The sequence below is a fragment of the Undibacterium sp. genome, assembly GCF_030683615.1.
GTDB classification, from domain to species: Bacteria; Pseudomonadota; Gammaproteobacteria; order Burkholderiales; family Burkholderiaceae_D; genus Undibacterium; species Undibacterium umbellatum.
This window is the reverse complement of record NZ_JAUXQE010000010.1, coordinates 173,015-267,051: the sequence shown is the minus strand read 5'-3', so window position 1 is coordinate 267,051 and position 94,037 is coordinate 173,015. Positions and strand designations below refer to the sequence as shown.

The following is a 94,037-nucleotide window of genomic DNA, read 5'->3' as shown; positions in this document are numbered from 1 at the left end:
CCACGGAAATCTGATTCCAGTTCCTGAATGATCTTGCCATTGCCACGTACCGGGCCATCCAGACGTTGCAGGTTACAGTTAACGACCATGACCAGGTTGTCCAGCTGCTCACGCCCGGCCATGCCGATCGCGCCCATGGATACTGGTTCATCCATCTCACCATCACCACAGAATGCCCAGACCTTGCGTTTTTCAGTATCTGCAATACCGCGCGCATGCAGGTACTTCAGGAAGCGTGCCTGGTAAATCGCCATCAACGGGCCCAGACCCATGGAGACGGTAGGGAACTGCCAGAAATCAGGCATCAGTTTTGGATGCGGGTAAGAAGACAGACCCTTGCCATCAACTTCACGACGGAAATGCAGCAACTGGTCTTCAGTCAGACGACCTTCGAGGAAGGCGCGCGCATAGATACCAGGAGAAGAATGCCCTTGAATGTAGAGCAGATCACCACCGTGATCTTCAGTCGGCGCATGCCAGAAATGATTGAAGCCTATGCCCAGCATATTCGCCAGCGAGGCAAAGCTGGACAGGTGACCACCAAGATCGCCATCCACACGGTTAGCCTTGACCACCATGGCCATGGCATTCCAGCGCATATAAGAGCGCAGGCGCTCTTCAATTTCCAGGTTGCCCGGGCAATGCTCACCCTGGTCAGCCGGAATGGTATTCACGTAGGCAGTATTGCTGGAAAACGGAATATGGGCACCACGGCGGCGCGCCAGGTCAACCATGCGCTCCATCAGGTAATGCGCACGTTCAGGGCCTTCGGCCTCTATGACTGCTTCAAGTGCATCCAGCCACTCATTTGTTTCAACTACATCGGGATCATTGGCGGCCTGGGCCAGCACCTGGTCTATCTGGGGTGACATAGAAGGGGTCTCCTGTTATTGCGCGTCAGGGTGAAACGCGCGGGGCGAATCGACAAATTACGGCTAGTTTTTTGTTCTCGCAAGTATTTTAACAGGACTTTTTATTTTTTCAAATAGCGATAAATGATTTCATAATGTGAAATTTACGCCGCAGCGCAGCAATTATGCCGACAGATTTCTTTATCTTCTCGATAAGCCTTCTATTGCAAGCATTCAGAAATCCTTGCTGTGCAGTGCAAAAACTGGGCATAACCAAACAAGCATGGATCTTGCTTGCCACTCTTACGCGTTTATTAATTTTTGCGAGAGGTATGCATTAGCGTTTTGTCTTTTTTAGCTCAAACAAAAAGGGCGATGAATAAATCATCGCCCTTAAAATCGCCTGAATCAGCGTAACACTTATTGCAACTAATTATTATTTAAACTGATATTTCAAACCAACTTTGAAGTAACGGCCAATTGCGCCGCTGCCGTCCATCGGGTTGTAACCCATGGAGCCGTAAGTCAGAGGATCCAGTGGTGCGACCTTGTCAAACAGGTTGGCGATGGAACCGAAGATTTCCAGGTTTTTCATTGCCTTGTAGCGGAAAGACACATCCAGAGTCGTGAAGGATTCCAGTGTGCAACCTGCCGGGGCTTCAGTGCCATTGGCAAACTTGTTGGAGCATGGCTGACCTTCTTCACCTATGTTTTTCAAGGAACCGCGATAGGCAACCACGCCAGTCACGTTCCAGTTACCCCTGTCCCAACCCAGCACAAAGTTGACTTTATCCTTTGGCGTACCTACGCAATTGGACGTGTCGCAGTTACCGTGGGTGCCAGCATATTGATGCTGAACCGCACCATCCACTCGCAACCATGAAATAACATGCGTCCAGTTGACGTCCGCAGTCAGCTTGCCATACTCGCCCAGATTGAAACGCTGTTTGGCATTGAAATCCACACCTTTGACTTCGGTGTAGCTGGAGTTGGCATATGGTGCTGCGCCACCGATGATGGTGCCTGTACCAGGAGTTACCACGCCATTGATGGTCAGGTTGTTGTCCTGACGCAGAACGCCTGGCAAGCTGGCTGCTGTCTGGAAGGACATGGAGTTGATTTCGTTGTTGCGACGAATCAACCAGCCGTCCACCGCCATGCTGGTGTCTGGCAATGGATCCCAGACCAGACCCAGGGTATAGCCCTTGGATTTTTCAGGTTGCAGATTAGGGTTACCTACTTTGAAGCCTGTAAAGGTCGTGTTGCAATCAGATGCCTGTGCGCCTGGCAGTGCTGTGCCGTTAGGGCAGCGAACCGGATCACGGACCGCAGCTGTACCGGCACTGAAACTCTCTGTACCAGATTCTGGCGCACTCGGTGCACGGAAGCCCTCAGAGTAAGTACCGCGCAGGGCAAATGTCTTCACTGGAGTCCACTTGGCACCAACCTTGGGTGTCACAGAAGAGAAGTGAGAGTATTTGTCGTAACGCAGAGCTCCGGACAATTCCACTGACTTGAGTACCGGTGCCAGCAATTCAGCGTAAATCGCAGAAACTGTTTCATCACCCTTGGCGGCCACATAGCTGCTGTTGATGGAACCGTCTCTGGAACCATCAAGGGATGGCATGTCATAGGATTCTCTACGATATTCAGCACCTACCGCCAGGCCCATCATACCGCCAGGTAAAGCCATCAATTCACGCGAAGCCTTGAAGTCGATGACATCCATTTTGGTGGGCGCATCGAGAGTCGCAGCCTTGACCATGGCAGCATACAAAGACGCTGGGTTTTTGCCAGCCTGAGCGCCGATATAGTAAGGGAAGTAAGGGCTCTTGGGATCACCCAGAGCAGATTTCAACACGTTCATATTGATCATGTTGGTGTAGTCCAGATGCAGCTTGGACTCTGAATGCAGGATGGCAGTGTCAAAATCCCAGCCGGCGACTGAACCTTTCAATCCTGCGACAGCACGATAGAATGAGTTGTCAGCGATACGGCGATTTGCGCCAACATCAAACATGGAATAACGCAGACGAACATCAGCACCGTACGGATTTTGCGGATGCGATGCCGACATCAGGATAGTATTGCCGTAGTTGATATTACCCGTTGGGCTTTTCGCGTTAGGCGGAAAGAATAAATTGGAAGATGTTGCAGGTGGAATGACAGTAAACGCTGCCTTGCGCTGGGAATAACCAAACTCCGCATATGCCTGCAAATCATCATTTAACTGCCAGGTGCCACGGGCAAACAGGTTCACGCCGTCGATTTGTGGCAGCATGGTACGGAACTGATCTGCGTACCACAAACAGCCACCACCCGGATCTTGCACTTTGGTGGTGGACAAGGACGAGCAGCCTGGCAGAGAGACATAGTTCAGTGTCTTGGGATCGCGCAGGGAACCAGCAGGATTTGGTTGCGCGCTGTTGTTACCAGCGATGTAACCAGAAGTGAAAGAACCCACCGTCACCATAGGATAACCCCAACGACGCCAGTCACCTGTACCAATCCAGTCACGGTCAGCGCGGTCTTTATTCATCAACTCATTGGACTTGTAAGCCTCGGCATTGAGGATGATATTGTATTTGTCCTTGTCGAGATTACCAAAACCAGCGGTGATGGAACCTTTAATCTGATTGGCGTCACGAGAACCGGAAGTGCCGGCAGTGGTGCTGACAGTCACGCCCTCATAATTCTTTTTCAGGATGATATTGACGACACCGGCAATTGCATCTGCACCGTAGATGGAAGACGCACCATCTTTCAGGATTTCGATACGCTCAACCACTTCCATGGGAATGGTGGAAATATCAGTAAAAGCTTTTTGACCGTCATCCGCGCGACCAAACTGCGCCATGCGGCGGCCGTTCAACAAAACCAGTGTGGAGGTAGCACCCAGTCCACGCAGAGAAATTGCAGTCGATCCGGCAGCAAAACCATTACCAAAGCTGGTTGGCAGCGAGCCAGCACCATCAGAAGTCAAGGTTTGCAGATATTCAGCAACAGTTGTTTTACCTGCCTTGTCGATATCGGCACGGCTAATGATTTGTATCGGTGAGGCAGTTTCAGCTTCTGCGCGTTTGATACTGGTGCCGGTTACTTCAACCCGCTGAACTTTGGCTTCTTCCTGAGCAAATGCTGGTTGCACGAGAATGCCCGCAGTCACCATCAGGCCACCAGAAAACATCATACGCAGCGATCTTGAAATTACTTTTTCTTTCAACATTTATTTCTCTCCTTAGAATTAGCCCTGCTGCTGCCCTGTTGCACCTTAACCAATCACAAAATATTTTGAAAATTATTTTTCACAACTGGTATCAAGCCATTCTTGAATTTTGAAGTCAATCACTCGTCAAAGACTGCATCCAGAAAACAACATACCACCGCAAACTCATAACTAAATCAATTTAAAAAATTACATAAGGGTAATGAAAAAGATAAATAAATTATTTAATCAATAAGTACACTGTTTTCTGAGTGATCAAAATCAAGATGCCCACCCCTTAGACTTAAGCCCTTGTGCCAGCATCATTTATAATCTTGACTTATCTCTTACTAACAAAGCCCTATATGACTGCCCAAATTATCAGTGGAACCGAGCTCTCCCTACAAATTCGTGCCGATGTCACTCAACGCGCGGCTACACTAACAGCCCAGGGCAAACAACCTGGCCTGGCAGTCATCCTGGTCGGTGAAAATCCGGCCTCACAGGTGTATGTGCGCAACAAGGTAAAGGCTTGTGAAGACTGTGGTTTCTACTCGGTTTTGGAAAAATATGATGCAGATTTGACTGAGCAGGCCTTGCTTGAGCACATTGCCCGCCTGAACAATGATCAAAAAATCAATGGCATCCTGGTACAACTGCCCTTGCCCGCGCACATCAATGCCAACAAGGTCATCGAAGCGATTGCGGCAGAAAAAGATGTGGATGGTTTCCATATTAGCAACGCCGGTCTCTTGATGACAGGCCAACCTCTGTTCCGCCCCTGCACGCCTTACGGCGTCATGAAAATGCTGGAATCGATCGATTATCCGGTACGTGGGGCGAATGCCGTGGTAGTCGGAGCCTCGAATATCGTTGGCAAGCCGCAAGCCATGTTGCTCTTGCAAGCGGGTGCTACTGTCACCATCTGTAACTCCAAGACCCGCGACCTGGCAGCACATACCCGCAATGCCGACATTCTGGTAGTGGCGACAGGCAAGCGCAATATCGTCACGGCAGACATGATCAAGCCAGGCGCTGTCGTCATCGACGTAGGCATGAACCGCGATGATGAAGGCAAACTGTGCGGTGACGTTGATTATCTGCCAAGTAAAGAAGTTGCGGGTTATATTACGCCTGTACCAGGCGGTGTTGGTCCCATGACCATCACCATGTTACTGGTCAACACCATAGAAGCTGCTGAAAGAATTTAATATGACTCAAGATAATCCTCTGCTGGACTTTAGCGATTTGCCACGTTTTGCCGATATCCGCGCCGAGCATGTTGGCCCTGCCATAGCGGCCCTGCTGGAGGAAAATCGTGCTGTCATAGCTGAACTTGAAAAAAACACTGGCCCGGTAACATGGGACAAGTTTGTAGAGCCGCTGGAAGATGCTGGTGAAAAATTAAACCGTGCCTGGAGTATCGTCAGTCATTTACACTCAGTTGTCGACACACCTGAAATGCGCGCGGCCTACAATGAAAATCAGCCGGCAATTACTGAATTCTCGACAGAGGTGGGGCAAAATCTAAACTTGTTTGCAGGCTATAAATCCTTGCAACAGTCTCCTGATTTCAGCAACCTGCCTCAAGCCAGAAAAACTATTATTCAGAACGAGATACGAGGTTTCCGCCTCAGTGGTGCTGAACTGGCTGAGGACAAAAAGCTCCGCTATGCGGAAATTCAGGAAAAACACGCTGCCTTGTCGACTAAATTTTCGGAAAACCTGCTTGATACAACAAATGGCTATAGCCTGTTCATCGAAAACGCCACTGATTTAATAGGCTTGCCTGAAGATGTAATACAAGCGGCAAAAACTGCAGCGGAAGCAGATAGCAAGCCTGGCTTTAAATTCACCCTGCAATTTCCATCTTATTTCCCCTTGCTGCAATACGCCGAAAATCGTCAGATTCGCGAAACGATTTATCGCGCCTACGCTACCAGGGCATCTGAACTTGGCATCAAACCGGAGTGGGATAATAGTGACATCATGGCGGAACTGCTGCGCCTGCGTAAAGAAGAATCATCCTTGCTGGGATACAAGAATTACGCTGAAGTGTCCCTGGTCACCAAAATGGCCGAGTCACCAGCCTTAGTCAATCAATTCCTCGAAGATCTGGCACAACGCGCCCGCCCCTTTGCAGAAAAAGATCTGGCAGAATTGCGCACCTTTGCTGCCGAAGAACTGGGCATCAGTGATATGCAGGCCTGGGATACTGCTTTTGCTTCTGAAAAATTGCGCCAGCAGCGTTATGCTTTTTCTGAACAGGAAGTCAAAGAATACTTCCCGGAACACAAGGTCATTGATGGCCTATTCCGCGTCATACAGACCTTGTTTGCTGTTGACATCAAACCTGATCAAGCAGGCACATGGCACAAGGATGTGAAGTTTTACCGGATTGAGAAAAATGGCTCACTGGTCGGTCAGTTTTATCTCGACCTGTATGCCCGCAATGGCAAAAGTGGTGGCGCCTGGATGAATGATGCGCGCGGTCGCAGATTGACGACGCAAGGTGTGCAAACGCCTGTTGCCTACCTGGTCTGCAATTTCAGTGCCCCCGTCACCATGAATGGTGTAGAAAAACCTGCCCTGTTCAGCCATGACGAGGTGATTACTCTGTTCCATGAATTTGGTCATGGTCTGCACCACTTGCTGACAAAGGTGGATGATCTGTCTGTATCCGGCTTTTCCGGTGTTGAATGGGATGCTGTTGAATTGCCTTCGCAATTCATGGAAAATTTTTGCTGGGAATGGGATGTGCTGCAGCACATGACTGCCCATGTTGATACCGGTGCAGCCCTGCCACGTGCACTCTACGACAAAATGATCGCTGCAAAAAATTTCCAGTCTGGACTGCAAATGCTACGCCAGGTTGAATTTTCTCTGTTCGACATGCGCCTGCATGATGCCTTTGAACCTAATGGCAAGCAAAGCGTGCAAGACATCGTCAATGAAGTACGCGCTCAGGTTGCTGTCATGCAGCCGCCGGAATTCAATCGTTTCCAGCACTCTTTCAGCCATATCTTTTCTGGTGGCTATGCGGCTGGCTATTATAGTTATAAGTGGGCAGAAGTTTTATCAGCCGACGCCTATGCCGCCTTTGAAGAACATGCAAGTGAATCAGGTAGCACCCTGTCACGTGCTGTAGGTGAAAAATTTCAAACTGAAGTCCTGGAAGCCGGCGGTTCCCGCCCTGCCCTGGCTTCGTTCAAGGCTTTCCGTGGTCGTGAACCCAATATTGATGCCTTGTTGCGTCACAATGGCATGAGTGCCTGAGTCTTTAGGAGAAAATGATGACATCCCATAAAAAGGTCCTGATCTGTAGCTTGTTTTCCAGCTTCTTCATGGTGGCGACAGCGCAGGCACAATTATATAAATCCGTCGGACCAGATGGCAAAGTCACCTATAGTGACCAGCCGCCAGCCAACCAGAAACAGGTAGAAAAGAAGAATCTGCCAGGCATCGCCGAGAGTAATAATTTCCCGCCTGAACTTGCAATCGTCGTCGCTAAAAATCCTGTGACACTATACACAGCAACTGGCTGTTCGCCATGCAATGACGGGCGTAATATGTTGAAAGCTGCGGGCGTGCCATTTTCAGAAAAAACAGTCAATACGGCTGCAGATCAGGAAAAGCTCAAGCAAGTCAGCGGCGATACGCAAATGCCTTTGCTGGTTATTGCCAATGTGAAGTTTCGCGGTTATAGCGCGGATGAATGGAAAGATGCGATCTCCAAGGCAGGCTATCCTTCCAGCAACAAACTACCCAAGGATTATCGTTACCCACAAGCAGAACCGGCTTCACCACCACCTCCGCCTCCTGCACCCAAGGCAGAACCGGCCAGGCCTGCTCAGCCAGCAACAAAGAAACCAGATACTGGTTTCCAATTTTGATCCGGCATGACACGCATCGATTTTCATAGCAACGTGGTGGACAAGTTCAACTACACTTGCCGCCTCATACGCAAGGCTTATGCCGCCAATTGCAAAATGGTGGTATACCACCATGATCGCGCCTATCTGCAAAAGCTCGATGACAGCTTATGGACGCTGACTGAAGCTGATTTTTTGCCCCACGTCATGCTGACTGATCCACTGTCAGCCATGACTCCCATCATCCTCAGTCACGACGAGCATGCCACTTGCCCACACTATGAATTGCTGATCAATCTGACGGCGGCAGCACCTGCCAATTTAAGCCAGTTTCAACGCATGATAGAAGTGATTTCTGCCGATGACGCGGACAAACTGGCCGGGCGTGAACGCTATCGCCTCTATCAGCAGCAAGGCTATACCCTTACCCACTCCGTGGCGAAATAAAATGAATAATCAAATAGATGCCAGCATTCCAGTATTGACTGAAGTCATCAAGCCGGAAGAACTGCTGGCCTCCACCAAGCCTGCGGCTACAATGGAAATCGCAAGCACAAATGCATCTCCATCAATTGAAAAAGAAACTGCCAGCAATAACTATCCTGGAAAAACAGAAGAAGACTGGCAGGCACTGGAACAAAGCCTGAGAGAGAACGTCTTGCGCCAGGTGTTGACGCGCATCGACTTTGTGCTGGAACACCGGATTCGTGACAATCTTGCAGATGTCTTGCAAATTGCAGTGGCAAATTTATCAACTGAAATACGTTCAGGTTTGCACAAAACCCTGGAAGAAGTAATCACGCGTGCCGTTACTCAGGAAATCACCAAGGTAAAAACACCTAAATAATCAAAATAATTAATAATATTTTTATTTTTAAACATAAAGAACAAATTTTCGTTTAAAAATAAAAATACTGAATGCATTTCTGATTACCTGCGCAAGCAAAGTATTTCTACAATCTCCTTCATCGCACATAAGATGAGACACAGGAGATTTACCCCATGAAAGTCATTGTTCTCGGTTCCGGCATCGTCGGCACGTCCTCCGCATGGTTTTTAAAAAAACAGGGTCATGAGGTCATCGTCATTGATCGCCAGCCCGGTGCCGCGCAAGAAACCAGTTTTGCCAACGGCGGCCAGATATCTGTCTCCCATGCCGAGCCATGGGCCAATCCATCGGCTCCGATGAAAGTCTTGAAATGGCTGGGGAAAGAGGATGCGCCACTGTTGTTTCGTCCGCGTGCCGAGTGGTTGCAATGGGTATGGGGCTTGAATTTCCTGCGGGAATGCACGCCTGGTCGCACCGCAGAAAATATCCGCCAGATCGTTGCCATTTCCGAATATAGCCGCCTGACGCTACGCAGTTTGCGGGAAGAAACCGGCATACAGTATGACAGCCTCAGCAAAGGCATACTGCACTTTTATACTGATCAAAGAGAATTTGATATTTCCCTGCCTGCGGCAAAACTCATGCGCGACCTGGGTTGTCCACGCGATTCTATCGATGCAGATGAAGTGGTACGCAGAGAACCTGCACTGGCAGGCATACGCGATAAAATCGTCGGTGGTGACTACACTGAAACCGATGAATCGGGCGATGTCTATCAATTCACCACAGGCCTGGCCGACATGGCAGCCGCGGCAGGTGTGCAATTCCAGTTCAACACCACGGTCACCCGTCTTCTGTCTGAAGGTACGGGTGCCAGCGCCAAAATTACCGCCGTAGAAATCATCGATGCGGCTGGACGACACAAAACCTTGCGGGCAGATGCCTTTGTTGTGGCGATGGGAAGCCACTCTCAAACTTTGCTGAAGCCTCTGGGCATCTCCTTGATGATTTATCCTGGGAAAGGATACTCCGCGACCTATCAAATCACCAACCCGGATCTGGCACCTGTCGTCTCCTTGACTGACGATGGCTATAAGCTGGTAGTGTCGCGCCTGGGTGACCGCCTTAGGGTGGCTGGCACTTGTGAAATCAATGGCTATGGCCGAGAACTGAATACTGCCCGTTGCGAAGCCATCACCAGACGCACCCGCGAGTTGTTCCCAGGCGCCTGTGACTATGAAAATCCCGTGTACTGGACAGGTTTGCGTCCACTGACACCGTCCAACGTGCCATATATAGGTAAATCCCGCATCAGCAATCTTTACCTCAATACTGGGCACGGTACATTGGGCTGGACCATGGGAGCTGGCTCGGGCCGCGCTATTGCAGACATCGTCTCAGGTCTGCAACCCGCCGTGGATTTTGCATTTACCGGTATGGAACGCAAAACGAACAAAAATTTACTTTTGCCTGCCTGATACAGCACCTCTCAGTTCAATACAAGCAGACGCAAAAAATAATAGCAGCTGCATCTCCAGCTAAAAACCCTTGTCCCGCAAGGGTAAAAACCCGTTTCCCCTCACGCAAGTTGCCAGATGGAATTTCTATCTGCACCAACTTGCGTTTTTTTGTCATCCATTTCCCCAGCTCTGCGTTTAAGGATAAACAGCCTGAGTCATTTGCCTTTGATACGTACAGGTAACTCTTCGGCTTTTTCATCAAACGCAATGCGTGTCGTAAATTTGGCACGCTTCATGGGGAAACGGGAATGGAAATGTCTTACATTGCCAGAGCCGGATATGGCGCGCCGCACAAACTGGTAGTAAGCATCCATGTCAATGATATGGACGACCAGAAAATAGTCATACTCCCCAGACACAAAATAGCACTGCATGACCTCGGCCTCCTTGTTCATGCGCGCTTCAAATTCACGCATGAATTCGTCCGACTGATTGATCAGCGATACCTCCAGAAAAGCCAGCATGCCATAGCCAAGGGCAAAGCTGTCGACCATTGCCACTTCTGCGCTAATGACCCCGGCTTCGCGCAATTCACGTATGCGGCGCAGGCAGGTAGGCTGGGAAATGTGTAGCTTGTCCGCCAGTACCCTGGTCGGGGTTTGATTGTCTTTTTGAAGGAGGTTCAAAAGCTTGCGATCAAGCTTATCAAGAGTGCGATATTGGGGCATATAAAAAACGTCTGTTTTGAGAAAAAACCACACAAAATAGCTTTGCGAAATATTTTTTCTGTTGTACCTTCTTGCTGTTCAGTTATCTGAATAAGTCAGAGATGCAGTATTGTTATCCTACTTTTTAATCCCTTAGGAGTATGTTCATGTCGTTCAAAACTAAAATGATTCCACTGGCTGGCGCAATTGCTTTCGCTTTCGCTGGTGCTGCGGCAGCTCAAGATCTGGTAGTAAAAATTGGTCACGTTGGCCCTATCTCCGGCGCGATCGCCCACTTGGGTAAAGACAATGAAAACGGCGCCAAAATGGCGATCGAAGAACTGAACGCCAAAGGCGTGATGATCGGCGGCAAGAAAGCCAAATTCGAATTGCTGGCTGAAGATGACGGTGCCGATCCAAAACAAGGCACAACCGTAGCACAAAAACTGGTTGACGCGAAAGTAAACGGCGTTATCGGTCACTTGAACTCCGGTACAACCATCCCGGCTTCCAAAATCTACAATGATGCTGGTATCGTTCAAATCTCCCCATCTGCAACTAATCCTAAATATACACAACAAGGCTTCAAAGGCGCGTTCCGTGTAGTGGCCAATGACGGTCAACTGGGTGGCACACTGGGCCGCTTCGCTGTACAAATCAACAAAGCGAAAAAAGTCGCTGTTATTGATGACAAAACAGCCTACGGTGAAGGTGTAGCTGCTGAGTTTATCAAAGGCGCCAAAGGCAAGGGTGCAGAAGTTGTTGTGCAAGAACATACAACTGACAAATCTACAGATTTCAGCGCCATCCTGACCACAATCAAAGCTAAAAACCCTGACGTTATTTTCTTCGGTGGTATGGATGCGGTTGCCGGTCCTATGCTGCGTCAAATGAAAGCGCTGGGCATTACAGCCAAGTTCATGGGCGGCGATGGTATCTGTACAGCTGACTTGGTTAAACTGGCTGACAACGGCATTGGCGAAGGCCAGGTAGTTTGTGCTGAAGCAGGCGGTGTTCTGGATGCTCAGAAGAAAATCAATGATGACTGGAAAGCTGCATACAAGAAGAAATTCGGTATAGATGTACAAATCTATGCACCGTATGTTTATGATTCAGTCATGGTCATGGTTGAAGCGATGAAAGCAGCGAAATCTGCAGAACCAGCAAAATACCTGCCAGAATTGAAAAAAATCAAATACAAAGGTGTTACGGGCGATATCGCATTTGATGACAAAGGCGACATCAAAGATGGTACTCTGACTTTGTACACATACAAAGGCGGCAAACGCGAACTGCTGCAAGTTGTTAAGTAATAGTTAACATATCAAAATTGCCAGCCAAGCTGGCAATTTTGATGAAAACAGCTCTTGCGAATAAAAAAACCTGACATTTGTCAGGTTTTTTTATTGTTTGATGCAGATCAAGGCAACTTCATTTAGAGCTTATTTCAAGCTCAAAATCCATTTCACCAAGGTTTTTGCCTCAGCTTCAGACACCTGGGCATTCGCAGGCATGGGAATTGCACCCCAAACACCGGTACCACCTTTGATCACTTTTTGTGCGAGCTTGGCTTCTGCCGTTTTATCATTTGCGTATTTCTTCGCCACTTCTTTATAAGAAGGACCCAGGACCTTGTTATCTACCGCATGGCAACCCATGCAGTTCTTGGCTTTAGCCAAATCTGCACTAGCCATTGCAGAGCCTGAAACCGTCACTGCCAACACAGCACCTACCAACAAAGAATATTTCATTGCTTTCTCCAGGTTAAAAACTGTAAGCATTTTACCGCCTTTTGTAGATTTTAACGTTTATCTACCTGCCGGGGTTGACCTGCAGTAAAATTAGTCTAGGACTGTTCCTTCCTGAAAAAGAAAGCATCTTATGTTTATCATCGTACCTCTATTTATTGTGCTGCTATTAAAAGTAGGAGATGTATGGATATTCGCCAACATGTCCTGGTGGTGGATTATCGGTGCAGCGGGAGCGGCATTTGTCTGGTTTGAATTCCTTGAGCGCATGCTTGGACTGGATAAGCGTAAAGACCATGCGCATTTTGAGAAAATCCAGAAAGAAAGAGTAAAGCGCACTTTTGACAAGACGACAAAACGACGCTAATGACGATGAAAGCAATATTTGCCGACAATGATTCACCAGGGCTATAGTCCCAGATGTCATTACCTGAAATAAGAAATCTGGAATTGCGCCAATTGCGCTATTTCCTGGCGGTTGCAGAAGAAATGCATTTTGGCCGTGCTGCGGCGCGGTTGCACATGACCCAACCCCCGCTCTCGCAGGCCATACAAGCACTCGAGGCCATTCTAGGGGCCGAACTGTTTATCCGCAACACGCGCAATATCTCATTGTCCTCTGCTGGCTTGGCACTCTTGCCAGAAGTACGGCGACTACTCCTTCAAGCCCAGGCACTGCCAGAACTCGCGCAAAGAGCAGCAAGTGGTGCCTGCGGACATTTGTCGCTGGCCTTTGTTTCCATCGCCGACTACAGCATCCTGCCGCCTGCACTCAGGGAGTTTCGTCGTCACCATACCGATGTACATATAGATTTGCGCGAAGCGACCAGCGATGTGCAGTTGCTGGCGCTGGAAAACAGTGAAATTGATGCAGGTTTCCTAATCCCCCCCATTCCAGAAAAACTGCAGGGCTTGCTCAACTATCAAAAAGTATTGTCAGAACCACTGATCCTGGCAGTCCCGGAAAGCCAGTCCATGGGACGCCAGCAATTGCGTTTGATGGATTGTGCAGACTTGCCACTGATACTGTTCCCACGTAAAATCGCCCCCGCCTTGCATGATGCCATCCTGGGTTGCTTCCATGCTGCGGGGCTGACTCCAGCCATAGGCCAGGAAGCCATACAGATGCAAACCATCGTTGGCTTGGTATCGGCTGGCATGGGTATCGCACTTGTGCCACAATCCGTCTCAAACTTGCAGCGTCCTGGCGTGCTATATTTTGATTTACCAGATGCAAGTGCCATCGTAGAAATTGGCCTGGCATGGCGCAAGGATAATCATTCCGCCGTACTGGCCGCCTTTGCCCATCTGTTTAACCATCCATTCATCCATGCTGACTCATCCAAATCCTGATCCCGTTGCCTTCCATCTTGGCCCTGTCTCTGTGCACTGGTATGGCATCATGTACCTGCTCGCCTTTGCCCAGTTTATTGCTCTTGGTCGTATCAGGATCAGGCAACCACATATTGCAGCGCAAGGATGGACGAGTGAACACATCGACGATATGCTGTTTTTCGGCGTGCTTGGAGTCATCATTGGAGGCCGCCTGGGCGAGGTATTTTTCTACGGTTTTTCATATTATATGGAGCATCCGCTGGAAATATTGGCCGTCTGGAAAGGCGGCATGTCCTTTCACGGAGGTTTCATCGGCGTACTGATCGCCATGTTCTTATGGGCACGCAAAGCCAAATTTCATCTTGCGGATGTGTATGACTTCATCGCTCCCCTGGTACCGCTGGGGTATGCAGCTGGTCGCCTTGGCAACTTTATCAACCATGAGTTACCGGGCCGCATCGCATCAGCAGACCTGCCATGGGCGATGATCTGGCCGGGTATCGACCACCCTGTCCATCCTTCACCAATTTACCAGGCATTGGTCGATGGTCTGTTGGCATTCATCATATTGTGGATATTCGCGTCCAAAGCCAGGCCGAGGCTGGCCGTGGGTGCCTTATACGTAACCCTGTACGGCTGCGCCCGCTTCTTCACTGAATATTTCCGCACCCCGGATTATGAAGTCAATATTCTTGGCGCGACAATTTCGGCAGGGCAGATGCTGTCTTTCCCCATGATTATTGGCGGCCTCCTTTTATTAGCATTTTCTTATAAATTTAATAAAAAATAGGCCCTGCCAGATTTAACTATTTCCTTTGTCAAATTCATATAAACTCCTAAGCATATTGGGAATACGCACTTCATCGTATTTTTCGCGTATCCGTCTATAGGAACAAGACCGCGACTATGCATAAAATCTGCTCAGCATTGTTACTCATGGTTTGCCTGTGCTGGCAGAATTCTGGTGCTGTCGAGATGGTAAAAGTGTATAGCTACCATCTGAAGCAGCCTTTGATACTTGATCAAATCACAGGTCGGGGCCTGTATAACGATATGCTGAGCTATCTGAATAAACAAAACACAGCATATCGCTTCGAACTCATTTATCTACCACGCCGCCGTCTTGACCTGCTAGTCAACTCCGGTAATCTGGATGGCCTGGTGATTGGTGTCAACCCGGTCTGGTTTAACGACAAGGAAGAACAAAAATTCCTGTGGACCCTGCCGGTCATGAACGATATCGACGATGTCGTCTCATCAAAAAATCATCCTTTCGAGTTCACAGGTGCAAAGTCGATGACTGGCCTGCGCATAGGGCTGGTGCTGGGCTATTACTATTACGGTATCAATGAACTCATCGCGGAAAGAAAAATTCAACGCGACGATGCCAGTAGTGAAGAGCACAGTTTTCGCAAACTGATGGCAGGTCGCATAGATGCTGCCATCGTCAGTCGCTCCAACTACGATTATGAAATGAAGAATCATCCTGACTTGAAAGATCAGTTTTACATCTCGAAAAAACCGCATGACCAGTATGACAGACAAATTCTGGTTCCCTTAAACATGCCCAAGGTCCAACAGCAGATCAATGTCATTTTGAGGAATGCTGTCAATGACCCTATCTGGCAAAAACTGATCAATGCTTACCGCTGAATTTTGAATATTCTTTACGATGAGGAAAATTTCGCTTGACGAATACCGGCCATTTCTCTTACAGTCTTTATATGAACTCTTTTTTGACATCGACATCTGCAAGAAAAACTGCTGACAGCGCCAAGCTGCAAGCAGCGCTGATGACTGTGCCAGCATCCCTAGTTCTACTACCATCTCTAGCAAGCTCGCTACTATAAGTTGCGTCTTGTCCAGTTTTAAGCGGCATACCTGCCGGCCTGAAACTCCAGTATCAAAAATTACCTTTATATCCCAGCCGTACCCAGCACAGGCTTCCTGACATCAGGAAAAACAGCATGACACCATCAGGCACATCAGCAAAGAATTCAGCAGACGCTATCAGCGTCATGTCTGACTTTGCCCGCCCACAGTCTGCGCTGCAACGTAGTCACGATCTACTAGCGCTACGACTACTGATCAGTTGACCGGCCTCGCGTATCTCTGTGGCAGCCGGTTAGCTTAGCGCCGCCACATCACCATCCATTCAACAAAATGAAAATATCAGCGCCTTGCTGAGGCACTGTGCCAGCCCAAGGAAAAAGCATCATGATGAGTAATCCAGCGAAAAAATATCAACCATTCCCCACTATCGCTTTGCACGACAGGCAATGGCCCAGCCGCAGCATCACCAAAGCGCCGATATGGATGAGCACGGATCTGCGCGATGGTAACCAGGCGCTGATAGAACCTATGGATGCAAAGAAAAAACTCAGATTCTTTGAAATGCTGGTGAAGATAGGCCTCAAAGAAATTGAAGTCGCCTTCCCTTCTGCATCAGAAACTGATTTTGCCTTTGTGCGTAAACTCGTAGAAGAGCAACGCATACCGGATGACGTGACGATAGAAGTATTGACGCAATCACGGGAAGACTTGATACGCCGCACTATAGATTCTGTGCGCGGTGCCAAGCGTGCGATCGTGCATTTGTACAATCCGATAGCACCGGCTTTCCGTCGCATCGTCTTTGGAAAATCGCGCGAAGAAGTCAAACAGATTGCCACTGAAGGTACACGCCTCATCAAGCAACTTACTGATGCCATGCCTGAGACAGAATGGGTATTTGAATATTCTCCAGAAACCTTCAGCATGGCCGAGCTGGATTTCTCGAAGGAAGTCTGCGATGCAGTTGCCGCCATCTGGCAGCCTACCGTTGAACGCAAGATGATCATCAACTTGCCGACCACGGTCGAATGCGCGACGCCGAATGTGTATGCCGACCAGATCGAATGGATGAACAGGAATCTTGCGCAACGCGATGCCATCATCCTCAGCGTACATCCACACAATGACAGGGGCACGGCAGTCGCCGCCGCAGAGCTTGCTGTCATGGCCGGTGCAGACAGGGTTGAAGGCTGCCTGTTTGGAAATGGTGAACGGACCGGCAATGTGGACCTCGTCACACTGGCCTTGAATTTGTACACCCAGGGTGTTGATCCCGGCCTCGATTTTTCTGACATCGATAACGTCAGGCAGTGCGTGGAAGAATGTAATCAATTGCCTGTGCATCCGCGTCACCCCTATGTAGGCGACCTCGTATTCACTGCATTCTCAGGTTCACACCAGGATGCGATTAAAAAAGGCTTCGCTCAGCAACAAAAAGATGCCATCTGGGAAGTGCCTTATTTACCGATAGACCCGGCTGATCTTGGCCGCAGTTATGACGCTGTGATACGCGTGAATAGTCAGTCTGGCAAGGGTGGCATGGCTTTCTTGCTGGAGCAGGAATATGGCATCAGCATGCCAAGGCGCATGCAAATTGAATTCAGCCGCGTCGTCCAGGCAGTAGCCGATGATAGCGGCAAAGAAATGACAGCACAGCAGATACACCAGATTTTCAGCGACAGCTATCTCGCGCCAGCAACACCCATCAATTATCAAGCTCATCATGCAAACCCTGTCCTGCATCACAGGACCTCACCATCTGATCCGGCACAAGTATCCTTGCATGTCGATCTGCTGCACCACGGACAGCCACAAGCTATCCAGGGTACAGGTCATGGTATTGTTGAAGCACAGATCAATGCCTGCCAAGTACTTGGCTACCAAGTCAGGATCATTGACAAGCAAGAGCAGCAAGTGACACAGCATGGTCGCTCACAGTACATCAGCATCATCGAAGCACGCGTCAATGATGGCAGTAGCCAGCATGGCGCAGGCATTGCAGACGATGCAGCAACGGCCACCATGCGTGCCATCATCAGTGTGATCAATCGTCATGCCAACTCTGGTGCTGTCGTGCAGATGATCGCTGCCTGATCACAAAGCAGTGACTTTGAAGAGCGTAGCGAGCTCGCTAACGCTGTGCTCTATCTCAGCACAAGTCAGTGAAGCAAAACCAAGTAACAGGCCGCCATGACTTTCTGCCGGTCTGTTTGTTTTCCCGGGCACATCAGCGTAGTGCCCCAAGCCACGCAACTCCAGTCCAATTTCTTGCCCGGCTTCTATGATCTGCTCTTCATCAAAAGCCATTTTAAAATGCACAGCCAGATCAAGCCCGCCATCTTGCGCACCACAAAGCAATTCATCTCCCAATTCTTTTTCCAGACAGCTCACCAGGCATGCCTGGCGTTCGGCATATACTTTTCTGGTACGCTTGATATGCCTGCCGAAATGGCCTTCTGCAATAAAGTCGGCTAGTGTCATTTGCGGCATGATGCTGGTGTGCTTATCGATGACAGCCTTGGCCTGTATCATGGGCTCCAGCAATTTTTCTGGCAAAACCAGATAGCCGAGCCGCAGGCCAGGAAACAGTACCTTGGACAAAGTGCCTACATAAATGACACTTTGATGTGTATCCAGACTTTGCAAGGATGCCAGCGGTGAGCTGCCAAAACGATATTCACTGTCATAGTCATCTTCGACTATCCATACTGCATTTGCCTGTGCCCATTCGAGCAAGGCCATGCGCCTTTGCAGGCTCATGGTCATACCCAATGGCATTTGGTGCGATGGTGTGACGAAAGCGACTTTCGCATCGGGATAATGCATCGCTGCATACGCAACATCCATGCCTTCATCATCGACAGGTACGGCGCAAATATCGGCTTGCGCGGCATGCAAAGCAGCCGTCGTGCCGCGATAGCACGGGTGTTCAACGACTGCCTTCTCACCCGGGTCCAGCAACATGGTACTCAGTAAATACAAGGCCTGTTGCGAGCCAGATGTGATGAGGATTTGTTCTGGCGCACAGTTCACACCACGCGCCGCCTTCAAGTAAACCGCCAGTAGCTCACGCAAAGCCAGGTGACCAGCAGGATCGCCATAGCCTAGTTGCCCTTTGGGATGACGGCAATGGCGCGCTTCCAGACGCGCCCATATATCAAATGGGAATAGATCCAGGTCAGGCATGCTGACCCTGAATGCTCTTACACTGCCCTGATGAAAGCGCGTGCTGCCGCGGGGGTCTATATGCTGAAGTCCGCGTTTTGAAATCCTGCCCATCACCTGTGTCGCAGGCAGATTGGTAAGCTGTGCTTTGCTACGTTCGGCAATGGCAGGTAAGTCTTCATTCACAAAAGTACCCTGCCCTACTGACCCACGCAAATAACCTTCTGCCAGTAATTGGTCATAGGCATTCAAGACCGTTTGCCGGGAAATACTCAGCACCTGACAAAACTCCCGGCTGGGTGGGAGCTGCATACCAGGCAGCATCTGGCCTACCAAAATGGCTCTTCGTATTTCGGCATACAACTGCCGGTACAAGGGCAGCTCACTTTTTCTATCGAGAACAATACCGGCAATCATCTGAGAAATATGCATGCTTACACCAAATTGGCATTCTTATTTTTAATAAAATTGGTACTTTTCAATAACCAATACCAGGAATAAGATTAACGCAAATTCACCGCATAGGAGTAACAAATGCATCAATACCAGGCAAAAATTTTATGGGACCGTGGCGAACAGGTATTTAGCGACAATCGCTATAGCCGTGCGCATGCATGGGAATTTGATGGCGGCCTGGTGGTGCCAGCGTCTTCATCACCCTTATCCGTCCCTGTACCTATGTCGGTAGAAAAAAATGTTGATCCGGAAGAAGCGCTGGTCGCCGCGCTAGCTTCTTGTCACATGCTGTTCTATTTATCCTTTGTCGCCAAACGTGGCTATGTGCTAGACCAATATCGCGACCTGGCGATAGGCGTCATGGAAAAAAATCCCCAAGGGAAGACCGCCATTACCTGCATTCATCTGCGTCCGCAGGAGACCTACAGTGGAGACAAGCAACCAGGTTTGCAGGAACGTGAAGAATTGCATCATATGGCGCATGAACATTGTTATATCGCCAATTCCATTAATGCCGAAGTCATCATAGAAATCGAGTAAACCATGTACATGCCCAGTCATTTTTCTGAAGAACGTATTGAAGTCTTGCACGCGCTAATACAGGCACACCCGCTGGCTGCACTAGTCAGCTTGCAGGATGGCGAACTGGCGGCGAATCACATTCCCTTCCTCATCTCAGCACCAACGACAGAGGCACCGTATGGCGTCTTGCGTGGTCATGTCGCCCGCAATAACCCAGTCTGGCAAAGTGCTGCTTCAGCTCAGGATGCGCTATTGATTTTCCAGGGTGCGCAAGCTTATATCAGCCCGCGCTGGTATGAAGAAAAGCAGCGCAGTGGTTCTGTCGTGCCGACCTATAACTATGCAGTCGTGCATGCACATGGCCCCATCCGCATCGTCGAAGACAGACAAGAATTTTTGCGCCTGCTCAGCGATCTCAGTGACAATTTTGAGCGGAAGTTCGACCAACCCTGGAAAGTCAGCGATGCCCCTGCAGAATATGTAGACAGAATGATGGACATGATCGTTGGCATAGAAATCCCGGTACGCCGCATCAGCGGAAAATGGAAAACCAGCCAGAACAAAAGCACGCAAGACAGAGTGAATATGGTGGATGGTTTACGTGAAAAGCAGGACCCTGCCTCGCACGCGCTGGCGGATGTCATGGAGCAGCAATTGTTTGAATCTGAATAAAAATCAAATCATAAGGAAAAGAAATGAGTAAAGTCGCGGTCCGTGCCGTCACCAAAGAAGATTTCGCCAACTGGTCCGTCTTGTGGGAAGGCTATAACCAGTTCTATGAACGTACCGGCCCAAATGCCTTGCCAGAAGCAGTCACACTCAGGACATGGAGCAGGTTTTTTGATGGCTATGAACCAGTGCATGCCCTGGTGGCTGAGTTGGATGGCCGCCTGGTCGGGCTGGCACACTATCTGTACCACAGGACTACCAGCCGCATTGAAGCCAGTTGTTATTTGAATGATTTATTCACCAGCCCGGATGTGCGTGGTCAAGGGGTAGGCCGCGCCTTGATAGAGGCGGTGTACGAACAGGCAAAGCTGGCTGGTTCTACCGTGGTGTATTGGCAAACGCATGAAACCAATGAGACAGCGCAAAAACTGTATAGCCAGGTAGCAGACAGGTCAGGATTTATTGTTTACCGAAAAAGCCTGGCCCAATAAATAAGGGTGAACACAAATATTGCTGTCAACCTCACTTTTGCCGTTCTGCAGCATAAGTTTCTCTAAATTCTCTGAACTTTAGAGAAATTCAAGCATCTACCACTCTTTCCTCTCAACAAGCTTCATAGCCAGGACATACCATGTCACGTACCCTGATTTCTCTCGCTCTTGCCAGCCTGTTTACAAATATGCTGGCAACACCCGCCCTTGCACAAAAAGCAAGTTCTGGAACTGACAGCACGGTCGCTGCGCACAAACTGCAATCCGGCATAGACTTGCAGTGGATAGACACGTCCGTCAGACCTCAGGATGATTTTTACCTGCATATGTCCGGCAAGTGGCTGGCAACTGCTGAGATACCGGCGGACCGTGGCCGTTTTGGTTCATTTGACCAGTTGCGTGATCTCTCTGAGCAAAGGTCTTATGACATCATCCAGACCCTGGCTGCGAATAAGCAGCTCGCCGCTGGTTCAAACCAGAAAAAAATTGCTGATCTGTTCAATAGCTTCATGGATGAGGCTCGCGCAAATGCACTTGATATCAAGCCATTGCAAGGCCATTTCGCCCGCATTGATGCACTCACAGACAAGGCAAAACTGCCCACCTTGATGGCAGAACTCAGTAAACTGGGCGTGAACATGCCCGTTGCGATCGGCATTAATCAGGATGCGCGTGACTCTAGCCGGTACGCGGTATATCTGAACCAGAATGGCCTGACCATGCCTGACCGTGACTATTATCTGAAGCAGGATGATGCCAAGTTGCAGGGTTTCCGCGAAGCCTATCTCAAGCATCTGGAAAAAATGCTGGGCATGAGTGGGCAGGCCAAGCCTGAACAGGGGGCCGCAGCCATCATGGCGCTCGAAACCGAGATCGCCAAGGTCCAGTGGACCAAGGTAGAAAACCGTAACCCAGTCAAAACCTATAACAAGGCAGACCTGAAACAGCTTGAGCAATTACTACCTGGCTTTGACTGGGCCGCCTATTTCAGCGCCAATGGCATGGCAGGCAAAATGGATTATGTCATCGTGCGTCAGCCTGAATTTTTCAGCGGCCTGGGCAAGATCATCGCCGCCACGCCTCTCGATAACTGGAAGACTTACCTGAAATGGCAAACCCTGAATGCCTACGCGCCTTTCCTCAGCCAGCGTTTCGTCGATCAGGATTTTGAATTTTCCAGCAAGACCTTGCGCAGCGTCCCTGCTAACCAGGTACGCTGGAAGCGCGGCGTCGGCCGTGTGGAAGAAGCCCTGTCAGAAGCACTGGGGCAATTGTATGTAGAAAAATACTTCCCTCCTGAGAACAAGGCGCGCATGCAAACCATGGTCAACAATTTGATGTTGGCCTATAAGCAAAGTATAGAAACCCTGAGCTGGATGAGCCCTGAAACCAAGAAAGAAGCGCTGGCAAAACTGGCCAAATTCAATCCCAAGATAGGTTACCCGGATAAATGGCGTGACTATAGCAAGCTGGACATCGCCAAGGATGACCTGGTCGGCAATATCATACGTGGCCGCGAGCATGAATATCAGCGTCAGTTGGCAAAACTGGGCAAGCCTGTCAGCCGCACTGACTGGGGCATGAGTCCGCAAACCGTGAACGCTTATTACAATTCGCGCCAGAATGAAATTGTCTTCCCGGCAGCGATATTGCAGCCACCTTTCTTTAATGTGGCAGCCGATGACGCCGTCAATTATGGTGGCATAGGTGCCGTCATAGGGCATGAAATCAGCCATGGTTTTGATGATTCTGGCAGCCAGTCAGATGGCGACGGTAATTTGCGTGACTGGTGGACCAAGGATGACAAGGCCAATTTTGGTAAACTGACGGCAGCCATGATCGCCCAATACAGTGCCTATAGCCCGCTACCTGGCTACAAGGTTAACGGCGCGCTGACCCTGGGTGAGAATATTGCTGACAATTCAGGCTTATCGATCGCCTACAAGGCCTATCAGATTTCACTGGGCGGCAAACCTGCTCCCGTGATTGATGGCTACACTGGCAACCAGCGCGTCTTCATGGGTTGGGCACAAGTCTGGCGTGGCAAGTCACGCGACGGCGAAACCATACTCAGAGTGAATACTGACCCACATTCACCCTCCATGTTCCGAGGTAATGGCCCGCTGGTGAATCTGCCAGAATTCTATTCTGCCTTTGGTGTCAAGGAAGGTGACAAGATGTATGTCGCACCAGAAAAGCGTATCACCATCTGGTAACTAAAAATCAAGTAAAGGGAGCAAGGAACGCTCCCTTTATTGAGAAGAAAACCATAAAATCTCCATACTTTCTACCAAGCCAATTATTAACAACAGACTTTTACAAAAAACGCGCTGAAGCTTATCAGTGTCGCAATGACGACACGGCCTGTCTGTGGCAAAATAGCTGGGATTGAAATTCCATCGATGAAAGCATATTTATGAGTTTTGTACGCCGTATCCAGCAAGATCAGTATGATGTCTATGATAAAGAGGACGTGCATGCTCGCTTACATTTCTTCAAGAATCTGCAAACCATCACGAATGCCATTCATTCGACCAGTAATATCGAGCAGATCATGCTTGATTTATCACAAAGCATTTGTGAACTGTTTGATTGTGAGCGCCTCACTCTATACTCGGTCAATTACAAGAAAAATGCCATAGAATCCAAGGTCAAGACTGGCTTGACCTCATTCAAGGATTTTGCCCTGCCTATTTCAGAGAAAAGTGTCGCTGGCTTTGTCGCGATGAGCAAACAGACCGTCAATATTCTGAATGTGTATGACGAGGCCGAACTCAGAAAACACTCCCCAAAACTGGAATTCTTGCGCCGTGTTGATCAGCGTACCGGTTTTCGTACCAAGCATATGCTGGTTGGCCCGCTGATTCATGAGCAAAGCAATGAATTGCTGGGTGTGCTGCAACTGATTAATAACCGCAATGACTGCCAGTTCCCGCCATTGCTGGAAGAAGGCTTCAAATACCTGCGCAATACCCTGGCTGTCGCCTTTGCCCAGCGCCTGATGTCACCGCAGGTCATCCATACCAAGTTTGATTCACTGATCAAATCGTCGATACTGTCCATACCTGAACTGGGCCTGGCCGCGCGTGCAGCCCGCCGCAAGGGTGTCGATGTGGAAGAAATCCTGATTGATGAATTTGAAGTCAGCCCTGCTGATATAGGTAATTCTCTGGCGACTTTCTTTGAATGTGAATACCAGCCATTTAAAGAAGACCGACCACGCCCTGAAGCGTTGAAAAACTTCAAGCGTGCCTATGTCGAAGACCATCACTGGCTGATCCTGGAAGAAAATGCAGACAGTCTGCTTGTCATGACGACCGACCCTGAGCGCGTCATGGCTTCGCGCATTGTTCATAGCCTCTTTCCTATTGCAAAAATCCAGTATTGCGTGACGACGCAAAAAGAGTTCAGGCAAACCGTAGATCAGTTCTTTGGCGATGCAGAAAATCTTGCTGCAGTAGCTGAGCAAAACGTTCAGGATGCGATAGATACCGTGTCTGCATCTGAAAAAGCTTTGCTGGCGCAAGTCCGGGAAACCATACAGGAGGCTTTTGCCAAAAATCACCCTGAATTCCAGATCGATGTGCGTTCGCGCGAAGATAAAACCGTTAGTCGCATGCACAAGGACGGTTCAGTGCAACGCATTGCTGGCCAGGTCATCGTGGATTTCCATGTCGATTTCCTCGATACCGGGATGAATACAGCTGCATAAAAAAACGCCACTTAGTGGCGTTTTTTTATGGTAGCTCAGGGTGCGGTTTCAGACATTTTTTGCAAGTCGGGGCGCTGTTTTGCGATCAATTGCCATACTTGCCTGGCCTCGGTGAAGGCGCGCTTGCCTTGCAACATGGCCGCATACATGACCCACTCTTCCAATGCGGCTGTGTCCGCAGGCTTCAGATCATTAAGGGTGGCGGTTTCAGCCTTGCTGGCCAGTTTAAATTCTGCCTTGGCTGTACTGGTCTTGCCATCCTTGGCTGAAACATAGCTGACTTGCCAGCGGTAAGTTGCCCCATCTTCCAGCTTCACTTTCTCTGGCAACTGCCAGTTATTCTCCCTAATTTTTTCGCTGAAAATAAGCTTTTCATCCATGTCGTGAATGCTGATATCAAATTCTGCCGCTTCTGCGGATATCCAGTTGAATACAGGACGACTACCCAACAATAAAGAATTGTTTTCTGGCATAACTGCGACAATACGCGGCGGCAGTTGGCGCATGCGTACTGCACCGGCAATCACGTTGCTGGTTTCTGCGGCGCGCACCAGTTTTTCTGCCATGGGTTTAACCACGGCTTTTTGTCCTTGTACACTGACGACACCATCTGTCTCTACCGTGACGGTAGCAGGCCCAGTCAGCTGATATACCGCACGTGTGGCATACAGGGACAATGAAGCCTTGGCACCTGCATCCAGCGTGATTTGCATTTTAGGTTGCAGGTAGGCCAGCAGTTGCAATTTAGAGCTGACCCCATTGACTTCCATCTTGCCATTTCCCTGCACATCCAGAACCATACCCAGAGCAGCTTGTGCATGTGCTTGCCCGCTGATAAGCGCAAACACCGTCATTGATATCGCCAACCAACTACGCATTATTGTCTTCATCTTCATTACCTTCCAAAATTTTATGCCAACAAAGGTTGCCAGCCATACACGGCTATGGCAGAGCGGCCCTTGAGATTTTTATCGCCCAGAGCAATCAAGGCATCTGCTTCTGCCAGACTGGCGAGCACCGTCGCCGAACAAACGACAGGATACCCTACATCCTTGCACAAGCCTTCGATCCTCGCCGCTGTGTTGACGGTATCACCAATTGCGGTATATTCATGTCGTTCGGCTGAGCCGACCTGGCCAATCACCGCATCCCCGGCGTGCAGGCCTATGCCTATCTGCAAACTAGCCTTGCCTTCTGCCTGCAATTCCTCATTCAAAATGCTGAGCGCGGCCAGCATGTCACGCGAAGCATTGAAGGCATTTTGCGCAGGATTGTCCAGTTTTTGAGGAGCCCCAAAAAAAGCCATCAGGCCATCACCAATAAATTTATCGATGGTGCCACCGTGATCATGAACAATTTTACTCATGACAGCGAAATAGCGATTCAAGAGACTGACCACATCCTCTGCCTGTGCATGTTCGCACAGCGTGGTGAAACCGCGTATATCAGAAAACAAGACGCAGACGGGCAAACGGCGGCTTTGCGAAGTCTGATCTATCCGCCCTTCAACTATTTCCTGCATGACTGCCGGGCTGACGCGCCCAGAAAATGCCTTGCTCAGGCGCTGCTTGTCGACATAGTGCTGCCAGGCTTGCCAGGCTGAGCTACTCCCAAAAGCCAGCAAACCCGTCAACAAGACAGCGGTGGGCGGTAACCAGAAATCATATTGCATGGCGATAGTGCTAGCCAAGAGCAAACCCAAGGTTGCCATGACAAAGACCATCATTTTGATGCGTATGCTGCGCCCCAGCCAGAACAGCGCAAACAAGCCTGACAAGACAAACAAACTGACCATGCTGGCTTGCTGCAACAGTCGCTGGTTCAAGATGCTGCGCAATAACTGCGCATGGGCCAGCACACCGGGATTAGGATCATTTACAGGCAGCCAGGCAGCCAAAGATACTGGCAAATCCACCAGGTCAGTGGCATCCATGGTAGCACCCAGCAAGACGACTTTGCCGCCAAAGCGCTGCTGCAATTCGGCCACTTTGACTTGTTGCGCGAGTTTGAACACCTCTTGCAAGGGCACATAGTTGTAGCGTGCGCCCAGGCGATAATTGATGAGCCCAGACCAGTCCTGACGCACGCCCGCAGCTGCTGCGATTTCTGTCGCCAGTCCGCGAGCCATGCGGTCTGGCTGACAATCAGCCCCCGGGAAACGGCGTATGCGCTGGTCGCTATCCCGACAAAACTCTGCCGAAGCCACGGCCTGAAACTGATCGCCCTGCATCCCCAGCACTGCGGCATAGTCAAGCTGGATGTTGCGAAAATGTGCGTGCTTCAAGTCCCATACCTTGGCGACCACGACGGGCGTTGTTTGTATGGTTTCCAGCATTCCAGTCAACAAGGTTTTATGAAAATCCTGGGCATCCTTGCGTGTTGAGACCAGGGTATCAAAGCGTTTTTCTGGCAAACTCAAATCCATGCCGATCACCTTGGCTCCGGCCTGATTCATGAGCTTTAAAAATTTGGCCAGATGAATGTGGTTCAAGCTCAGCGGTTCGTCCACTTCATCCAGAAAGGCTTCATCTATACCGACCACAACAGGGTCTATCTCTATCTGCTGGGGAAAATATTCACGGGAAAATTTGAACTGCAGGTCAAGGATTTTATTATCAACCACATGTACTGCCGGCAGATGTAGAAAGACTATTGCCAGCACCAGCAGCATCAACAAGCCCAGCACTTGCAACAAGCGTGGCGTGAAGAATTGTGGCATGGATGGAGTCTTGATCATGTCAGTTCAGCTTACCAGCAATCAAGGTCTTAACAGACTGGTGGCACCAGGCATTATTCCGCCGCGCCCGACCGTACTCAGGGAACTTCCACCACCAACTCGGCACAAATCAGTCAGCAGGTCTCCCAGATCATAGGCTTGCGCCGTCAGATTCAACAGACTGGCGGAAAAATCGACTTGTGGACTACTCAGCCTGATAACGCCGTTCACGCCATCAGGTGCTGAAGCCTGTATCAGGTTTTTGCCGCTGCCATCAAACTTCTGCAGTGGGCCACCAAGCACCAGTTGATTGCCACTGGCGATGGTCGTGTCCACTTGTATATTCACATTGCCACCACTGCCAGCCTTGGCTACCGTGTTTGCCTGTATGAAGCCACTACGCAGTATCAGTGCTGGTGCAGTGACACCAATATCCCCACCATTAGCTCCAATGCCACCATTCCCCGCTTGCATACCAGTGACCGAAGTCGTGATTTGTGAGCGTTCAAGCATGAGTGGCCCCTTGCCCTTGATATTGATGGCACCGCCATTCCCCTGAAATGCGCTGGTGCTAATCGTACTGTCTTTCGCCAGCAGGCGATGGGTAAAACTGAGCTGTATATCGCTGGCTGCCACGTTGCCACTGGCTGAAGCCGTGATCTGTGATTGCTGCAATTTGATCTCAGGCGCGTCAACAGCCAGCAGGGTTTTCACTGGTAGCTGATCGGCACTTACCTGGGCAGCATTGCGTATCGACAGCAAGCCTTGCTCCATACTCAGGCTTTCATTCGCCTTGATATTAATATTACCGGTATAGCCGCCCGAATCAGCCCCCGCTTCTGAACTAATGATGGCATTGCTGTCCAGCCGTATTTTATCCGCACTCACATTGACTTCACCAGCCTTGCCTTTGGCATAGGCGCTCGACGAAATTTGCGCAGCATTGCTCATTTGCAGTTGCTTGCCAGTGACGTTCACCGTACCGGCATTTCCCGCTGATCTGCTGGTATATTCATCACCTGCATTGGCACTGCTGAATATCCCGGTGTTCAATGTCTGCACATTGCCAACTTCGCCCTTGACGGCATTGCCTGGCTTTCCATCCAGCTTGAGGCTGCCAGCATTCACTTTGACGGCGCCAGCCGAACCAGTAGTATAACTAACGGTCGCAGACGATATCTGACCGCCATCCTTCAATGACAGATCACCTGAAACATTGACATCAACATTTCCAGCATTCCCTTGAGCCTGGGTACCTGCATCGCTATAAATACCAGTTGCAACTCCCTTGCCATCGACATCCAGACTGGCAGTATCGATATTGACACTGCCGCCATTGCCAACAAAACGGGTGGCCGAAGAAATTCTTGCCCCCGCTTGCATTTGGATAGTCTGGCTGGCTTTGACTGCAATACTGCCAGCGTTACCCACACCTATGGTCTCTGCCATGATACCGCTGCCATTTCCATACAAGTCCAAGGTTTTGGCAGACACATGAATGAAGCCGCTGTTGCCGCGCGTATACGTAGTCGTAGATATGCGCCCCCCGGCGATGATAGATAACTTATCAGAAACGCTGACGTCAATGTCGCCGCCGTTACCACCACGAAAACTGGCAGCGGTGCGGAAATCACCGGCATCACTATAAATACCAGCTTCCAGTCCCTGCCCATCTATATGCAGGCTATTGCCAGTAAATTTGATTTTTCCAGCCTGGCCAGTGTCAAATGCCGATGTCGCAATACCGCCCTCAGACAGGATGCTGGTGGCACCACTGATATTCACATTCAGATTGCCCGCATTGCCAGCGCCACCAGAAATACTGTTAATGCCGGTAGAAACTGCATTGCCGTTAATCAGCAATTCTGCGGCATTAAGCTTGATATCGGCACCCTTCCCTGCGGAGTAGGTCGCTGTCGATATCTGCGCGCTATTGAGGATGCTCAATTTACCCTTGGCGCTTACCTCAATGTTACCGGCATTTCCTGCCCCGCTATTAGTGGTACTCAAGAAACCAGTCGATGGCCCGTTAGCCTCTGCGCCATCAAGCAAAATCTCATTGGCGCTGACGCGCACATTACCACCATTGCCCGCCGTGTAAGTCGATGAAGAAACAAGCGCACCATTCAGAACTGCGAGTTTGCCAGTCACATTGATATCGAGATTACCAGCATGACCACTATCCTCATTGGTCTGGCTGAAAATCCCGCTGAGCCTGCCCTGGCCATTCATATTGACAGCGCCAGCATCTATTTTGATCGCTCCTGCATTGCCTGTAGTGAAAGTAGAGGAAGAAATGCGGCCACCATTTTGTATGCTGAGTTGCTGGCTGGCGGCAATCAGCATGTCACCGGATTTGCCACCACCTTCTTTGGCGTTGCTGAAAATACCAGTAGGCTGACGATTGTCCTGGGCATCGATCAGAATCTGGCCTGCCTGTATGCGCAACAGATTACCATCCACATTGCCATTGACAGTAGCATTGATACTGCCGCCGTTGAGTATGTTCAGGCTGCCATCTGCTTTGGGTAAGTCACCATTGAAGCCAGCCTCAAGCTTGTTTTTTCCCACGGCGAGCAGGCGCACTGCTGCACCAGGGACCAGTACAGTGGCATCGTTAATGCTGATATCGCCTGCGGCAAGTGTCAATGCCTTTTGCGGTAGCAGGCTCACCGTCGCACCATCCCTGAACTCAAGAGCGACTGAGTTATTTCCCAGGAAACCAAAAGCTTCAGGTGCGGCGGCTGACAAGGTGCTGGCTTTGGCAGTATCGACATGAAAATTGCCATCAGCAAATTTCACATAATCAGCCGTACTGATGTGCAAACCAGCAGGTACATCAACGGCCGCCCCTGCGCCAAAGATCACACCAGCAGGATTGATGAAATAAAAATGAGGCTGGCTGCCTGTAGCAGCACTCAACTTCAGCAAACCATTGATATTCGATGCGGTGCCGCCAGTGACACGGGCTATCACGTTTTGCAAAGCAGTTGTTGTCGTGAAGTTTGCCGACTCACCGCTCTCTATACTGAAATTTTTGAAGCTGTGAAATAAGTTTCCGCCTTTAGTCGTCCCCAGATTTTGCGGGACGACAAAATTACCGCTGAGATTTTGCACTGCGCCGACAGTGCCATCAGTGGTAGCACCCGCCCATGCGCATGCAGACATGCTTCCAAAAGCCAGCAAGATACTTAATCTGAGCAAGCTCAAGGAGTGCGAACCGACCTTACTCATAACCAGCTCCCTACCATGATGAATGGTGCCCAGTAAAAAGGATGATTGAAATTATTATTCTTCATCAACTTCAACTGGGCTTTTTGCAATGCTTGCGCCTTGCTCGTAAGAGGCTCTGCCAGGCTGCGATAAAACTGCCCCATCAACAAGGTGGCTGCATCGTCGGACACTGGCCAGAGTGAACCCAGTGCGCTTCTGGCTCTTGCTTTCAAAGCAGCCCCACTCAGACCCAGTGGTGCCCTGTCATCACCTTCTGCAGTTTCACAGGCGGACAGTGTCAATAATTCCAGCTCCTGGCTTTTCATATTCCCAGCCCTTAAGAATAGCTGTAGATTATCCATGGTAATCACATCATCATGGGCCATCACAAAGCTGGTATCTGCTGTCCCACCAAAGACGCCATGCGAAGCAATGTGCACGATTTGGTAGTCGCCAGTTTTTACTTTCTGGCTGAATGCAGCCACAGTAAAGCCGGCATTTAACAAGGTCTGGCTAATGGTGAGTTTTTCCAGCGTACGGATTTCTTCATCGACACCAGCCAGTGCCAGCATTTGCTGTAATTGCTGATGTTGTTCTGGCTTGCTGACGTAGGGTTGAGGCAGTTTCCCTGTCATGCTGGTATCTGCAGGCTTGGGGATATTGCGCAAGCTACGGGTCAGCACGGCCCTGGCGACTTGTCGCCCGTTCATGGCGGCGCTCTGCTGGTTGGCATTCAACAATTGCTCTACCATGGCATTTGGCAATTTATCCACTACAGTTCCAGGTTCACTCATACCCGCCAGCAGCGTCTTGAAACCACCCTTTTGATGAACGCGGGCATTGGTATTCGTGAGGCTCAGGGCTGGCACGACCGCGATAGCATATTTCTCTATGGCAAAGCGCTGTCCGTCATGCAAGGCGGCGAAGGGCAACAGGCGCAAGACGCCATCAGGAACGATGACCAGGGTACGTATGCCTTGCTGAGTCAACTCTGCATCGACAGGTGTCAACAGGGCTAGATACAGGCGTTTTGCCTGTGGCTGGAAGGATAAATTATCTTTCAGGTTGTTGCCAAAATCAATGACGTCCGCACGCAGTTTATTCGCAGACATAGGTAAACTATGGCGGTACATGCCCTTGCCAGTTTCCAGCAAGAGTTCCAGCCGGTCTGGCAAGACGATAGGATAAAGTATTGCTGTATCGCTGGCGAGCATGGTGCTTTTACGATTTGCCCTGGCGGTATCCACTGCACAACGGTCACCCAGATAATCCTGCAATTCGGTTTGCTTCAGTAATTCCAATACATCGCGGGCACGGCGCAATTGTGCGTTTTTGCGTTCATCATCAAGCGGATCAGAAGTTTGCAATAGCAAATCTGCCAGCCCAAGATAGACAGGTTCCAGGGTTTCACGGAAAGAGGAACGGCCATCCTGGTATTCCACCGGTATGTCGGTGCGTATAGCTTCAATGTGTTCGACTGCTCGTTGGTATGCCGCGATAGCTTCAGCAGCTTTGGCTTGTATGCGCAGAATGCGACCATGACGCCATTCGATATTGATGAGCAAGTCATGCACTTCCTGGCCTTGTGCTGCCAGCAGTGCCTGGTCTGTCAAAGCCAGTGCTTCGTCAAAGCGCCGGGCATCTTCATACATCTGCGCCAGTTGGTCCAGCGCTTCCAACTGCAAACGCGGCTGACCAGGTTTAGTTGTCAATACACGGGCTTGCTCAAACGCCTGGAAAGCCAGCGCCTGCCCTACTGCACCTAAAGACTTAGCCTGCACGCCCAGATTCAAGCTATAGCGCGCCACTTGTACGCTGTCACCAACTTGCTGTAACCGCTGCCACAGTGTTTGCAGGTTTTTCAATTGATCGACAGGAGCTTGTTTTTTTGCATCCAGCTTATGCTGGTTGAGCTCTGCACTGATGGCAATTGCAGCATCATTTCCGGCCAGCTTCAATGCGGCGTCGTAATAATAGCGTGCCTGCCCTGCATGTCCCTGTTGCTGCTGCCAGTTTCCAAAATCGACGGCATAGCCCGCCTTATCCAGTTTGTTTTCTGCATTTTCAAAGGCAAAACTTAAATAAGGCTCAGCCTTGACCGTCTGGTGCGTTTGTATAAAAGTCTGGGCCAGGGCAGACGCTGCCTTGACTTTATCGCTGTTTTTTTCTGCCTTGGCATAAGCCGTTTGCAAGATACTCAGTGCCTGGTTGTAATTACCACTGGCACAGTCACGCAAACCCTGCTCCAGCGTACGTTCGCTGGCAAAAGCAGCCGGGCTTATCGCATACAATGCAAACAGACCAAGTTTAAGCATGCGCATGGCAGGTGGGGCAAATTTCATGATCATATGCCGCACTCTCAAAATAAATGGTAAGTCAATTGAAAATGCAGACCATGGTCTTGCAAGTTGCCGCTGTTTTGCCCTGGCAGGCTGATGAGCTTCTTTGCCAGGAACATGTCAGCACTCCATTTTTGCCTGTGCCAGTTCAAGCCTGCGCCCAACGAGGCCAGCCTTTGGGCAGATTCATCCTTGTTGCTGGCACTGGCCATATCGGCAAACGCAATGAGCTTGAACTGCCCAGCGTCTTGCCAGGCAGGCAAAGGAAAATGGTATTCCGCATTGACTAGCCAGGCGCGGTCACGCACCACCGCATTTTCTCTATAACCACGCACAGTAGCTACTCCACCCAGAGAAAATCGCTCCAGCGGCAACAAGCGATCTGGCGTTTGCTGGGCTACTGCCCGCAAGACTATTTGCTGGCCTGACTTATCCAGGTTTTTTACATACTGTAGTTGTCCGGTCCAGATACGATAATGCTGAGCCGGTACTTGCGTGCCGCTTTCATTACTATCTATATTATTGCGACCAAAAGCAAAGACGCTACGCATGGCCAGCGCCTCGGTTTCCCAGCGCTCAGTCCACTCCTGGGAAAACCGTACTACCTTGATTTTTGAATAACCATCCGGCTCTCCAGGCGTGAAGGAAAATGCTTCGCCCAGCAAACTAGTCTGACTATCGCGCTGACTATACGTCAAGCCCAACTCGACTTTTCTTTGCAAGCGGTGGACCAGAGCCTGATTGACGCCCAGTTCATAGCCAGAACTGCTACTTTTAATATCCACTGCAGCCAGGGATTCACCAACCACTGAGGAACTGCCCTTGTCTATGCCCAGCTTGATGCTGGTGCCATGGCTGTTGACAGGCATGGTCCACCCCAGATGCACAGGATCGGCCCCTTCACTATGAGCCAGACTGGCGTCCAGGTAGTCACCATAGCCCATCAAATTACGCACCCAGCCACTCACACCCAGAACTTGTGAACCTATGGAGGGTGCACGATAATTATTGGCGTACAGATTCATGCCATATGCCTTGGAACGCACTACCTCCATATCCAGTATCGCCATGCCCGGCTGCTCACCGGGAATAATCCGGCTATTGATTTTTTCAAACAGCGGGTCCGTCAGCAAGAGTTGAAAGCGCTGCTGCAAGATGGGCATATTGAAAGCTTCGTCTTCATTGATCAATCTCTGCTGCAAATAGGCAGGTCGCAATCTTCCTTCGCCCTTTATTCTGACCTCACTGATCCGCCCTTCTATCAAGCGAACTGGCACGATGCCCGATGGAAAAGGCTGCTCGCCCTCCGTCACCTGCAGCACGGCACCAGAGTTCAAATAGCCACGCTCGACATACAGGCGCGAGATACGGGTGCGCAAATCCTCCAGCTCGGCATAGCTGACACGTTTGCCAATATACGCCTCAGTCATTTCCCTCAATTCGGCGCTGCTGATCACTGTATTGCCACTGAATTGAAATTCAGTGACCAGGACTTCCCTGCTCTTTACCTGTACTGCGGGCAAGCTAAACGTAGACGATGCCACATCATTTGCCAAAACCAGACCTGGTTGCAGACATGCCAAAGCCACACAAGTAGCGATCAGGCCAGGGCGCAATGCATGGCCACCATTGCTTGCATGGTAATTTGCGGTCAAAGCCTGAAGAGTGAAGCACATGGAGGTGGACAAAAAAAATAGATGAGGCAAGCGTGCTGCAAACAAAGGGAGCAATGAAATAAGCACAGACCCGGCATGATAAGACCATTGTTAATTCATTACAACGATACCAAGGTATGGCTTACATTTGGACACACCTGAAACAGGCAGAAAAGGCTTTAGGGCAAGTTGGGATCGATGTGCATGAAATTGTCATGGTGAAATGACCATGGCAGCGCCGTGCGTAGCAGAAAATTGTACCGGTACAGCTACACGGCAGTCCTTTAAGATGCGCTTGAAACATCCTTCATGACAGGTATACAAATGCAAACAAACAGCACTCGCAGCAAGCAAACTTATCAAGGCAGCTGTCACTGTGGCGCTATAAGATTTGAAATTGTGACAGATTTTCACGAACTGACGATGTGTGACTGCTCGATCTGCCGCCGCAAGAATGCCTTGATGGTCAAGGTACATGAAAGTCATTTCAAACTGCTGGCGGGTGCAGAATCACTCAGCGAATATCAGTTCCATAGTCATACTGCCCATCATTACTTTTGCAAAACCTGTGGAATTTACCCTTTTCATCGCAAGCGTGTGACGCCGGATAATTTTGGTATCAATGTGCATTGCCTGGACAATTTTGATCCTGCCGGTATTCCTGTACGCCAGGCAACCGGAGCAAAAATGCAATAAGCCAAACACAATTTTTTTATCACGCCCGGAATCAAACATGCAACCCCAGACCTTGCTTGCTTTCACGACAATAGCCGGACTATCCATACTCAGCCCTGGTCCGGCCATCCTGTTATCCCTGAAGAATGGTGCCAGCTATGGCACCCGCTCTGTCATGTGGTCAGCCCTGGGCAATATCAGTGGCATCTTTTGCCTGTCAACGACAGCCTTCCTGGGTTTGGGAGCCTTGCTGAATTCATCTGCCTTTCTGTTTGCGTCCGTCAAGATCATGGGCGCGTTGTATCTGTTTTATATCGGTGCCAAACAATTATTTGGAAAGAATGGCGCATTGGCGCAAGAGGCATCCCCGAATGCCCTGAGAGAGCAACCCAGCAGAAAGAAATTATTTGGTGAAGCTTTTCTGACGGCGTCTACCAATCCCAAGGCACTGATGTTTTTTACCGCCCTGTTCCCGCATTTCATCAATGCCAATGAAGCACTGGCACCGCAGTTTTTCATCCTCATGAGTATTTTCATGGCAATGTCTTACCTGACCCACCTGATGTATGCCCAACTGGCAGCGCGTGCCATGCACGTCCTGGTCAAGCCACGTTTCGTGAAATGGATAAACCGGATAGTCGGCGCAGCCTTTATCTCATTTGGAGCGATGCTACTGAATTTGCGCAGGCAAACTGCCTAAGGACTCAGGCAGATAAAATTTTCGCCAAGAAGTCGCTCAAGGGGTCTTCCTGATAATTGCCAAAAACTGTTCTTTCGGCATAACCGAGGCGGAAATACAAGCCTAGCGCCTCGTGATACCGCATTACTGTTGACTGTAATAGTGAAAATCGGAGTGCCTGCCTGCCGCCTGTTAAGCCAGGTCTATTTTTTCTAACTTCATGCTGTTAGTGAATTTTTTTCCTGCATATTCAAATTGATCATTTTCTTCAGTTCCGGTACACAGGAGCCACAATTCGTTCCGCATTTGAGTTTACCCTGCAAGTCAGTCAGGATATCGGCAGCCAAACCATCCATGTCACCAAGCGCCTTATTAATTTCGGCATCAGTGACATTCAAGCAGCTGCAAACCACTTTGCCACGTGCGGCAAAGCCCTGCGGCGCCGTGGAACTGGGCATAAGCAAGAGACGGCCCAGCCTGGCGACCGGCTCCTGTGCCTGCAGGAAGTCCTTGAGCCAGGCCTCAGCAGACACATCGCCAGCCAGCGCAACAGCAGCCAGGCCACCTTCTTTCAGCAGAATATGACGCGAAACACTGCGACGCTTATCGTCATAGCGCAAGACATCTGTACCCTTTATACCAAACAGTTGCTCGATTTTTTCAAGAATGTCAATTGCTACCGCTTCTTCATTGCCAGCGCGGAAGATCACTCCCACTTTGTCGCGACCAAATGGTGTGCAGGATGCATAGGCAAACTCGCGCATATAAGGGCGCAAGGCAGTTTGGACAGTATAAGCTTTTTCACTGTCCAGCCATGCAAATACCACAAAACGCCATGGCAATTCTGCCTTCAATATCTTGACGGCGGCAGCTTTCAGCTCTGGCTGTTTTGAGCTGGGATCTATCGCTGGTGATGTCAGGGCATTCACCCCATAACTGGCATTCTGACTATGACCACGACCAGATACATATTCTTCACCCCAGTGCATGGCAATGAAAACCTGGCCAGCACGCTGCTCATCACTTTCGACTACTGGCAATATAACCGTGCCACGGCGGCTACTGACATGTACCAGGTCACCCGATTTCAGGAAACGCCTCTGCATGTCTGTAGCTTCCATGCAGATGCCAGGTTCTGCTACGTGGGCAAACAACTGCGCCACTGTCCCCGTGCGGCTCATGCCATGCCATTGGTCACGCAGGCGACCGGTATTGAGGGAGAATGGATAGCGCGCATCAACTGCATCTTTGACCGGCTGATACACGGTAATGATGAAACGTGCGCGACCATTGGCTGTGGGGAAGATGCCGTCTTCATACAAACGCTGTTTGCCGGTGCTGGCACCAGCCGGATAAGGCCATTGCTGCGGCCCCTGCTGCTCGAGTATGCCGTAAGACAAACCTGTGATATCCAGGTCACGGCCACCGGTGCTGTCGCGGTGTTCATTCCATACCTGTTCATCGCTATCGTACTTGAAGTTTGCTGGCGACTTACCCAGCAAGGGGGCCAGTGCCTGCGCAAACTGGCTGGCGATTTGCCAGTCATGTTTTGCTTCACCGGGCGCAGGTAAGGCGGGGCGCACACGGGATATGCGGCGCTCAGAATTGGTGACGGTGCCCGTCTTCTCAGCCCAGGTGCTGGCTGGCAAAAGGATGTCTGCATACGGCACGGTGGCCGTAGTTGTATACGCTTCCTGCACGATCACCAGATCGGCTTTTTGCAGAGCTTCGCGTATCAGGTTTTGCTCAGGCATGGATTGTGCAGGATTGGTGCAGACTATCCAGATGATCTTGATCTCACCCTGCCGGACTGCTTCAAACATTTCCACTGCGGTTTTGCCAGGTGTTGCAGGTACGTCATCTACCCCCCAGTAGGCAGCAATTTCTGCCCTATGTTCAGCATTACCAAGGTCGCGATGACCCGACATCAGGTTGGCCATGCCACCGACTTCACGCCCGCCCATGGCGTTTGGCTGCCCGGTCAAGGAAAACGGCCCGGCACCCGGCTTGCCGATTTGATGGGTAGCCAGATGCAAATTGATCAGCGCCGCATTTTTTGCAGTACCGGCAGATGATTGATTGAGCCCCTGGCAATACAGCGACAGGCTGGCTTTGGATTGTCCAAACCAGCGCGCCGCTTGCACCAGATCGACTTCCTTGATGCCGCAGGTCTTGGCGACAGCTGCAGGTGTGTAGTCACGCACGGTTTGCTTGAGTTCTGCAAACCCCTCGGTATGTTCCTGGATATAGGCCAGATCGATCAAGTCTTCCCACAGGCACAGATGCAACATGCCATTGAAAAGGGCAACATCGGTGCCAGGCAAGATAGGCAGGAACAGATCTGCTTCACGCGCGGTATCAGTACGGCGCGGATCGGCAACAATCACTTTCAGGTTTGGATTTTTTTCCCTGGCCTGTTCCAGTTGGCGATATAAAACCGGATGGGCATAGGCCATGTTGGAACCGACAATAAAAATGACTTCCGCCAGGTCTATGTCTTCATAGCATGTGGGCGGAGCATCAGCACCCAGAGTTTGCTTGTAGCCAGCCACCGCACTGGACATACACAGACGCGAGTTGCTATCGATATTATTGGTGCCGATCAAACCTTTGGCAAGTTTGTTGAAGACGTAATAATCTTCGGTCAGCAATTGACCAGAAATATAAAATGCCACACTGTCCGGGCCATGTGCCCTGATGGTGTCAGCAAACTTGCCCGCCATGCTGGCGATGACGGTATCCCAGCCACTGCGCTGGCGCGATACTTCACGTCCGGCGACTGGATCGCGCATTTCTGGATAAAGTGCCCTGACCTGCTGCTGTATTTTCGCATCAGCCGACAGATGTAAGGTACTGCCCTTGCTGCACAGACGGCCAAAATTGGCTGGGTGATCCGGGTCACCACGTACCCCTGTAACCTGCCCGCCTTCGCTTTCAATTACTACACCGCAACCAACGCCGCAATAACAACAGGTAGATTTGGTTTCAGTCATACATGCCTTTTTCAAGTGCAAGCTGCTGCAATTTAGACTGCAGCGGCCCGGCTTATTATCCTTCGACTTTATGCCTCTACTGCCAGTGTCGATAATTCATTTGCATCAAGATAGACCTGATCTGCTTCCACTTTCAAGCTGAATTTTTGGGTACAGCCCTCATCTGGAGAAATCGCACAACCCGTGGGTAACTCTATATTCCAGTTATGCAAGGGGCAGGCCACTCTTTCGCCAAAGACGATGCCTTGTGATAAAGGGCCTCCTTTGTGCGGGCATTTATCCAGCAGGGCGAACACCTTGTTTTCACTATTCCTGAAGATAGCCACATCCGGCTTGGCTGCACGTGCAACCACGCGCGCGCCCAATACGGGGATATCATCAACGCGACAAATAACTTGCCATTCCTGACTCATGTTTTTTCCTCTCAAAAAATGGCGTTATGCTGGCAAGCGTTCAAACTGGCGGGTGTCGACCTGAGCTTTTTCTGGTTCATGCCATGGATCAGATTCACCTTCCAGCGCAAACAGCAGATGCTGATACAGGTCTTTGCGACGACCATGGTCTTCCAGGATAATCTTCTTCACATAATCAAGACCGACGCGGGCGAGGTAATGCACAGTGCGTTCCAGATACCATCCTTCTTCCCTATATAACTGCAGGAACGCACCGGTGTATTCCATGACCTCTTCATGGGTTTTCAGTTTGACCAGGAATTGTGCGACTTCGGTTTTGATACCGCCATTGCCGCCGACATAAATTTCCCAGCCAGAATCAACACCAATCACACCAACGTCTTTGATACCTGCCTCTGCGCAATTTCGCGGGCAACCGGACACGGCCAGTTTGACCTTGTGCGGCGCATACATGCGTGCCAGTTCACGTTCCAGTTGTTGTCCCATGAGGGTGGAATTTTGCGTACCGAAACGGCACCATTCACTGCCCACACAAGTTTTCACGGTACGCAGACCCTTGGCATAAGCCAGGCCGGATGGCATGCCCAGATCTTGCCAAACAGCGCGCAAGTCTTCTTTCTTCACGCCCAGCAAGTCGATACGCTGACCACCAGTGACCTTGACTGTCGGTATCTTGAATTTATCGACGACATCGGCAATCCTGCGCAATTCGCTGGCATTGGTCTCGCCGCCCCACATACGCGGGATGACGGAGTACGTACCATCTTTCTGTATATTCGCATGGGAACGCTCATTGATGAAGCGTGATTGTGGATCATCCTTGGCTTCACGTGGCCATGTAGAAATCAGATAATAATTGATGGCCGGGCGGCAGCTGGAGCAACCGTTAGGTGTGCGCCATTCCATGAATTCCTGTACACCTGATACTGTCAACAGCTTGTTGGCCTTGATGGCATCACGCACTTGCTGATGGCTATGATCAGTACAAGCGCACATGGGTTTGACTTTAGAGGCAGTCGAATAATCACCACCCGCAGTGAACATGATGATCTGCTCTACCAAGCCAGTACAGGAGCCGCAAGATGCCGATGCCTTGGTATGCTTGCGCACATCATCCAGCGTGAACAGGCCTTTTTCCTTGATAGCCTTGACGATCGTACCTTTGCAGACACCATTACAGCCGCAGACCTCGGCCTCGTCCGGCATGGCGGCAGCCTTGGTGTGGCCTTCATGGCCGACGTCACCTGTATTTGATTCACCAAACATCAGGGAATCACGAATTTCTGAAATATTCTTGCCTTCGCGCAGCAGCTTGAAATACCAGCTGCCATCGACGGTATCGCCATACAGGCAGGCACCGATGAGCTTGTCGTCTTTCACCACCAGCTTCTTGTAGACGCCACCTATGGGATCGGACAAGATAATTTCTTCAGTGTCTTTGCCGCCCATGAATTCACCAGCAGAAAACAGATCGATACCTGTCACTTTCAGTTTGGTGGAGGTGACTGAACCCTGGTAACGGCCTATGCCAAAATTCGCCAGGTGATTGGCGCAAACCTTGGCCATTTCAAACAAAGGTGCAACCAGACCATACACTGTGCCGCGATGATTGACGCATTCGCCTACAGAGTAAATGCGCGGGTCATAGGTCTGCATGGTGTCATTGACAGTAATGCCGCGATTGCAGTACAGGCCAGCAGATTCAGCCAGCGCAGTATTGGGGCGTATGCCAACTGCCATGACGATCAGTTGCGCAGGGATTTCCAGTCCATCTGTAAAGCGTATGGATTTCACATGACCAGCATCATCTCCAATGATGGCTTCGGTATTTTTTTCAAGCAGGAAGTTCAGGCCCCGGTCTTCCAGGGATTTTTGCAGCATCTTGCCAGCAACGGGATCAAGCTGACGCTCCATCAACCAGCCTGGCAAATGCACGACAGAGACGCTCATGCCACGCATTTTCAAGCCATTGGCGGCTTCCAGGCCCAGCAGACCACCACCAATAACGACAGCATGCGTATGCTTTTCGGCTGCGTCTATCATGGCATTGGTGTCATGAATATCGCGGTAGGCAATCACGCCCTTGAGGTCCTTGCCAGGCACAGGCAGCATGAAAGGTGTGGAGCCTGTCGCCAGCAACAGACGGTCGTATTCGGTCTGGGTGCCATCTTCGGCGATCACCAGGCGACGTGCCCTGTCTATCTTGACGATTTTCTTGCCCAGGTGCAGCGTGATATTATTTTCTTCATACCAGTCCACATCATTAAGCATGATGTCTTTGATGGTTTGCTCGCCTGCCAATACAGGTGATAGCAGGATGCGGTTGTAATTGGCATAAGGTTCTGCACCAAATACGGTAATGTCATACAGGTCGGGCGCGATCTTGATTAATTCTTCCAGGGTACGCACACCTGCCATACCATTCCCTACCATCACTAGCTTGAGTTTCTTCATGGCTGCTCCTTTGCTTGTCTCCGCAGACTCTAAGCAAGAGCAATGCCAGTTCAATTTTCCGAGAGGGCAGTGCACCCTGTTTTTATCAACCTGCACCAATTTGACTAAGCATAAATATGGTTTTCGCTATAAAAAACTGACAATTCTCTAGGTGGCGACGAGGCTGATGCCACTTCTTGAAGCAAGCCCGCAAAATCCTCACTACCGTCATACAAAATCCAGCCATTCTGGTGCATTACGTCATTGAAACCAGATAACGCACGTTTTTCGCGCATGAAAGATAGCCGGCCGAATGAGCAGTAGTACGCTTATATCCTCTGGATATCTCCCCCGGATCGAAGAAACTACCTGTATTGCCTGTCAACCTGGCAATCTGGCAGTCTTGCCCATTGTCGCCAATGTGCTGATGTTGTTGATGTTGTTGATGTTGCAGATACCGATAGCAGGCCAGGCCCCATTTCATCCCGGCTTTTACCAAATTGATCCCTACTTGCTGGGATACACTGTGAATTTGTGCAATAGTCAGCAACACCTCTATGGAACTGGCAAATCATTCCTGCTTTATGAATTGCAGATATGCCACGCATAAAGCAAAATAAGCGTCGAGCCAGACGACCCGGATGACCATGCATTACATCTTGCACTATCCATGATGCCCCAAAAAAAATGGAAACTTCCTGACTGGAAGCATTTTCTCTTCATCCTGCTGGCATGGATGCTGGTTATTTTCTTCTTCAGCCTTGCCGAATATGTAGATTCTATTAAAGCAAACAAACCTGCCGAGTTTAGTACTTTGTTGAAGTTCAGTGCGATGTCATTCTTAAGTTACATCCTGCTGAGTACCATCCTTCTGATCATCTTCGAAAATTTGCCCAGCCGCTGGCTGACTGCAACACATTTATTGATCATCTACGTGCTGATGATAGGCATCTTTCTGCCGCTGGAAGTTTGCTATGAAATTAGCACCAATTATCTTTTTGCAAGAAAAAAAACTCCTCCATCTGTTTTGCAGATGTTGACAAACATGGCTGCCATGGGGTGGTGGTTATTGGGTTTTCAAGCCAGTGTTGCTTATTTCATGCAAGTTGCGGCTACTCTCTGGCAGCGCAGCCAGGAACAAGCCAGGCGTACCCAGGAATTACGTCAAAAAAATCTGATGCTGCGCCTGTCTCTGATGGAGTGTCAACTTGAACCTTATTTCCTGCTCAGCTCGCTAGACGGCATAGGAAATCTTATCCGGGTAGCAGAGCGCAGTCTTGCGACCACGGCCCTGGCCCGCCTTAGTGATTTACTGCGCTATGTCCTGCGCTTTAGCGGGGATGAAAAACCATCAATGGCTGACGAATTAGGTTTTGCAAAAGCCTACCTGAGTTTGCAAGAATTACGCCATGGCCAGTATCTGCAAGTCAAATGGACATTATCTGAGTATCACTGGTGCACCGTTTCTTGCCCTCCTTTATTGCTACATGCAATACTGGACCTGGCCCTGCATTGGTCAGTCATGTTTCAACAAAAAAACCATCTCTTGCAAGCGAACCTGAGGAAAAATGCCGGCATGATTCTGTTTCACGTCAGCCTCGCACTGGAGACTGCAATAGCGGAACCCGATATGACACAAATCGCCGCTATCAGGGAGAGGTTGGATATCCTGTATGCAGGTATGGCCAGTCTTGAGATGACGCAAAATAATGCGCAAATCGATCTCAGTATGTGCATTCCGGCTGGGGAGTATCAGGATGGATAAGCAGCCCATGCGTATCATCACAAACTCTGTACGGAAAATCCACGGTGATAAGCCTGGCAACAAGGCCATTTACCTTACTTTGGCATTTACATTGTTGATCTGGTTATTGATTGCCAGCCTGCATTGCCTGGCTTTTTACAAAGACACATTGCGTACCCGCCCAGATGCGAAGATGTCTTTTGAGTACATCACCATACTGCCTGGATATATTCTATTGGCTGCAATCAGCTGCGGCTTCGCCATCGCGTTCTCAACAAAAAATGAGAACTGGCCGAGCAGCAAAGACATGCTGCTTTCAGCATGCCTGACTATAGTACTGGGGCTTCCGGTACTGTCTGGCCTTGCGGTTTTCATGGATACAACACTCAATCATCCTGCCTACACCATGCAAGCAGCCCTCAGCAAGCGCCCTGGCTTTTTCTACTTCACCGATGCCGCTTTGTTACTGTTCTCCTATCTGATGCAAGCCGCCTATGCATTCTGGCTAAAAAGTCAGGCAGAAAATCTGGCCTATATTCAGCAAAACAATGAGAGTCTGGCATTGCGACTGCGCCTTTTGCAGGGTCAGCTAAAACCCCACTTTTTGTTCAATGCACTCAATAGTATCAGCGCACTTGTCAGAACCGCAGACCGGCAACTGGCATCCAGCGCACTGGAAAAACTCAGTGAGCTGTTGCGCTACGTGGTTCATTCAGGAAAACATGAATGGCTCAGTGTCGCCGACGAAATCGCGTTTACCAAAGCCTACCTCGATATGCAAATGCTACGCTATGGTGAGCGAGCCAGTATTAGCTGGAATATGGCAAATGAAGCCTGGCAAGACCTGGCCTGCCCACCTTTACTATTTCAACCACTAGTGGAAAATGCCATACACCACGGAGTAGAACAAAATCATGAAATTTGCCACCTGCAAATTGAACTTGCCAGAAAAAACGATATGCTGGAATTTCGCATCAGCAACCCACTGTTCAAACAGACATGCAACAAGAAAGGTCACGGACTGGGTTTATCTGCTAGCCGGGACAGGCTTGCCATCCTTTATGGATCACGGGCAACACTAAAAACCACGGCAGCAACAGATAGCTATACAGCGATACTGGAATTTCCTTTGCTTTTTTTGAAGCAGACATGAAACATACAAACTGAACCTTTTGTCTTCATTACAAACATGAGCCTCAAAAAAGTCCTACTGGTTGACGATGAATTGCCAGCACTCGTCAACATGCAATATGTCTTGACAGGTAATCCTGTCTGGCAATTGGTCGGTAGTTGCTATTCGACTGCCCTCGCCAGGGAATTCATGCAAAAAACGCATGTAGACTTGATATTGCTGGATATAGAAATGCCGGACCAGAATGGTCTGGATTTTGCGCGTGAACTGTGCAACTTGCCAGATGCACCGTTGATCGTCTTCATTACGGCCTACGACCAGCATGCTGTCAGCGCTTTCGATGTATTTGCACTCGATTACCTGCTCAAACCTTTTGATGATGAAAGATTCAATCTCATGTTGCAAAGGGCCTTGCAGCTATTGCATCTGAAACAAAAAGCCTTGAACTCATCGGCCGTACAAGATTACCTGCAAGACAGAGCTGCGTTTGATGCTGGCAAGCCCAGCCCGGAATTACAACAACTCATCATCAAGTCCATAGGTAACACTGAGCGCGTCAATCTTGATGAAGTAATCTGGCTCGGCACCGCTGCCAATTATGTAGAAATTCACCTGCGCAATCGGGTCGTCTTGCACCGAGCCACTATTACCGCCATGGAAACACGCCTGCCAGCACATCAATTCATACGTCTGCACAGAACCGCCATTGTTCGTTGTGAAGCAATTGTCAATTTAAAAGTACATGCTGATGGCAGCCATCATGTTCATCTGAGCAACGGTGATGAAGTCAGAGTCAGTGAAAGTTATCTGAAAAATCTGAAGAAGTTATTTACGCCGAGCTAAAAAACGAAGCGCGCAAAAAACAACGAATTCCCCTGCTTCATCCCTGCCCCATCCCGTTTCATCACGCACAAATTTTCCCCATCACCTGGCAATTCCAATTCATCCCTAGTCGATAGTTAGCGCATTTTATTCATGGCAAAGTCTCTTTCATACCGACTTGCCACTTGGATTTTTTTGACGCTCCAGGTTCAGGCATGCGCTTGTGCACTTCTCCAACTCAATGCAGGTAAAGATTAAGGAAAGGCAGCAAGCACCATCGGGACAGCCCCTTTCGCTTTCAATGAAAACCATTAGGAATTTACATGCAAAAACGAAATCATGTATTTAAAAAGAAACTGGTCGCTCACGCGCTGACGCTGGCTTTTGGCGCAGGCGTACTGGCAATGGCCTATGCCCCGGCTGTGCACGCGCAATCGAATGCAGCAGGTACTGTATATGGCAAGGTCAACGCTGGCTCGGCCACAACAGTCGTGTTGAAGAATACTGAAACCAATCTGACTCGCAGCGCAACGGTAGATGTCACAGGCAAATTTCAAGCCACCGCACTCCCCATAGGCAATTACCGCATCAGTCTGATGAAGGACAATGTGACATTGTCGACACTGGAAGTCGAGGTGCTCGCCGGTCAAGGTGTGGAAGCTGCATTTAATGTAGATACATCTGGCATACAGACCGTCACTGTAGCGACCACGCGCAAACGCATTGATGTCAGCAATGCCAGCAACGGCGCGACTTTTACAGCAAAGGAGCTGGATAAACTGCCTATCGCCAGGAACATCAACTCCATCATACAACTGGCACCCAACACCACCCGCAGCGACCCTACCTATGCCGGCGGTGCTGCATTCGCTGGTGGTGGTGCGTCAGAGAATGCCTACTACATCAATGGCATGGTGGTTACCAATCCCTTGACGCAACTGGGTGCATCAGAATTACCCTTTGGCGCAATTTCACAAGCGCAGATCTTGGTGGGTGGCTTTGGTGCAGAATTTGGTCGCTCGGTCGGCGGTATCGTCAACATTACCACCAGGGGTGGCACCAACAATTGGGAAACGGGTGTTTCCCTCAATACTACACCGAATTCTCTGCGAGCCAAGCGGCTTGACTACTACTACCCAAATATAGGTGCCAGCAATACCAAGGCCACTGATGGTACTTTGCGCCTGCGTCGCGAAGACAATGTTTTCAATGAAACACAAATCGGTGCCTATCTCGGTGGCCCTATTATCAAAGACAAGTTGTTCATGTTCATCGCCGCTGAAGGTACGCGTTCTGACAATGGCCAGGTCAACCAGGGCAGGACTTCGTTGACCCTCAAAGAGAATGGTTGGAAGGAACAAAAGAATGAGATCAATCGCTTCTATGGCAAACTGGACTGGAACATCAACGATGATCATCGCCTGGAATTAACCGCCATCGGTGACAAGACCAAGCATGATAACAACTATTATTCTTATGACTACGCCACCCGTGCACGCGGTAATGTCGTCAAGTCTTCAGAGCATATAGAACTTGATCCTGATGCGAATACAGGCGACAACGGTGCCGATGTCCTGAGCCTGCGCTACGTTGGCAACATCACTGATAATTTGACCTTAACAGCCATGTATGGTCAAAGCAAGGCCAAGCATGTCTACCAGCCAGTTGGATATAACGCCAATTTGTTCGCTGTATCGGCAGATGCCAATAACCGTGCACCCGGCTTAAATTACAACTCCTCGCAAGCTTATAGCGGTAATCTTAATTTTGACGGATCCACTGACAGCATCAAATCCATGCGGCTTGATCTGGAATACAAACTGGGCAAGCACTTGATCCGTGCTGGCGTGGACAATAATTCGGCCGACTCCGTCAATGCAGGCGTCTATAGTGCCGGGGGCGGTACCTGGACCTACCTGCGCACCACCACACCAAACGCGCCTATAGATGTCACCGGTGGCGTTGTCCCTGCACTGGCACAATATGGAGGACTGGCAGCGCAAGGTTACTACGTCCAAAAAGGCTTGTACTCTACCGTATCCAATGCCTACACCGAGCAATCTGCCCAGTACCTTGAAGACAAGTACCAGATCAACAAGGATATGTTGCTGACCTTTGGTTTGCGCAATGAGCAATTCGCCAATTTGAATCAGGACAGGGTCAAATTTGTCGAAATGAAAAACCAGCTTGCGCCACGATTTAGTGCAGCCTGGGATGTCAATGGCGATTCTACATTCAAAGTGTTTGGCAGTGCCGGCCGTTACGCCGTACAAATGCCATCTGTGGTCGCTCTGCGCCAGTCTAACGGTTCGCTCAATACCAATCAGTATTTCACGTATACCAATACAGACTCAAATGGCTTGCCTACTGGCCTGGTTCCTGTCACCGGAGCCTTGTCAGGTAATAGTGAATTTGGCCAGGCCAAAGATCCCAAGACTATTGCTGCAACCAATCTCAAACCCATGTTTCAGGATGAACTGACGCTGGGTTTTGAAAAAGCCTATTCGCAAAATCTGAACTTCGGTGCCAAAGTGACTTACCGTAGCTTGCGCTCCACGATAGATGACCTCAGCGACCCGCGCGTGTTTGAAGACTGGGCAAACCGTAATCATGTACCTATTGGTGACACATGGAATTTCTCTGGTGCAGCCTTCAATCCGGGAGAAGACAATGATTTCCTGATTGATTTCAAAGGTGGTAAGGGTTACTCACAAGTACACTTGAGCGCCGCAGAAATTGGCATGCCTAAAGTTAAACGTATCTACAAGGCACTGGATCTGTTTGCCGAACACCCTTACCGCAATGGCTGGTATGGCAAACTCAATTACACCTGGGCACGTAGCGAAGGCAATACGGAAGGCCAGACCCTGTCAGATACAGCAACAGGCCAGGCAGATGTGGCAACGACGCAAACCTGGGATTACAAGGAATTGATGTACCACGCCAATGGCAGATTGCCAAATGACCGTACTCATCAGATCAAAGCCTTTGGTTATTATGATCTGACACCAGAACTGACGATAGGTGGAAACTTGCTGATTGCCGCTGGTCGCCCCACCAATTGCAAAGGTTCGCTGCCCAACCCGGACCCGCGCGCAGTCAATTTTGGCATTAACTACAACTCTGCGCACTTTTACTGCTTTGGCGCGACACCCAAGGACAACGTGCCATCTCCCCGTGGTTCAGTCGGCAATCTCGAATGGGACAGACGCCTGGATCTGAATCTGAGCTATAAACCTCAGCAAGTCAAAGGTCTGGTTCTGAAGATGGATATCTTCAACGTCTTCAATGCACAAGTTGTACAGAAGGTAGAAGAACGCTGGAACAACCGCAATGTTTTACTCAATACCTATGGACAAGTCCTGAGCCTGAGTGCGCCACGCAGTGTCCGTCTGGGGGCTGAATACAACTACAAGTTCTAACCCGCTTTTTCTCAATTCTCTCTTTGCGCCTTTGCAGTCATACTGCTTCAGCATAAGTGGTATGCCACTGCAAAACTTTACACGCCCGGCTCGCCGGGCGTTTTTTTGTTTCGCCTTCTTCTTTAGATTGGTATTGCTCTTGCTGTTAATAGTGCATTAACATAAGGGCGTACAGTTTATTGACCTGCCAGTACATAGACTTTTTAGTCATGACTGAACCTCAGATACTTTTGCAGACTTTTCTCACCCGAATATGCCCGACAGTCTCGATCGCCTGACCCATTTCCTGCGCTTACGCCGCATCGGTGTGCGGCTGGCGCTCAGCTATGGCTTGCTGCTGGTCTTGTTTAGCATCGTGTTGCTGTTGCCAATTTCACAAATTCGCAAAATGACTGCATTGAGTGAGAAATTTGCTCGCAAAGAAGTGCAAAGCCTTCTTTATGTACAAGAACTCAGCGTATCCACAGAAAACGTCGGGAGAGCATTGCTGCAATTCCTGACTGTTCCATACGAGCAACGGGTACCTGAATACACCATCGTCGATGAAAAAAACCGCCAGATTGATCGGCTTATCACGGCCCTGGAGGCCTCACTCAGTGATGATGAGCAACTAAAGAGCCTGAAAATCCTCAAGGAAAAACGCAGTATCTACAATAAATACTATCTGGATACCGTCAACCAACTCGAAGAAGAAGGCCAGGACGCTGCCAAAGCCAGTTTCATCAAACAGGTAAAACCAGCATTGGATGCTTTACTGGACCAGTCCAAGACTTTCCTCAAACGTGAGCAAGAGTTGATCGTGGCCCACCAGGCAGAAGCACAGCGCGAACTGGAACAAACCGGCATGCTGGTAGCCGTATTATCCGTATTGGGTGTAATCATGGCTGCCATACTGGCCTGGTTGACTACCCGTAGCGTGGTAAAACCACTGGCACGCCTGGAAGCGAGTGCCCTGCAAATTGCCAGGGGCGATTATCAAACCCGCTTCAGCCCTTCAAAAACCGAAGAAGTGGCAAGAGTAGGTGAAGCCCTCAACACCATGGCAGAGGCCATAGGTATACGCGAGCAAACTGTGGAGAGACTGGCCTATTATGACAGCCTGACTGGTTTGCCCAATCGCACACTGTTGCTGAAAACGCATGAAGGCCAGGGCTTGCCACATCAGGGCTTTATCCTGATGGACCTGGCGCGCCTGAAAGTCATCAATGAAACCCTGGGTTTTGATACGGGTGACTCGGTGATATCGGACATAGCCCTGCGTCTCAGGAAAGTCATCGATAACCACACCAGTCATGCAGCAAAACCCTGGCTGGCCAGGTTGGCAGGTGGCGCATTTGCTGTGCTTTGTGAAAACAGCTCCAAAGTCAGCATCGAAGAATTGCACCACCGCATTGACGCTGCAATGGCAGCCCCTGTCAAGTGTGGCAGTCACTCTGTCGATGTCAGCATGGTATATGGATTTGCCATCACGGCAGCGACGCCCCTGCCTTTGATGACTCTGATCAGAAATGCTGAAGTTGCCTTGTACGCCGCCAAACGTAGCACGAATGCGTCTGCCTGGTATACCGATGCGCAAGAAGCTTCACGCCTGACCCATCTCAGTCTGCTGTCTGACTTGCGCTCTGCCGTCAGGAAATCAGAATTGCAAATGTGGCTGCAACCCAAGCTCTCTCTGGAGACCGGCAAAGCCTATGGTTTTGAAGCACTGGTGCGCTGGCAGCATCCTGTGCGTGGTTTCATTTCGCCGGCAGAGTTTGTCCCTTTTGCCGAACGTACCGGCTATATCGGCATGTTGACCATGTGGATGCTGGAACAAGCGATCGTCACACTCAAAAACTGGCAAAACAAGTATCCGGACCAGACTATTGCCGTCAATGTCAGCACTCATGATTTGCGCGATGCCAGTTTTCCAGACCAAATTACTGCGCTGCTGCGTCAATATGAGCTGTCCCCCAACATGCTCAAACTGGAGATTACCGAAAGCGGCATCATGGAAGACCCTGGCACCACCATAGAACTGCTGAACCGCCTGCGTGCCATCGGTCTGGATCTATCGATTGATGATTTTGGCACTGGTTATTCCTCCCTCTCTTACCTGCAACGACTACCCGTCAGTGAGCTCAAGATAGACCGCAGCTTTGTTACCGACATCGACAAACTGCCAGCCACCCAGGGACTCGTCAAAGCCATCATAGAAATGGGCCATGGGCTGGGCTTGAGCGTGATTGCTGAAGGTATAGAAACTGCAGCCGAACGGGAGAGTCTGCGCCTGCTAGGTTGTGATTCCATGCAAGGCTATTTTGCCAGCAAGCCCTTGTATGGTGATGGATTGCAAAAATGGCTGTCCAGCCTGCCGACAGACTAGTGCCTATGCAAGCACCTGCGTTTCCTGATGATGAAGCTTTGCGCCTGCAAACCCTGCAGGCCTGCGCCATCCTTGATACACCTGCAGAAGAACGATTTGACCGTCTGACGCGGTTGGCACGCCATCTGTTTCAATCAGAGATTGCACTGATCTCCCTGATTGATGCAGACCGTCAATGGTTTAAGTCCAGACAAGGGCTGGATGCAAGCGAAACGCCCAGGGATATTTCATTCTGCGGTCATGCCATACTCAGCCCAGATGTCTTGTACGTCGCAGACGCCAGTCAAGACCCGCGTTTTGCCGACAACCCTCTGGTCTATGATGCACCTCATATACGCTTTTATGCTGGTGCCCCATTACATGCGCGCAATGGACAGCGCCTTGGCACGCTGTGCATCATAGATAGTGTAGCCAGGACCCTTAGCGAACAGGATTTGCAGGCCCTGCGCGATCTTGCCGATTGCGTAGAACGTGAATTTTTCCGCGAAGAGCAACAAAGGCAACATCACGCCTTGCTGGCCTTGACGGCCATCACTTCCCTGTCCTACCAGGACCCGGACGCCGCCTTGCAACAAACCCTGACCATGGCCTGCGACTACCTGGGCACGACTTGTGCGCAAATCAGCCGCGTGCAACAAAATGGCAAGGAAACCTTACAGTATCAGTCTGGCAGCATGACACGCCCTGCTGCGCCTGTGTCCGATGAGGGTAAGCACTTTCGCTTGCCAGTGGCCGCAAACCAGGGGCTCATCCATGTCGCTGATGTAGCAGAGAGTGAATACCGTCATTCTGTCAGCGAAGTACAAAGTTTCATAGGCTTGCGCCTGCATATCAGTACCATCGGGGATGCGGCCCTGAGTATCTGGCATACCAAACCCAGACTATTTCCTTTTTCCGAGGTAGAAATAGAATTTGTACGTCTGCTGGCAGACTGGATCAGTGGCGTCATGAAAAGACAGGAACTGGACCGGCAGTTGCAAACACAGCGCGCCCTCAGTGATGCCATTGCCATGGCCCAAACTTTGTTCATACGCGAAACCGATCAGGAAAAAGGCTTTGTTTCCCTGCTGGCCGCAATCTTGAAATTGACGACTAGTGATTATGGATTTATATGTGAAGTCAAAAACAAGACTACCAGCAATCCCGCCCTGAAAAGCATGATGCTGGCCTGGCATGCAGAAAACAACGACATCCTCAACCTCAGTCTTGAAGCACTGGCCCGCGATGCCGCCTGTCTGCAATTAAAATCCAGATATGGCAGCGCACTCAAGGCGGCACTGCCGGTGATAGACAATGCCCCCTCGGCAGATGCACTGGATCAGGTTTTTCCTGCCAATTTTGTCGCATTGCAAAGCTTTCTTTGCATACCCGTGCAATACGATCACGAGCTGATCGCCCTGGTCGGCATCGCCAACAAACCAGATGGCTATGATCACCAGGTAACGGATTTCTTAAAACCCTTGTTCAGCACTCTCGGTCAGTTGATCAGTGCTACCCGTGTGCAAAAGCAAAGACGGGAAACCGAGCGGCAATTAGCCAATGTCATCAAGGGCACCAATATTGGCACCTGGGAATGCAATATCCTCACTGGTGAAACCATCTACAACGAACGCTGGGCAGAGATGTTGGGCTATACCCTGGCAGAACTGGAACCGACCACGGTAGATACATGGCTCCAACTCTGCCATCCAGACGACCTGAAAATCACCAGCAGCATGATAGACCAGCATTTCAGGGGAGAAATCGAATACTTCGATCTGAAAAGCCGCATGCGCCACAAGGATGGCCGCTGGATATGGATACATGATCGCGGCTGTGTCGTCAGTTGGGGGCCAAACGGTGAACCTCTCATCATGTCAGGCAGCCATGCCGATATCACCAAACAAAAAGAAGCGGAGGCAGAACTCGAACATGCGTATGAATTGCTGGAAAAATCCAACGCGGCGGCCCGCATAGGCACCTGGGATTTTGAAGTCAAGTCACGCAAACTGCACTGGAGTAAAGTGACCAGGCAAATTCACGAAGTGGATGATGACTATGCCTGCACTGTCGATAGCGCGCTTGCCTTTTACAAAGGAGCAGAAAGCCAGCAAAAAATTCGTGAGCTGTTCACCATGGCTGTGCGTGAAGGTGCTTCCTTTGATACCGAATTCTGCATTCTCAGCGCAGGTGGCAATGAACGCTGGGTGCATGTTATTGGTTTCCCGCAATTCGAGGAAAATGTCTGTGTCCGTGTCTATGGCACTTTCCAGGACATCAGCGAGAGAAGAGCTGCACAAGAGAATTTGCGTGACCAGGCACTCCATACCAGTGCCATACTGGACAATGTACTCGATGGCATTCTCACATTTGATGAGCATTATCAGATCCTCAGTGCGAATAATGCCGCTGTCCATATTTTTGATTATGGTACCGATGAATTAATTGGCGAGAATATACGCCTGCTGATCCCCTCGCCTGTCGAAACTGACCAGGACGATGCAGGGCAACAGGACGTATCCGGAATACAAAGCCTCATAGGCAGCAGCCTTGAAGTCGAAGCACGCCGCAAGGATGGCAGCAAGTTTCCGCTGGATTTGTCCGTCTCTACCCTAAGTCGTCAAGGCCAGCCCTTGTTCATTGCGCTCATGCGTGACATCACTGAGCGCAAGCGCACAGAAAGAATAAAGAATGAATTCATTTCCACTGTCAGCCATGAATTGCGTACACCCCTGACATCCATTTCTGGGGCACTGGGCTTGATATCCGGTGGTGTATTTGGCAGTTACTCAGATCGTATGAAGCAGATGATTGATGTCGCCAACAAAAATTGCCAGCGCCTGACTTTCCTCATCAATGATTTGCTGGACATGGAAAAACTCACAGCCGGGAAAATGGTGTTTCGCCCTGAGACCAGCCAACTCAGTGAACTGCTCTGTCAGGCGATTGAAGCCAACCAGACCTTTGGCACTGCGCGCGGCGTTTCTCTACAATTATCCAAACCTGTTCCCGCATTGAGCATCACAGTAGACTCGCAGCGCTTCATGCAAATTTTGTCGAACTTGCTGTCAAATGCGATCAAGTACTCACCTGAAAATGATGTGGTCCAAATAGAAGCAGAACAAAAGGGACAAAAAGTACGCATCAGTGTCATCGACCATGGCGTCGGCATCCCGCATGAATTCCGCGACAGAATATTTCAGAAATTTGCCCAGGCAGATTCTTCCGATACCCGCCAGAATGGCGGCACCGGGCTGGGCCTGGCTATCACGCGCGAACTGGTGGAAAGAATGGGCGGCGAGATTGGTTTTGAATCATTACCAGGAAAGGCCACCAGGTTTCATATAGACTTGCCAATCAGCTTTTGAATTACATAGTATGAAACAGGAGTATCAATGTACATAGGAGAACTGGCGCGCAAGGCAAATGCCACAGCAAAAGCCATACGCCTGTATGAAAGCCTGGGCTTGCTGGGCCAGATTCAACGCCTGGGAAAGTACCGGGTTTATACAGATAACAATGTCTTGCAAGTACAATTGATACGGCAAGCCCAAAGCCTGGGTTTTCGCCTTTCAGAACTGGAACCCTTGCTTCGCACAGATCAGGGTGAACCAGACTGGGCCATGATAGCTCGACACCTGGACAAGAAACGCGCTACCGTGAAAGCGGAAATTAAAAAGCTTCATGCGCTTGACGATAGCCTGCTACAAATGCAGACAGAAATCCACGATTGCCTGCAAGCGCAACTTGTCGCGCAACAAGCCGACTGTCCCAATTTTCCTGTTAATCAGCCTCCTGATTGATATGGCTTGACTCTACCCATAGGGACAAGGTGCACACTTATCCCCTCGATCAAACAATGTGGGTACAGTATGCAAAAAAAACGTGTTCTAGTCATTGCCAGTCATCCCAGCGGCAATAGCTTTGGTTCTGACCTCGCCGATATCTACGTGCAGGCAGCCCGCACTGAGGGGCATGATGTACAAATACTACGGCTGGATCGGCTCGTGTTTGATCCCATTTTGCATCAGGGCTATAAAGTCATACAGACTCTGGAAACCGATCTGCAAATGGCGCAAGAGTCCTTGCTATGGGCTGAACACCTGTGCTTTGTCTTCCCCATCTGGTGGGGTGGCGTGCCTGCACTACTGAAAGGATTTCTGGACCGAGTCTTGCTACCCGGCTTTGCCTTTAAATACCATCCTGGCAAGAGCTTTCCCGAAGGATTGTTGAAAGGCCGCTCGGCCCACTTGCTGATTACCATGGATACCCCACCCTGGTTTTTCAGACTGTACTACCGCGCCCCAGGCATACATCAATTGAAGCGTACCGTCCTTGAATTTTGTGGCGTCAAACCAGTTGGCATCCTGAGCCTGGGGCCAGTCCTCAATTCACAGCCGGCACAAAGGCAGAAGTGGATAGAGAAGACCACGGCCCTGGCAAAGCGCCTTTAATATTCCATGAGCGGCCCAGTGACACTTGGTCTCGCCCGCAAGTGTCACAAAACGCACACCTGGCGTTTTCAATTGCGCATTTACAAAGAAAGCTCTACCATGGCGTTGCATTAATGGCATTGCAAAAACACTCTCATCTTGCAGCAGATAAACTCGGGGCGGGTAATTCATGCGCAATAAGAAAAATGTTCACTTTCATATTTACATCTCGTATTTTTTCACCGGCCTGATACTCATCTTCGCGATTGCCATGGGCACCGTATTGTTTACGCGCATGAGTACAATCATTCTCTCTCAGGCCGACAGCAGCTACGCACTCATCGGGAATGAAGTTGCCAGTAATGTCAAAGATATTTACGAGCCAGTCAGGAACCAAACCGAAATCCTGGCGCAATCCCAACCTGTTTCAGGTAAAAATCTGAATGAGCGCCTGAACCATGTCAATTATCTGGCCAAGGCCATCGTCAGTGTCAAATCTGCTACCTCCGCCTATGTCGGTTTTTCCAACGGAGAATTTTTTCTTTTGCGGCAATACGCCAAGTCGAATGGCAGCAAAGGTATTTTCAAAGCGCCCTCAAATACTGCATGGATAGTACAAAGCACCAGTGTGGATTCGGACAAGCTACAAGAACATGTCGTCTATCTGGATGACAAACTCAATGAAATCGAGCGCCAGTCTATTCCAGCACGCAACTATGATCCTCGCTCACGTGGCTGGTATGAAACTGCCATGAAGAATCCTGCACAGGCAAATGTATCAGAGCCATATTATTTTTTCACTACCGGGCAAATAGGCGTCACCTATGCGCAAAAGATCGTTGATGCCGATGCAGTTGTGGGCATAGACATCGAGTTACCAACGATACATGAAACTATCAGAAACAGTAGTGTCACCCCTTCGACCAGGATGGCCCTGATAGACCGCAAGGGCCAATTACTGGCCTGGCAAAATGGCAAACAATCTGCCTACAAACCGCAAATCATTACCCGTCTGGACGGCGTGCAGAGCTTGCCCACTCTGGCAGAGCAGGACGCACCTGTACTTAATAAAATCCACGAAATGGCAAGCGCGAATACACAGAGTAGCCAGGCACTGGAAATGATAGGCAAAACCTGGGCCACTTATCAGGCCAATATACAAATCCCTGGAGGACAGGACTTGCGCATCCTGATTGCCAGCCCTCATGATGAACTGCTGGCTGGCATCATCAAGATGCGCAGGCAAAGCATTGCCCTGTTTGTTTTACTGCTGGCGATAGGCCTGGGTCTGACAACTTATTTCTCACGTCTGGCATCCAAGCCTCTCAAACAATTAAATGACGAGGCCAGCAAGATTGCCCGTTTCGATTTCAAGAGCCCCATCAAGATCGAGTCACGCATCAAGGAAATTGCCGACCTCAGCAATTCCATGCGCGGCATGAAAGCGACTATTCGTTCCTTCCTCGACATTGCCAGCAGCCTTGCATCAGAAACCAATTATGACAAACTGCTCGCTCGGGTTCTCAAAGAAATGTCGGAAATCACCGAGGCCAAGTCAGGCATACTTTATCTTTATCAGCCTCAAGAGCAGGCCATGCAAGTAGTGCAAGCCTATGTCGATCATCAAGTGCTGGAAACCAGTGCTCACGGCATCAGCATGACAGAAGAAAACCACCCGGTCATCAAGGCCTGCAAATCGCGTAGCAGCATTTGCCATTTGCAGGCAGACGAACTGGCAAGTCACTTCAGTGCCCTGCCCGCCACTGACCACGCCACTACCCTGATCGCTATCCCTTTGAAGGATAGAAACAGTACCCTGGTCGGTGCCATCGCACTGGTCATCGATGATGCAGACATAGACCCCGGCAGGCAAGCCATGGCCGAGGCCGTGTCTGGTGCTGCCGCAGTCGCCATCGAAAACCAGCGCTTGATACAAGAACAAAAAGCCTTGCTGGAAGCCTTCATACAACTCATCGCCAGCGCCATCGATGCCAAGAGTCCGTACACCGGCGGCCACTGCCAGCGAGTGCCAGTACTAACCAAGTTATTGGCCCAGGCCGCCTGCAAGGAAACAGAGGGCCCGTTTGCCGGCTTCCAGCTGAGCGAAGCAGAATGGGAAGAATTGCACATCGCCGCCTGGCTGCATGACTGCGGCAAAGTCACTACGCCAGAATACATTGTCGACAAAGCCACAAAACTCGAAACCCTGTATGACCGCATCCATGAAATACGCATGCGCTTTGAAGTCTTGAAACGCGATGCGCAGATTGACTATTGGCAAGCCATTGCCAATGGTGGCAATGCGATGGAACTGAAAACCCAGCTCGACGCCAATCTGGCAAAGCTAGACAGCGATTTCGCCTTCCTTGCCGAATGCAATGAAGGCGGTGAATTTATGGCCCCCGACAAAGTCGCCCGCATACAAGACATCGCCGGACGCCACTGGCTCAGGACACTGTCTGACCGCATCGGCATTTCACATGATGAAAAAGAACGCAAGAACCGCACAACAGAACCGCGCTTGCCAGTGCAGGAACAACTGCTGAGCGACAAGCCAGAACACATCTTCACTCGCTCAGCCCGCGACACCATCACACCTGACAACCCCTGGGGCTTCAAAGTCAAAGTGCCAGAGCACCTGTACAACCGTGGTGAAGTGTATAACCTGACCGTCGCACGAGGCACCCTGTCAGAGGAAGAACGCTATAAGATCAATGAACACATGATACAAACCATCATGATGCTGGAAAAACTGCCCTTCCCGCGCCACCTTGCCAGAGTACCGGAAATCGCCGGTGGTCATCATGAAAAAATGGATGGCACCGGCTACCCCAAACGCCTGGCCGCCACCGACATGAGCATCCCCGCCCGCATGATGGCGATAGCCGACATCTTCGAAGCCTTGACCGCAGCCGACCGCCCCTACAAAAAAGGCAAAACCTTGTCAGAAGCCATCAAGATCATGGGCTTCATGAAAAAAGACCAGCATATAGATGCAGAGTTGTTTTCCCTGTTTTTAAAGTCTGGCACTTATCTGGAATATGCCAAGATGTTCATGAATACAGATCAGATTGATGAATTTGATATTCATGCTTATGTTTGATAACCCATGCTGCACGTCAGAAGCATCAACTCATGCAGCATCATGAAAGATGATGCCTGCAGTAAAACGCTGACCTTGCCTGATGCGGCTGACGCCGTGGCGCAAATTGACACGGTAAAACCCCCTGCTACCTTTCGCTGGCCGCATACTGACGGCAAAGATGACACCCTCTCCTTTGTCCAGATGGACAACCTCAGCCTTGCTTTGCATGCGTGGCCGCTGTTCCACCAGGACAAATTCTCCACCGCCAAAGTCCTGCCCTGGTGCGGACAGCAAGACCGCCGCCTGCAAAGGGAAAACATGCTCACCGTATAAATCCTGATGCAGGCAATTATAGTCGTCAGCCTGGTATTTCAGGATCAATGGTGTCGGTCTGGTCTGCCCAGCATCATGGCAGCGTCGCAGCATGTCATCGAGTTGCTGGGGAAATTCTTGTGACAAGCCCATGAGTTTATTCCAGCGGTTGGCCAGCCCGGCAAGATGGGGGTAAAAATACTCGCGCATTTCCTGTATCACAGGAGGTAAAGGATACTTGAAGTACTGATACTCGCCCTGGCCAAAGCCATGCCTGGCCATGATGATTTTACTGCGATACAAATCCTGTGCTGCATATAGTGCCTGCAGATTGTCGCATTCATCCGTCGTCAGCAAACTGCCCGTCGTGGCAAAACCCCGCGCGTCCAGTTCAGCCAATATCCTGTCCCACTCCAGCGAGGCAATACGTTTGGACAAATCACCCGTCATGTTTCAGATTCCCGCTTCAGTAAGGCTTTCTTGCGTTCCGTCCCCCAGCGATAGCCAGTTACATCACCATCAGAACGTATGACTCTGTGACAGGGTATCGCCACAGCCAACTGGTTGGATGCACAGGCATTGGCCACCGCCCTTACAGAACTGGGCGAGCCTATACGCTTGGCAATTTCTGCATAACTGGCGGTCTGCCCCGGAGGGATATCCTGCAAGGCTTTCCATACTCTTTGCTGGAAAGCCGTACCCTGCACATCCAGCGGCAAATCCAGTAATCCTCGTGGTTGCTGTATATATGCCAGGATGCTGGTGACCCATTCTTTGAAATGCGTTTCTGCCGCTCGGATGCTGGCTTTGGGGAAACGCTGCTGCAATACCTGCTCCAGCACACTGGCTGAATCACCAAATTCTATTGTGCAAATGCCCTTTTCTGTCGAGGCTATCAACAACAAACCCAATGCGCTTTCACAAACCATATACTGCATCTGCAAATCCTCAGCACCCGCCCGGTAAGCCTTGGGCGACATACCCAGCATTGCCCCGGCCATTTCATAAAAGCGACTGGCAGAATTGTAGCCTGCATCATAAATTGCCCCGGAGATTGAAGCGGACTGATTCAGCAAAGACCTGACTTTTTCTTTTTGCAGGGCAGACTGATATTGTTTGGGAGTGACTCCAGTAAGCTCTTTGAAAATGCGGTGAAAATGATGAGGACTCATTGCCATCTTGCTTGCAAGGGTTTCAAGCTTCAGAGGTGCTTCGCTGTTTTTGATCAACTGACAGGCAGTTTCTATCATGCTGTTTCTGCTGTGCTCCTGGCTCACGCCATCTGGGTGACAACGCTTGCATGCGCGATAGCCCGCTTGCTGAGCCAGCACTGTTGTTTCATAAAATTCCACATTCTGCCGCTTGGCCGTTTTGGCCGGGCAAGAAGGCCGGCAATATATGCCAGTAGTTTTCACTGCAAAAACGAACTCGCCATCCAGGTCGCGGTTCTTTATACAAACTGCGTCCCAACGCGCATCATCAAGATCAACTGGCATGGCTGGCCCCTGTGTTTCCCTGACATTTGCATATGTAAGCATGCTGATTCTCCGCCTTGAGCAATGATCTCAATATAGAGAATTGCCACATGGCCCGCATCCCGTTTCTTGCTTTCAAATTTTATCTCCATTGTAAACGATGCCATCAAGACAAACCGCAAGCAAATTTGAAAGCAAGAAACAGGGTTTCAAGCGAGGCACAGCGCAATACATTGGCGCTGTTGTCAATCCCAACCGCTTAACATTTGCTACCCGGCCAACTGAAGGACAACACATCTTGATCCAACATTTCTTCCATTTTGAAAGCCATATATGCATAAGACCATAGAACCAGCCATACACTATTGGGGCACGCCCGTCGTCTTGATCAGCACCCTGAATGAAGATGGCAGCAGCAATCTAGCGCCCATGTCCTCAGCCTGGTGGATAGGCTGGAGCTGCATGCTGGGCCTGGATGCCAGCTCACAAACCAGTATCAACCTCATGCGCGAACGCGAATGCGTACTCAACCTGGCCTCTGCCGACCTCGTGCCTGCCGTCAATCGCCTGGCCTTATTAACAGGTGCAGCCGATGTTCCCAAACACAAGCGATTTCTGGGATACCAGCATGAGGCCAATAAATTTGCCGTCGCCGGCTTGACACCGGAAGCATCGCTGGACGTCAAACCACCCCGCGCCAAAGAATGCCTTGTGCAACTGGAAGCCAGAGTAGAAGACATCAAGCCTTTCGGCAGCAAAGACCCGCGCATGGCCATACCCACCATTGCCGTCGAATTGCGCATCGTCAAAACACATGTCGATGAACGCATATTGCAAGCACCAGATTCTCATCGCATCGACACCGAAGCCTGGTCACCACTCCTGATGACCTTCAGAAAGCTATATGGCAATCCCCAGCACCTGGCAGAGTCACGCCTGGCAAACGGGCCAGAAGAATTCTACGCTCCCTGGAAATTTGCCGACCCCAAGATTGCCTGATGCACCTGAGCCGCCCAATCACCATGCAGCGTGCCCAAGTTTGCCCCGTTCTGCTGGCACGCCTGGGCACATCAATTCAATCTCCTGCGATGGAAAAGACCTGCCGTGCGCAGCCTGATTGATATGCTGGATGAGAGGCTTAAGGGCGCGAAGTCACCTGCCTCGAAAAAGCCAAGCTGATATTCTGACATTTTCATGATCAGCAAGGCGAGTGGCACTCATCCCATACTTAAGTATCGACGACATGCCAGCCAAGCTCAGCGATGCAGATGACCGATATAATTCGCCAGAATCTCACTTACGTAGAACCAGATTACCCGTGCCATTATCCCCTCTTCTTGAACAAAACATCCGTCACTCCTGCAATACGCAGGCCCTGCTCAGGGCAGCGTTGCTGCGAAGTGACTTTGAGTATCTTGAACATTTCTTTGACGATATTGACACCAGAAGCAAGAACAATGGCGGGGATAACCACGAGGAAGTGCAAGCCTTTGTACATTTCCATGTCTTGTTCGATGCCTATACATTTCCCGAAACCAAAAAGCAGCTAGCTTTGCTGCATGCATGGACGGCAGCATACCCGCACAGTTATTACGCACACTATTTCTTAGGTGAATTTTGGGAACTGGTAGCAGCAGACATTCGCACTACCGGGCTAGCCATGGATGTTGAATCAGATCGCTGGGAAGCTGCGGCATTGGCACGAGACAATGCCGCGATCACTTTGTTGCATGCGCTCACTCTGGACGCGCAACCAGTACGCGCTCTGTACTTAATGATGCGACTGTTTGCCTATCTGGGTGAACCTGCCTGGATGGACAATCTGTTCCGCCATCAAGCTGGTGAAGTGACTGACAACAGCGACGACATCTCGCCAGCCGCGCATCAACGATTTGCATCATATGGCGGCGGTTTGCTGACGCCCCCCACGCAATTACCTGCATTATTGCAAAGTCGTGATCCTGATGAAGCAGGATATTCATACTGGCTTGCGCAAATTCTACACTTTTGTCCAAATTGCCTTGACGCACTGACCACAGCCACTTACTACCTGACACCACGCTGGTATGGCAGCCACCGGCACATGAAAGCCTTCATCAACGGCCCCCAATGCGCGGCCCTGACGGAAGCGCAACGTGGTGACCTGTGGTGGGTCAAGGAATTCGATTATCTGGGAGATTTGCCCGATCATGCCGATGATGACGACGATAATAAACCTGGAACAGATAAATCCCTGCATCGCCAGGCTTACCAGCAATTGCTGGCACGCCCGCTGCTTGACTATACTCGTATAGACACACTGTTTGCCTATGCCAAATTTTGCAGCTACTACGGCGAACTGGATGAAGCATATGCCATGGCGGCAGAGGCTTGCAAATTGCAAGCGCAATGTGGCTGGCACAAACCGGTCAAACTCAGCAATTTTGAGTATCTGGCCCAAGACCTGATTGTGGAAGGCATACCCGATCCGGACGGAGTACTGGCGCATGTATTGCAAGTGGCCGAGTACTTTGAAGAGTCGTCCTGGTTCCTGCTACTGGCCTGTGCCGCACGCCACGAAGGAAAATGGGGCATGCCGCAGAAGCCTTTTCCAGGCCAATTTGAGCGTTTGCTGACATTGATCGCCGCTATTGAAAGCAAACATGACAGCGTAACCGAAGTACTGGAATTGCTGTGGAACGGCGGTCATGAGCAAGCCTGTTGGTGGCTGGCTCATGAGTTGGCGCATCGCGGCGTGGCGCTTGCACAGTGTTTTCTCGCAAATGTCTATCGCGGCGAGTATGAAGATGGCCCGGAAATCCAGATGGATGAAAAAATGGCGGAACAATGGCAGCGCAGTGCCGCTGCAGCGGCGATCCCCCATTCCAAGGCAGCTTATCTGCTTGCCAGAAATTACTTGGTGCCACCTGTCTTTACCAGACAAAAAAAACCGGAATATCTTTATACGAAACAATTACTGGAAAAGGCAATGGCAGCCGACATCGACGGCGCAAAATTATTGCTAATGCAGATCATTGTCAATAGTGGCAGTCCTGAGGAAGCAGCCTGGGTACATGCAGAACTAATACCGTCATTACTGGAAAGCGACGATGACACCGAGCAACTGATCACCAGTGTATTCCTGTCTTACATGTATGGAACGGGGCACGGCGTTGCCTTTTCACCGTTTCTTGCGCATGCCTGGGCCAATTATGCACAATCCATAGACGAAGAAGAAGTCCATAAATACTATCTGGATACCACATTGCTGCTCTATCGCAAGCTACTAATCAACAATGGCATCCGTGGCTGTTTCAACCGCCTGCGCAAAGACACCCCATGGCGCGAACTGGTTCGCACAGCAGAAGCCTATCTACCACCTGATTTTGATGAAGATGCGGATGACTGATGGACTGTAACAGCAGAGACGCTTAAAGAACACGGGGAAACCATCAGGATCCGTATCATGCTCAAGCAAGGAAGTCGCTGATCCCATGTATGCAGCGCCAGAGAGCCATCCATTTATTCTGCTGGCCTTGCGGCAAGCATTACAATGCATCGCACCAGATGTACTTTGTCCGGTAGTAAACACAGCAAAGTCAGCTTGGGTTGAATACTACTTTCTTTGGTATCCTGCAAGCCCGCATGAATAGCCACTTCCTGACATGAAATACTTGATCCCCACTACCCTGCTCTTCTTGTCTGTGCTGGCTTTCGGCCAAGGCAAAGATGGAAAAAATACCTGTACAGACGCGTTACCGCCAAGCGCAGACAACTTGAAAAATTTGGGAATGCAATTGCCCCTGACCAAGCATTTTTGCTACAGCGATCACGGTGGCAACTATGTTCTTTACCTGACTGAAAAGCAGGACAAGGTGTTTGCAGCGGATAAATTATCCAGTGCAATAGAGGCCCATCTTTTCCAAGTCCAGAATGATAAATCCCTTACCAAAGTGCTTAGCATACGTGACAAGGCCGGGAACAATGAAGCAGGCCTGGAATTCTGGAGCAAGCTCACAGAGATTACCGACATAGACAAGGATGGCAACATCGACCCCATCCTGGTCTATCGCTTCTATAACGCAAGTGATGCTGGCAAGATCAATCGCGATGCTTTTTCAGGACGCATCAAGATCATCCTGTTTTACAAGGGCGAGAAAGTCGTCATACGTGCGATTACAGGTGATCTGGATGGTGAGCGCTCGACGACGGCAACAGAGAATTTTTTCTCACTGCCAGCATCTGTGCAAAAGCATCTGGTGAAAAAGATGGAAGGCATGTACAAGGATAATTTGTACGGGTTTGATAATAGTTACAAATTTGCGCCGAAGAAATCTAAAGGGAATTAATTCGAACCGTTTAATTTTGTAGAAGCGGCTTTAGCCGCTCCTACGGGGGTCACGATATTGCTAACAAGTTCTATCGCCTCCGCGTCAACAGCAATGGCATGGATCTCGCTCAATCCATCTGGCCTGATCCAGTCCAGGCTAACCCAAACCTGTCCGTTATCATAGATATCAAACACCTTCACTGTTTTCCCCAGCATCGAAGACACATCGGCCAACTCAGAACCAGCAAGTCTTTTGATGATGGACGGTCTAATGGAAAATAAATAGACATAGTCATCTTCTTTGACTATGTGCCCGTTACGGTCTATGCCTGCTTGAGTATTCGTCATTTTTTGTTGATATTCACCGGACAAGGCTTTGTGTTTCAAAATTCTTTTCGTACGGGAACGGGTTGATTACTTACCCAAGGTCGTCAAGGAGGCAGCTTTTGGTAACTGGTCTCCCGCATGCCAGTCATTTGCCAGGCGGTCAGCTTGCGCTATCATTTTTGCTGACATACCACCAGCAAGATAGTCGCGTCCGGCAGCATACCCTTTGCGGTCGATATCGTCCTCTGCCAGCTTGTGAGCAATCAGAATATTGACATAGGCGATGACGATATTTTTCTCAACCCCAGTGCCATTTGTGTACATGACAGATAAATTGGCGAAAGCACCAGCATCGCCTTGCAGGGCTGCTTTTTCAAGCAAGCTTAAAGCCTGGGGAAAATCCTGTTTCACTCTTTTCCCTGTCATGTACAAGTATCCCATGTAAGACTCGGCCTCAAGCCATCCTTTATTGGCAGCCGCCGATAATAGTGCAAGGGCTTTTTCTTCTGATTTTTCTACTCCGTTGCCGGAAAAATATAAGCGGCCCAAGCGATACTCACCACAAGCATCATTTTGCGCTACTGATTTTTGGTACCACGAAACTGCCTCAGTCATATCGGCTTTTACTAACTCACCAGATTCATAACCAGTACCGACATAACATTGCGCGATACCCAGTCCCTGCTGTGCAGCTTTCAGATACCATGGGAAAGCTTCATCTGGAAGAGCAGGACCACCTACTCCGACTCTTAATGCCTCTGCAAGATTATATTGCGCTCTTGCGTGACCTTGCTTTGCAGCCTTAGCGAACCATTCACGCGCTTTGCTCATATCTTTTGAAACCCCTTTCCCACTCAAATAGAGAGTCCCAAGGTTATATTGAGCAATCACTTCACCTTTATTTGCCGAACTAAGCCATTCGGTATATGCCCCGGCATAATTCCCGCGAGCGTAAGCACTAACGCCTTTGTCAAGGTCGGCGTAACCTGGCGTGCTTACAAGGTAAAGTGGAATTAACAAGGCGCAGCATTTGTTGAATATCTTTTTCATCATTGGATAGGTATGCATCTTTTGCAAATAAAGAATATTTTATTCAGTTCGACAAAAAAGCCCAAAAGCATTTTCACTTTTGGGCCTTCAATTTCCATCCACTACATCATCAAACCGTCTGCGGCCTGTTCTTATGAAAGGTCACGGTACTGTATTGCACCGATGATGGTGGTGGTGCCTGCAGGATGTGTTTTTTCATCGCGCCTATGATGTGCATTTCACATGGTTTGCAGTCAAACTTGAGCGTGTATTTTTCTTCGCCTGTGACCAGGGTCATGGGTTCGGCTTTCACCTGACCTTGTACGCCCTGTACACCCTTGGCCTGTTTGGGGCAGAGGTTGAAAGAGAAGCGCAGACAGTGTTTGGTGATCATCAGCGAAACTTCGCCTGGCTCTTCATGCGACTCGTAGGCGGCGGCGATCAGTTGTACGGCGTGTTTTTCATAGAAGCTGCGGGCCTTGTGGTTGTACACGTTGGCGAGATAGCTCAGGGTTGTTTCTGGATAAGCGACTGGCGGCTCAACTGCAGGCGTGCGCTCAGGGCGCTGCCATGCTGACAGACGGGCTGCCTCGTGTGCAGTGACCGCATCACGGCGCAGGGCATTGATGACAGAAGATGGCACGAACCATGGCTGCTGCAGATCGAGGTTGACCTGGGCAGCTTCAAACATGGTGTTGCCGAGCTTGGCGAGATTATCGCGCAGGCCTGCTTCTGCCTTGTCGCGGTTTTGCGCGGGTTCCAGTGCCAACTGTGTGCTGACTTCAGAAGTCACGCCATCTTCATCGGTGATTTTCAGACTCAAGCCACCGGCCTGCTCTGTCAGAGTCATGTAGACAGGAATGCGGCGCTCGGCGGATTTTTTGGTCAGCGCATGTTCCCAGCGATGGTCGCGGTTGCGGTTGATGAGGGTGCCGACTTTGAGACTGACCAGCTCGGCCATTTTTTCATTGGGGAAGACACGCCAGATTTCACCGTTTTCTGATGTGCCTACGCGTTCTACCGTGTTGGCCTGTATGCCTGCGACTTCACGCTTGACCATGTAGTTGAGGCCGTCGCCGTTGGACATGGGTTCATTGGCTTCAATCTCAAAGAAGTTGGCTGCCAGACGAGTGACATAACCAAGGTGCAGGCCTACATATTTTGGCGAGTCGAATGCGCCTATGTCGTCGAGGCGACCATTGGCGAAATAATCGGTGTGGCCACGGTGGAAGTTCTTGTCTACATTGGGGCTGAATGACACCTGGCTATGGCCGCTGGACGCACGCGTGAATTCTGGCCTGCGCTCTAAAATCTCATCCAACAGCAAGCGGTAATGGGCGGTGATATTTTTGACATAGCCCATGTCCTTGTAGCGGCCTTCTATCTTCAATGACTGTACGCCTGCATCGAGCAGGGCTTCAAGATTGCGGCTCTGGTCATTGTCTTTCATCGACAGCAGATGCTTTTCATAAGCGACTACCCTGCCCTCGCCATCGCTCAGCGTATAAGGCAGGCGGCAGGCTTGCGAGCAATCGCCACGGTTGGCGCTGCGGCCATTGTCGGCATGCGAGATATAGCATTGGCCAGAAAAAGCCACGCATAATGCGCCGTGAACGAAATATTCGAGTGGTGTGGCCACTTGTGCCTTGATGGCCTGTATCTGTTTGATGGTCAGTTCACGCGCCAGCACCAATTGCGAGAAGCCGACGTCGCCAAGGAACTTGGCTTTTTCCACACCACGGATATCGCACTGTGTGCTGGCATGCAGTTGGATAGGCGGGATATCCAGTTCCAAAATACCCATGTCTTGCACGATCAGGGCATCGACACCTGCGTCGTACAACTGACGAATCTGCTTGCGCGCCGGTTCCAGTTCTGAATCATGCAGGATGGTATTCATGGTCACGAAGATGCGCGCATGATAGCGGTGGGCAAATTCCACCAGACCAGCGATCTCGCTGATTTCATTACTTGCATTGTGACGCGCACCAAATGAAGGACCACCGATATAGACTGCATCAGCACCATGCAAGATCGCTTCGCGGCCTATCTCTACAGTTTTGGCAGGTGATAAAAGTTCGGTCTGGTTGGCAAGCAAGCTCATGATGATGGCCGGTGACAGGGAAAGGGCGAAATTATAAAGGAAATCAAGGGCTTATGTCGTGTTTGCTGCTACGGAAGAGCATTAATCCGATACTAATCGAACAATATTTAAGGCCGCAAACCCGCTTTCTTGGGTTTCAATTAACTTTAGCATGCAGTTTTTGCCATTTGCAGTGTAGGTCAAAGCCTGAAGATAAAAAGGAAATAAGCAGAAGATATACAGTACAAACAAATTTTCATTGCGTAAAAAGAACGCTTTCCTGTTTCCACTACTTGCCTGCTCTACAATGCAGATTATTATTTTCCCGTCTGCCATTACAGCTTCATATCGTTGCCCCAACCTATGCGCCTCACTCCTGCCAGCCTGTTTTTTGTTATACCCCTGCTCCCTGCATTTGTTTTCGCCCAAACCAGCCTGCCACCAGCAGTCGAGGCCGCGTTCAACAAGGCCAATGTACCGGTCCAGGCGCTGAGCGCCATCGTCATACCCGCCACTGGTGGCGCGGCAATCCTGACGCAAGCTGCTGACAGACCCATGAACCCGGCCTCTGCCATGAAGCTGGTGACGACCCTGATTGGACTGGAAGAGTTGGGGCCCAACTTTCGCTGGAAGACGCAGATACTGGCTGATAAGGCAGCGAAGAAAATCAATGACAGCCTGACTGGCACCCTGTACTTGCGCGGTGGTGGAGAGCCAAATCTAACGATAGAAAAACTGGGCAGCATGTTGCGCAATTTGCGTAACCAGGGTTTGCGTCGCCTGCGTGGAGATATCATCCTTGATCGCAGTTATTTCCAGCCTGAGCGGCCTGACATAGGCGCGCCGCAATTCGATGAATATCCGGATGCTTATTACAATGTGATACCGGATGCGCTACTGGTGAACAGCAACCTGAGCAGCATTTCCCTGGAATCGACAGGAGATAAAATCGAGGCGCGCCTGAACACGCCTCTGGATAAAGTCAAAATCACCAATCACCTGCATTTCAATGAACTGCCCTGCTCAGCCTGGGAAACGGAATGGCTGCCGCCTGTGATTGAAAACACGCGCAATGTGGCCGATGATCCTGAGATAAGTAATCCGAATACACCATCCAGTAAAAGATCGGAACGCCAGACCACCCGCGGCGGGCTGGAAATCACTCTGAATGGCGGTTTCCCCAAGCGCTGTAAAATCACCAATAACATCAATATCCTGGACCGCAACCAGTACCTGGCGCATTTGATACGCGCCCTGTGGCAAGAGATGGGTGGCACCTGGCAGGGTGAGGTACGTGATGGCAAGACACCGGCGTCAGCCACGGTATTGACTGAGCGGGTGTCCGAACCCTTGGCCGACATCCTGCGCCCCATCAACAAGCAATCTGACAATGTCATGGCACGCATGCTCTACCTGACCCTGGGTACGGAGTCAACCAACAAGCAAGGCATGAGCAACTTGCAGGTAGCAGAGGCGCGCATCCGGCAATGGATGTTCAGGCAGGGCATCAACGATGCCGGGCTGGTGCTGGAAAACGGTTCTGGCCTGTCGCGCATGGAGCGCATCAGCCCGCTGCAAATGGCCGGTTTATTACAAGCAGGTGCGCGCAGTAACTGGTATGCAGAATTTGCCAGCAGCCTGCCGGTTGCCGCCATGGATGGCACCATGCGACGCCGTCTGAAGGGAGGGCCGGCAGAACTGCGGGCGCGCATCAAGACCGGCACGCTGAAAGATGCGGTGGCCATTGCCGGTTATGTCAGAGATATCAATGAGCAGCAATGGGTGGTGGTGGCCATGATCAATCATGAAGAGGCTGTCAAGGCCAAGGCAGCGCTGGATGAGTTGATCAACTGGGTGGCCGCTGGCAAACCTTGAACTGGGTCTGCTTACTTGGCTTTTGCTGGCTTGTCATTGACGAGCACATATTTTTGCTTATCGGCATCAAAGAGCAGTTTCTTTTTACCTTTTTGGGCAGTCACGACAAACTCGTAACTGGTCGTACGTTCACCATTGCCATCCGTCATGTGGCTGACGACACGGTAGCCGTAGGTTTTACCAGCAAATTCGACCAGTAATTGCCCCGGTGCCGTGGTGCCGGGAGCCAACTCCCAACTGGCCAGGTAATCATAGCAGTTTGGTGGCTCCTGTTCGTTTTCGTGCACGCGCAAACGTGGATGTTTGCCTTTACCTGGATGCATCATGCTTTCACATTCCGGCCCACTTTCATAGTGCCTGACCAGTTCCAGATCTTTGTCAAACAGGGGATGGATACTATCCGCCTGAACACGCAACAGGCGCAGCCAGACATTGACTTCATTTTTTTCTACATGACTGTGCTCCAGGGCAAGGGCAAAATCACCGGGGAATAGTTCCACCATGCTGGCCTTGCTGATACGACCATTGGCTGCCAGCCATTCAACGACGTCCTGACGCTTGACCAGCGACCAGGCTTCGCCACGGCGCTTGAACCAGTAAGCGGCGATCAGATTGGGCAAACCAGATTCCTGCGGCTCGCCCTTGACCAACAAGACCGCTGTATCTGCATCGATTTTTTGCACATGCAGGGCATGCATGCGTAGCGCCAGTGCGGCTACCGATTTGGCAGAAACTGGTAATTCCGCTTTTAGCTGCGGTGTTTTGACGATGGCCTTGTCTGCGCTTACGTCCCAGCCCTTGAACACCAGACGCATGAGGTCACGCTGCTCCAGCGTTTGCACCGATTCATTACGGGTGCATGCAGCCAGCAGGCAAAGCAAGGCCAAGGAAAAAATAGTGAGACGCAGGAAACGCTGTTGTAATTGCACGAGAAAAAATATTCTTTTAGGAGGCACACAGATTCTAACTGATCACTGGCGCTGAGCAGATATCAGAAGCGCAAGCTCCCCTATTCACCATTTTTGAATCGCCTGACAGCCTCATCCCGCTTGGCGATCAGTTTGTCACCCTTGGCTTGCATGCCCAGGGCAAAGTATGACTGGGCCAGGGCTTCCAGGGTATAAAGATCCCACTCATTGCCGTTGGCCATGCTTTTTTCCAGCAAGGCGATGGCTTGTTTGTGGCTATTCTTTTTAGCGTACATCAGGGCCAGTTCATTGACGAGCAATTGATAGGGCTGACTGTTCAAGCCTTTTTCAAACCAGACACGTGCGCCTTCCGGGTCTTCCTTGAAGATAGCACTACCACGGTAATAGCATAAACGTGATTTCAACTGTTCAACCAGCACCTGGTCACCAGTGACTTTGTTCATATTTTCAATGAAGGACTCCATATCGGCGAATGAACCGCCCCATTGCGGCAGCAGTTTGCTCAGGTAGGCATAGGCTGGTGTGTACAGGCTGGGGTCTAGTCGTAATGCGGTTTTGAGCAAACTGACATCATCGCCTCGGATGCTGAGTGCCTTGTTATTGCCGATCAGTTCACCTGCACACATGGCACAAGCCCTGATTTTTTCATTTGCCTTGTTCAAGTCCACTCTGGCCTGGGCAGACAATTTATGGAACTCGGCAAATTGTGCCTTGCTGGTTTCTGCCGCCAGTTTGCCACCACGGGCTTCCCAAGCCTGCTCTTGCAAAAACATGCCGCGCGCCAGATGGGCATAGCCAAGCTGGCTGGATTTCACCCAGCTATCAAACTGCTTCTTGAAATCTTTGTCGAGACGCGACAAGGTAGCAAAGCGTGTGTGCAGGGTGTTGGATTTCAACCTGCCTGCTTGGTTTTGTGCAAAGCCACTCTCCAGCGCCACATCCAGTTTCTTGAATTCACCGCGCCACAACATGGCCACCAGAATGTTTTGCTCATGCTCTTCATCGGCATAATTGCTCCCCAACTTGGGCATCTCAGGATTTTCTGTCGATGTTTTTTGCCACACGGCCTGATGCAATTCAGTATTGCCAGCATCGCGATAAGACTGATGCCAGATCTCTTCATAGCCTTCTTGCGCCATGCTGGTTTTGCGGGCGTTATACCAGACTGCCGTCATGCCCCAGTAGGAATAAAACCGCTCCATGTCTGCCGGGAATGGGCGGAAATACGCCTTGTAAGTCAGCATGTCCTTGCTATTTTTTTGCCCCAATACCTTGTAAGGCATGTAGCGGCTCTCCACCATCTTTTGCACAAACCTGGTCAGCTCGGGATCGGATAACCAGGCGCTTTCCTTTACTTTTTCTTTGGCAGCCACTTGCTGTACAGGCTGCGTTTGCGCATATACCTCAACAGCGATGAAGGTGGATGCCAATACCAGGGCAAGGCTGAATTTTCTGGACATTGACATCAGGGCTCCAGAGGAAGATTGCAAAGTGTGTGAGGACATGGGGAGTAAATTTTCCATAGCGTGCAGCATCATAACTGTGATTCTGGCAAAGTCCAAGCATACAAAAGCATGTGGACACCCTATGCATTTACGGAAATAAAATAGTCATTTCTCTTCAAAAATAATTTGCAAATAATTAATCTTTGCACTATGCTCATTTCTACAACCTGCACAAGTGGTTGAGCACAATGGCGCAAGCCAGGTGATATCGGGAGAGACTGTCCATTAAAGCAAGGGCAGCGCCGAAGGAGCAACCACCCCGGAAACTCTCAGGCAAACGGACCGTTATTACTTTCAAACTCTGAAGAGCTGCCGGACTACGTCGCCCGGCACACCGAAGGAGCAAGCATTGCACCGCTACCCGTGGTTGCAGGCGAAATCTCTCAGGTCCAGGACAGAGGGGGTATCCGTTGCGTATTTTGCGCGCAGATATCCCTTTGACGTCTGGAGTCCATCTACCATGAAATCCAAGATAGTTAACGGTGACATTGCCACCGCGACGGCTGGCGCATGCGCGCGGCAAAAATCTCCAAACCTTGGCGACAAAAACAACTGCGCAATTCATCCCCATCATTTGAAAGATGAAGGCGTACGACAGCCACGCCTACACTTCCTTCATTGACGCTATTGCGTCATACAGCCCAGCGCCTATAGCTCATTTGTACAGCGCTTCAAGCTGATTCCTTATTCCCGCGTGTGCGGGTAATGATGTCCGGCATGTGAACCATGCCATGTTTCAAGCCGCCCAGCCCGCTTGGACAGGTGGGCTATTGTCTCAATCCAAACCAGGAGCAAACCATCATGCATTTGCACTCTGTTTCCAGATTCAAAAAATCCACTCTGGCCGCTTTGATATTCAGCATCAGTTGCGCATTGGCCAGTCCGGCACTAATGGCACAAAACCAGGCCAGCGACATGGCAGGCACGACCGATCAGGCACGCCTGGTCAACGCCGCTGCGCAACGCGATTTTGCTGAGTTTGTACAATTCAATATACAGCGACGTGGCGGTACTTTGCCCTCAGAATTCCCGCTGGATGTGAATGATGTGCATGACCTCAAGGATGCCAGGATAGACTATGGCTTTCAGGTCTATAGCGTGCCGCCGCAAGATGTCATGAATGGTCGCGGTGATTTACGCAGCATGGCCAGGGCCACTGGCGAATGGCGCTTTGTTATCAGCTTGAACAATAACCCGATAGGCCTGGCTACACTGAGGCAAAACAATGGCCGCTGGGGTATCACTTCTTATGGCGGTGCCGTGCTGGCGAAGGATGTGGATGCAGCGATCGCCATGCATGGCAATAGCACCCGTTCCAATCTGCGCTTCATTCGCGTCTATCAGGCCATGTCGGATTTTCTGGAGGTAGTTTCGCCCATCGACGCCCGCGCCCGCTTTGCCCCCTTGCATGCAGCACGTCAAAGCCTGCTGTTGCAACAGCGTAGCGAAAAAACCGGGACATCGTCTACCAACACTGGTTTACTGGAGCAAAGCGACATCCTTGACCCATTGCGCGTCAGTGTCAAACGCAATATCGAGAACTTCCGCTGAACCTAAAGCCAACATCGCATACCACCAATAGTTACGGAGATATCATGCAAAAAAATCTGTTAAAACTGATCCTTGCTCTAGGCATCATGCTGAGCTTCCCAAGTGCCTTTGCCCAATGGCGCGCTTTGAATGTGCCGCTGGTAACGCAAGAACACAGCCAGTGGTGCTGGGCCGGCAGCGCGAAGGCCGTGCTGAATTTTTATAACAAGACACCCAGCCAGTGCCAGATCGTGAATTGGGCGTACGGTCTGAACTACGCTTGCGGCAATACCAACTTTAACTGGAACAGCAATGCCAACCAGCCCAATGCCATGTATGGCAGCAACGGCAGTGTACAAAAAATCCTGGCAAATTGGGGCGTGCCAAACACGGCCTATAGTTATGCTTCTTCATGGAACACCGTGGTCAGCGACATCAATGCCAACCGCCCATTTGTGATTCGCTATGGCTGGAGCAATGGCGGCGGGCATATCATGGTGGGCACTGGTTATGAAGTGTATAACGGCACCAACTACGTCTACATCATGAACCCATGGCCAGGCGAAGGAAAAACCTACAGGACCTACGGCTCTGCCGTGTCTGACTATGATCATCAGTGGACACATACGCAGCGTATGAATGTCAGTGGGTGAGATTTGACATAGTTGAATAGCAAACAGGTTGCAGGTAATCACATTTTACTGCAACCTGTCGGCAAATTTCATGGAGTAGCTTTCTGCTGACAGAAAACTGCCTACATCCATTAAAATGCGCACATGAGTACCTATTTTTCCTGCCGCCCCCACTGCGCCGCCTGCTGCATCGCGCCGTCCATCAGCAGCCCCATTCCGGGCATGCCGAATGGCAAACCCGCAGGTGTACCCTGCATACAGCTTGATGAGAATTTAGCTTGTAAAATTTTCAATCACCCTGAACGACCCGCAGTTTGCGCTGGCTTGCAGGCATCGTTTGACATGTGCGGGGAGAGTAAGGAGAAGGCCATGTTTTATTTGACACAGCTTGAAGTAGCGACCGCGCCGACTTGCCTCAGCAGTTCATGAGCAAATTCACAATTTCATGTCTTACTTGTCAACAATATAAGCGGGCCTGACATAACCAATCATGAATAATATTCATACAAACTTCATACAATCAGGTAATGACTTCCAAGTATAATTGCCGCACGGGAATTTCATTTCCATTCTTCACCATGCAGGTTCTCCAAAAAGCTCCGGGCCTGCATTTTCAATTTGTCTTACGACAACAAAAAGAAAATCTATGTTCTCTCTACTTAAACACCTTTCGGTGGGTAAACGCTTAGGCTTGGGCTTTGCACTCATACTTGCGTTATTTTTTATTACCACCCTCATTGCTATTTTTAAACTCAATACTGTCGCCGCTGCCGCTGACGATTTATTGAAAGACCCGCTCGCCACTGAACGTATGGTCAGCGACTGGTATCGCAATATCCATACCGGCGTGCGCCGCACGACTGCCATTGCCAAAAGCACCGATCCTTCACTCGCCAGTTTTTTTGCAGCAGACCAGGAAGAGTCAACCAGAACCTCCGGCATTTTGCAAAAAGAGATTGCGGAGCATATGAAGAGTCCGGAAGAAGTCGCTCTTTTCAAGGAAATTGGCGAACAGCGCCAGGTTTATATCAGCGCCCGCAATAAAGTCGTTGATCTTAAAAAGAACGGCCAGGTAGATGAAGCCAACACCGCACTGGATAAGGAGTTCATTCCCGCATCAGTGCTGTATGTCAAAAAGATAGAAGAAATGCTGCGCTTGCAGCGCAAGCAAATTGACGACACTTCTGCCGGAATCCAGCAAACCTATCATTCCAGCCGCCTGTTGTTGATCACCCTGTCCTTGCTTGCTGCCCTGCTTTCAGCAATTTGCGCCTGGTTGATGACCATATCGATTACCCGGCCACTCTCCAGGGCGACTGCTGTTGCCGAAAAAATGGCGCAGGGTGACTTGAGTGAGACTATTGATGTCTTGCGCAATGATGAAATCGGCAAGATGATGCATGCCATCAATGGCATCAACACTGGGCTGAGCAGCGTCATTGGTGATGTGCGTCATGGCACTGAAACCATCAATGTAGCAGCAGCTGAAATTGCCTCTGGCAATGCGGACCTGTCATCACGCACAGAATCACAAGCCAGCTCTTTGCAGGAAACCGCATCGTCAATGGAAGAGCTGACATCCACGGTTAAACAGAATGCCGACAATGCGCGCCATGCGAATCAACTGGTGATTTCTGCATCCGGCGTTGCGGTCAAGGGTGGTGAAGTGGTTGGACAAGTGGTAGAAACCATGGGTTCGATCAAGGAAAGCTCACGCAAGATTGTTGATATTATCTCGGTCATTGATGGCATCGCATTTCAGACCAATATCCTGGCCTTGAATGCCGCTGTTGAAGCTGCCCGTGCAGGGGAACAGGGCCGGGGCTTTGCGGTAGTAGCCACCGAAGTGCGCAACCTGGCGCAACGCAGTGCCTCTGCTGCCAAGGAAATCAAACACCTCATCGATGACTCGGTAGGCAAGGTAGACCATGGTAGCAAACTGGTCGATACTGCTGGCCAGACCATGACGGATATTGTCTCCAGCGTCCAGCATGTGGCTGACATCATGAGTGAAATTACTGCTGCCAGCCAGGAACAAAGCGCCGGTATCGAACAAGTCAATCTGGCTGTCACGCAGATGGATGAGATGACACAACAAAATGCCGCGCTGGTGGAACAAGCTGCAGCGGCAGCAGAAAGCATGCGCGAGCAATCTGGTAAGTTGTCTGAACTGGTTGCGCAATTCAATATCATGGAGCAGGCTCAGAAGCCGGTAGTGTCGGCGACTCGCCCAGTCAGCAATCGACGCCCGCCGGTACTTAACAGGACGACCAGCAAACCAGCCAGGGTGCAGCCACGTCAGATTCCGCAGAGAAAAACCATTGCAGCTGAACAGGATTGGGAAGAGTTTTAATCCCAGGCCGGAAATCCTGAATTTGTATAAATTCTGGATTTCCGGCTTCGATCCCACTGGTAATTTTCCTGTCCTTGATCATTAGCAGAGTTGGCGATCAGACTTCAATTACCTTCCTCCTCGTCCTTATGTTTTGCAGCGATTGCTTTGGCAGCCTTGAGATAAATCAGGCGAAAGCCAAAATAATGAACCAGCACCAGTGTGGCAGTCGCCGCCAGCGCGAAGCTGGCTGGTGTATCGAACAAAAAGCGCCACAGCCAATACACTTCGGCATAGCCCAACAGGACGATGGTCGGTATTCCATACCAGATACCATTCGCCTGCCAGGCGGCATAACTGACAAAGCCGTGGCAAATGAGGGCGATCAAGCCGAAGATACCATTTAACATCATCGCCAGAAAAGCGCGTTGCTCCAGCCAGCCGGCCAAGCCCCGCTGAGTTGGTGCCTCATCCGTTTTGGCACCGAGGGCGACACCAGCGAACCAGGTGAAGAACAAGCCCTTGCGTTTGATGCGCTGCAAGCGTGTTTCATCTTCAGGCGGACCTGCCAGGGTTTGCAAAAGTGCGTTGGTCATCAGCTCTGAAGTTTTGCTGGGCTCACTCACTTCATTGGCCTCCTGCTCTTCATCAACTCCTGCCTCCAGCTTTAATTTCGCAAGTAGCTGCTTTGTCTCGTCTTTCACGGCATCAGGCACATGGTCGGTCACATAACTGGCACGCAACAATGCATTTGCGCAGACGGTGGCAGTGCGCCATGGCAGTGGGACTTCAGCCAGCCGTCCATACGTGCTGACATGCGTAATGCAGGCGGCCTCACTTAACATGGGTGCTGGCACATGCTGCAATTGCTTGGTCCTGCGTTCCAGTGCCATGGCATAACGTGCGGGATTCATTAAGCGCTTTGGTACAAAGGCAATCGCATCAGGGTCTGCTGCCAGTGCTGTGGCAACCAGCGTCTCGTCGATGCGTGCCCTTGGCACATCTGCCAAGGTCAGCGGATGTGACCCGATAGCTTGCAGCAGAGCAGCAGCATCCATTTGATCGAACTGTGTTTTGCTGATGTCCTGTAACCAGGATGTGTCCGTGTTTTCGTTGAATTCGGCTTCATAGGGATCTTGCAATGACAATACTGTGGCAGCTTCCAGCGCAGCTTCTTCCATACGCCCCTGGGCGCGCAAGGCGTCGGCCATGACATAGTGGGCATGCTGTGGATAAGGGGCAACTTGCAGTGCAAGTCTGGCATCTTCGATTGCTCCCTGATAGTCTTTCGCCCACAATTTGGCCCATGCCCGGTAGGCATGCCATTCTGTGGCAGGCACAGCATCTACAGCTTCGCCCGCAAGCTCATCTTCATTCTTTTTTTGCAGCTCTGCCGTCTTTATTTCTATCAGTTTGCTGAGAACTTCCAGCTCAAGTGCCGTTGGTACGGCAAAAAACACTCTACGGTCTTCCTGCAAGGCTGCAATGCAGACTTCAACTGTGCGCATCTCTTCTGGCACAAATTCCAGAGACATGCCATTGCATTTGACCGAAGCCATGCACAGAGCAGGCGTCAGCAACTCTCGCGGGATTGACTCTATCAGCTTGCCATAAGAATGATGGACAGCACGTCTGGCCAGTTCAGGCGTGATCTTGTGTTTGGCGATATAGCTGATATTGTAGATATCTGCCTCCAGCGCGGCCCGTTCTACCCGCTCTGTCCACAGGGCATCTGGCACATTGTTCAGGGCCACGCCAGCTTTCACCGCCTTCAGGCAATCTTCTTCATCCAACAAACAACCCCAGACATCATACAAACTATTCTTGTCCCATTCGCTGGGCTTGCTGGAATTCCTGTCATCACGCCAATGCCAGTCAGCGTCATCTGCATACAGGGAGCGGGCCAGCGCCAGCGCCTCTGTCGTCATGCAGCGCACCGGGATACTGGCGGCATCGCTGGCGCTCTTGCGCACGATAGCTGCCATTCTTTCTGGCGAACGCCATTGTGCCGGCAGATAATCCAGCGCCTCTACATCGGCATCGATGGCGGCATCGACCATGGCATCGTCGAGTATCTCTGGGGGCACAGCCTCCAGCTCATACTTGCTTTCCAGCACCGCATCCAGCCATTGCTGATAAGTGCGCGGCTCTGCTAGCTGATTATCTTCATCATCAACTTCATCCTGATCATCGTCTTCATTGTGTGCTTCCGCCTGATCGCCGTCTTCAGATGTCACCCCATCCACATCGGGCTCTTGATATGATGCAGCGCGTATGCTCCTGGCTGCTTCCAGTGCATCCATACTGGGAGCGCAAACCAGATAGACGTTACTCCAGGCATCACCATCACCAGAGTCTGAATCTGCATACATGCCCAGCCAGAGTTGGCGGGCCTCTGGCAACAAAATATTACCTGACACTTGCTCATCGAAAGATTTTTTGAGCGGCACTGCCCAGGCGCGCGTGATACTGCTATTGCGGTAATCGCGATTGGCAAATTCAGGATCGCAATCGACAGGGCCAAATTTTTCTATCAATGCTTTTTCTATTTGCAGCTCTGCCTCCGCGATCCTGGCGAGCTGGTCTTCCCACATAAAATCATAGACACCATTGTGGTGCTCATTTATGTACACACGTAACAAACGATGGCGTGTGGTGAGCCGGCGTTCTTCTTGCCTCTGCTCACCATCATCTTCATCGTCGTCATATTCATCATCGTCCTCATCTTCATCTTCATCTTCATCTTCATCCCCGTCCTCTTCATTGTCTTCATCTTCGACAACTGAGATGTTGATATATTCTTGCAGCAACTCTTCGGTTTCTGCCAGCATCTCTTCTGCAAAGGGGATAATAGAATCCAGCGAGTTCAACGCATCGAGCGTACCTTCTATCGTTTGGGTAAAAAACAATCCTGGTGGATAAACCGGACCTTGCAGCTCATCTGCATGCAAGCCCCATAAGATTTCTCCATCTGCATTCAGCAGGCTCACACCTGCCTGCCCTGGTTTTCCATAGCTGATACGGTAAGCGATCTTGCCATCTTTAGCGATGTAAGCAATCTCTCCATCGTCAGTGAGGAAGGGTGAAAATGGGGTATCGACCAAGGGACCAAGCACCCAGCCATTACTATTCGTCAGGGGTTCCAGTATGTGCGCTGGCACGCTGGCAAAACTGCCGTCTGCAGACAAGATGCCCCAGCCCGCTCTTGCCCTTACTACCGCATAGCCAAACTGGTTAAAGTGATCGCCCCATCTCAGCGGTGGCGTTTCCAGGGCTTGACCATTCTTGCGCAAGTAAGTGCTGCCGTCATAATCATTGGCAACGACACCGCTTGCCATGTACTTGGCCAGATGACGCCCACCATCTACAACGACTTCACCTTTGTCATTCAGGTAGCCGTTGCCGTCATCCCATGAATCTTTGCGGGAAAAGTAGGCCAGACCGTCTGCATTAAATTCATTGATGCGTGAATAGACAGGTTTCAATATCCATTCACCTTGCGTATTAATCAAACCATACAGACGGTCGTCTTCGGTGGCAGGGGCCACGCCAGTATCGCTAAAGTCCAGGTTTACGCGAAAACGCGGTTCAATGGCCCATGAAGTATCGCGTCGGATATAGCCTATCAACTTCCTGTCTTTGATATCGATGGCGGCTGCCAGACCACAGGCACTGAAATTCGAGACATGGAAGAAAGTCTTATCCGAAACCAGTTCGCCGCTGGCATTAATCACTGCCCAGCGATGCTTGCCCAATTTGACGGCAGCCAAACCATGACTAAATGCAGAAATATCCTCATATTGCGGCGCGATGACAACGTCGCCACGCAAATTCAGATAACCCCATTGCCCATGCTGGCAAAACCTGGCCAGGCCATCCTCGGAAAAAGCCCTGGCCTCGTCCAGTTCTGCTGCAACTACCCAATGGCAAAGCGCATTGATATACCCCCACTTGCCATTTTGATGGCGCGCTACACTGATCCAACCGCCCTGTCCATCAGGGAGAAAGCCGGTAATATTGACGATATCGGGGTAGGCAGACACAGCCCGGCCCTGATGAAGCACGATCAAGGCAGTGTTTGATCTGGATACATCCAGCGGGATGGAAAACAGCAGAGGAGAAGTAGTTTGCATAGGTGTCGGTCATTCCATTTCATTAACACCCGCAGCATAAACTTAATTCAACTAAAAACCAGCCCATACCAAAGCATGTGACTGGCTTTTTTACAAATGTTACGATGAACTTACATGCTCTCGCGCATGCAAGAAATGCGCTCTAAATCTTGATGCGCATGGAATCGCCACTCAAAAAGAACAGCGAGATGCCATCCTCATTCTGATTGACGCGCACCACCGATTGCTCCAGGCTGGCAGCATACAGCTTGCTGCCATCAGGGCGGAAGATGCCAAACCACATGCGCTGGGTGCTGGTGCGGGAATTGGCAGCCAGCAAGAGGTAGTCGCGCCCACCTATCTGCACTTCGCTGGCTTGCAGCTCGCCCATGTAAAAGGCTGAAGGTATGCGTTCCAGCATAATGCGCAGGCCATCATGATAGACCTGGATCAGCACGCCATTGTCGATGCCTGAGCGCACGAAATTGAACTCGAAAGAACCCATTCTGGTGGGGGTATTGCGGCGCACGTGGACATGGTCGGCAAAGTCGGCAAAATAATTATTGCGGTCGGTGCGAGCCTTCGTTAATGCTACTTGGGTGATTTCTGTTTGCACATGTTTCTCCTTAAATTCAGGGTAATTCCAGGCTTCTTCTCTGACTGCGTCGCTGTCCCGCCCTGCGCCTGCAATGCCACCACCGACTATGGGTAAAGGTGCCAGGCAGCCACTCAAATTCATACTCAGACAGGCAAGCACTGCACAATGCCGCAGCCTGCCTTTCATTGCAGCGCTGGCCTGATCAACAAGCGCCTGCCTGATCCCGAGGTATCCACCATGGAGATACCGTCGGCATGCTCAGTAAACTGCCAGTGGCCATGCGGCAATCCGATGCGATAAACCGGGCTGCCATCAGCCGCAAATATGGCCAGCCACATGGGACGATGCAGAAATCCATTCGCCACTGTCAGCACATAGCTGTCATCACCGACCTTGAGTCTGGCAGCTTCCAGGCGACGATAGCTTTGCTGGCCGGTAAAGGCTGGCGCGATGGATTCACGGACCAGAAACTGCCCATTCCTGCTGATCTGGACTTCATCCACCATGCTGGCTGTCATCAGGGCATTGTCTGCCGAGGCACTGCGCGACAAATGTTGCGGCTTGCGATAGCTGATGACAAAGTCTTGCAAACGCGCGGGGACACTGCCATCGACCTGTATGTGATGTGTAAACTGCGCGAGATGCTGGTTCGCGTCCGGCAAGCGCCAGACATATTGCTGCCGCACCACCGTGACTTCAACCTGATTGCTGCGGTACTCAGTCAAAGCCACTTCGCTCTCAGCCAGCTTAGCCTGCGATGGCTGCACCGGCATGGTGCCACTGCAGGCGACCAGGTTCATGGACAAACTAACAACCAGACCAAGGACCAGGCCATGCTTGCAATACATGCTATATCGTTTGGGCAGTTTGGGCATGGATGGTTCAGTTGCACGATGTATTAAGAGCCTGAAGTATCGCGATCGACGAGTTCTCCGACAATGAAATTCTTAAAAGTATTAAAATACAGCACCTTAAGTGCAGATAACTGCCATCTGGCAAGTCGTGTCCCTAAGCCCGTTGCAGCAAATTTCTGAGCAGGCCTGGCAGGCGACATGCTAAGCTTCGTCCCGACTAAAACTTCATTATTCTTGCGTTTTATGGATTTACTACTGGCTGTCAAAATCATCATCATGGGTATCGTCGAAGGTTTGACGGAGTTCCTGCCAATTTCCTCTACCGGCCACCTGATACTGACAGGCAGTTTGCTGAATTTCACTGGCGAGAAAATGAAAGCCTTTGAGATCGTCATACAGGCGGGTGCAATTTTTGCAGTGTGCTGGGAATACCGCGCCAAGATTGCCAGCGTGCTGGCTGGCCTTACCAATGACCCCAAGGCGCGCAAGTTTGCCCTGAATCTCATCGTCGCCTTTTTACCCGCTGCCGCTTTGGGTCTGGTGTTTTCCAAAAGCATCAAGGCAGTATTGTTCGCCCCGGTACCTGTGGCCCTGGCCTTTATCATAGGCGGCATCATCATCCTGTTTGTTGAGCGCAAGCACGCTGGCACAGATACCCATGACGGCAGCCACGCACGCATACAGTCAGTCGATGACATGAACCTGATGGATGCCTTGAAGATAGGTCTGGCCCAATCTTTCGCCCTGATCCCCGGCACCAGCCGTTCTGGTGCCACGATCATAGGCGGCATGCTGTTTGGCCTGTCACGCAAGGCTGCCACTGAATTCTCGTTCTTTCTGGCGATACCGACCCTGCTGGGTGCCACCGTGTATTCGCTGTACAAGGCGCGCGATGAATTGTCGATGGCTGATTTGCCCATGTTCAGCCTGGGTACAGTTGCTGCCTTTATCTCCGCCTTCTTTTGCGTGCGCTGGTTATTGCGTTATATCAGCTCGCATAATTTCAATGTGTTTGCCTGGTACCGTATTGCCTTTGGCATCATGATCCTGATTACCGCCTACACTGGCGCGATTACCTGGGCAGAATAAGGGTGATAACAGCAGTGACAGCAAGCACCCACAGCAATGCCAGCGGCAACACCGTGGATCAGGCCCTGCATTTATTGCAGACCATCTTCGGCTATCCGGCTTTCCGTTCCCAGCAGGGGCAAATTGTCGAGCATGTGGTCAATGGTGGCGATGCACTGGTGCTGATGCCGACTGGTGGTGGTAAGTCATTGTGTTACCAGATACCTGCCCTCTTGCGCAATGGCGTAGGCATTGTCGTATCGCCGCTGATTGCCCTCATGCAAGACCAGGTTGATGCACTGGCCGAAGTTGGTGTACGTGCAGCCTTTTTGAATTCCACCCAGAGCTTTGATGAGATCCTGGCGGTAGAAAAGAAAATGCGCGAAGGCGATATAGACCTTGTGTATATCGCCCCTGAACGCCTGCTGACCCAGCGCTGCCTGGAACTGCTGCAAGTCGTCAACATCGCTCTGTTCGCCATTGATGAGGCGCACTGCGTATCGCAATGGGGTCATGATTTCCGGCCTGAATACATCAAGCTGTCGGCCCTGCATGAACGTTTCCCGAACGTGCCGCGGATTGCCCTGACAGCCACGGCTGATCAGCAAACCCGCGATGAGATCATACACAGGTTGCAGCTGGAAAACGCGATGCAATTCGTGTCGTCTTTCGACCGTCCCAACATCCGTTACCAAATCGTCGAAAAAGGCAATGGCCGCAAACAATTGCTGGACTTCATCACGGCTCAGCATAGCGGCGATGCGGGCATCGTATATTGCCTGTCACGCAAAAAAGTCGAAGAAACGGCTGAATTTTTAAATGAAAACGGTATCTCTTCCCTGCCCTATCATGCGGGCATGGACTTGCAAGACCGCAGCCGCAATCAGGCGCGCTTCCTGCGTGAAGATGGCATCGTCATGTGCGCCACCATTGCCTTTGGCATGGGTATAGACAAACCCGATGTACGCTTTGTCGCCCATCTGGATTTGCCAAAAAGCATAGAAGGCTATTACCAGGAAACTGGCCGTGCTGGCCGCGATGGTGCCAGCGCCAATGCCTGGATGGCTTATGGCTTGCAAGATGTGGTACAACAGCGCCGCATGATCGATGAGTCAGAAGCCAATGAGACTTACAAGCGGGTGCAAAGCGTCAAACTCGACGCCATGCTCACGCTGTGCGAAACCCTGAATTGCCGCCGCGTCCACATCCTTGATTATTTTGGCCAACAGGCTGAACCCTGCGGCAATTGCGATACCTGCATCAGCCCGCCGGTTTCTTTTGACGGCAGTGTGGCTGCGCAAAAAATCCTGTCTACTGTCTATCGGGTGGACCAGCGCTTTGCGGCTGGCCATGTCATCGACATCTTGCGCGGCATTGATACTGAACGTGTACAGCAATGGCGGCATGAAAAACTCTCGACTTACGGCATAGGTTCAGACAAAAGCGAAGCCGAATGGCGCGCCCTGTTGCGCCAGTTGATTGCCCTTGGCCTGGTCGCAGTTGATTATGAAAACTATAGCTCACTAAAACTGACAGAAGCATCGCGTGCCGTACTGCGCGGTGAAATCAAGGTACAGCTGCGCCAGTACAAGAAAGCCGAAAAAGCCGTCAAGCACAAACGCCAGTCCGCCAAGGACTTTGCCGAGTCCGATCTCGACAGCAAGGCACAAACCGTATTCGACAAGCTGCGCTGGTGGCGCGTGGAAACGGCGCGCACCCACAATGTACCAGCCTACGTCATCTTCCCTGACGCCACCCTGCGCGAAATCGCCCGCCAGCAACCCGCCAGCCTACCCGCTTTGCGCGCCATATCGGGTGTTGGTGACAAAAAGCTGGAAAGTTATGGCAAAGAGATCATTGAATTAATTGAGGAATTGCAGGCTTAGGCGCAGGTCTTGCAAGCATTGAAAATGTCAGGGTAAGCAAGCACTGGTGTGAAGCTGCCTTCTCACTCCCCCAGTAAGCAAACTGCTCCTATCTGACGAACCTGCTGATGGTGATCAGATGCGACCTGGTCGCCCGCACCACTCCGTCATATGTCTCTTGCATTCCATTCATTTGTTGTGCTCGCATTTTATTTTGGTTATTCAACCAAATATCTCTTGCACTTCAGTGTGACGTCATCTATATTCCAATTATTGGTTAAACAACCAATAAATTATCGAATCAATTTCATAGAAGCAAGCCACAGCCATCATGAATTCTCAAATTGCACTTGAAAAGGACGACACTCCCGGTACATCGTCCATTAGCAGCGTCTATGGAAATCGTGGCCGGACGATTATGCTGCTGGTATTTCTGACTTTGCTCAATATTCTGAACTTTGCAGACCGTTTTCTCATGCAGGGCTTCGCCGTCGACATGATCCATGACCTGCAGTTGAGCAACCTTGAATTTACCCTATTGACTGGTTTTGTCTTCACTACGTTTTATACGGTGATGGGTTTGTTCATGGGCGCACTGGCAGACCGTATCCACCGACCACGCCTGATTGCCATCGGCATCTTTAGCTGGAGCGCGCTGACTGCAGCCACCGGCTTTGCCAATAATTTCATGCAACTGAGCTTGCTACGCATGTTTACGGGCGTGGGTGAAGCAACCTTGACGCCTGCGGCATTGGGCTTGTTAGGGGATAGATTCAAGCCGCACCACCGCGCTTTTGCCGCAGGCTTTTACTATCTGGGTGCGCCAATAGGCATAGGCATGGCTTTCATTATTGCTGGCACGCTTGGGGCAGCAATAGGCTGGCGTAATTGCTTTTTCACTCTAGGGGCAATCGGCGTGGTATTGACTGGCTTTCTGCTTTTCTTGCGTGAGCCGCGTGAAGAACAGCAAGCAAAGCAGGCCGCCAGCAAGCGCCCTATCACTGCTATTTACAAAGAAATCCTGCAGACCTTGCGTGCCTCGCGCGCATTGTGCCTGCTCATACTTGGTGGCGTACTGGTCATCTTTGCTCAGGGTACGTTCGTGCTTGACCAATTATGGCTGGTGCAAGAACGGCACATGAGTCAAAAATCTGCCCAGCAACTGGCAGGAATCATGTTTATCTCAGGTGGTGTGCTGGGCTCGTTGCTGGGTGGTTATCTCGCTGATCTGCTGCAGGCCCGTCGCATTGGTGGACGCCTTTGGTTTCTGGCGCTGATTTATCTGCTTGGAGTTCCCGTGGGCTATATTTATCGCTTGCTTGATACAACAGGCATGGCATTCTATATCTGCATGTTCATCGGCAGCATGATGATCACCATAGGCTATGGTCCCATATTCGCCTGCTTGCAAGATCTGGTACCAGCACAACTACGCTCTACCATGACTGCATTCATGATCTTGTGCATGACTTTGTTTGGCACTTCACTTGGCAATTTGACGGTGGGTGGATTGGCTGACGTATTCAGGGCCGCGAGTGACAGCGCACCCATCACAAAAGCCGTCATGGTGGGGATGACGCCCTGGCTACTGGCAATTCCTTGCTTTGTCCTGGCAGCAAGAATGATGGAAAACAAGGCTGAATTACATGATTAACAGCGCCCGCACAAAAGTGAAAAGACCTTTGCATGACGAGGACGAGTGTACAGGTCTGGCAATGGCGAATGAGAAAGGTTTTTGCAGCCTGTACACCCTGATGAAGGAAATAAAAATTGCCTGCCAAGTTGCTTGATTAATTGATTGATAAATCCGGGCAGGAGCCGTCACTTCAATACTATTCAATACTCAAAAACTGCCATCACTCTCACGCCTCGATGAGCAGCGCCGCGCAAGCGTATTGCGCCTTTTTCGCTAAAACGGTATTCCAGCCAGATGCGGTCATTACCTGTGGGAGAATAACGCAGACCAAAACGGGACAAGGTGTCTGGGTTCTCCTTCTTGGCAGTGAGAGTAGTCGATTGACTGTAATACTCTTTCGTAACACGAGTATACAAGTCTTGTCCATTTGCTGACTGGGTAATGCCTGCCCTGCCTGTCAACTGCGCATCAGAAACAGATGGCACTGGCGGGCCATTCAAATCAGCCGGGTTTGCTGCACGATCCAGTGCTATCTTGTCGTCCGCCAGGCGCGCATCGGCCGGTAGTGTCCTGAATAGACTTGTCTGTTGCACCGCATTCTCCATACTAGCAGGAGCTTTAACATCCTGCGCACAAGCATATTGTGCACACATAAAGAGGCTGAAAATGAACAGAGCTAAATCGTGGGCGCTCATGATCATCTCTTCATGAAAACTGAAGTCAGCAAGACCAACGCCAATACCCCATACAAGATGGCTTGTGGTGTACGCATGATCTTCTCCTTCTGGCAAACCCGATTAATTTTCGACCAGACTCATATGTCCTGGCAACTTGGAATACGAACGCCCTTGCGGCAACTCTATCCGGATATGGGCGTATTCCCATTCAACTTCATTCGCTTCTGCCGCTGCCTTCGCGGTCCGTAATGCAACCATGAGCCATTGGTGTGCAGGCGCTTTATTGATGGCGATGATGATCATGATCTTGCCTATGCAAAAAATGTCATATGTGTTTTTGTCTTGTTTTTTTAAACTCTTGCTTTACTACTTGTTACGCTTGCCGTAATCCACTGCCAGTTCCAGTTCAGCCTTGTTCATGCTTGAGCGGCCCTTGATATTTTTCTTGCGAGCTTCCTGATACAACTGTGCATAAGTGCGTCCCATTGGTCCGCTATGTGAATGTAGCCCGCCCCGCCTCCCTGCAGGCATATCCTGCAGGGAGGTCTTGCTTGCTTCCTTGCTTTCACCGTGCTGCGCCCTCTCTTTGTTAACGGTACGTGCAGCAATTTCTGTAGCCAAACCTGGCTCACGGCCACTTTTAATTAAGCCATCCTTGATATGTTTGAACTGGCGCTCTCTCTTTGCACTCCAGGTGGCTTGTGGCATTGTCAAATCCCCATGACTGGTTTTTATTTACTTCGCAACTTCAGCACGTCAGCTTGCTTCCATGATCTGTATAGTAGTCGCCAGCCTCGTAGAACAACATCGGACCAGGATGATAGTGATGTAAGACTATGCTGACGAGTTTGCTGCCATGCAGCGCAAAACAGAATTCCAGGCTGCCATGTCGCTGCGCACAGGGTAAAATTGCATGACTATCACTGACAGGCAGATTGCCGTGCCCCCAGCAACCAAAAAATATCCGCATGTCACGCACTGAACGCTTGTTACAACTGATGCAAATCCTGCGCCGGCATCGCTATCCCGTCAGTGGTGCGGCACTGTCGCAAGAACTGGGTATCAGCCTGCGCAGCCTGTACCGCGATATCGCCACATTGCAAAGCCAGGGCGCAAAAATCGCTGGTGAAACAGGCATGGGTTATGTTTTGCAACCCGGCTTCACGTTGCCGCCGCTGATGTTCACTGAAGAAGAAATTGCTGCGATTGCCCTGGGGTCAAAATGGGTAGCGCAGCAGGCTGACCATAAACTGGCACTCGCCGCCCGTGATGCCCTGGCAAAAATTGCAGCGGTCTTGCCAGCGGAAGCGCGGCAGGAACTGGAAACCAGCGGCTTGCTGATTGGCCCCAGCAGCAAGAATCCAGGCGATGATGAACAGTTGCGCCAGATACGCCAATGCATACGCAAGCAGCACAAACTCGTGCTCGACTATCAGGATGAAACCGGTCAGGCCAGCCAGCGCACCATCTGGCCCTGTGCCCTGGCTTTTTTTGACAGCCTGCGCGTCATCGTCGCCTGGTGTGAATTACGCAATGATTTCCGGCACTTTCGTACGGACCGCATACAGCACTTGCAGGTAGCAGAGCAAACCTATCCACGGGCACGCCAGGCGTTGTTGAAGGAATGGCGTGAGCAACAGGGGATCAGGGCTGATCGTTAACAGCTGCTTGACCGCATAGTTTCCGCTCTGGCTGATTTCGGTTTTATAATGAATGCAAAATACTTCAGCCGTACCACATTCAAGCCAAGAAAAAACAGATGAAAGCCAAGACGGACACCACAATAGACGTACACAAGTCCGCCAACAAAGAACAGCGCCGTTTACAAATGGCGGATATTGCACGGCTGGCTGGGGTCTCCACCTCGACGGTGTCGCGTGCCCTGAGTGGCAGTACCCTTGTTAATGACGAGACTCGTCAGCGCATTGCTGAGCTGGCGCGCTCGCTCAAATATTCCATCAATATTGATGCCCGCAATCTGCGCCTGAAGCAAACGCGCACGATTGCCGTGGTCGTGCCTTTTGACTCTGAAACCCGCCAGCATTTGTCCGACCCTTTCTTTCTGGGCATATTAGGTAGCCTTGCCGATGCATTGACTGACCGGGGCTTTGACATGCTGTTGTCACGCATTGATGCCGAACATCTCGACAATGCCGCACAGATTTTTGATACTGGCCGGGTGCTGGGCGTGATCCTGATAGGCCAGTGGCGACATCATGATCAGTTAAACCAACTGGCGGCACGCCATGTGCCCATCGTGGTCTGGGGTGCGCAATTACCGCAGCAATTGTATGTGACTGTGGGCAGTGACAATGTCACTGGCGGTCAAAAAGCGACGGAACACCTGCTGCAAAGCGGGCGTAAGCGTATCGCCTTTTTTGGTGACACGCAATTACCTGAAGTAGCGCAACGCTATGAGGGTTATTGCAGGGCGCTGGCGCAGAATGGCATTGCCCTTGACGAGAAACTGGTGGTGCCCGCTTCATTCATAGAAGAAGGTGGCAAGCTGGCGGTGGCTGAATTGTGCAGCCGCAAAACCAGCTTCGATGCCCTGTTTGCCTGTAGCGATTTGCTGGCCATGACCAGCATCAACAGCCTGCGCGAAAATAATTACCGCGTACCGGATGATGTCGCCGTAGTTGGTTATGACGACATAGAACTGGCACGCTACTTTCACCCGCCACTGACTACGGTACGCCAGCCAATGGCACAGGCAGGCCTGGCGTTGGTTGATGCCCTGTTGACCCTGATAGAAGATGGCAATAGCAAAGCACAGTTGTTGCCTACCGAATTGATGGTCAGGGCAAGTAGTGTTTCCGTCGGGTAGTGCAACTGGTGCGGGATAGCTCCTTCACTGACCAAGTTTCTTGTCTTCAAAATTTTCTTTTGAGGTTCCGCTATTCCGTGGTGCTTTGAAACATACCGCGGAACACGGCATACATCGTCCATTTAGCAAATGGCCCTGCATTGCAACCGATTGCAACAAATTATGGAAGTCGAAGTGTTCGTGCAGAAATCCTCAAGAATTTCCCATAAATTTCATTGTGCATCGCAACATATACAGCTTTTCCCAATTCACCTGTTGTCCACAAAGCACATAGGTCGGTAAGTATTTTCACCCTGCCTTATTTGAAATAAGGGCGACAGATATCTGGGAAGACCTCATAGTACGCAATCCTTTGCCCTACCCCCATCTCCAGCCCTTAACTGCACATTATGAAATTTACCAGAAAGAAATGTTGCACCATTTTATTGCACCGCATCTTTGCAATCGATTGCAATAAAATTCTTTTTGCCCGATAATTCTCTTCACCTGCACTACAAAAGATCTTCAACAGCGTTTGCCTTGGCAAACCAGGGATCGCAAAAAAGCGCCATAGAGTACGACGGCTGATTTCGAATCGAACCAGCCTGAACGTCCAAAGAGCGCGGCGAAAATTGTTGGAGGTCTTTTGTGACTGGCACAGCATCACCGCTATGAGCGTGATGCCTGAGCTAATGCAACAAGGTACTAGACATGCGTGCGCAGACTTGTTCTGTGCAGCTTTATAAAATGATGACAGCGGAGACAGCAATGAAATCATCACACATCAAAATGACGCGCATGGCCAGCGTCATTTCACTGGCCTTACTGCACATGAATGGTGCATGGGCGCAAGACAATACTGCAGCATCGGACAAAGATAAGAATTCCCTGAACTTGAATTCAGTCATCGTGACGGGTACCCCCACAGGCACCTCCAAGATGAAGGCCAGTGTATCCATCAGTACCATTGATGCTGACCAGATTTCCCAATCAGCCCCGACCAACGCGGCAGAAATTTTGCGCTCTATTCCAGGCGTACGGGCAGAATCATCCGGTGGTGAAGGCAATGCCAACCTGACTGTGCGCGGCGTGCCTGTTTCTGCCGGTGGTGCGCGCTATGTGCAATTCCAGGAAGACGGTTTGCCACTGCTGCAATTTGGTGACATAGCCTTTGTCACACCAGACATGTATTTGCGCGCCGACGGCAGCCTTTCGCATCTTGAAGTAGTACGCGGTGGTACGGCATCGACAATGGCCACCAATTCACCCGGTGGCATCATCAACTTCATCAGCAAGACTGGCAAGGAAAAAGGCGGCAGCATAGGCATCACCAAGGGTGTGGACTTTAGTCAAACCCGCTTTGATTTTGATTATGGCGCTGCACTCTCTGCCAAGACACGCGCTTTCATCGCAGGCTATTATCGTAGCGGCGACAGCTCCCGCCCAGCTGGCATGACAGCTGAAGAAGGCGGCCAACTGCGCGCCAATATCACGCATGAAATGGACAATGGCTACCTGCGACTGAGCTTCAAGCATCTGGATGACAAAACACCGATGAATATGCCAGTGCCAGTCAAAACCGTAAATGGCAATATTTCTGAATTGCCAGGTATAGACCCGCGCACCGCCAGTTTTTATTCCCCCTACTGGACACGCGACATAGTCCTGGATAAAAACAATAACAAGATAGTGACCAATGTGAATGACGGCCTGCATGTCGTCAACAATGCCTTTGGTGCAGAAGCATCCCTGAAGCTGGGTGGCGGCTGGACTCTGGATGAAAAATTCCGCAAGTCGAATAACACTGGTCGCTTTATTTCCGTCTTCCCGGCTGATGCAGGCGTGACCGGGGCGGCAGCAACGAACATGACTTACGCCACCGGCCCCAACACAGGCAAGGCATATACAGGTGCGGCGTTCACAGCAACTGTGTTCAATACCTCAATTGATGACCTGGGCAGTACCGTCAATGACATGAAACTGTCCAAGGCATTTGAGACATCTGGTGGTAAATTCACCACCACGCTGGGCTGGTATTCTTCTTTGCAAAACCTGGGTGTGACCTGGAACTTCAATCAATACCTGATGCAAGCCAGCGGTGACAAGCCAGCTCTGCTGAATTCAAACGGCACGGTCGCTGGTACGCCGGGGCTGGTCGCACAAGGTACGGATACCTGGGGCGGCTGCTGCAATCGCAATATCGATGCACAATACAAGACCAATGCCATGTATGCCAACCTCGGCTGGGAAAGCGGCGACTGGAACCTGGATGGCAGCCTGCGCTATGATAAACAAGATGCCAGCGGCACCTTCAATCAGGCAGTCAATCAAAGCTATCGTGCTGCCAATACCAAATTTATCAACTATGGCGTAAACAATACGTCTTACTCTTTCGGGGCGAATTATCGCCTCAACAAAGATATCGCCGTCTTTGCCCGTGTCAGTGAAGGCATCGCCTTCAATGCCGACCGCATCATGTTTGGCAACCCGCTCGATGGCAGCACGCCGATCAGCACCAATATCGTCAAGCAGACCGAGGCAGGTGTGAAGTGGAAAGCAGGCGACTTCAGCAGCTTTGTGACCCTGTTCCAGGCCAAGACAGAAGAATCGAATTTTGAAGCAACCACACAGAAATTCACCGCCAATAACTATGATGCCAAGGGTGTAGAAATTGAAACCAGCTATCGCTACAACGCCTTCCGCGTCACTGGTGGCCTGACCTACACCAATGCCAGCATCACTGCAGCAAACGACAAGTCTGTGGTCGGCAAGACCCCACGCCGTCAGGCCAGCTACACCTATCAAATTGCTCCAACTTACACCATGGGCGATGCCGTCTTCGGTGCCAGCCTGATAGGCACCAGCAAATCTTACGGTGACGACGCCAACACCTTGACCCTGCCCGCCTTCCATGTCCTGAACGCCTTCGTCAACTACAACATCAACGACAAAGTGCAGGTCTCACTGAGCGTCAACAACCTGACGAACAACATAGGCTACACCGAAGTAGAAGGCGACGGACACGCAGCAAGATCCATCAATGGACGCAGCATTAAAGCATCACTTAAGTATAGTTTTTAAGAAGCAGGTATGGAGCACAGCGAACATCTCCATCCCGTGCGTAGGAAGC

At 50.5% G+C, this 94,037-nt stretch carries 70 protein-coding genes, 1 pseudogene and 1 riboswitch; of the genes and pseudogenes, 43 read left to right on the top strand and 28 right to left on the bottom strand.

Translation table 11 applies throughout. The features are described 5' to 3' along the window. Both aceE and Q8K39_RS06810 read right to left on the bottom strand, forming a co-directional pair. Nucleotides 1-872, bottom strand: a pseudogene (gene aceE, locus Q8K39_RS06815) (pyruvate dehydrogenase (acetyl-transferring), homodimeric type); the annotation flags it as partial. A gap of 415 nt (nt 873-1,287) precedes the next feature. Continuing rightward, complete coding sequence (locus Q8K39_RS06810; RefSeq protein WP_305258910.1) at nt 1,288-4,077, bottom strand: TonB-dependent receptor; 2,790 nt, start codon at nt 4,075-4,077, stop codon at nt 1,288-1,290. Nucleotides 4,078-4,421: 344 nt separating this feature from the next. Between Q8K39_RS06810 and folD the strand changes: the two genes are divergently transcribed. The 6 genes from folD to Q8K39_RS06780 all read left to right on the top strand — a co-directional run bounded on the left by folD (nt 4,422) and on the right by Q8K39_RS06780 (nt 10,235). Then, nucleotides 4,422-5,267: a bifunctional methylenetetrahydrofolate dehydrogenase/methenyltetrahydrofolate cyclohydrolase FolD gene (gene folD / locus Q8K39_RS06805; protein ID WP_186954788.1), complete on the top strand. Its 846-nt coding sequence runs from the start codon at nt 4,422-4,424 to the stop codon at nt 5,265-5,267. 1 nt (nt 5,268) lies between these two features. Then, complete coding sequence (locus Q8K39_RS06800; protein WP_305258908.1) at nt 5,269-7,332, top strand: M3 family metallopeptidase; 2,064 nt, start codon at nt 5,269-5,271, stop codon at nt 7,330-7,332. A gap of 17 nt (nt 7,333-7,349) precedes the next feature. After that, nucleotides 7,350-7,949, top strand: a complete 600-nt coding sequence (locus Q8K39_RS06795; RefSeq protein ID WP_305258906.1) for a glutaredoxin family protein — start codon at nt 7,350-7,352, stop codon at nt 7,947-7,949. Nucleotides 7,950-7,955: 6 nt separating this feature from the next. After that, complete coding sequence (locus tag Q8K39_RS06790) at nt 7,956-8,375, top strand: DNA polymerase III subunit chi (protein WP_186954791.1); 420 nt, start codon at nt 7,956-7,958, stop codon at nt 8,373-8,375. Nucleotide 8,376: 1 nt separating this feature from the next. Further along, a complete protein-coding gene (locus Q8K39_RS06785; RefSeq protein WP_186954792.1) occupies nt 8,377-8,775 on the top strand; it encodes a hypothetical protein in 399 nt (132 codons plus the stop codon). A gap of 155 nt (nt 8,776-8,930) precedes the next feature. Continuing rightward, entirely contained in the window at nt 8,931-10,235 is a 1,305-nt protein-coding gene (locus tag Q8K39_RS06780; RefSeq protein ID WP_305258903.1) for a D-amino acid dehydrogenase, read from the top strand. Between the two features lie 16 nt (nt 10,236-10,251). Here Q8K39_RS06780 and Q8K39_RS06775 read toward each other — a convergent pair whose 3' ends face one another. Then, entirely contained in the window at nt 10,252-10,392 is a 141-nt protein-coding gene (locus Q8K39_RS06775; RefSeq protein WP_305258901.1) for a hypothetical protein, read from the bottom strand. A 40-nt stretch (nt 10,393-10,432) separates the two neighbouring features. Then, a complete protein-coding gene (locus Q8K39_RS06770; RefSeq protein ID WP_186954794.1) occupies nt 10,433-10,945 on the bottom strand; it encodes an Lrp/AsnC family transcriptional regulator in 513 nt (170 codons plus the stop codon). A 146-nt stretch (nt 10,946-11,091) separates the two neighbouring features. Between Q8K39_RS06770 and Q8K39_RS06765 the strand changes: the two genes are divergently transcribed. Beyond that, complete coding sequence (locus Q8K39_RS06765; protein ID WP_186954795.1) at nt 11,092-12,237, top strand: branched-chain amino acid ABC transporter substrate-binding protein; 1,146 nt, start codon at nt 11,092-11,094, stop codon at nt 12,235-12,237. A 129-nt stretch (nt 12,238-12,366) separates the two neighbouring features. On the opposite strand, the gene Q8K39_RS06760 is transcribed toward Q8K39_RS06765, so the two are convergent. Continuing rightward, nucleotides 12,367-12,675 (bottom strand): c-type cytochrome, encoded by a 309-nt coding sequence (locus Q8K39_RS06760; RefSeq protein ID WP_305258899.1) that lies wholly within the window; start codon nt 12,673-12,675, stop codon nt 12,367-12,369. A gap of 130 nt (nt 12,676-12,805) precedes the next feature. On the opposite strand from Q8K39_RS06760, the gene Q8K39_RS06755 reads away from it, so the two are divergent. The 5 genes from Q8K39_RS06755 (at nt 12,806) to leuA (ending at nt 17,934) form a co-directional block, all read left to right on the top strand. Beyond that, complete coding sequence (locus Q8K39_RS06755) at nt 12,806-13,039, top strand: TIGR04438 family Trp-rich protein (protein ID WP_305258897.1); 234 nt, start codon at nt 12,806-12,808, stop codon at nt 13,037-13,039. A gap of 53 nt (nt 13,040-13,092) precedes the next feature. Further along, on the top strand, nt 13,093-14,025 hold the full coding sequence (locus tag Q8K39_RS06750; RefSeq protein WP_305258895.1) for a LysR family transcriptional regulator: 933 nt from the start codon (nt 13,093-13,095) through the stop codon (nt 14,023-14,025). After that, nucleotides 14,003-14,797, top strand: a complete 795-nt coding sequence (lgt, locus tag Q8K39_RS06745) for a prolipoprotein diacylglyceryl transferase (protein ID WP_305258893.1) — start codon at nt 14,003-14,005, stop codon at nt 14,795-14,797. Before Q8K39_RS06750 ends, lgt begins: the two co-directional genes overlap by 23 nt. A gap of 116 nt (nt 14,798-14,913) precedes the next feature. Then, complete coding sequence (locus Q8K39_RS06740) at nt 14,914-15,660, top strand: ABC transporter substrate-binding protein (RefSeq protein WP_305258891.1); 747 nt, start codon at nt 14,914-14,916, stop codon at nt 15,658-15,660. A gap of 561 nt (nt 15,661-16,221) precedes the next feature. Then, nucleotides 16,222-17,934: a 2-isopropylmalate synthase gene (gene leuA / locus Q8K39_RS06735; protein WP_305258922.1), complete on the top strand. Its 1,713-nt coding sequence runs from the start codon at nt 16,222-16,224 to the stop codon at nt 17,932-17,934. On the opposite strand, the gene Q8K39_RS06730 is transcribed toward leuA, so the two are convergent. After that, on the bottom strand, nt 17,935-19,437 hold the full coding sequence (locus Q8K39_RS06730; protein WP_305258889.1) for a PLP-dependent aminotransferase family protein: 1,503 nt from the start codon (nt 19,435-19,437) through the stop codon (nt 17,935-17,937). 102 nt (nt 19,438-19,539) lie between these two features. Between Q8K39_RS06730 and Q8K39_RS06725 the strand changes: the two genes are divergently transcribed. From Q8K39_RS06725 to Q8K39_RS06705, 5 genes are all read left to right on the top strand, one after another. Beyond that, the gene (locus Q8K39_RS06725) at nt 19,540-20,001 is read left to right on the top strand and encodes an OsmC family protein (RefSeq protein ID WP_305258887.1); all 462 of its coding nucleotides are present in this window, start codon (nt 19,540-19,542) and stop codon (nt 19,999-20,001) included. Nucleotides 20,002-20,004: 3 nt separating this feature from the next. Further along, nucleotides 20,005-20,655, top strand: a complete 651-nt coding sequence (locus Q8K39_RS06720; RefSeq protein WP_305258885.1) for an FMN-binding negative transcriptional regulator — start codon at nt 20,005-20,007, stop codon at nt 20,653-20,655. A gap of 23 nt (nt 20,656-20,678) precedes the next feature. Continuing rightward, nucleotides 20,679-21,143 (top strand): GNAT family N-acetyltransferase, encoded by a 465-nt coding sequence (locus Q8K39_RS06715; RefSeq protein ID WP_186954804.1) that lies wholly within the window; start codon nt 20,679-20,681, stop codon nt 21,141-21,143. 140 nt (nt 21,144-21,283) lie between these two features. Then, entirely contained in the window at nt 21,284-23,359 is a 2,076-nt protein-coding gene (locus tag Q8K39_RS06710) for a M13 family metallopeptidase (RefSeq protein ID WP_305258882.1), read from the top strand. 200 nt (nt 23,360-23,559) lie between these two features. Then, nucleotides 23,560-24,855, top strand: coding sequence for a GAF domain-containing protein (locus tag Q8K39_RS06705; RefSeq protein WP_186954806.1), 1,296 nt, complete (start codon nt 23,560-23,562; stop codon nt 24,853-24,855). A 35-nt stretch (nt 24,856-24,890) separates the two neighbouring features. Here the strand turns inward: Q8K39_RS06705 and Q8K39_RS06700 are convergent, their stop codons facing one another. Genes Q8K39_RS06700 through Q8K39_RS06680 form a run of 5 tightly spaced genes read right to left on the bottom strand, consistent with a single transcriptional unit; the run spans nt 24,891 to nt 34,799 of the window. Beyond that, nucleotides 24,891-25,745 carry a DUF928 domain-containing protein gene (locus tag Q8K39_RS06700; RefSeq protein ID WP_305258880.1) on the bottom strand — a complete coding sequence of 285 codons (855 nt, stop codon included), beginning with the start codon at nt 25,743-25,745 and terminating at the stop codon, nt 24,891-24,893. Between the two features lie 20 nt (nt 25,746-25,765). Further along, nucleotides 25,766-27,592: an adenylate/guanylate cyclase domain-containing protein gene (locus tag Q8K39_RS06695; RefSeq protein ID WP_305258878.1), complete on the bottom strand. Its 1,827-nt coding sequence runs from the start codon at nt 27,590-27,592 to the stop codon at nt 25,766-25,768. 21 nt (nt 27,593-27,613) lie between these two features. Beyond that, complete coding sequence (locus Q8K39_RS06690) at nt 27,614-30,805, bottom strand: filamentous hemagglutinin N-terminal domain-containing protein (RefSeq protein WP_305258877.1); 3,192 nt, start codon at nt 30,803-30,805, stop codon at nt 27,614-27,616. Next, complete coding sequence (locus tag Q8K39_RS06685) at nt 30,802-33,126, bottom strand: CHAT domain-containing protein (RefSeq protein ID WP_305258875.1); 2,325 nt, start codon at nt 33,124-33,126, stop codon at nt 30,802-30,804. The genes Q8K39_RS06690 and Q8K39_RS06685 overlap by 4 nt, the downstream gene beginning before the upstream one ends. Before the next feature lie 17 nt (nt 33,127-33,143). Next, nucleotides 33,144-34,799 (bottom strand): ShlB/FhaC/HecB family hemolysin secretion/activation protein, encoded by a 1,656-nt coding sequence (locus Q8K39_RS06680; protein ID WP_305258874.1) that lies wholly within the window; start codon nt 34,797-34,799, stop codon nt 33,144-33,146. 378 nt (nt 34,800-35,177) lie between these two features. Here Q8K39_RS06680 and Q8K39_RS06675 point away from each other — a divergent pair, with 378 nt between their 5' ends. After that, the gene (locus Q8K39_RS06675; RefSeq protein ID WP_305258873.1) at nt 35,178-35,474 is read left to right on the top strand and encodes a GFA family protein; all 297 of its coding nucleotides are present in this window, start codon (nt 35,178-35,180) and stop codon (nt 35,472-35,474) included. A gap of 37 nt (nt 35,475-35,511) precedes the next feature. Continuing rightward, on the top strand, nt 35,512-36,153 hold the full coding sequence (locus Q8K39_RS06670; protein ID WP_305258871.1) for a LysE family translocator: 642 nt from the start codon (nt 35,512-35,514) through the stop codon (nt 36,151-36,153). A gap of 197 nt (nt 36,154-36,350) precedes the next feature. Here the strand turns inward: Q8K39_RS06670 and Q8K39_RS06665 are convergent, their stop codons facing one another. From Q8K39_RS06665 to Q8K39_RS06650, 4 genes are all read right to left on the bottom strand, one after another. After that, complete coding sequence (locus Q8K39_RS06665; protein ID WP_305258869.1) at nt 36,351-39,125, bottom strand: nitrate reductase; 2,775 nt, start codon at nt 39,123-39,125, stop codon at nt 36,351-36,353. A 68-nt stretch (nt 39,126-39,193) separates the two neighbouring features. Next, nucleotides 39,194-39,538: a nitrite reductase small subunit NirD gene (nirD, locus tag Q8K39_RS06660; protein ID WP_305258867.1), complete on the bottom strand. Its 345-nt coding sequence runs from the start codon at nt 39,536-39,538 to the stop codon at nt 39,194-39,196. A 24-nt stretch (nt 39,539-39,562) separates the two neighbouring features. Next, nucleotides 39,563-41,992 (bottom strand): nitrite reductase large subunit NirB, encoded by a 2,430-nt coding sequence (gene nirB / locus Q8K39_RS06655; protein WP_305258865.1) that lies wholly within the window; start codon nt 41,990-41,992, stop codon nt 39,563-39,565. A 104-nt stretch (nt 41,993-42,096) separates the two neighbouring features. Further along, entirely contained in the window at nt 42,097-42,267 is a 171-nt protein-coding gene (locus Q8K39_RS06650; protein ID WP_305258863.1) for a hypothetical protein, read from the bottom strand. 17 nt (nt 42,268-42,284) lie between these two features. Between Q8K39_RS06650 and Q8K39_RS06645 the strand changes: the two genes are divergently transcribed. From Q8K39_RS06645 to Q8K39_RS06595, 10 genes are all read left to right on the top strand, one after another. Further along, on the top strand, nt 42,285-42,581 hold the full coding sequence (locus Q8K39_RS06645; protein ID WP_305258861.1) for a hypothetical protein: 297 nt from the start codon (nt 42,285-42,287) through the stop codon (nt 42,579-42,581). Between the two features lie 60 nt (nt 42,582-42,641). Then, nucleotides 42,642-43,736, top strand: a complete 1,095-nt coding sequence (locus Q8K39_RS06640) for a histidine kinase (protein ID WP_305258859.1) — start codon at nt 42,642-42,644, stop codon at nt 43,734-43,736. 7 nt (nt 43,737-43,743) lie between these two features. After that, complete coding sequence (locus Q8K39_RS06635; protein WP_305258858.1) at nt 43,744-44,868, top strand: sensor histidine kinase; 1,125 nt, start codon at nt 43,744-43,746, stop codon at nt 44,866-44,868. Between the two features lie 36 nt (nt 44,869-44,904). Next, nucleotides 44,905-45,690 (top strand): LytTR family DNA-binding domain-containing protein, encoded by a 786-nt coding sequence (locus tag Q8K39_RS06630; protein WP_305258857.1) that lies wholly within the window; start codon nt 44,905-44,907, stop codon nt 45,688-45,690. Nucleotides 45,691-45,992: 302 nt separating this feature from the next. Continuing rightward, the gene (locus Q8K39_RS06625) at nt 45,993-49,091 is read left to right on the top strand and encodes a TonB-dependent receptor (protein WP_305258856.1); all 3,099 of its coding nucleotides are present in this window, start codon (nt 45,993-45,995) and stop codon (nt 49,089-49,091) included. A 253-nt stretch (nt 49,092-49,344) separates the two neighbouring features. Beyond that, nucleotides 49,345-51,456, top strand: a complete 2,112-nt coding sequence (locus Q8K39_RS06620) for an EAL domain-containing protein (RefSeq protein WP_305258855.1) — start codon at nt 49,345-49,347, stop codon at nt 51,454-51,456. Further along, the gene (locus tag Q8K39_RS24940; protein ID WP_370868569.1) at nt 51,429-54,803 is read left to right on the top strand and encodes a PAS domain S-box protein; all 3,375 of its coding nucleotides are present in this window, start codon (nt 51,429-51,431) and stop codon (nt 54,801-54,803) included. Before Q8K39_RS06620 ends, Q8K39_RS24940 begins: the two co-directional genes overlap by 28 nt. A gap of 27 nt (nt 54,804-54,830) precedes the next feature. Beyond that, nucleotides 54,831-55,238 carry a MerR family transcriptional regulator gene (locus Q8K39_RS06605; RefSeq protein ID WP_186954824.1) on the top strand — a complete coding sequence of 136 codons (408 nt, stop codon included), beginning with the start codon at nt 54,831-54,833 and terminating at the stop codon, nt 55,236-55,238. A gap of 69 nt (nt 55,239-55,307) precedes the next feature. After that, the gene (locus Q8K39_RS06600; RefSeq protein ID WP_186954825.1) at nt 55,308-55,889 is read left to right on the top strand and encodes an NAD(P)H-dependent oxidoreductase; all 582 of its coding nucleotides are present in this window, start codon (nt 55,308-55,310) and stop codon (nt 55,887-55,889) included. Nucleotides 55,890-56,058: 169 nt separating this feature from the next. Beyond that, the gene (locus tag Q8K39_RS06595; RefSeq protein WP_305258852.1) at nt 56,059-58,971 is read left to right on the top strand and encodes an HD domain-containing phosphohydrolase; all 2,913 of its coding nucleotides are present in this window, start codon (nt 56,059-56,061) and stop codon (nt 58,969-58,971) included. A 30-nt stretch (nt 58,972-59,001) separates the two neighbouring features. Here the strand turns inward: Q8K39_RS06595 and Q8K39_RS06590 are convergent, their stop codons facing one another. Together Q8K39_RS06590 and ada are read right to left on the bottom strand one after the other, a co-directional pair. After that, nucleotides 59,002-59,715, bottom strand: a complete 714-nt coding sequence (locus Q8K39_RS06590) for a 2OG-Fe(II) oxygenase (RefSeq protein WP_305258850.1) — start codon at nt 59,713-59,715, stop codon at nt 59,002-59,004. Further along, nucleotides 59,712-60,803 carry a bifunctional DNA-binding transcriptional regulator/O6-methylguanine-DNA methyltransferase Ada gene (gene ada, locus Q8K39_RS06585; RefSeq protein WP_305258848.1) on the bottom strand — a complete coding sequence of 364 codons (1,092 nt, stop codon included), beginning with the start codon at nt 60,801-60,803 and terminating at the stop codon, nt 59,712-59,714. The genes Q8K39_RS06590 and ada overlap by 4 nt, the downstream gene beginning before the upstream one ends. Before the next feature lie 270 nt (nt 60,804-61,073). On the opposite strand from ada, the gene Q8K39_RS06580 reads away from it, so the two are divergent. From Q8K39_RS06580 to Q8K39_RS06570, 3 genes are all read left to right on the top strand, one after another. Then, on the top strand, nt 61,074-61,739 hold the full coding sequence (locus Q8K39_RS06580) for a flavin reductase family protein (protein WP_305258846.1): 666 nt from the start codon (nt 61,074-61,076) through the stop codon (nt 61,737-61,739). A gap of 211 nt (nt 61,740-61,950) precedes the next feature. Continuing rightward, complete coding sequence (locus Q8K39_RS06575) at nt 61,951-64,128, top strand: DUF4034 domain-containing protein (RefSeq protein ID WP_305258844.1); 2,178 nt, start codon at nt 61,951-61,953, stop codon at nt 64,126-64,128. Nucleotides 64,129-64,384: 256 nt separating this feature from the next. Further along, nucleotides 64,385-65,068, top strand: coding sequence for a M949_RS01915 family surface polysaccharide biosynthesis protein (locus tag Q8K39_RS06570; protein ID WP_305258842.1), 684 nt, complete (start codon nt 64,385-64,387; stop codon nt 65,066-65,068). Here Q8K39_RS06570 and Q8K39_RS06565 read toward each other — a convergent pair. The 3 genes from Q8K39_RS06565 to Q8K39_RS06555 all read right to left on the bottom strand — a co-directional run bounded on the left by Q8K39_RS06565 (nt 65,065) and on the right by Q8K39_RS06555 (nt 68,509). Further along, nucleotides 65,065-65,436: a hypothetical protein gene (locus tag Q8K39_RS06565; RefSeq protein WP_305258840.1), complete on the bottom strand. Its 372-nt coding sequence runs from the start codon at nt 65,434-65,436 to the stop codon at nt 65,065-65,067. The two genes, Q8K39_RS06570 and Q8K39_RS06565, sit on opposite strands and share 4 nt — an antisense overlap. 27 nt (nt 65,437-65,463) lie before the next feature. Continuing rightward, on the bottom strand, nt 65,464-66,444 hold the full coding sequence (locus Q8K39_RS06560) for a tetratricopeptide repeat protein (protein WP_305258838.1): 981 nt from the start codon (nt 66,442-66,444) through the stop codon (nt 65,464-65,466). A 91-nt stretch (nt 66,445-66,535) separates the two neighbouring features. Then, a complete protein-coding gene (locus Q8K39_RS06555) occupies nt 66,536-68,509 on the bottom strand; it encodes a U32 family peptidase (RefSeq protein WP_305258836.1) in 1,974 nt (657 codons plus the stop codon). Nucleotides 68,510-68,851: 342 nt separating this feature from the next. Here Q8K39_RS06555 and dacB point away from each other — a divergent pair, with 342 nt between their 5' ends. Then, entirely contained in the window at nt 68,852-70,363 is a 1,512-nt protein-coding gene (gene dacB, locus Q8K39_RS06550; protein ID WP_305258835.1) for a D-alanyl-D-alanine carboxypeptidase/D-alanyl-D-alanine-endopeptidase, read from the top strand. Nucleotides 70,364-70,374: 11 nt separating this feature from the next. Here the strand turns inward: dacB and Q8K39_RS06545 are convergent, their stop codons facing one another. Beyond that, nucleotides 70,375-71,292, bottom strand: coding sequence for a hypothetical protein (locus Q8K39_RS06545; RefSeq protein WP_305258834.1), 918 nt, complete (start codon nt 71,290-71,292; stop codon nt 70,375-70,377). An 80-nt stretch (nt 71,293-71,372) separates the two neighbouring features. After that, a complete protein-coding gene (locus tag Q8K39_RS06540; RefSeq protein WP_305258832.1) occupies nt 71,373-72,758 on the bottom strand; it encodes a hypothetical protein in 1,386 nt (461 codons plus the stop codon). Nucleotides 72,759-72,996: 238 nt separating this feature from the next. Next, a riboswitch (glycine riboswitch) is annotated at nt 72,997-73,092 on the top strand. 506 nt (nt 73,093-73,598) lie between these two features. On the opposite strand from Q8K39_RS06540, the gene Q8K39_RS06535 reads away from it, so the two are divergent. The 4 genes from Q8K39_RS06535 to Q8K39_RS06520 all read left to right on the top strand — a co-directional run bounded on the left by Q8K39_RS06535 (nt 73,599) and on the right by Q8K39_RS06520 (nt 77,312). Beyond that, nucleotides 73,599-74,348 (top strand): hypothetical protein, encoded by a 750-nt coding sequence (locus Q8K39_RS06535; protein ID WP_305258830.1) that lies wholly within the window; start codon nt 73,599-73,601, stop codon nt 74,346-74,348. Between the two features lie 44 nt (nt 74,349-74,392). Next, nucleotides 74,393-74,980 (top strand): C39 family peptidase, encoded by a 588-nt coding sequence (locus Q8K39_RS06530; RefSeq protein ID WP_186954836.1) that lies wholly within the window; start codon nt 74,393-74,395, stop codon nt 74,978-74,980. 123 nt (nt 74,981-75,103) lie between these two features. Beyond that, complete coding sequence (locus tag Q8K39_RS06525) at nt 75,104-75,388, top strand: YkgJ family cysteine cluster protein (protein ID WP_186954837.1); 285 nt, start codon at nt 75,104-75,106, stop codon at nt 75,386-75,388. A 217-nt stretch (nt 75,389-75,605) separates the two neighbouring features. Continuing rightward, nucleotides 75,606-77,312, top strand: a complete 1,707-nt coding sequence (locus tag Q8K39_RS06520) for a methyl-accepting chemotaxis protein (RefSeq protein ID WP_305258826.1) — start codon at nt 75,606-75,608, stop codon at nt 77,310-77,312. Nucleotides 77,313-77,416: 104 nt separating this feature from the next. Here Q8K39_RS06520 and Q8K39_RS06515 read toward each other — a convergent pair whose 3' ends face one another. From Q8K39_RS06515 to Q8K39_RS06505, 3 genes are all read right to left on the bottom strand, one after another. Then, nucleotides 77,417-81,424, bottom strand: coding sequence for a WG repeat-containing protein (locus Q8K39_RS06515; protein ID WP_305258824.1), 4,008 nt, complete (start codon nt 81,422-81,424; stop codon nt 77,417-77,419). A gap of 142 nt (nt 81,425-81,566) precedes the next feature. After that, a complete protein-coding gene (locus tag Q8K39_RS06510) occupies nt 81,567-82,142 on the bottom strand; it encodes a hypothetical protein (protein WP_305258823.1) in 576 nt (191 codons plus the stop codon). A gap of 41 nt (nt 82,143-82,183) precedes the next feature. Further along, complete coding sequence (locus tag Q8K39_RS06505; protein WP_305258821.1) at nt 82,184-82,876, bottom strand: hypothetical protein; 693 nt, start codon at nt 82,874-82,876, stop codon at nt 82,184-82,186. A gap of 222 nt (nt 82,877-83,098) precedes the next feature. Between Q8K39_RS06505 and Q8K39_RS06500 the strand changes: the two genes are divergently transcribed. From Q8K39_RS06500 to Q8K39_RS06490, 3 genes are all read left to right on the top strand, one after another. Then, nucleotides 83,099-83,944 (top strand): undecaprenyl-diphosphate phosphatase, encoded by an 846-nt coding sequence (locus tag Q8K39_RS06500; RefSeq protein ID WP_186954896.1) that lies wholly within the window; start codon nt 83,099-83,101, stop codon nt 83,942-83,944. A gap of 14 nt (nt 83,945-83,958) precedes the next feature. After that, nucleotides 83,959-85,809: a DNA helicase RecQ gene (recQ, locus tag Q8K39_RS06495; RefSeq protein ID WP_305258818.1), complete on the top strand. Its 1,851-nt coding sequence runs from the start codon at nt 83,959-83,961 to the stop codon at nt 85,807-85,809. A 310-nt stretch (nt 85,810-86,119) separates the two neighbouring features. Then, entirely contained in the window at nt 86,120-87,442 is a 1,323-nt protein-coding gene (locus Q8K39_RS06490; protein ID WP_305258816.1) for an MFS transporter, read from the top strand. Nucleotides 87,443-87,624: 182 nt separating this feature from the next. Here Q8K39_RS06490 and Q8K39_RS06485 read toward each other — a convergent pair whose 3' ends face one another. The 3 genes from Q8K39_RS06485 to Q8K39_RS06475 all read right to left on the bottom strand — a co-directional run bounded on the left by Q8K39_RS06485 (nt 87,625) and on the right by Q8K39_RS06475 (nt 88,809). Beyond that, entirely contained in the window at nt 87,625-88,017 is a 393-nt protein-coding gene (locus Q8K39_RS06485; protein ID WP_305258815.1) for a hypothetical protein, read from the bottom strand. A 204-nt stretch (nt 88,018-88,221) separates the two neighbouring features. Beyond that, complete coding sequence (locus Q8K39_RS06480; RefSeq protein ID WP_186954845.1) at nt 88,222-88,404, bottom strand: hypothetical protein; 183 nt, start codon at nt 88,402-88,404, stop codon at nt 88,222-88,224. A 63-nt stretch (nt 88,405-88,467) separates the two neighbouring features. Next, a complete protein-coding gene (locus Q8K39_RS06475; RefSeq protein WP_305258814.1) occupies nt 88,468-88,809 on the bottom strand; it encodes a plasmid stabilization protein in 342 nt (113 codons plus the stop codon). Nucleotides 88,810-89,069: 260 nt separating this feature from the next. Between Q8K39_RS06475 and Q8K39_RS06470 the strand changes: the two genes are divergently transcribed. From Q8K39_RS06470 to Q8K39_RS06460, 3 genes are all read left to right on the top strand, one after another. After that, nucleotides 89,070-89,762, top strand: coding sequence for a YafY family protein (locus Q8K39_RS06470; RefSeq protein ID WP_305258813.1), 693 nt, complete (start codon nt 89,070-89,072; stop codon nt 89,760-89,762). A 98-nt stretch (nt 89,763-89,860) separates the two neighbouring features. After that, the gene (locus Q8K39_RS06465; RefSeq protein ID WP_305258812.1) at nt 89,861-90,928 is read left to right on the top strand and encodes a LacI family DNA-binding transcriptional regulator; all 1,068 of its coding nucleotides are present in this window, start codon (nt 89,861-89,863) and stop codon (nt 90,926-90,928) included. 747 nt (nt 90,929-91,675) lie between these two features. Continuing rightward, nucleotides 91,676-93,988, top strand: a complete 2,313-nt coding sequence (locus tag Q8K39_RS06460; protein ID WP_305258811.1) for a TonB-dependent siderophore receptor — start codon at nt 91,676-91,678, stop codon at nt 93,986-93,988. Nucleotides 93,989-94,037: the final 49 nt, after the last annotated feature.

Coding starts and splice junctions, on each gene's coding strand:
- Q8K39_RS06810 (WP_305258910.1), bottom strand. CDS start 4,077: ATGTTGAAAGAAAAAGTAATTTCAAGATCGCTGCGTATGATGTTTTCT.
- folD (WP_186954788.1), top strand. CDS start 4,422: ATGACTGCCCAAATTATCAGTGGAACCGAGCTCTCCCTACAAATTCGT.
- Q8K39_RS06800 (WP_305258908.1), top strand. CDS start 5,269: ATGACTCAAGATAATCCTCTGCTGGACTTTAGCGATTTGCCACGTTTT.
- Q8K39_RS06795 (WP_305258906.1), top strand. CDS start 7,350: ATGACATCCCATAAAAAGGTCCTGATCTGTAGCTTGTTTTCCAGCTTC.
- Q8K39_RS06790 (WP_186954791.1), top strand. CDS start 7,956: ATGACACGCATCGATTTTCATAGCAACGTGGTGGACAAGTTCAACTAC.
- Q8K39_RS06785 (WP_186954792.1), top strand. CDS start 8,377: ATGAATAATCAAATAGATGCCAGCATTCCAGTATTGACTGAAGTCATC.
- Q8K39_RS06780 (WP_305258903.1), top strand. CDS start 8,931: ATGAAAGTCATTGTTCTCGGTTCCGGCATCGTCGGCACGTCCTCCGCA.
- Q8K39_RS06775 (WP_305258901.1), bottom strand. CDS start 10,392: ATGACAAAAAAACGCAAGTTGGTGCAGATAGAAATTCCATCTGGCAAC.
- Q8K39_RS06770 (WP_186954794.1), bottom strand. CDS start 10,945: ATGCCCCAATATCGCACTCTTGATAAGCTTGATCGCAAGCTTTTGAAC.
- Q8K39_RS06765 (WP_186954795.1), top strand. CDS start 11,092: ATGTCGTTCAAAACTAAAATGATTCCACTGGCTGGCGCAATTGCTTTC.
- Q8K39_RS06760 (WP_305258899.1), bottom strand. CDS start 12,675: ATGAAATATTCTTTGTTGGTAGGTGCTGTGTTGGCAGTGACGGTTTCA.
- Q8K39_RS06755 (WP_305258897.1), top strand. CDS start 12,806: ATGTTTATCATCGTACCTCTATTTATTGTGCTGCTATTAAAAGTAGGA.
- Q8K39_RS06750 (WP_305258895.1), top strand. CDS start 13,093: ATGTCATTACCTGAAATAAGAAATCTGGAATTGCGCCAATTGCGCTAT.
- lgt (WP_305258893.1), top strand. CDS start 14,003: ATGCTGACTCATCCAAATCCTGATCCCGTTGCCTTCCATCTTGGCCCT.
- Q8K39_RS06740 (WP_305258891.1), top strand. CDS start 14,914: ATGCATAAAATCTGCTCAGCATTGTTACTCATGGTTTGCCTGTGCTGG.
- Q8K39_RS06730 (WP_305258889.1), bottom strand. CDS start 19,437: ATGCATATTTCTCAGATGATTGCCGGTATTGTTCTCGATAGAAAAAGT.
- Q8K39_RS06725 (WP_305258887.1), top strand. CDS start 19,540: ATGCATCAATACCAGGCAAAAATTTTATGGGACCGTGGCGAACAGGTA.
- Q8K39_RS06720 (WP_305258885.1), top strand. CDS start 20,005: ATGTACATGCCCAGTCATTTTTCTGAAGAACGTATTGAAGTCTTGCAC.
- Q8K39_RS06715 (WP_186954804.1), top strand. CDS start 20,679: ATGAGTAAAGTCGCGGTCCGTGCCGTCACCAAAGAAGATTTCGCCAAC.
- Q8K39_RS06710 (WP_305258882.1), top strand. CDS start 21,284: ATGTCACGTACCCTGATTTCTCTCGCTCTTGCCAGCCTGTTTACAAAT.
- Q8K39_RS06705 (WP_186954806.1), top strand. CDS start 23,560: ATGAGTTTTGTACGCCGTATCCAGCAAGATCAGTATGATGTCTATGAT.
- Q8K39_RS06700 (WP_305258880.1), bottom strand. CDS start 25,745: ATGAAGACAATAATGCGTAGTTGGTTGGCGATATCAATGACGGTGTTT.
- Q8K39_RS06695 (WP_305258878.1), bottom strand. CDS start 27,592: ATGATCAAGACTCCATCCATGCCACAATTCTTCACGCCACGCTTGTTG.
- Q8K39_RS06690 (WP_305258877.1), bottom strand. CDS start 30,805: ATGAGTAAGGTCGGTTCGCACTCCTTGAGCTTGCTCAGATTAAGTATC.
- Q8K39_RS06685 (WP_305258875.1), bottom strand. CDS start 33,126: ATGAAATTTGCCCCACCTGCCATGCGCATGCTTAAACTTGGTCTGTTT.
- Q8K39_RS06680 (WP_305258874.1), bottom strand. CDS start 34,799: ATGTGCTTCACTCTTCAGGCTTTGACCGCAAATTACCATGCAAGCAAT.
- Q8K39_RS06670 (WP_305258871.1), top strand. CDS start 35,512: ATGCAACCCCAGACCTTGCTTGCTTTCACGACAATAGCCGGACTATCC.
- Q8K39_RS06665 (WP_305258869.1), bottom strand. CDS start 39,125: ATGACTGAAACCAAATCTACCTGTTGTTATTGCGGCGTTGGTTGCGGT.
- nirD (WP_305258867.1), bottom strand. CDS start 39,538: ATGAGTCAGGAATGGCAAGTTATTTGTCGCGTTGATGATATCCCCGTA.
- nirB (WP_305258865.1), bottom strand. CDS start 41,992: ATGAAGAAACTCAAGCTAGTGATGGTAGGGAATGGTATGGCAGGTGTG.
- Q8K39_RS06650 (WP_305258863.1), bottom strand. CDS start 42,267: ATGCGCGAAAAACGTGCGTTATCTGGTTTCAATGACGTAATGCACCAG.
- Q8K39_RS06645 (WP_305258861.1), top strand. CDS start 42,285: ATGAGCAGTAGTACGCTTATATCCTCTGGATATCTCCCCCGGATCGAA.
- Q8K39_RS06640 (WP_305258859.1), top strand. CDS start 42,642: ATGATGCCCCAAAAAAAATGGAAACTTCCTGACTGGAAGCATTTTCTC.
- Q8K39_RS06635 (WP_305258858.1), top strand. CDS start 43,744: ATGCGTATCATCACAAACTCTGTACGGAAAATCCACGGTGATAAGCCT.
- Q8K39_RS06630 (WP_305258857.1), top strand. CDS start 44,905: ATGAGCCTCAAAAAAGTCCTACTGGTTGACGATGAATTGCCAGCACTC.
- Q8K39_RS06625 (WP_305258856.1), top strand. CDS start 45,993: ATGCAAAAACGAAATCATGTATTTAAAAAGAAACTGGTCGCTCACGCG.
- Q8K39_RS06620 (WP_305258855.1), top strand. CDS start 49,345: ATGCCCGACAGTCTCGATCGCCTGACCCATTTCCTGCGCTTACGCCGC.
- Q8K39_RS24940 (WP_370868569.1), top strand. CDS start 51,429: ATGGCTGTCCAGCCTGCCGACAGACTAGTGCCTATGCAAGCACCTGCG.
- Q8K39_RS06605 (WP_186954824.1), top strand. CDS start 54,831: ATGTACATAGGAGAACTGGCGCGCAAGGCAAATGCCACAGCAAAAGCC.
- Q8K39_RS06600 (WP_186954825.1), top strand. CDS start 55,308: ATGCAAAAAAAACGTGTTCTAGTCATTGCCAGTCATCCCAGCGGCAAT.
- Q8K39_RS06595 (WP_305258852.1), top strand. CDS start 56,059: ATGCGCAATAAGAAAAATGTTCACTTTCATATTTACATCTCGTATTTT.
- Q8K39_RS06590 (WP_305258850.1), bottom strand. CDS start 59,715: ATGACGGGTGATTTGTCCAAACGTATTGCCTCGCTGGAGTGGGACAGG.
- ada (WP_305258848.1), bottom strand. CDS start 60,803: ATGCTTACATATGCAAATGTCAGGGAAACACAGGGGCCAGCCATGCCA.
- Q8K39_RS06580 (WP_305258846.1), top strand. CDS start 61,074: ATGCATAAGACCATAGAACCAGCCATACACTATTGGGGCACGCCCGTC.
- Q8K39_RS06570 (WP_305258842.1), top strand. CDS start 64,385: ATGAAATACTTGATCCCCACTACCCTGCTCTTCTTGTCTGTGCTGGCT.
- Q8K39_RS06560 (WP_305258838.1), bottom strand. CDS start 66,444: ATGCATACCTATCCAATGATGAAAAAGATATTCAACAAATGCTGCGCC.
- Q8K39_RS06555 (WP_305258836.1), bottom strand. CDS start 68,509: ATGAGCTTGCTTGCCAACCAGACCGAACTTTTATCACCTGCCAAAACT.
- dacB (WP_305258835.1), top strand. CDS start 68,852: ATGCGCCTCACTCCTGCCAGCCTGTTTTTTGTTATACCCCTGCTCCCT.
- Q8K39_RS06540 (WP_305258832.1), bottom strand. CDS start 72,758: ATGTCAATGTCCAGAAAATTCAGCCTTGCCCTGGTATTGGCATCCACC.
- Q8K39_RS06535 (WP_305258830.1), top strand. CDS start 73,599: ATGCATTTGCACTCTGTTTCCAGATTCAAAAAATCCACTCTGGCCGCT.
- Q8K39_RS06530 (WP_186954836.1), top strand. CDS start 74,393: ATGCAAAAAAATCTGTTAAAACTGATCCTTGCTCTAGGCATCATGCTG.
- Q8K39_RS06525 (WP_186954837.1), top strand. CDS start 75,104: ATGAGTACCTATTTTTCCTGCCGCCCCCACTGCGCCGCCTGCTGCATC.
- Q8K39_RS06520 (WP_305258826.1), top strand. CDS start 75,606: ATGTTCTCTCTACTTAAACACCTTTCGGTGGGTAAACGCTTAGGCTTG.
- Q8K39_RS06515 (WP_305258824.1), bottom strand. CDS start 81,424: ATGCAAACTACTTCTCCTCTGCTGTTTTCCATCCCGCTGGATGTATCC.
- Q8K39_RS06510 (WP_305258823.1), bottom strand. CDS start 82,142: ATGAATTTGAGTGGCTGCCTGGCACCTTTACCCATAGTCGGTGGTGGC.
- Q8K39_RS06505 (WP_305258821.1), bottom strand. CDS start 82,876: ATGCCCAAACTGCCCAAACGATATAGCATGTATTGCAAGCATGGCCTG.
- Q8K39_RS06500 (WP_186954896.1), top strand. CDS start 83,099: ATGGATTTACTACTGGCTGTCAAAATCATCATCATGGGTATCGTCGAA.
- Q8K39_RS06490 (WP_305258816.1), top strand. CDS start 86,120: ATGAATTCTCAAATTGCACTTGAAAAGGACGACACTCCCGGTACATCG.
- Q8K39_RS06480 (WP_186954845.1), bottom strand. CDS start 88,404: ATGATCATCATCGCCATCAATAAAGCGCCTGCACACCAATGGCTCATG.
- Q8K39_RS06475 (WP_305258814.1), bottom strand. CDS start 88,809: ATGCCACAAGCCACCTGGAGTGCAAAGAGAGAGCGCCAGTTCAAACAT.
- Q8K39_RS06470 (WP_305258813.1), top strand. CDS start 89,070: ATGTCACGCACTGAACGCTTGTTACAACTGATGCAAATCCTGCGCCGG.
- Q8K39_RS06465 (WP_305258812.1), top strand. CDS start 89,861: ATGAAAGCCAAGACGGACACCACAATAGACGTACACAAGTCCGCCAAC.
- Q8K39_RS06460 (WP_305258811.1), top strand. CDS start 91,676: ATGAAATCATCACACATCAAAATGACGCGCATGGCCAGCGTCATTTCA.